We start from the raw sequence: 113,965 nt of genomic DNA on the forward strand, positions 1-113,965 counted from the left end.
GTCGGAGTGCGGGGACGCCGCAAGTACGTCCGTGTAGGCTTGGCAGCCGCATCCATGCGGCTGACACCCCGCACTCCGACACCGACCCACCTCTGACAGATCCCCACGGCTGTGGGTAGGTGTCGACCTGGGTCGACACATTTGTCAGATATCGAAACAATTCTGGGGTCAGATCCGTTTTCCTTCAGAAAACGGATCTGACCCCAAGAGCTGTTCCGACAGATCGCGGAAGACTGTCAAAGGCGGGGTGGGTCCGGTTGCGGGGGTGTCCGCGGCATGGATGCCGCGGCCAAGCCCCCATGGACGGGTTAACGGCGTCCCCCGCAACCGGACCCACCCCGGCATCCCTCAGTAGCCCGGCTTTTGACGTTGCTGTTGAGGTTGCCGGCCAGCGGCCGGCACTACCGCAGGTGCAGGGTGCAACCCTGCAAAAGAAACACCACCCTACGCCAGCGTCGGTTGTGCATTCGGCCCCCGCGCACTACGATCCTGCGGTTCGCGCGCGTGCGCGCCCGTACTCCTGCTGAGCGCCCCGTGCGCCGCATCTGCCAACCCGAGGTATCCATGGTCATCAAACCGCGCGTCCGCGGCTTCATCTGCGTCACCACCCACCCGACCGGCTGCGAGGCCGCGGTCAAGCAGCAGATCGACTACATCCGTGCGCGCCCGCCGATCCAGAACGGTCCCAAGCGTGTGCTGGTGATCGGCGCCTCCACCGGCTACGGCCTGGCTGCGCGCATCACCGCTGCCTTCGGCAGTGGTGCTGCCACCCTCGGCATCTTCTTCGAACGCCCGGGCAGCGAGACCAAGCCGGGTACCGCGGGCTGGTACAACTCGGCCGCGTTCCACAAGTACGCCGACGAAGCCGGCCTGTACGCCAAGAGCATCAATGGCGATGCCTTCTCCGATGAAGTGAAGGCGAAGACCATCGAAATGATCAAGGCCGATCTGGGCCAGGTCGACCAGGTTGTCTACAGCCTCGCCGCGCCGCGCCGCAGGCACCCGAAGACCGGCGAGATCATCAGCTCCACGCTGAAGCCGATCGGCGAGCCGATCACCCTGCGCGGGCTGGATACCGACAAGGAAGTGATCACCGAGACCACCCTGCAGCCGGCCACCCCGGAAGAAATCGCCGGCACCGTCGCGGTGATGGGCGGCGAGGACTGGCAGATGTGGATCGATGCGCTGGCCGATGCCGGCGTGCTGGCCAATGGTTGTACCACCACGGCCTTCACCTACGTGGGCGAAGAAATCACCCAGGCGATCTACTGGAATGGCTCGATCGGCGCGGCCAAGAAGGACCTGGACACCAAGGTGCTGGGCCTGCGCGAAAAGCTGGCGAAAATCGGCGGCGACGCGCGCGTGTCGGTGCTGAAGGCCGTGGTGACCCAGGCCAGCTCGGCCATTCCGACCATGCCGCTGTACCTGTCGCTGCTGTTCAAGGTGATGAAGGAAAAGGGCACTCACGAAGGCTGCATCGAGCAGCTCGACGTGCTGTACGACATCCTTTACGGCGGCAAGGCTGATGGCACGGCGGTTGATCGCCTGCGCCATGACCTGGTCGATGGCGGCGGCCACACCGTCGCGCTGGTCGATGAGGAAGGCCGCCTGCGTGCGGACTACAAGGAAATGGCCGCAGACGTGCAGGGCAAGGTGGTCGCGCTGTGGCCGCAGGTGACCAACGAGAACCTGTACGAAATCAGCGACCTGGCCGGTTACAAGGCCGACTTCCTGCGCCTGTTCGGTTTTGGCGTGGAGGGCGTCGACTACGAGGCCGACGTCAATCCGGACGTGAAGATCGAAAATCTCGTCGACATGACCTGATCAAGCAGAAGGCCGGCGAAAGCCGGCCTTCTCGTTTGTGTAGAGCCGAGCCATGCTCGGCTCCTCTTCGCTTGAGTCCCGCAGCCGAGCATGGCTCGGCTCTACAGAGAGGCGTTACCCGAACTCGAACCCCATCTCCGGCAACGCCGGGCCGACAAAGTCGCCCTGCACGTAATCCACGCCGGCACTGAACAGCAGCGTCATCGAGTTGGCATCGCTGACGAACTCGGCGATGGTGCGGATGCCCGCTTCCTGAGCACGCGCAGTGATCTGGCTGATGCGGTCGATGTTCTCGCGGGTGGCAGCCAGGTCGCTGGTGAAGCCCCGGTCCAGCTTGAGGAACTGCGGCTGGAAGTGGGCCAGCAGCTGGAACGAGTCCAGCCCGGAACCGAACTGCTCCAGGCCGATGCGGCAGCCCAGTGGCGCCACTTCGGCAAGGAATTGCTGTGCACTGCGCAGGTGGGTGAACACCTTCGCTTCCGGTGCATGCAGCCACAGCCGTTCGCCGGGCACGCCCTGTGCCTGCAGTTCGCGGTGCAGGGTGGCGATCATCTGTGGGTCATCGAACGATTCCGGCGTGACCTTCACCAGCACCTGGGTGGCATGACCCGCACGTGCGCGTTCACCCAGCACCGCGATCGCCTGCGAGACCACCCAGCGGTTGATGTCGGCCAGCAGGCCGTGTTCCTCGGCGATGCCCAGGAACGCGGTCGGGCTCAGCAGCTCGCCATTGTTTTCCAGGCGCAGATAGGCTTCGTACAGCTCCAGTGGTTCGCCCTGCAGGTTCAGCACCGGCTGGTAGTGAAGCTGGAAACCGTCGCCGGCCAGCGCCTCGCGGATGCGCGCCACCCAGCGCTGCACACGCTCTTCCTCGACACGGTCGGCGGCAGCCGGGTCGAAGATGCGGCAGGTGTTACCCAGCTCGGCTGCAGCCTGGGTGCATTCGCTGGCGCGCGCCAGCACCTGGCCGATGCTGGCGATCTTCTCACCGACCTGCACGCCACCGATGCTGACCGTCACCGTGGCCGAGCGTGCGCCGATGCTGAAGACGTGCGCGGCGTAGGCTTCTCGGATGCGCTCGGCCAGCGCCACGGTCTGTGCGTAGGGTCCGGCCTGCAGCACGGCGAAATTGTGTTCGCCGAAACGGGCCAGTTGCGCGTCCTCGCCAACCACTTCGGCCAGCAGGGCGGCGAGGGCGCCGATCAGGGTATCGGCCGAGGCCAGGCCGATATCCGGCAGCAGGCGCGCGTAGTGGTCCGGCTCGATCAGCAGCAGGCCGAACTGGCCCTCGCTGCGCCCGGCCTGGGCCACCGCACTTTCCAGCTGCAGCATGAAGGTCGGGCGATTGAGCAGGCCGGTGACCTGGTCGCGCTGGCGCAGGTCCTCGACCTCGCGTGCCAGCTCGGGGTCGAACTCCATGCGGCGGCGGAGCACCACCTGCAGGCAGGACTCGCCTTCGTAGGTGGCCGCCGCAAATTCCATCGTCGCCGGGAACGCACTGCCGTCCTGGTGGCGCGCGTCGAGCTGGTACTGCGGCGGCGGCGCCTCGCCACGGCTGAGGCCCTTCAGCAGCTGCTTGAAGCCCTCCACGTGTTGGGCAGCAACCATGTCCAGCAGCGAAATGCCTTCGATGTCGTCGAATTGCTCGTAGCCGAACATCTCCAGATAGGCGTCGTTGGCGCGGATGTGCATGCCTTCATGCACGTAGGCGATGGGGTCGCGCGAGGAGGCGATCAGCGCGTCGCAGCGGCGCTCGGTCTCGCGCATCTGCGCCTCGATGCGGCGCAGGCCGCGGCGTGCCTGCAGGTCGACCCACTGGTCGCGGACCACGGCGAGCAGGTGCTCGGGGCGCTGGCGCAGGGCGAGGGCACGGATGCCATGGCTGCTGGCCTGCACCAGTTCGTCCTCGTCGATGCGCTCGGCCAGCAGCACCAGCGGGATGTCCTTGCCGCTGGCGGCGATGTGCTGGGCTGCCAGCTGCAGCGGAATGCCCTGCGACGGCGAGGCCAGCACCAGGTCGATGGCCTGGCTGGTCAGCACCTGGGCCAGCTCGGCCGCATCCTGCGGGCGCCACGGGCGTACCGCGATGCCGCTGTTGCGCAGGGTGCTGACGATGGCTTCGGCATTCTCGCCGCTGTCATCGACGATCAGCAGGCGGATGGTGATGTCGTTCGCGTTCTGCATGCACTGCTCCCCAATCTGCGAATCTAGATACACGATGCGCGGCGAACCGTCCATGCGCGTACCCCTTGCGCGCATGGAACGGCGAAGTGGTTCACACCACGCCGCCCGCTGCGTGGCCGCTGGCCCAGGCCCATTGGAAGTTGTAGCCGCCCAGCCAGCCGGTCACGTCCAGCACCTCGCCAACGAAGTGCAGGCCGGGGACGCGCTTGGATTCCATCGTTGAGGATGACACTTCGGCGGTGTCCACGCCGCCCAGGGTGACCTCGGCGGTGCGGTAGCCTTCGGTGCCGCTGGCCACCAGCGGGAATGCGCCCAGCAGCTGCGCAGCCTGGCGCAGCACCGGCTCGTCCAGCTGGCGCACGGGGCGGTTGGGCAGCCAGTGCTCGCACAGCCGCTGTGCCAGCCGCTTCGGCAGTACCTCGCCCAGCACCGTGCGCAGCTCGGCGGCGGGGCGGTCGCGCTTCATCTGGCGCAGCCACTCGCCGGCATCCTGGCCCGGCAACAGGTCCAGCTCCAGCGCATCGCCGGGCCGCCAGAACGAAGAGATCTGCAGGATGGCCGGACCGCTCACGCCACGGTGGGTCAGCAGCATGAAGTTCTGGAAGCTCTTGCCGTTGCAGCGCGCTTCGATCGGTAGCGCCACGCCGCTGAGGTCGGCCAACCGTTCCTGGTGCTTGCCGCTGAGGGTCAGCGGCACCAGCCCGGCGCGGGTCGGCAGCACCTGGTGGCCGAACTGGCGGGCCACTTCATAGCCAAAGCCGCTGGCCCCCATGCTGGGAATCGACAGGCCGCCGGTGGCAACCACCAGCGAGGCGCAATGGAACAGCCCGTGCGTGGTGTGCACGCGGAAACCATCGCTGCCATGCTCGATGCGCTGCACGCTGCAGTCGGTACGGATCTGCACGCCGGCCGCGTGGCATTCGTCCACCAGCATCTTCACGATCTGCTTGGAGGAGACATCGCAGAACAGCTGCCCCAGTTCCTTTTCGTGATACGCGATGCCGTGCTTGTGCACCAGCTCGATGAAGTGCCAGGGCGTGTAGCGGGCCAGCGCCGACTTGCAGAAGTGCGGGTTGGCCGACAGGAAGTTGGCCGGGGTGGTGCCGGTGTTGGTGAAGTTGCAGCGGCCACCGCCGGACATCAGGATCTTCTTGCCGACCTTGTTGGCATGGTCGATCACCTGCACCTGGCGGCCGCGCTGGCCAGCCGTGATCGCGGTCATGAGCCCGGCTGCGCCGGCGCCGATGACCACCACGTCACAACGGATCGTGCTCATGCCTTGGCGCGCTTGCGCCAGGTCGGGATCACGTCGAGCTGCATCTGATCGTTGAGCAGCTGCACTTCACCGTCCTGGATCAGCACGCTCCAGCGCATCGCGCGCTGGATCTGCTGGCCCCACAGCTCTACGAAGGCACCGTCGAGATCGACCACCGAAAGAATGTCGAAGCGCGCCAGGCCCTTGCCCTGCTTGCCCCACCAGATCTCCGAGGCGTTGCCGCCATAGTTGACCACCTGCACCTGGCGGCTGCGGTTGCTGGCCTTGCGGATGCGCGATTCGTCCGGATGGCCCAGGTCGATCCACTGCAGGATGTCGCCGGTGTAGTCGTGTTCCCACAGGTCGGGTTCGTCATCGGTGCTCAGGCCGCGGCCGAACTCCAGGCGGTCGCCGGCGTTCAGCGCGAAGGCGAGCAGGCGCACCATCAGGCGCTCGTCGGTCTCGGACGGATGCTGGGCCAGGGTCAGGTTGTGGGTCGCGTAGTAGCCGCGATCCATGTCGCTGATCTGCAGTTCGGCCTTGCGGATGGTGGCGGTAAGAGCCATGGGGGGTCCGTGGACTAAAGACGACAATGATAGAGGTTTGCTCCGGGGGTGTCCGTGGCTGGGCTGTCTGCATGCCGTCAACGGTGGCACTCTTGAGGTCTTTCCTGTGGCCGGAGTGGACGCCATGAGCCTGCCCAGCCGGTTGCAGCTGCCGCCCGGCCCCTGGGCCACCCTGCTGGATGGCCTGTGTGCACGTTTCCCGCGCATCGCGCCCGCGCAATGGCAGGATCGCTTCGCGCGTGGCCGTGTGCTGGATGCGCAGGGCAGGGCGCTCACTGCGGACATGCCCTGGCAGGTCGGGCGGGAGATTCAGTACTTCCGCGAGGTGGCCGACGAACCGGTGATTCCCTTTGTCGAGACCATCGTCCATCTGGATGCGCACCTGCTGGTGGCCGACAAGCCGCATTTCCTGCCGGTGACACCTGCGGGTGGGCATGTGCGCGAGACGCTGCTGGCGCGGCTGGTCGCCCGCACCGGCAATGCCGATCTGGTACCGCTGCACCGGCTGGATCGGCTGACGGCCGGGCTGGTGATGTTCTCGACCCAGCGAGCGTCGCGCGATGCTTACCAGCGCCTGTTCCGTGATCGGCTCATCGAGAAGACCTATGAGGCCCTGGCACCGGCGCTGCCGGGGCTGGCGTTTCCGTTGCAGCGGGACAGCCGGTTGGTGCCGGGCGAGCCGTTCTTCCGCATGTCCGAAGTGCCCGGTGAGCCCAATGCGCGCAGCCGGATCGAGCTGATCGAGGCCGAAGGGCCGATCTGGCGCTACCGGCTGCTGCCGGAGACCGGCCGCAAGCATCAACTGCGCGTGCACATGGCCATGCTGGGGGCGCCGATCATGGGTGACGACCTGTACCCGCAGCTTCGGCAACGTCCGCCGAACGTCGCCGAGGCGCCGCTGCAGCTGCTGGCGCGGGCCCTGGCCTTCGACGACCCATTGAGCGGCGAACGACGGGCGTTCAGCAGCGGCCGCAGCCTGAGCCTTCCGGCTTAGCGCGGCCAGGCGCTCAGCGGGCCGGGCGTCGCGCCAGCCAGCGGTCCAGCTCGGCGGCGAACAGCTGCCGGTCGCGGGGCCCCAGGGGCGGCGGTCCGCCGGTCTGGACCCCGGCGCCGCGCAGTTCCTCCATGAAATTGCGCATCGACAGCCGCTCGGCCATGTTGTTCGGGGTGTACAGCTGGCCGCGCGGGTTCAGCGCCACGGCCTTTTTCTCCAGCACCAGCGCAGCCAGTGGGATGTCCTGGGTGACGACCAGGTCTCCGGCGGCGACCCGCTCGACGATGGCGCTGTCGGCCACGTCCAGGCCCTGCGGCACCTGGATCGAGCGCAGCCAGCGTGAGGGCGGGGTGCGGATCCACTGGTTGGCGACCAGGGTCAGTTCGATCCCCACCCGTTCAGCCGCACGAAACAGGATGTCGCGAATGACAGTCGGACAGGCGTCCGCGTCCACCCAGATGCGAGAGGGCGCGTATTCAGGGGGGGGGGGCAGCTTCAGTCATTTCCCCAGTGTAGGGTAGGAAAAACCTGAATGGGGGCTCGGGGTTAGCCGCGAACGGCTGCCAACCCTTGTCACGCCTAGCGGGTGACCTGTTCCCATGAACGTCGGGACTATCGCTTTTTGCGGAAAACACGCGTATCGTGCGACCCACTGTGTTTGCTAGGGTCACCGTGAATCGTGGCCTGGTGCAGTTGATCTCACGATCCGCTCATCGATCCGCTTTACCAACGCCTGCAACTCAGTCTCGGCCCCGATACCCGGTGGCTGCGATTTTTTTCAACATGTGTTTCAGGAGTTAGTAAAATGTCTGAACGTCAGACCGGCACCGTCAAGTGGTTCAACGACGCCAAGGGCTTCGGCTTCATCACCCCGGAAAGCGGCCCGGACCTGTTCGTGCACTTCCGCGCGATCCAGGGCACCGGCTTCAAGACCCTGCAGGAAGGCCAGAAGGTTACCTTCATCGCCGTCCAGGGTCAGAAGGGTATGCAGGCTGACCAGGTGCAGGCGGTCTAATCCGTCTGCTACCGTTGGGTAGCCAGAGAACGCCGGAAGCGAGAGCTTCCGGCGTTTTTTATTGCCCGCTGTTTTTTGTAGAGTCGAGCCACGCTCGACAGTTCTCAAAGACAGTGGAGCATGGCTCGGCTCTACAAAGGGCATGCAGCCGGCGCGGTAGGATGGAGACCTTCCCGAGGACCGTCCCCATGCGCATCGTTCATCACCTGGAAAACTCCCGTTCCCTGCGCGTGCTGTGGATGCTGGAGGAGCTGGGGCTGGACTACGAACTGCGCCGCTATCCGCGTGATCCGAAGACGCTGCTGGCGCCGCCGGAACTGCGCAACGTGCATCCGCTCGGCAAGTCACCGGTGCTGCAGGATGGCGAGCTGGTACTGGCCGAGTCCGGTGCGATCCTCGACTACCTCGCTGACCGTTACGACACGCAACGCCAGCTGTCGCCGTCACCGATGCCGGCTGACGGGGCCGAACGCATCGCTTACCGCTACTGGCTGCACTACGCCGAAGGCTCGGCGATGCCGCCGCTGCTGCTGACTCTGGTGATGGGCCGCATACGCAACGCGCCGATGCCGTTCTTTGCGCGCCCGATCGCACGCAGCATTGCCGACAAGGCCGAGCGCGGCTTCATCGGCCCGCAGCGGCGGCTGCATCTGGACTGGATGGAGCGCCGTCTGGCTGAAAGCCCGTGGTTTGCCGGTGAGCGCTTCAGTGCGGCCGACATCCAGATGAGCTTCCCGATCCAGGCCGCTGCCGCGCGTAGCGGCGGGCTCGACGACAAGCCGGCGCTGCGCGGCTTTCTCAAGCGTATTGGTGAACGCCCGGCCTACCAGCGTGCCGAGGCCCACGGCGGCCACCTGCAGGCGCTCAGCGGCAATTGAGGCGGGCGGCCGTCGCCCCCATCTTCAGCACCATGGATACCGACAGCCTCCGTTTCGACAACCGCCTGCTGCACACCCTGCCGGGCGACCCCGAATCCGGCCCGCGCAGGCGCGAAGTGCTGGGCGCGGCCTGGTCGCCGGTGATGCCGACCCCGGTGGTGGCGCCCACGCTGCTGGCGTGGTCGCCTGAGGTTGCCACGATGCTCGGCTTCGATGCTGCCGAGATCGAGAGCGAAGGCTTCGCCGATGTATTCGGCGGCAACGCGCTGTACGCCGGCATGCAGCCATGGGCCGCCAATTACGGTGGCCATCAGTTCGGCCATTGGGCCGGCCAGCTCGGCGACGGACGTGCGATCTCGCTGGGCGAGCTGGTGGCACCCGATGGCCGCCACTGGGAGCTGCAGCTGAAGGGGGCCGGGCCGACCCCGTACTCGCGCGGTGCCGATGGACGGGCAGTGCTGCGCTCGTCGATCCGCGAGTTCCTGTGCAGCGAAGCGATGCACCACCTGGGGGTGCCGACCACGCGCGCGTTGTCGCTGGTCGGTACCGGCGAGGAGGTGGTGCGCGACATGTTCTATGACGGCCACCCGCGTGCCGAGCCTGGCGCCATCGTGTGCCGGGTCTCGCCGTCGTTCCTGCGTTTCGGTTCCTTTGAGCTGCCGGCCTCGCGTGGCGAGACGGCCTTGCTGCAACAGCTGGTGGACACCTGCATCGCCCGTGATTTCCCCGGGCTGGAGGGGCAGGGCGAGGCACTGTATGGCGACTGGTTCGCGCAGATCGCGGTGCGCACCGCCGAGATGATCGCGCACTGGATGCGTGTCGGCTTCGTGCATGGTGTGATGAACACCGACAACCTGTCCGTGCTCGGTCTCACACTTGATTACGGCCCCTATGGCTGGGTCGAGGATTTCGATCCGGAGTGGACGCCGAACACCACCGACGCCCAGGGGCGCCGCTACCGCTTCGGCACCCAGCCGCAGGTGGCGTACTGGAACCTGAGCCGATTGGCGCAGGCGCTGTCGCCGCTGTTCGCCGATGTCGCACCGCTGCAGGCGGGCCTGGCGGCCTACCAGTCCACCTTCGTGGCCTGCACGCGTCGCGATGCTGCATCGAAGCTGGGGCTGGCTGCTGCCGACGATGACGACCTGCAGCTCTACCAGCGCTGGCAGCAGCTGATGCAGGAGGGCGCCATGGACATGACCCTGGCCTGGCGTGCACTGATGCGCATCGACCCGTCGGCAGCGGACGCTACGGTTCTGGACGCGGTGTACTACGACGGGGCGCGCAAGCATTCGGTGCAGGCGCCGTTGCAGCAATGGCTGCAGGACTACGCAGCGCGCCTGCGTAGCGATCCGCTGTCGGCCCGCGAACGCTTGGCGAAGATGGCAGCGGCCAACCCGCTGTACGTGCTGCGCAACTGGCTGGCCCAGGAGGCGATCGACCGCGCAGAGCAGGGTGACCTCGGCGGTGTGCATGCGCTGCAGGACGTGCTGCGCGACCCATACACCGAACGCCCGGGGCTTGAACACTTCGCCGGCAAGCGCCCGGCGTGGGCCGACAACCGCGCCGGCTGCTCGATGCTGTCCTGCAGTTCCTGAGGGTGGGTTTCGGCAGGGCTGCGCCCTGCACCTGCAGAGGCCAAGTCAACGGCCAGAGCTGGATCCCGTGGCTTGGCGGGGCGGTGTCGGAATGCGGGGGCGCTGCAAGTACGTCCCTGTAAGCTTGGCAGCCGCATCCATGCGGCTGACACCCCGCACTCCGACACCGCCCCACCTCCGACAGATTCCGGCGGCTGTTGGTAGGTGTCGACCTTGGTCGACACGGTAGATCCACGCCATGCGTGGATGCTTTTCGTTCAATTCTCGAAATATTCGATTTCGATTGAGATTCATCCACGCATGGCGTGGATCTACTACAGATCACAGGAAACTGTCGAAGGCGGGGTGGGTCCGGTGGCGGGAGTGTCCGCGGCATGGATGCCGCGGCCAAGCCCCCATGGACGGGTTTACGGCGTCTCCCGCCATCGGATCCACCCCGCCATCCCACAGGAAACCAGCTTCTGCCGTTGCCGTTGCTTGAAGCCTCCGCAGGTGCAGGGCGCAGCCCTGCCGACACCCCCAACAGGCAGCCGGCGCCCGGAACAGGTACCCTATGCCGCCATCAGATAGCCAATGTGACATGACCGACGCCCTCGTCGCTCCGCAGTGGGCCTCCCGCCTGCGCGACATCGCCGACTTCCCCAAGCCCGGTATCCTGTTCAAGGACATCATGCCGCTGCTCGCCCACGGCGAGGACTTCCGCGGCGCGATCACCGCGATGGCCGACCGTTGGCGCGACCAGAAGCTGGACGCGGTGGTCGGCATCGAATCGCGTGGTTTCATCCTCGGCGCCGCGATGGCACTGGAGCTGGGCGTGGGCTTCGTGCCGGTGCGCAAGCCGGGCAAGCTGCCGGGCCAGGTGCTGCGCGAGGAATACACGCTGGAGTACCGCAGCGACTGCATCGAAGTGCACGCCGACGCGTTGCCGTCCGGTGCCCGCGTCGCGATCATCGATGACGTGCTGGCCACCGGCGGCACGCTGGTCGCTGCGTTGTCGCTGGTTCGCCGCCTGGGTGTTGAAGTGGTCGGTGCAGGCGTGCTGGTCGAGCTCGACGGCCTGGGCGGCCGGGCCCGCTGGGAGGCGGGCTTGCCACTGCACACCGAACTGGTGTTCTGATCGAAGGGTGAATGCCAACCAGGGTTGGCATCTACCAGAGCGAAGGGCCGGGAGCCGGTCGTTGCCAACCGTGGTTGGCAACGCGGCTTCAATCACATCATCCGTACGCGGAAACGACGGCCCTTGATCTTGCCGGCTTCCAGCCTGGTGACGGCCTTGTTGGCCTGTTCACGCGCGATCGCCACATAGGAGCGGGTCGGGAAGATCGCGATCTTCCCGATGAACTTGCTCGACAGGCCGGCATCGCCGGTCAGTGCGCCGAGGATGTCGCCCGGGCGCAGCTTGTCGGTCTTGCCGCCGTCGATGCGCAGGGTGCGCATCGCCGCCTGCGGCAACTCGGCCGGGCGCGAGGTCGCCAGTGGCGTCTTCTGCCAATCCAGCGGTTGCCCCATCTGCGCTTCGATGGCTTCGGCGCGGGTCTTTTCGCGGCCAGCCACCAGGCTGATCGCCAGGCCGCTCGCACCGGCACGGCCGGTACGGCCCACGCGGTGCTGGTAGCTCTCCACGTCGGTCGGCAGCTCGTAATTGATCACCGCCGCCAGCTCTTCCACGTCCAGTCCGCGTGCAGCCACGTCGCTGGCAACCAGCACGTTGCAGCTGCGGTTGGCCAGCAAAAGCAGCACCTCCTCGCGGTCGCGCTGCTCCATGTCGCCGTGCAGGGCGAGTGCGGAGAAGCCGAACTGCTGCAGCGAGTTGGCCACTTCGTCCACATCCTTGCGGGTGTTGCAGAACACCACCGCCGATTCCGGCGCGTACTTCAGCAGCAGGCCGGCCAGCGCCTTCTGGCGATGCGCCGGTTCCACCTCGCAGAACAGGTGGCGGATGGCCGGTGCCTGGTCGGCGCCTTCCACGGTCACCTCCACCGCGTCGCGCAGCAGGTCACGCGCCATGGCGCGGATGCTGTCGGGGAAGGTGGCGGAGAACAGCAGGCTCTGGCGATCCCTGTGGGTGCGGCCGGCGATCTCGCGGATGGGCTCCTCAAAGCCCATGTCGAGCATGCGGTCGGCCTCGTCCAGCACCAGCGTGCGCACCGCGCCAAGATTCAGCGCGCGCTTGCGTGCCAGCTCCTGCACGCGGCCGGGCGTACCGACCACCACGTGCGGATCGTGGCCTTCCAGCGACGCCAGCTGCGGGCCCAGCGGCACGCCACCCACCAGCAGCAACAGCTTCAGGTTGGGAATGCCGGTGGCCAGCTTGCGGATCTGCTTGCCGACCTGGTCGGCCAGTTCGCGGGTCGGGCACAGGACCAGCGCCTGCACGCGGATCAGGCTGGGGTCGATGGCCTGCAGCAGGCCCAGGCCGAAGGCGGCGGTCTTGCCGCTGCCGGTCGGCGCCTGTGCGATCACATCGCGGCCATCCAGGATGGCCGGCAGGCTCTGCGCCTGCACGGGGGTGAGGGTGGTGTAGCCGAGGGCGTCCAGGCCGGGCTGCAGGGCCGGGCTCAGCGGCAGGGTCGAGAAATCAGTCATGGCGCATTGTACCTGCCTGCGCGGCGGGTCCCGCCTGGTGGGCCCGGGGGCGGATCCCTTTCCTCAGGAACGGGATCTGACCCCAACGGTGCCGTCATCCACGCATGGCGTGGATCTACGGGTGGGCGCCGACCCTGGTCGGTACGCTCCTGCTCAGCCCAGCACCGCCAACACACCCTGGTGGATCGCCAGGCCACCGAACAGCAGCCAGGCGAACAGGATCAGCGCCAGCAGCAGTGGCTTCAGGCCGGCCTGGCGCAGCGCCGAGACATGGGTGGTCAGGCCCAGCGCGGCCATCGCCATCGCCAGCAGCACAGTATCCAGCTGCACCAGCCCGGCCTGCAGGCCAGCCGGTAGCAGGTGCAGCGAGTTGAAACCGGCCACCGCCACGAAACCGAACGCGAACCACGGCACTACGATGCGCGCCTTGCTGCCGTCGGCGCTGGCCTTCCCGCCACGCGCCAGCCACAACGACAACATGACCAGGAACGGCGCCAGCAGCATCACCCGCACCATCTTGGTGATCACCGCGGTATCGGCGGCGGCCTCGCTGACCGTGCGGCCTGCGGCCACCACCTGCGCCACTTCGTGCACCGTCGCACCAGTGAACAGGCCGTACTGCCGTGCGTCCATCGCCAGCCAGCCGTGCGACTGCACCAGCGCATACAGGGCGGGGTACAGGAACATCGCCAGCGTGCCGAACACCACCACCGTCGACACCGCCACCGTGACCTGTGCCGCGCGGCCGCGCACCACCGGTTCGGCGGCCATCACCGCTGCCGCACCGCAGATCGCGCTGCCGGCGCCGATCAGCATTGCCGCCTCGCGTTCCATCTTGAACACACGTACGCCCAGCCAGCAGGCCAGGCCGAAGGTGCTGGCGACCACCAGCACGTCCATCAGCACGCCGCTGACGCCGACATGGCCGATGTCCTGGAAGGTCAGGCGCAGGCCGTACAGCACGATGCCGGCGCGCAGCAGCCAGTGCTTGGAGAAACCGACGCCGGCCGCGCTGCTCGGTGCCAGCCGCGGGTAGAGCGTGTTGCCCACCACGATGCCGCCCACGATGGCTACCGTCAGTGCACTCAGGCCACGCGCCTGCAACCAGGAAAGCTCGGCCAGGTACAGCGATACCGCCGCGATCAGGCCCACCAGCAGTAGACCAGGCAGGCGCGGCTGCCAGCGCTGGCGCAGGGCGGGCAGGGACCAGGGGGAGAGGGCGGGGGCGTTCATAGCAGGGCAGGGCTGTGGTGACGAGGCAAGCGTGCGCCTTCGTTCATGACCTGTAAAACGAATACTATTGGTAAAAGCTACCTATAAGATGGGTAATCTGCATGCGCCTGACCCTACGCCAGCTTCAGGTTTTCGTTGCCATCGCCGACCACGGCAGCACCACCGCCGCCGGCCAGGCCATCGCGCTCTCGCAGTCGGCCAGCAGCGCCGCCCTGCAGGAGCTGGAGGCGCACTTCGGCACCCCACTGTTCGACCGCATCGGCCGCCGCCTGGCCCTGAATGGTCATGGCCGCGCGCTGCTGGAGCCGGCGCGCACCCTACTGGTCAACGCCGCCGATCTGGAGCGGCAGCTGGCCGCCGGCGGCGACCCGTCGCAGGGCGCGCCGCTGCGATTGGTGCTGGCCGCCAGTACCACCATCGGCAACTACCTGCTGCCGCAGCGCATCGCTGAACTGCTGCGGCAGGCGCCGCAGGCCGAAGTCGACCTGCGCATCGACAATAGTGCTGGCGTAGTCGGCGCCGTGCAGCGCCTGGACGTCGACGCCGGCCTGATCGAAGGCCCGTGCCATGAGCGCGGTTTGCAGGTCACGGCCTGGCAGCAGGATCCGCTGGTGATCGTCGGCGCCGCCGACGTTCTCCCGCGCTGGTCGCTGGACGAACTGCGCCGCGCCCGCTGGCTGCTGCGCGAACCGGGCTCCGGCACCCGTGAAGCAGTGGAACAGGCCCTGCTGCCGCACCTGCGCGGCTTCGCCCAGACCCTGCAGCTGGGCAATACCGAAGCGATCAAGCAGGCTGCGATCGCCGGCCTCGGATTGGCCTGCCTTTCGCGTCACGCGCTGGAAGAGCCGCTGGCGCTGGGCCGCCTGCGCGTGCTCGAGACGCCGCTGCCCGCCCTTCAGCGCACCCTGTGGCTGGTGCGCCACCCGGGCAAGCAATGGCTGCCGGGGTTGCAGGCGTTGCTGGGGGAGGTGGAGTAGCAGGGATCGGTCTTGCACTGCACGAATTCCACGAAGGAGTCAGAGCCCGTTGCGCAGCAACGGGATCCGACCCCGACAGATCGACAGGCCTTGCAGCGCTCATCCACGCGTGGCCTGGATCTGCCGTGTCGACCAAGGTCGACACCCACCCGCGCAGAATGCCGTTCCGACAGATCGCGGGAAACTGTCAGAGGCGGGGCGGTGTGGGTCTGCAGGACCGTTGGCGCCATGGATGGCGCCATCGAGCCCCCAAGGAGGGGTTTACGGCGTGTCCTGCAGACCCGCACCGCCCCGGCATCCCACAGGAAACCAGCTTTTGACGTTGCCGTTGAGGTTGCCGGCCAGCGGCCGGCACTACCGCGGGTGCCGGGTGCAACCCGGCCGACGCCCCCAACCCGTACAATATCCGGATGCCTCTGATTACTCTGCAGAACGTCGACTTCAGCGTCGGCGGCCCGTTGTTGCTGGAAAAGGCCGAACTGTCGATCGAGCCGGGCGAACGCATCGCCCTGATCGGCCGCAACGGCGCCGGCAAATCCACCTTGCTCAAGCTGCTGTCCGGCGACCACAAGCCCGATGACGGCGAAGTCCGCGTGCAGCAGGGCGTGCGCGTCACCCGCCTGGAGCAGGAAGTGCCACATGGCGCCGCCGGCTCGGTGTTTGACGTCGTCGCCGATGGCCTCGGTGAACTGGGCCAGTGGCTGGCCGAATTCCACCATCTCAGCCATGCCGAGGTCTTCGATGGCGAAGCCCTGGGCAACGTGCAGGCCAAGATCGACGCCGCCAACGGCTGGGGCCTGGATCAGCGCGTCAGCGAAACCCTGACCAAGCTCGACCTGGACGGCGAGGCCGAGTTCGGCCGTCTGTCCGGCGGCATGAAGCGCCGCGTGCTGCTCGCCCGCGCGCTGGTGTCCAGCCCTGACGTGCTGTTGCTGGACGAACCGACCAACCACCTCGATATCGAAGCCATCGACTGGCTCGAAGCGTTCCTGAAGGGTTGGAGCGGCAGCGTGGTGTTCGTTACCCATGACCGCCGCTTCCTGCGTGCACTGGCCACCCGCATCGTCGAGATCGACCGCGGCCAGGTCACCAGCTGGCCGGGCGACTGGGCCAACTACGAGCGTCGCCGAGAGGAACGCCTCAACGCGCAAGCGCAGGAGAACGCGCGCTTCGACAAGCTGCTGGCGCAGGAAGAAATCTGGATCCGCCAAGGCATCAAGGCGCGCCGCACCCGCGATGAGGGCCGCGTGCGCCGCCTGAAGGCGATGCGCGTGGAGCGTTCGCAGCGCCGTGATCTCAGCGGCAACGTCAAGATGGAAGCCGCGCAGGGCATCAGCTCTGGCAAGAAGGTCATCGACGTCAAGGATGTTTCGTTCGCCTTCGGTGAGCGCACCATGGTCCGCGACTTCACCACCACCATCATGCGCGGCGACCGCATCGGCCTGATTGGCCCCAACGGCAGCGGCAAGACGACGCTGCTGAAGCTGCTGCTGGGCGAGCTGCAGCCGGCCAAGGGCGAAGTCAACGCCGGCACCAACCTGCAGATCGCCTATTTCGACCAGTACCGTGCGGTGCTGCGCGAAGACTGGAGCGCGATCGAGAACGTGGCCGAAGGCCGCGATTTCCTCGAGTTCAACGGCAAGCGCAAGCACGTGCATGCATACCTGCAGGACTTCATGTTCACCCCGGAACGCGCGCGTGCGCCGATCACCCGCCTGTCCGGTGGCGAGCGCAACCGCCTGCTGCTGGCCAAGCTGTTCGCGCAGCCGTCCAACCTGCTGGTGATGGACGAACCGACCAACGACCTGGACGTGGAAACTCTGGAGCTGCTGGAAGAGCTGCTGGGCGAGTACACCGGCACCCTGCTGCTGGTCAGCCATGACCGTGACTTCATCGACAACGTGGTGACCTCCACGCTGGTGATGGAAGGCGACGGCGTGATCGGCGAGTACGTCGGTGGCTACAGCGACTGGCAGCGTTATGCGGCCAGCGTGGCAGCGCCTGCCGCGACCCCCGCCGCCAAGCCGGCAGCCGCAGCACCTGCCGCGCCGGCTGCTGCCACCCCGGCTGCGCCCAAGCGCAAGCTGGCCTACAAGGAAGCGCGCGAGCTGGAGCAGCTGCCGAAGACCATCGAGAAGCTGGAAAGCGATGTCGAAGGGCTGACCTCGGCGATGAACGATCCGTCGTTCTACACCCGCAGCAGTGCTGAAGTGACCGCGCACACCCAGCAGCTGGCCAAGGTGCAGGCCGAGCTGGATGCCGCGTACGCGCGCTGGGAAGAGCTGGAAGGCTGAGCGTTGACCGGCGCCAGCGGTTGCGCCGGTTGATGTAGAGCCGAGCCCACGCTCGGCTCAGCAGATCCACGCCATGCGTGGATATCCGGAATCTGTGCGGACCAACGGTCCGCGCCTACCAACCGACGGTCCGCACCGACCGGGGGCCGGCCGTCATTTGACCCCGTGCAGATCCCGCAACTGGCTCGGCCGGCTACCGAAATACGCCGCCAGATCGGCGATGTCCTGATCACTCAGGTCCTTCGCCTGCGGCGTCATCAGCGCATGCTGGCGGTCGCCGGCGCGGTAGGCCTGCAGCGCATGCGCCAGATAGTCGCCGTACTGCCCACCCAGCTTCGGATAGGTCGGATCGATCGGCGCATTGCCGTCAGCCCCATGGCAGTCGATGCAGCTCTGGTTGGTGGCCTTGCCCTTCACCTTGGCGCGGGCTTCACCGGCGGCCTCGCGGCCTGCCGGCAGGCCGGCGGAGGACGAAGAACCGTGTTCGCCGCTGGCATGGCCCGGGTCGGCGGCGGATTTCTCGCTGTTTTCCACCTGCGACTGCGAACAGGCCGCCAGCAGCAGGGCAACGGACAGGGCGATGGCGTGACGCATCGGATGCGCGGCTTTCGACATGGGCGGGCCTTACTTGACGGTGGACAGGTAAACAGAGAGATCGGCGATCTCCTGTTCGCTGAAACTCATCGACTGTGCCTGCATCGTCGGATGCCGGCGCTTGCCCTGGCGGTACTCGGTCAGGGCCTGGGCCAGGTACTGCTGGGTCTGGCCGCCGATCTTCGGCACCCGGTAGCTGGGGTAGGCGTTCTTGTAGCCGGTGATGCCGTGGCACCCCTGGCAGGTGTAGGCCAGGACACGGCCATTGTCGAAGTTGCCGGTGGGCGTGGCAGGCGCCGGCGCGGCGGCAGGCGCCGGGGCGGGTGTGGCAGGAGCGGGAGCGGGCTGTGCGGCGGCCCCAAGGGGCAGGAGGACGGCCAGAGCGAGACAAGCGGCGAGCGGCTGCGGGCGCATGGTGTCGTTTCCGGGGATTCGGGTCTGGTCGTTCCGGCGTGGGGTACGGAACGACCCGAGTATAGCCTCAGGTTTCATCTAGCTGAAATGGGGGCGGGCCGACCAGCGGCGTGAAGACACCATGACCTTTGGGATATGGTGTTACCGTGAAGTGGTGCATTACTTTGCTACCACACCTGTCCACGCATCCTCCAGGGACCCGACGATGTCGCACCCAACATTCCTGTCCGGCCGTCGCAGCGGAATCTGCGCTGCCGCACTGCTGATCTCCACCTCCCTGCTGCTGGGCGGTTGCGCCGCAGGGCCCAATTCCGAAGCCAAGGCTGCCGAGACCAAGGAGGGGAAGAAGGTCGACGCCGTCCCGGTCGAAGTGGCGGTGGCCAGCCATCGTGCCGTCGCGGCCAGCTACACCGGTACCGCTGCACTGGAGCCACGCGCCGAGTCGCAGGTGGTCGCCAAGACCTCCGGCGTAGCCCTGGCGGTGCTGGTCGAGGAAGGGCAGCGGGTCACCGCCGGCCAGCCGCTGGTGCGGCTGGACCCGGATCGTGCACGCCTGGCCGTGGCGCAGAGCGAAGCGCAGATGCGCAAGCTGGAAAACAACTACCAGCGCGCACAGAAGCTGGTCGGCCAGCAGATGGTCAGCGCGGCCGATGTCGACCAGCTGCGCTTTGATCTGGAAAACGTGCGTGCGCAGTACCGCCTGGCCACGCTGGAGCTGTCCTACACCACGGTGGTGGCACCGATCTCGGGTGTGATCGCCTCACGCTCGATCAAGACCGGCAACTTCGTGCAGATCAATACACCGATCTTCCGCATCGTCGACAACTAGCGGCTGGAGGCCACCCTCAACGTACCCGAACGTGAGCTGGCCACCCTGCGTGCCGGCCAGCCGGTGACGCTGGCGGCCGACGCACTTCCGGGCCAGAGCTTCACCGGCACCGTTGACCGCATCGCGCCGGTGGTGGACTCGGGCAGCGGCACGTTTCGCGTGGTCAGTGCCTTCGATGGCGCCGCCCACGCGCTGCAGCCCGGCATGTTCGGCCGCATCCGCATCGATTACGACCAGCGTGCCGATGCGCTGGTGGTGCCGCGCCTGGCGTTGCTCGATGACGGTGAACCTGCGGTGTTCCGCGTGCGCGAAGGCAAGGTCGCACGCGTTCCGGTCAAGCTGGGTTACGCCGAGGGCCCGTGGGTGGAGATCCGTGATGGCCTGGCGGCCGGTGATCAGGTGGTCACTGCCGGCAAGGTCGCCCTGCGCGACGGCACCACGGTGCAGGTGATTGCCGATCCGAAGGCGAAGGCGGTCGCGGCGGCGGCCAAGCCCGCAGACAAGGCCGGGAGCAAGCAATGACCGCCCCGGGCCACGACCACGGTGCCTCGCCGGCGAGCGACGGCGCCGCCGCCGGCATGCGCGGCGGCCTGGTGGAATTCGCCACGCGCCGCCGCGTGACCATCGCCATGTGCACGGTCACCCTGCTGTTGTTCGGCCTGATCGCGCTCGGCAACCTCAAGGTCAACCTGCTGCCCGACCTGAGCTACCCGACGCTGACCGTGCGCACCGAATACACCGGTGCGGCGCCGACCGAAATCGAAACCCTGATCACCCAGCCGGTTGAAGAAGCGGTGGGCGTGGTCAAGAACCTGCGCAAGCTGAAGTCGGTCTCGCGCACCGGCCAGAGCGATGTGGTGCTGGAGTTCGCCTGGGGCACCAACATGGACCAGGCCAGCCTGGAGGTGCGTGACAAGATGGAAGCGCTGAACCTGCCGCTGGAGGCCAAGGCTCCGGTGCTGCTGCGCTTCAATCCGTCCACCGAGCCGATCATGCGCCTGGTGCTGTCCAACAAGGTCGCGCCGGCCAGCGATGCCGACGCGGTCCGCGAGCTGACCGGCCTGCGCCGCTATGCCGATGAAGACCTGAAGAAGAAGCTGGAGCCGGTCACCGGCGTGGCAGCAGTGAAGGTGGGCGGTGGCCTGGAAGACGAGATCCAGGTCGACATCGACCAGCAGAAGCTGGCGCAGCTGAACCTGCCGATCGACACCGTCATCAAGCGTCTCAAGGACGAGAACATCAACATCTCCGGCGGCCGCCTGGAGGAGGGCTCCCAGCGCTTCCTGGTGCGTACCGTCAACCAGTTCGCCGACCTCGAGGAAATCCGCAACCTGCTGGTGACCACCCAGGCCGCCAATGGCAGCGCAGCCGACTCGGCGTTGCAGCAGATGTTCAACATCGCCGCGTCGACTGGTTCGGCTGCAGCCATCGCCGCCGCGTCGGCGGCACAGAGCGCATCGTCCGGTGGTGGCTCCAGCGTGGTCGCCAATGGCGTGCCGGTACGCCTGAAGGACGTGGCCACGGTGCGGCAGGGCTACAAGGAGCGTGAAGCGATCATCCGCCTGGGCGGCAAGGAATCGGTCGAGCTGGCCATCTACAAGGAAGGCGACGCCAACACCGTGTCCACCGCCGAAGCGCTGCGCAAGCGGCTGGAGCAGATCAAGGGCACGTTCCCGTCCGATGTCGAGCTGACCACCATCGAGGACCAGTCGCGCTTCATCGAGCACGCCATCGCCGACGTCAAGAAGGACGCGGTGATCGGTGGCCTGCTGGCAATCCTGATCATCTTCCTGTTCCTGCGCGATGGCTGGAGCACGTTCGTGATCAGCCTGTCGCTGCCGGTCTCGATCATCGCCACGTTCTTCTTCATGGGCCAGCTCGGCCTGAGCTTGAACGTGATGTCGCTGGGAGGCCTGGCCTTGGCCACCGGCCTGGTGGTGGATGACTCGATCGTGGTGCTGGAGAGCATCGCCAAGGCCCGCGAGCGTGGCCTGGGCATCCTGCAGGCGGCCATTGCCGGCACCCGCGAAGTGAGCATGGCGGTGGTTGCCTCAACCCTGACCACCATCGCCGTGTTCCTGCCGCTGGTGTTCGTCGACGGGATTGCCGGACAGCTGTTCCGCGACCAGGCGCTGACCGTGGCGATCGCCATCGCGATCTCGCTGCTGGTGTCGATGACCCTGATCCCGATGCTGAGCTCGCTGAAGGGGCGGCCACCGCTGGCGTTCCCGGAAGAGGCGCCGAACGAAGCGTGGCAGCCGCAGAAGCGCTGGCAGAAGCCGGTCGCGCTGGGCCGCCGTGGCGTGGTTGCCAGCGTGCGCTGGAGCTTCTATGCGCTGGCCTGGCTTGTCGTGCGCGTGTGGCGTGGCGTGGTGGCAGTGGTCGGCCCGGTGATGCGCAAGGCCAGCGACCTGGCGATGAAGCCCTATGCAGGCGCCGAGCGAGGCTACCTGCGCCTGCTGCCGAGTGCGCTGGCGCATCCCGGCAAGGTGCTGGGCGTGGCAGCCATCATCTTCGTGGCGACCATGGCGCTGGTACCGATGCTTGGCGCGGACCTGATTCCGCAGCTGGCGCAGGACCGGTTCGAAATGACGGTGAAGCTGCCGGCCGGCACGCCGCTGAAGCAGACCGATGCGCTGGTGCGCGAGCTGCAGCTGGCGCACGGCAAGGGGGAGGGCGTGGCCTCGCTGTATGGCGTCAGTGGCAGCGGCACCCGGCTGGATGCCAGTCCGACCGAAAGCGGTGAGAACATCGGCAAGCTGACTGTGGTGATGGAAGGTGGTGGCAACGCGCGCACCGAAGCAGCAATCACCGAGCGCCTGCGCGGCACCATGAGCCAGCACCCGGGCGCCCAGGTCGACTTCGCGCGGCCGGCATTGTTCAGCTTCTCCACGCCGTTGGAAATCGAACTGCGCGGGCAGGACATGGCCACCCTGGAAGTGGCCGGGCAACGCCTGGCGGCGATGCTGCGCGGCAATGCGCACTACGCCGACGTGAAATCGACGGTGGAAGAGGGCTTCCCGGAAATCCGGATCCGCTTCGACCAGGAGCGCGCGGGTGCGCTGGGCCTGACCACCCGCCAGATCGCCGACGTGGTGGTGAAGAAGGTGCGCGGCGACGTCGCCACCCGCTACAGCTTCCGTGATCGCAAGATCGACGTGCTGGTGCGTGCCCAGGAAGGTGACCGCGCCAGCGTCGAGAGCATCCGCCGGCTGATCGTCAATCCGGGCAGCAGCCGCCCGGTCACCCTGGACGCGGTGGCCGACGTGGTCGCCACCACCGGCCCCAGCGAGATCCATCGTGCCGACCAGACCCGGGTGGCGGTGGTATCGGCCAACCTGCGCGACATCGACCTTGGCGCCGCCATGCGCGAAGTGCAGCAGATGGTGGCCGAGCAGCCGCTGGGCGCGGGCGTTGGCCTGCACATCGGTGGCCAGGGCGAGGAACTGGCGCAGGCGGCGAAGTCGCTGATCTTCGCCTTTGGACTGGCGATCTTCCTGGTCTACCTGGTGATGGCCTCGCAGTTCGAGTCGCTGCTGCACCCGTTCGTGATCCTGTTCACCATCCCGCTGGCGCTGGTCGGCGCGATCCTGGCGCTGATGCTGACCGGCAAGCCCATCTCGGTGGTGGTGTTCATCGGCCTGATCCTGCTGGTCGGCCTGGTCACCAAGAACGCGATCATCCTGATCGACAAGGTCAACCAGCTGCGCGAAGCCGGCGTGGCCAAGCATGAGGCGCTGGTGGAAGGTGCGCGTTCGCGCCTGCGCCCGATCATCATGACCACGCTGTGCACGCTGTTCGGCTTCCTGCCGCTGGCGGTGGCGATGGGCGAGGGCGCCGAAGTGCGTGCACCGATGGCGATCACCGTGATCGGTGGCCTGCTGGTGTCGACGCTGCTGACGCTGCTGGTGATCCCGGTGGTGTACGACCTGATGGATCGTCGCGGCGACGCCTACTACCGTGAGCGCGGCCGCAAGCATGCCGGTGAAGGCCTGCATGGCGACGAGGGCGGCACGGCAGGCGTGGAGGAGCCGGCATGAGCGTTGCCGAGTTCTCCATCCGCCGCCCGGTCACCACCATCATGTGCTTCGTGTCGCTGGTGGTGATCGGCCTGATCGCTTCGTTCCGGCTGCCGTTGGAGGCGCTGCCGGACATCTCCGCGCCGTTCCTGTTCGTGCAGATCCCGTACACCGGTTCGACGCCCGAGGAAGTGGAGCGGACCATCATCCGCCCGGTCGAGGAGTCGCTGGCGACGATGACCGGCATCAAACGCATGCGCTCATCGGCCACCTCCGAGGCGGCGCTGATCTACATCGAGTTCAGCGACTGGGACCGCGACATCGCCATTGCCGCGTCCGACGCGCGCGAGCGTATCGATGCGATCCGCAGCGACCTGCCCGACGACCTGCAGCGCTACAACGTGTTCAAGTGGTCCAGCAGTGACCAGCCGGTACTGAAGGTGCGCCTGGCCAGCACCACCGACCTGACCACTGCCTATGACATGCTCGACCGTGAGTTCAAGCGGCGCATCGAGCGCATCCCGGGTGTGGCCCGCGTCGATATCACCGGTGCACCGCCGAACGAGGTGGAGATCGCCATCGATCCGAACCGGCTCAACGCGCATGGGTTGAGCATCAACGAGCTGAGCGAGCGCCTGCGCACGCTGAACTTCTCGATCTCGGCCGGTCAGATCGACGACAACGGCCAGCGCGTGCGCGTGCAGCCGGTGGGCGAGATCACCGACCTGCAGGAAATGCGCGACCTGGTGATCAACGCCAAGGGCCTGCGCCTGGGCGATATCGCCGACGTGCGCCTGAAGCCGGCGCGGATGAACTACGGGCGCCGTCTGGACGGCAACCCGGCGGTGGGCCTGGATATCTTCAAGGAGCGCAGTGCCAACCTGGTGGACGTCTCGCGTGCGGCGCTGGCCGAAGTCGAGGCGATCCGCGCGCAGCCGTCGATGCGCGACGTGCAGATCAAGGTGATCGACAACCAGGGCAAGGCAGTGACCTCGTCACTGCTGGAGCTGGCCGAAGCCGGTGCGGTCGGCCTGATCCTGTCGGTGACGGTGCTGTTCTTCTTCCTGCGCCATTGGCCGTCGACGCTGATGGTGACCCTGGCCATTCCAATCTGCTTCACCATCACCCTGGGCTTCATGTACTTCGTCGGGGTGACGCTGAACATCCTGACCATGATGGGCCTGCTGCTGGCCGTGGGCATGCTGGTCGACAACGCCGTGGTGGTGGTGGAGAGCATCTACCAGGAGCGCGAGCGCATGCCGGGGCAGCCACGGCTGGCCTCGATCATCGGCACCCGCAACGTGGCCATCGCGCTCAGCGCCGGTACGCTGTGCCACTGCATCGTGTTCGTGCCGAACCTGTTCGGCGAGACCAACAACATCAGCATCTTCATGGCGCAGATCGCGATCACCATCTCGGTCTCGCTGCTGGCCTCGTGGCTGGTCGCGGTCAGCCTGATTCCGATGCTGTCCGCACGCATGGCCACGCCCAAGCTGGTGCACTCGCAGACCGGCCTGATCGCGCGCCTGCAGCGGCGCTATGCGCAGCTGCTGGACTGGTCACTGCATCACCGCGGTTGGAGCCTGCTCGGCATCCTGCTGGTGGTGCTGGTCAGCCTGGTGCCGATGAAGCTGACCAAGGTCGACATGTTCGGTGGCGAGGGCGGCAAGGACATCTTCATCGGCTACATGTGGAAGGGCGCCTACACCTACCGGCAGATGTCCGAGGAAGTGGCGCGCGTGGAGAGCTGGATCGACCAGAACCGCGAGCGCCTGCACGTCAAGCAGGTGTACTCCTGGTACAGCGAGCAGGAAGGCAGCTCCACGGTGGTCACCCTGGACGAGAAGTACGCCAAGGACATCAAGGCGCTGCAGGAAGAGTTGCGCAAGGGCCTGCCGAAGTCCGCCCGCACCGACTATTTCGTCGGCAACCAGGGTGGCGATGGCGGGGGTGGCGGCAACCAGGGCGTGCAGGTGCAGCTGGTCGGCGATTCCAGCTCGATGCTGCAGGAGATCGGCCAGGAAGTGGTGCCGTTGCTGGCGCAGCGTGCCGAACTGCGGGACGTGCGCATCGACAACGGCGAGAAGGGCGGCGAGCTGAAGGTACGCGTCGACCGTGAGCGTGCCGCAGCGTTCGGCTTCAACGCCGAACAGGTGGCCAGCTTCGTCGGCCTGGCGCTGCGCGGCGCACCGATGCGCGAGTTCCGCCGCGGTGACAATGAAGTGCCGGTGTGGGTACGCTTTGCCGGCGCCGAGCAGAGCAGCCCGGAAGACCTGGCCGGTTTCAGCGTGCGTACCGGCGATGGCCGCAGCGTGCCGCTGCTGAGCCTGGTCACCGTGGACGTCGGCTCGTCAGCCACCCAGATCGGCCGCACCAACCGTCAGACGACGCTGACCATCAAGGCCAACCTGGCCGAGAAGGTCACCGCGCCGGACGGGCGCAAGGCGATCGAAGCCGTGCTCAAGCCGATGAACTTCCCGGCCGGCTACGGCTTCACCTTCGATGGCGGCGACTACGGCAACGATGATGAAGCCATGCAGCAGATGGTGTTCAACCTGCTGATCGCGCTGGTGATGATCTACGTGGTGATGGCGGCGGTGTTCGAGTCGCTGCTGTTCCCGGCGGCAATCATGAGTGGCGTGCTGTTCTCGATCTTCGGCGTGTTCTGGCTGTTCTGGATCACCGGCACCTCGTTCGGGATCATGTCCTTCATCGGCATCCTGGTGCTGATGGGCGTGGTGGTGAACAACGGCATCGTGATGATCGAGCACATCAACAACCTGCGGCGCAGCGGCATGGGCCGTACCCAGGCGCTGGTGGAAGGCTCACGCGAACGCCTGCGCCCGATCATGATGACCATGGGCACGGCGATCCTGGCGATGGTGCCGATCTCGCTGACCGACACGCAGATGTTCGGCAATGGCCCGGAGTACTCGCCGATGGCGCGTGCGATTGCCGGCGGCCTGGCGTTCTCGACCGTGGTCAGCCTGCTGTTCCTGCCGACGATCTACGCGGTGCTCGATGACCTGCGTAATGCCGTGACGCGCCTGATCCGCCGTGCGCGTGGAGTGGAAATGGTAGAGCCGGGCGCTGCCCGGCTGTAACGCACGTCAACGTGTTGTGGTGTGGGGGAGGCCGGTCGTAGTGGGGCGGTCTCCCCCTTTTTTTGCTCGCCGCGTCTGCTTGCCTCTGTAGAGCCGAAGGCAGCGGCAGGAGCCGCTGCCAACGTCGCTTGCGACGGCCCGGAGGGTGTCGGCCAGGACGGCCGGCATAGCCATGCTCGGCTGCTGTTCGCCGCGTTGCGGCATCGCCCGGGCATGGGCTCGGGCGCTACAGATTCTGTGGCCGGTTGAGGCTTACCCCGCCACCTTGCCCCACACCTTGAACGTGGTCAGCCACAGGCCTAGCATGCTGCCGATGTTGGTCAGCATGAAGGTCAGCACCACGCGGGTAACGCGATTGCGGTACCAGCCCTTCAGGCTCTGCGCATCGTCGCGCAGCTTCAGGAAGTCCTCGTAGGCTGGCTTGCGCACACGCGCTTCCACCAGTGCCGAGAAGGCGCCGGTCGGGATGCTCAGGCGGAACGGCTTGAACGGGGCCACCGCGATCGCGGTGAGGATGCTCAGCGGGTGACCGCCGGCCAAGAGGCAGCCCAGGCCGGCCAGGCCGCCGGTATACATCGCCCAGGTTGCCAGCAGCTCGGTGCCTACGCCCAGGCCGCCGCGGTAGAAGCCTACGCCGATGCCGGTCGCCACGATCGCCAGGATGCCCAGCGTGAACCACGGGATGTTGCGCTTCTTCGGTACCGCCTCCAGCTCGGCGCGCAGCGGCGCCGGTGCCTCGGTGTCGGTTTCCAGGTGGCGTGCCAGACCCGCCAGGTGGCCGGCTCCGACCACTGCCAGCACTTCGCGCTGGTGCGGGTCGTGTTCTTCGCGCAGGCGGGTGGCCATGTAGCGGTCGCGCTCGCCGATGATGGTTTCGTACAGCGCCGGGCTCTCGCTGGCGAACTCACCGAAGCTCGATTCCAGCATGTCGCCCTGTTTGAGCTTCTCGATCTCGTTCTCGCCCACTTCCTCGGACGAGAACAGGCCGGCGCCGAGGCCGGCAACCAGCTTCAGCTTGCCGAAGAAGCCCAGCCGTTGCGACGCGCGGCGGAAGGTCAGGCCAACCTCGCGGTCGATCAGGTGCACCGGCAGGTTGCGTTCGCGGGCGAGTTCCACCGCACGTTTCAGCTCGGCACCGGGCTCGATGTCGAGTTGCTCGGCCAGGCGGCGCTGATAGGCGGACAGAGCCAGGTTGGCGGCGAACAGGGCGACGCGGCCCTTGCGGATCACCTCGACCAGGTCGAGCTTGGCGAGTGTGTCGGGGTCGCTCAGCGCCTGCAGGCGCTGCGGGTCCAGCTCGACGGCAACGGCATCGAAGCGGCCGCTGTCGATGGCTTTTTCAACGGCCTCGACGCTGGCGCGGGAGACGTGGGCGGTGCCCAGCAGGGTGTAGCGCACGCCGTCGCGTTCGACGACGCGCACCGGCTGGCCGGCGAACAGGTCGTCGCCGGTCTCGGGAAGGGTTTCGGTCATGGGTTCATTCATTGGAGGGTGCGGTGTCGGCGCCATCGCCGAGCGCGCGCTGCATCTGTACGGTGTCCAGCCAGCGGCCATGCTTGCGGCCGAGGCCACGGAACACGCCCACCAGCTCGAATCCGAAGCGTTCGTGCAGCTTGATCGAGGCGGTGTTGGTCGGTTCGCCGATCACCGCCACCATCTGCCGGTAGCCACGTGCCACGCAGGCGTCGATCAAGGCCTGCAGCAGGCCGGTGCCGACACCCTTGCCCTGGAACGCGGCATCGACGTAGACCGAGTTCTCCACGGTCCACTGGTAGGCAATGCGGGTGCGATAGGTGTTGGCATAGGCATAGCCAGCCACCTGACCGTCGATCTCGGCGACCAGGTAGGGGAAGCCACGATCAATGATGTCGCGCATGCGGCGCAGCATCTCGGTCGCGTCCGGGATGTCGTACTCGTAGGTGTTGACGAAATCGGTCACTTCCACCGCGTAGATGGCGGTGATCGCGTCGATGTCGGCCGGGCCGGCATCACGGATGAGGACGGCCATGCGCGGGCTCCGGCTCAGTCGATGTAGCGCTTGAGCAGGTCGCCGTATGCATCGATGCGGCGATCGCGCAGGAACGGCCAGATGCGCCGCACATGCTCGCTGCGCTGCAGGTCGACGTCGCACAGCAGCACGGTGGCCTCGGTGCCGGCCTCGGCCAGGAACTCGCCCTGCGGGCCGAGCACGTGGCTGTTGCCCCAGAACTGGATGCCCGACGCGCCCAGCGGCGACGCCTCGTGGCCGACGCGGTTGCAGCTCAGCACCGGCAGGCCGTTGGCCACGGCGTGGCCACGGTGGCTCAGCACCCAGGCGTCGCGCTGGCGGGTCTTCTCGTCCTGCACGTCGTCCGGGTCCCAGCCGATCGCGGTCGGGTACAGCAGCAGCTCGGCGCCGGCCAGCGCCATCAGGCGCGCCGCTTCCGGGTACCACTGGTCCCAGCACACCAGCACGCCCAGGCGGCCCACCGAAGTGTCGATCGGCTTGAAGCCGATGTCGCCCGGGGTGAAGTAGAACTTCTCGTAGAAGCCCGGGTCGTCCGGGATGTGCATCTTGCGGTACTTGCCGAGCAGGCTGCCGTCCTTTTCAAACACCACCGCGGTGTTGTGGTACAGGCCGGCAGCGCGGCGCTCGAACAGCGAGCCGACCAGCACCACGCCATGCTTCTTCGCCAGTGCGCCCAGGCGCTCGGTGCTTGGGCCCGGAATGGATTCGGCCAGGTCGAATTCGTCCACCGATTCGTGCTGGCAGAAATACGGGCCGTTGTGCAGTTCCTGCAGCAGCACCAGCTTGGCACCCTGCGCAGCCGCCTCGGCCACGCGTGCTTCGATCACCGCCAGGTTGGCGGCGGCATCACCGTGGTTGCGCTCCTGGATCAGGGCGACGGTAAGGGGGCTGCGCGAGTTCATGCGGGGCGTTCCTGCGGGGGAAAACCTGCATGTTAGCGCGGATGGGCGGCGACGGCGTGTTGCGCGCTGAATGGGTGATGGTCGTGCCGGCCGCTGGCCGGCATCCCCATCAATCCGTCAGGCATTGCCTGGTTGCCGGCCAGCGGCCGGCACTCCCTTTTCTCAGACCTTCAACAACCCGGCCGGCAGCTGCATGGTGATGCAGTGCAGGCTGCCGTTCTGCCAGATCAGCGAGCGGCAAGGCACCTGCACGATCTCGCGACCCGGATGCGCCTGGGCCAGCACATCACGGGCCAGGTCGTCGGCCGGGTCGCCATAGGCCGGCATCAGCACCGCGCCGTTGACGATCAGGTAGTTGGCGTACGACGCAGCAAGACGGCGGCCTTCGTCGATCACCGGCCGCGCCCACGGCAGCGGGAACAGGCGATACGGCTGGCCGTCCTTGGTGCGCAGCGCGGCCAGCTCATTGCCCATCGCCTGCAGCTCGGCGTAGTGCGAATCGCTCTCGTCGTCGCAGGCCTGGTAGACGATGCTGTCAGCGGAGGCGAAGCGGGCGAGGGTGTCGATGTGGGCGTCGGTGTCGTCGCCTTCCAGGTAGCCGTGGTCCAGCCACAGCACGCGGTCCTGCTGCAGCCAGTCGGCCAGGTCGGCGCTCAGGCTGGCGCGGTCGCGGTCCGGGTGGCGTTCGTGCAGGCACTTCCAGGTGGTCAGCAGGGTGCCTTCGCCGTCGGTTTCGATGCCACCGCCTTCCAACGCGAACGGAATGCTGCGCACCGGGGCGTCGTTGAACACGCCAGCCTGGTCGAGCACGCCCACCAGCTGGTCATCCAGGGTGGCGTCGAACTTGCCGCCCCAGCCAGTGAAGCGGAAGTCCAGAAGCTGGAAACCGCCGTCGGCGCGGCGCAGCGTGATCGGGCCGGAGTCGCGCAGCCAGGTATCGTCGTAGGCGGCCGTGGTGAAGTGGACCTTGTCCATGTCGATGCGGTTGGAGCGCAGCCGCATTTCGGCATAGGTCTCCACATCGTCGTCGGCCACGCAGATCAGCACCGGCTGGAAGCGGGTGATGGCCGCGACCAGGGCGATGTAGGTCTCTTCCACCTGGCCCAGGCGGTCGGCCCAGTCGGTGTCGGCGGTGGGCCAGGCAATCAGGACGCCGCTCTGGGCTTCCCACTCGGCAGGAAAACGAAGGGTCTGGTTCATGGTCTCGCTACACAGGCCCGCCCAGGGCGGGTAAAGGGATCAACGGATCGGTGGTTTCGGGCCGATTTCGTTCGGGTCCGCCTGGTTGGCCACCACGTCGATCACCTTCTGCTTCTCGAAGTAGACGGTGAACTGCGGGTACACCCAGCGGTTGATGGTCGGCCACTGCCGCTTCTGCCCGCCACGCGGCTGCAGTTGTTCGCTGGGCGCGCCGAACTGCGCCTGCACCTGCTGCATGCTCTGGCCGCGCACGGGCAGGGCACCGGCCGGCTTCTCGCGGGCACGGTCGACAAGCAGGGTATCGGCCAGTGCCGGTGTGGCGGCGGCCAGGGTGGCCATTACGGCCAGGGCGGACAGGTAACGCTTCATCTCGATCTACTCCCCAGTGGTCAAGAAAGGCGATTACAGCAAAAACGGCAGGAAAAAGCCGCATAAACAAAAAACCGCCCGAAGGCGGTTTCTTGCATCGGGTCGGCCCCGCGTAGGGCCAGCCGCAGCCGGAAGGCTGTGAGGCTTAGCGCTGACGCGCCTTGAAACGCGGGTTCGACTTGCAGATGACGAAGATCTTGCCACGACGACGCACGACCTTGCAGTCACGGTGACGGGCCTTCGCCGACTTCAGGGAGGACAGGACTTTCATGGCATACCTCGGCGTAAACAGTAGTTGTTCGGGTGGAGCGTGGCCGCGATATGCGAAAGACAATCGGCAGTTGACGCTCGTTCAAGCCCGCCATTCTACCGGGCTTTTCCTCATGGTTTCAAGTGGTTGCACAAAAGATCCCGCTGGGGGCGTCTGGCAGGGGCTAGAATGGCCTCTTCACACGCTCTGGGACCCCCATGAATCCACTCGCTCCCGTCCTGACCATCGACGGCCCATCCGGGGCCGGCAAGGGTACCATCAGCCGCATCATCGCGCGCAGGCTGGGCTGGCATTACCTGGATTCGGGCGCGCTGTACCGGGCGGTGGGCGTGGCCGCAAGCTGGGCCGACATCGACACCTCCGACGCCTCCGCGCTGGTCCGCTGCACCTTTGACACTCACGTTCAGTTTGTCGAGCAGGGCGATGCCATGCGAGTCATGGTCAACGGCACCGATGCCACCGACGAGCTGCGCCTGGAGACCACCGGGGCGCTGGCCTCGGCCATTGCCGCCATCCCGGAGGTCCGGGCCGCCTTGAAGGAGCGGCAGCGCGCATTCAGGGAACTGCCAGGCCTGGTCGCCGACGGCCGCGACATGGGCACGGTGATCTTTCCGGACGCCCCCTACAAGGTCTTCCTGACCGCCAGTGCCGAGGAGCGCGCCGAGCGCCGGCATAAGCAGTTGAAAGACAAGGGGGTTTCTGTTAACTTTGATGACCTCTTGCGCGAGATCATGGCCCGCGACGCCCGTGATGCTCAGCGTACCGTGGCGCCCCTGAAGCCGGCAGACGATGCTGTCCTCATCGACTCCACAGGCATCGGCATCGATGATGTCGTTGCCCGAGTGATGGATCTGCTTCCGGTTCCGGCTGCCTGATCCGTTCGCGCGGGAGCACTGCCAGCCGCATCGGCAGTGGTCGCGCATAGCAGTGCTGTACCAGCCCCGTCGCGCAATGATGCGTGGCGGTTTTCCTACTACACACGACCTGCGTTTCCGGGGTCGACCAACAGGCGGGCGGTCGCCATTCCCCTGAAGGGGACGCCACCGACCCATGTGTCCAACAGAGTAAATCTAATGACCGAATCATTTGCCGAACTGTTTGAAGCCAGCCAGGCCAACCTGGCCAAGCTGAAGCCGGGCGCCATCGTCAGCGGTACCGTTGTTGAAGTCCGCGGCGACGTCGTGGTGATCAACGCTGGCCTGAAGTCCGAAGGCATCGTGCCGATCGAACAGTTCCGTAACGACGCTGGCGAAATCGACGTCGCCGAAGGCGACATCGTCAAGGTCGCCCTCGACTCGATCGAGAACGGCTTCGGCGAAACCGTCCTGTCGCGCGAGAAGGCCAAGCGCGCGATGGTGTGGGACGAGCTGGAAGAAGCGTTGGAGAAGAACGAAACCATCACCGGCCGCATCAGCGGCAAGGTCAAGGGTGGTTTCACCGTGGACATCAAGGATGTCCGCGCCTTCCTGCCGGGTTCCCTGGTCGATGTGCGCCCGGTGCGCGATCCGGCCTACCTGGAAGGCAAGGAACTCGAGTTCAAGCTCATCAAGCTGGACCGCAAGCGTAACAACGTCGTGGTCTCGCGCCGCGCTGTCGTCGAAAGCGAGCACTCGGAAGAGCGCGAGCAGCTGATGGACAAGCTGCAGGAAGGCGCGATCCTGAAGGGTGTCGTCAAGAACCTGACCGATTACGGCGCGTTCGTGGATCTGGGCGGTATCGACGGCCTGCTGCACATTACCGACATGGCGTGGAAGCGCGTGCGTCACCCGTCGGAAGTCGTGAACGTCGGCGACGAGCTGGACGTCCGCGTGCTGAAGTTCGACCGCGAGCGCAACCGCGTTTCGCTGGGCCTGAAGCAGCTGGGCGAGGATCCGTGGGACAACATCGGCCGTCGTTACCCGGCCAACAGCCGCGTCTTCGGCAAGGTCTCCAACGTCACCGATTACGGTGCGTTCGTTGAGATCGAGCCGGGCGTCGAAGGCCTGGTGCACGTCTCCGAGATGGATTGGACCAACAAGAACGTCAACCCGTCCAAGGTTGTCCAGGTGGGTGATGAAGTCGAAGTGATGGTGCTGGACGTCGATGAAGAGCGTCGCCGCATCTCGCTGGGCATGAAGCAGGTTGCCGCCAATCCGTGGGAAACCTTCGCTGCCACCCACAAGAAGGGTGACAAGGTGTCGGGCCAGATCAAGTCGATCACCGACTTCGGCATCTTCATCGGCCTGGACGGCGGCATCGACGGCCTGGTCCACCTGTCCGACATCAGCTGGAACACCACCGGCGAAGACGTCGTTCGCAACTTCAAGAAGGGCGATACCCTGGACGCCGTCGTCCTGGCCGTCGATCCGGAGCGCGAGCGCATATCCCTGGGCGTGAAGCAGCTGGAGCAGGATCCGTTCGGCCAGTACATGGCTGCCAATCCGAAGGGCTCCAAGGTCGAAGGCGTGGTGAAGGAAGTCGACGCCAAGGGCGCGATCATCGAGCTGGCTGACGGCATCGAAGGTTACGTCTCGGCCCGCGACATCGCCAACGAGCGCGTTGACGACGCCACCCAGCACCTGAAGGTCGGCGACAAGGTCGAAGCCAAGTTCGTGGGCATGGACCGCAAGGGCCGTACCCTGCAGCTGTCGATCAAGGCCAAGGACGACGCTGAAATGCGCGAAGTGCTGGAGGAATACCAGTCCTCTTCGGCTTCCAGCGGCACCACCCAGCTGGGCGCGCTGCTGCGTGCACAGCTGAACGGCAACAAGTCCGAGTAATCGGCCTTAGGCTGTTTGATGTTTCCTGGACGGCCCGGGCATTGCCCGGGCCGTTTCAGGCTGAGATGCCCCTGATGTGAGCCGGTAATGACCAAATCCGAACTGATCGAAATCCTTGCGCGCCGCCAGGCGCACCTGAAGGCCGATGATGTCGATCTGGCGGTGAAGTCGTTGCTGGAAATGATGGGCGGATCGCTGTCCGCCGGGGATCGCATCGAAATCCGTGGATTTGGCAGCTTCTCGCTGCACTATCGTCCGCCGCGCCTGGGTCGCAACCCGAAGACCGGCGAATCGGTTGCCCTGCCGGGCAAGCATGTCCCCCATTTCAAGCCGGGCAAGGAACTGCGCGAGCGGGTCAGCAGTGTGCTGCCGCTGGACGCCGATCCGGCCTGAGCCTGCCGTCGCGCCACCGCGTGCGAATCCAGCCGCGAGTCGGATAAGCTACGGACTCCTGCCACTGGAGCTGTCGCATGAAGGTTTTTCGTCTGCTGGTCCTGCTGGCGGTACTCATTCTTGGGTTGATCATCGGTGCCATGAACATGGACGAGATGACTATCAACCTTGTTTTCACCCAACTGAAGACCTCGGTCGGCGTGGCAATCATTGCCGCATTGCTGATCGGCGTCATCGTCGGTGCTGGCCTGGTGCTGGTGAGCGTGGTCATTCCGCTCTACGGCCAGCTGCGTCGCGCCAACAAGTCCGCTGCCGCTTCGCCGGCACCGGTTGCTTCCCCCCAATCTTTTGATGGACGTTGATCGAAGATGGATTTCGTCACCGAGTGGTTCTGGTTCTTCCTGTTCGTACCGCTGGCCGCACTGGCCGGCTGGGTGATCGGGCGGCGTGGTGGCCAACGCCACGGTGACAGCCAGGTCAGCCGCCTGTCGAGCACCTATTTCCGTGGCCTGAACTACCTGCTCAACGAGCAGCCGGACAAGGCCATCGAGCTGTTCCTGCACATCGCCGAGCTGGACAAGGAAACCTTCGAGACCCAGGTCGCGCTGGGCCATCTGTTCCGCCGTCGTGGCGAGGTCGACCGCGCCATCCGCCTGCACCAGGGCCTGGTCAATCGCCATGACCTGAGTGACGCACAACGCGTGCAGGCCCTGCTGGCCCTGGGCGAAGACTACATGAAGTCCGGCCTGCTGGACCGTGCCGAGACCGTGTTCACCGAGCTGGCCCAGCTGGATCAGCGCGCACCGCAGGCGCTCAAGCACCTGATCGGCATCTACCAGGCCGAGCGTGACTGGGAAAAGGCGATCGACAACGCCACCCGTTTCGAGGATGTCACCGGCGAGCCGATGGGCAAGCTGATCGGGCAGTTCGAGTGCGAACTGGCCGAGCGATTCCGTGGCGCCGGCAAGCTGGAAGAGGCGAGGGCAGCGATCGCCCGCGCCTATCAGGCCGACGCGATGTCGGTGCGCGCCGGCATCATCGAGGGCCGGTTGGAAACCGACGCAGGCAATCCTGAGGCCGCCGTGCGCGCCTTCGAGCGCGCCGCGCGCAACGATCCCGAATACCTGCCGGAACTGCTGCCGGCGTTGATGCAGAACTATCGCAAGGTGGGCGATCTGGCAGGTGCGCGCGCGTTCCTGTCGGAGATGACCGAGCATTACCGTGGCATTGCCCCGGTGCTGGCGCTGACCCGGCTGATGGAGGAGCAGGAAGGCGTGGCCCCGGCGCGTGCCTACCTCGGCCGCCAGCTGAAGGATCGCCCGTCGGTGCGTGGCGAGTCCGCGCTGATCGACCTCACCCTCGCCGAGGGCGCCGATTCCACCGCCACCCTGCATGACCTCAAGCACATCACTGACCAGCTGCTGGTGCGTAACCCGGCCTATCGCTGCACCCGCTGCGGCTTCGGTGCGCGTACCCACCACTGGCAGTGCCCGAGCTGCAAGGAGTGGGGAACGGTCAAGCCACTGCTGAACTACGCGGTGCTCTGATCCATGCCCTGGCTTGTGATGGGCGCGCTGCTGGGGCTCGCCCTGCTGAGTGCGGTGCTGACCTGGGCTGCACGTGGCTAGGCGCTGCGCCAGCAGTTGATGGACCAGCCCGGCGAACGCCGCAGCCATAGCGTCGCTACACCGCGCGGTGGCGGCATCGCCATCGTCATCAGCCTGCTGGTGACTGCAGCCGTGGCCATCTGGGCCTGGCCCGAGAGCACGCCGACAGTGCTGGTGGCCAGCCTTGGGCTAGTGCTGGTGGCCGGTATTGGCTGGTGGGACGACCACAGGCCCCTGCCGGCGATGCGTCGCCTGCTGGTGCATTTCATCGCCGCGGCGCTGCTGGCCGGCCTGGTGAAGGTGAATGGCGGCAGCTGGCTGTTGGCGGCGCTGGTGCTGCTGTTCACCGCCTCACTGATCAACATCTGGAATTTCATGGACGGCATCAACGGCATTGCCGCCAGCCAGGCCGTCGTGGCGATGCTGGGGCTGGCGCCGGTGCTGCCGTGGCCGTACTCGCTGGCTGCCGTGGCCCTGGGCCTGGCCTGCCTTGGATTCCTGCCGTTCAACTTCCCTCGGGCCCGGATCTTCATGGGCGATGTCGGAAGCGGCGCGTTGGGGTACGCGGTCGCAGCGGTGCTGGCGCTCGCCAGCGTGCGTACCGATATCAACTGGATCCTGCTGCTGGTCCCGGTTTCGCCGTTCCTCGTGGACGCGGGCTTCACACTGCTGGCGCGCATCATTTCGGGACAACGCTGGATGGAACCCCATACCCAGCACGTCTACCAGCGCGCGGTGCAGGCAGGAGCCAGTCACCCCCAGGTGACAGGGATGTACTTTGCTTTGGGCCTGTTCAGTATTACAGTGTTCAATGTCTGCTCCAACTTGCAGCCGAGGTGGGAGGCTGCCGTGGCGATCGCGTGGTTCACCGCGCTGAGCGTCCTCTGGCTCCTCCTGCGCAATGGAATGCGCTACCGACAAGGAAATACCTGACTTATGGCTTCACCCTGGCGGGACAGAATCCTCGGCCTGATGCCGCGTTCGGCCATCGTCTGCCACGACCTCTTCATGGTCTGGGCATGCTGGCGGTTGCTCCATGCAGGGCGTTACTCGATCCTGCCCAACGCTCCGGCGCTGCCCCTGTGGAACGTCGATACCACCCTGGTGCTGCTGCTGCAGGGCCTGGTGTTCTGGCGCGTGGGCCTGTATCGCGGGCTATGGCGGTTCGCCAGCGTCAGCGACCTGCTGAACATCTTCAAGGCCAGCTTCATCGGCATGGTCGCCATCGTCCTGGTGCTGATGTGGAAGCGCTTCGACGGCGTGCCGATGTCGGTGCTGGTGATCTACCCGTTCGCGCTGTCGGCCCTGCTGGGCGCACCGCGCCTGCTGTACCGGGCCTGGAAGGATTACCAGGCACTGCAGTCCGATTCCAGCGCCCGCCGCGTGCTGATCCTCGGCGCTGGCCAGGCGGCGGAAACACTGGTGCGCGACCTGCGTCGTTCCGGCAACTTCGAGCCGGTCGGCCTGCTCGACGATGCACCGCACCTGCGGGGTGCCAAGCTGCAGGGCCTGCCGATCCTCGGCACCCTGGATGACGCCCCGACGGTGGTCCGCGAGACCGCTGCCAAGCTGCTGGTCATTGCCATGCCGTCACTGGACGCCGCAGGCATGCAGCGCGTTGTCGCGATCTGCGAAAGCACCGGTGTGCCGTTCCGTACCGTGCCCAAGCTCAGCGACATCCTGCAGGGCCAGTCGCTACCGGGCCAGCTGAAGGAAGTGGCGATCGAGGACCTGCTGGGCCGCAAGCCGATCATGCCGGACTGGAACCTGATCCGCGGCTGGTTGGGTGGGCGCACTGTGATGGTCACCGGCGCCGGTGGTTCGATCGGCTCGGAGCTGTGCCGCCAGTGCGCGCGGCATGGTGCCGGTCGCATCATCCTGCTGGAGATCAGCGAGCTGCTGTTGCTGACCATCGAAGGCGAGCTGCGGCGCAGCTTCCCCGATGTCGAGATCGAGGCGGTGCTGGGCGACTGTGGCGACCCTGCCGTGATCCGCCACGCGCTGTCGCTGCACCCGGTCGATACCGCCTTCCATGCCGCCGCCTACAAGCACGTGCCCGTGCTGGAGCGGCAGCTGCGCGAAGCGGTGCGCAACAACATCCTGGCGACCGAGAACGTCGCCCGCGCGTGCCTGGAAGCCCGCGTGGAGCATTTCGTGTTCATTTCCACGGACAAGGCGGTCGACCCGGTCAATGCGCTGGGTGCGAGCAAGCGCTACGCCGAGATGATCTGCCAGAGCCTGGACCAGAAGTCCACGCACACCCGTTTCGTCACGGTGCGCTTCGGCAACGTGCTGGCGTCGGCCGGCAGCGTGGTGCCGCTGTTCCGCGAGCAGATCCTGCGCGGTGGTCCGGTCACGGTCACCGACCCGGAAGTCAGCCGTTACTTCATGACCATCCCCGAGGCCTGCCAGCTGATCCTGCAGGCGGCCGCGTCGGCGTCGCATGGTGCGATCTACACCCTGGACATGGGCGAGCCGGTGCCGATCCGTGTGCTGGCCGAGCAGATGATCCGCCTGACCGGCAAGCAGCCGTACAAGGACATCCAGATCATCTACACCGGCCTGCGCCCGGGCGAGAAACTGCACGAGACCCTGTTCTATTCGGACGAAGACTACCGTTCGACCGCGCACCCGAAGATTCTCGAGGCCGGCGTGCGTACGTTCTCGCGCGACCTGGTGCTGGGCAATGTTCCGCGCCTGCGTGAGGCGATTGCCAGCTACGACACTGCCAGCATCCAGGAAATCCTGTTTGCGACGATGCCGGAATTCTCGCCAATCGAACAGGATGCTTACATTTCATCCGCTAAAGTCGTGCCCTTTCCGGCACGTGAGGCAAACAGGCACCAATGAGCAAGCGAATTCGCAAGGCAGTTTTCCCGGTGGCAGGACTGGGAACGCGTTTTTTGCCAGCAACCAAGACTGTGCCGAAGGAGATGCTGCCGATCATTGATCGGCCGCTGATCCAGTACGCCGTTGATGAAGCCATCGAAGCCGGCTGCGACACGCTGGTGTTCATCACCAACCGCTACAAGCACGCGGTCGCCGATTATTTCGACAAGGCCTACGAGCTGGAGCAGAAGCTCGAGCGCGCCGGCAAGCAGGAGCAGCTGGAGCTGATCCGGCATGTGCTGCCCAATGGCGTGCGCGCGATCTTCGTGACCCAGGCCGAGGCGCTGGGCCTCGGGCACGCAGTACTGTGTGCCAAGGCTGTGATCGGTGACGAGCCGTTCGCGGTGCTGCTGCCCGACGATCTGATCTGGAATCGCGGTGCCGGTGCGCTGAAGCAGATGGCCGACCTCAATGAGGCCAGCGGTGCCAGCGTTATCGCGGTCGAAGACGTGCCGCACGAAAAGACCGCCAGCTACGGCATCGTCGCCACTGAGGCGTTCGATGGCCGCAAGGGCCGCATTTCGCAGATCGTCGAGAAGCCGAAGCCGGAGGACGCGCCGAGTGACCTGGCAGTGGTCGGCCGCTACGTGCTGAGCCCGAAGATCTTCGAGCTGCTGGAACAGACCCGGACTGGTGCCGGCGGTGAGATCCAGCTGACCGATGCGATTGCCGAGCTGCTGAAGACCGAAGAAGTCGATGCCTATCGTTTCGAGGGCACCCGCTTCGACTGCGGTACGCACCTGGGTCTGGTGGAGGCGACGATCCGCTTCGCGCTGGACAACCCGAAGCTGGCCGGCCCGGCGCGGGAGAAGCTGGCGGCGATGCTGGCGGAATAAGGGTTCTATCAAGCGCTCCGTCAGCGCCTTCCTGCCAAAGTGGGGGAGGCGCGGGCAGTCCGCTGCAGGACACGCCGTAAACCCATCCCTGGGGGCTCGATGGCGCCATCCATGGCGCCAACGGTCCTGCAGCGGACTGCCCGCGCCTCTCGACAGTTTCCTGCGGGCGCGGACGGGAAGGGCGGAATCAAAGGCAGAAGCAAAGCAAAAAGGCAGCCACTGGCTGCCTTTTTTGCTTGTTGGGGTCAGATCCCTTTGCGCAGCAAAGGGATCTGACCCCGGCCTTTGACCCTGCCTTTGCTCATCCCTCCGCCGCGGGGAGGCTGGAAGGGCCGGGTTGGCAGGGCTGCCCGGGACCGTTGGCGCCATGGATGGCGCCATCGAGCCCCCATGGAAGGGTTCACGGCGTGTCCCGGGCAGCCCTGCCAACCCGACCCACGCCATGAAGCCCAACGAGGCAACGCCTTGAACCTTACAGCGCCTCGAAAATACCCGCCGCGCCCATGCCGGTGCCGATGCACATCGTCACCATGCCGTACTTCTGCTGGCGACGACGCAGGCCGTGCAGCAGGGTCGCGGTACGGATCGCGCCGGTCGCGCCCAGCGGATGGCCCAGGGCGATCGCGCCGCCCAGCGGGTTGACCTTGCTCGGGTCCAGGCCGCAATCGCGGATCACTGCCAGCGACTGCGCGGCGAAGGCTTCGTTCAGTTCAATCCAGTCCAGCTGGTCCTGGGTCAGGCCGGCCTGCTTCAGGGCCTTCGGGATCGCGGCGATCGGGCCGATGCCCATCACTTCCGGGCGCACGCCGGCCACCGAGAAGCTGACGAAACGGGCCAGCGGGGTCAGGCCGTAGTCCTTGATCGCCTGCTCCGAGGCCAGCAACACGGCACCGGCGCCATCGCTCATCTGCGACGAGTTGCCGGCGGTGACGGTGCCGCCGAACTGGCCGTTGCGGAACACCGGGCGCAGCTTGGCCAGGCCTTCAGCGGAGGAATCCGGGCGCGGGCCCTCGTCGGTGTCGGCGATCTTGTTGCGGGTGATGATGCGCTGGCCATCGGCCAGGTCCGGCAGGTGCGAGACGATCTCGTACGGGCTGATTTCGTCCTTGAACTCGCCGTTCTGGATCGCCGCCATGGCCTTCTGGTGCGAGGCCAGGGCGAACGCGTCCTGGTCTTCGCGCGAGACCTTCCACTCTTCGGCCACCTTCTCGGCGGTGATGCCCATGCCGTAGGCGATGGCGACGTGGTCGTTGTCGAACACGCTCGGTGCCATGGCGATCTTGTTGCCCATCATCGGCACCATCGACATCGACTCGGTACCGCCGGCCAGCATCAGGTCGGCGTTGCCCAGGCGGATCGCGTCGGCGGCCTGCGCCACGGCCTGCAGGCCAGAGGAGCAGAAGCGGTTCACGGTCTGTGCGGCGATGGTGTTCGGCAGGCCGGCCAGCAGCACGCCGATGCGCGCCACGTTCATGCCCTGCTCGGCTTCCGGCATGGCGCAGCCGATGATGGCGTCATCGATGCGGTTGACGTCCACGCCCGGGGCCTGGGCGACGACGCTGCGCAGCACGTGCGCAAGCATGTCGTCGGGGCGGGTGTTGCGGAACATGCCCTTGGGCGCCTTGCCAACCGGGGTACGGGTGGCGGCGACGATGTAGGCGTCCTGGATTTGCTTGGTCATTGCAATGATCTCTTGAATAGGGGTTGGAAGAGGTTGCCGGCCAGCGGCCGGCACTACCGATGTCTTCCGTCAGTTCCGCAGCGGCTTGCCGGTCTTGAGCATGTGCGCGATGCGGGCCTGGGTCTTTTCCTGCTGGGCCAGTTCGACGAAGTGCTTGCGCTCCAGGGTCAGCAGCCACTCTTCGTCCACCAGGGTGCCGCGATCGACCTTGCCGCCGCACAGCACGGTGGCGATGCGCTCGGCGATTTCGTAGTCGTACGGGCTGATGAAGCGGCCTTCCAGCATGTTGACCAGCATCATCTTGAAGGTGGCGATACCCACGTCCCCGGCGACCTGGATGCGGCGTGCAGGCAGCGGCGGACGGTAGCCGGCTTCGGCCAGGGCGCGTGCTTCGGCCTTGGCGATGTGCAGGGCCTCGTAGCTGTTGAACACCACCTTGTCGGTGCTGCGCAGCAGGCCCAGCTCCTTGGCGTTGACCGCCGAGTTGGACACCTTGGCCATCGCCACGGTCTCGAAGGTCTTCTTCAGTTCGGCGAACACGTCGCCACCCGGGCCCGCAGCCTGCGAGGCGCGCACCGCCAGTTCCTTCAGGCCGCCACCGGCCGGCAGCAGGCCGACACCGGCTTCGACCAGGCCGATGTAGCTTTCCAGGAAGGCCACGGTCTTGGCGCTGTGCATCTGGAACTCGCAGCCACCACCCAAGGCCAGGCCGCGCACGGCGGCCACCACCGGCACCAGCGAGTACTTGATGCGCTGGCTGGTGCGCTGGAAGTTGGCGACCATCTCTTCGAACTGGTCGACCTTGCCGGCCTGCAGCAGGCCCAGTGCACCGGCCAGGTCGGCACCGGCGGAGAAGGGTTCCTTCTGCTGCCAGATCACCAGGCCCTGGAAGTCCTTCTCGGCGCGGCTGACGCATTCCTGCAGGCCATCCAGCACCTGGTCGGACACGGTGTTCATCTTGGTCTTGAAGCTGACCACGGCGATGCCGTCACCGTCGTGCCACATGCGCAGGCCGTCGTTCTCGAACACGGTCTCGCCCGGCGCGAACTTCTCGCCCAGCAGCGGATCCGGGAAGCGCTGGCGCTGGTACACCGGCAGCGACGAACGCGGCAGCTTGGCGTTGCGCGACGGGCTGTAGCTGCCCTCGGCGGCGTGCACGCCATCGCGGCCATCGAACACCCAGTCCGGCAGCGGTGCGTTGCTCATGCTCTTGCCGGCCACGATGTCATCGGCGATCCACTGCGCGACCTGCTTCCAGCCGGCGGCCTGCCAGGTTTCGAACGGGCCCAGCGACCAGCCGTAGCCCCAGCGGATGGCCAGGTCGACGTCGCGCGCGGTCTCGGCGATGTCGGCCAGGTGGTAGGCGCTGTAGTGGAACAGGTCGCGGAAGGTCGCCCACAGGAACTGCGCCTGCGGGTGCTGGCTTTCCCGCAGCTTGGCGAACTTCTCGGCCGGGTTCTTGATCTTCAGGATCTCGACCACTTCCGGGGCGGCGGTGCGGTCGGCCGGGCGGTAGTCCTGCTTCTCCAGGTCCAGCACGACGATGTCCTTGCCGACCTTGCGGAAGATGCCGGCGCCGGTCTTCTGGCCCAGCGCGCCCTTGGCAATCAGCGCGTCCAGCCACTTCGGCGACTTGAAGAATTCATGCCACGGGTCATTCGGAAGGGTGTCGCCCATGGTCTTGATGACGTGCGCCATGGTGTCCAGGCCGACCACGTCCGAGGTGCGGTAGGTGGCCGACTTCGGGCGGCCGACCAGGGGGCCGGTCAGGCCGTCCACTTCGTCGAAGCCCAGGCCGAACTGCTGGGTATGGTGGATGGTCGACAGGATCGAGAACACGCCGATGCGGTTGCCGATGAAGTTCGGGGTGTCCTTGGCGTACACCACGCCCTTGCCCAGGGTGGTGACCAGGAAAGCTTCCAGGCCTTCCAGCACGGCGGCATCGGTGGTGGTGGCCGGGATCAGCTCGGCCAGGTGCATGTAGCGCGGCGGATTGAAGAAGTGCACGCCGCAGAAGCGGTGGCGCAGCTGCTCGGGCAGCACGTCGGCGAGCTTGTTGATGCCCAGGCCCGAGGTATTGGAGGCCAGCACCGCGTGGTCGGCCACGAACGGGGCGATCTTCTTGTACAGGTCCTGCTTCCAGTCCATGCGCTCGGCGATGGCCTCGATGATCAGGTCGCAGTCCTTCAGCTGCTCCAGGCCGGACTCGTAGTTTGCCGGGGTGATGGCTTCGGCAAGCGACTTGCTGGCCAGCGGCGCGGGACTCAGCTTGCCCAGGTTGGCGATCGCCTTCAGCACGATGCCGTCGGCCGGACCTTCCTTTGCAGGCAGGTCGAACAGCACGGTGTCGACGCCGGCGTTGGTGAGGTGGGCGGCGATCTGGGCACCCATGACGCCGGCACCCAGCACGGCGGCGCGGCGGACTAGCAGGGAATTGGACATGGTGTAGGGCCTTTGTTGGTCAGCAGTTACTGGGTGGAATCAAACGGAAGCGGGCAGGGCGCTGGCGCGTGCGGCGGCGCGGAACCCGGCTTCGGCGAAATGGATCAGTTCGTGGGCGGCATGGGCACGATGCGCCGCTTCGGTGACACCGGCGGGACGCTTGATCAGCCCGAAGTCGGCCATGGCATAGGTGAGCGAGCCGGCCAGGAAGTCCAGGCGCCAGTACAACTCTTCCTTGCTCAGGCCGGGCACGCACTCGCCGATGGCCTTGCCGAACGCACGCAGCACGTGGCCGTAGTGGTCAGACAGGAACTTGCGCAGGTTGTCGTTCTTCTCAGCGTAGGCGCGGGCGATCACGCGCACGAAGGCGCCGCCGTTCTGGCGGTCCTGGGCCAGCGCCAGGGCCGGCTCGACGAAGGCGGCCAGCACCGGGCGCAGTTCGCCAGGGTGCTCGGCGCGGGCGCGTTCGAGCTGAGACAGGCGGGCGCCGGTCATCTCGTCCATGCGGCGGCGGAACACCTCGTTGACCAGGTTTTCCTTGGAGCCGAAGTGGTAGTTGACCGCCGCGATGTTGACGTCGGCCTGGCTGGTGACCTGGCGCAGCGACGTGCCGGCGAAGCCGTGCTGCGCGAACAGCTCCTCCGCCGCGCCGAGGATCCGGTCCTTGGTCGAGAAGTGTGCGGGCTTGGCCATCGGTGGGCGGACCTTAATCAAACGATTGTTTGATACTAGAACCAGACGGTAGCGTATGGCATTTTGCAGTGCAGCAAAATTGCCCGGGCCGGTCAGATTTCACTCAGGTGGGTGAATGGGTGGATCTGAACCTGTAGAGCCGAGCCCATGCTCGGCTGCTCTTCGGCCCAAAGGCCAGCCGAGCATGGGCTCGGCTCTACAGGAGGGCCGCAGGCCCTCTACCACCCAGCCGCGTTATCTTTTACAATTCGCCTACGTTTATCAGGCTAAGCCCGCGTCCCGACGCGGGTTTTTTTCATGTTACCCTTCGGGCCATCAGCGGCCCGATTCCATTGGAGACATCCCATGGCGCTGGAGCGCACCCTTTCGATCATCAAGCCGGACGCCGTTGCCAAGAACGTCATCGGCGAAATCTACGCCCGCTTCGAGAAGGCCGGCCTGAAGGTCGTGGCCGCCAAGTACAAGCAGCTGTCCCGCCGTGAAGCCGAAGGCTTCTACGCCGTGCACCGCGAGCGTCCTTTCTTCAACGCGCTGGTCGAGTTCATGATCTCCGGCCCGGTGATGATCCAGGCCCTGGAAGGCGAGAACGCCGTCCTGGCCCACCGCGACCTGCTGGGCGCCACCAACCCGAAGGAAGCCGCGCCGGGCACCATCCGCGCCGACTTCGCCGAATCCATCGATGCCAATGCCGCCCACGGCTCGGACTCGGTCGAGAATGCCGCGATTGAGATCGCCTACTTCTTCGCCGCCACCGAAGTCGTCTCGCGCTGAGAGTAATGCCGTGAACGAGGTCGTACAGTCCCCCGCCATCCAGCCGCTGCCGAAGTCGGCACCCACGGCTGGCAAGCAGAACCTGCTCGACCTCGATCGCGCGGGCCTGGAGAAGTTTTTCGTCGAGGTCCTCGGCGAAAAGAAGTTCCGTGCCCATCAGGTGATGAAGTGGATCCACCATCGCTACGTCACCGACTTTGATGAAATGACCGACCTCGGCAAGGTCCTGCGCGCCAAGCTGCAGGCCCATGCCGAGGTGCTGGTTCCGAACATCGTGTTCGACAAGCCCTCCGCCGACGGCACCCACAAGTGGCTGCTGGCGATGGGCGTGGATGGCAAGAACGCCATCGAGACCGTGTACATCCCGGACAAGACCCGCGGCACGCTGTGCGTGTCCTCGCAGGTCGGTTGCGGCCTGAACTGCACGTTCTGCTCCACCGCCACCCAGGGCTTCAACCGTAACCTGACCACCGCCGAGATCATCGGCCAGGTGTGGGTTGCCGCACGCCACCTGGGCAACGTGCCGCACCAGATGCGCCGCCTCACCAACGTGGTGATGATGGGCATGGGCGAGCCGCTGATGAATTTCGACAACGTCGTGCGCGCCATGAGTGTGATGCGCGACGACCTGGGCTACGGCCTGGCCAACAAGCGCGTGACCCTGTCGACCTCTGGCCTGGTGCCGCAGATCGACCGCCTGTCTGCCGAAAGCGACGTGTCGCTGGCGGTGTCGCTGCATGCGCCGAACGACGCGCTGCGCGAGACGCTGGTGCCGCTCAACAAGAAGTACCCGATCGCCGAGCTGATGGCCTCGTGTGCACGCTACCTGCGCGCCAACAAGCGCCGCGAGTCGGTCACCTTTGAATACACCCTGATGAAGGGCATCAACGACAAGCCTGAGCATGCCCGGGAGCTGGCCCGCCTGATGCGCCAGTTCGACAACGCGGTGCAGGCCAAGGATTCGGGCAAGGTCAACCTGATCCCGTTCAACCCGTTCCCGGGCACCCGCTACGAGCGTTCGGAAGAAGCGCACATCCGCGCCTTCCAGAAGATCCTGCTCGACAGCAACGTGCTGACCATGGTCCGCCGCACCCGTGGCGACGACATCGATGCCGCCTGTGGCCAGCTCAAGGGCCAGGTAATGGACCGCACCCGCCGCCAGGCGGAGTTCAACAAGACGCTGCAGGCGGGGAAGGGGAGCGATGCCGCGGCCTGACCGCCTCTGGCTGGTTCTGTTCGCGGGCGTGCTGGCCGTTGCGGTCGGCGGCTGCAAATCCCATCCCAAGGCCAAGCTTGGGCCGAGCCAGGCGCCGGTCTATTCGGTGGCTGACCCGGAAAGCGTGCGGCGCGAAGTGCGCTGGCGCGACCTGTTGACCCTGGCGACCCGTGACATGCAGGTCGGCAATCTCGACGCCGCCGAGCGCAAGGTGCGCGAAGCGCTGAAGCTGGCGCCCGAGGCGCCCGATGCGCTGGTGCTGCAGGCCGGCATCGATGACCGTCGTGGCCGCACCCGCCAGGCGGGCGAGAATTTCCGCAAGGCCGCCGAGCTGGCGCCGCAGCGCGGAGATGTGCTCAACAACTACGGTGCCTGGTTGTGCCAGCAGGGCCAGCCGGCCGAATCGCTGGTCTGGTTCGACCGGGCGCTGCAGGCGCCGGGCTATGCCACCCCGGGCGAAGCGCAGGCCAATGCCGGCAGTTGCGCACTGGACGCTGGGCAGCTCGAACGTGCCGAGCGCGACCTGCGCGCGGCACTCGTCGCGGCGCCGGCCAACCCGGTGGCGCTGGAGTCGATGGCCCAGCTGAGCTTCCGCCAGGGCCGCTACATGGAGGCCCGGGCCTTCGCCGAACGTAGGATTGCGGCTGCACCCGCAACGCGTTCCGTGTTACAACTTGCGTCTCAAATCGAAGCGAGGCTGGGCGATCGGGCGGCATCTGATCGCTATCTGCAGCGGATTCGACAGGAATTTCCGCAGGATGCGGGCTCCTAACTCCAGGGTTGATGCACTGTGATTGATGACCAGACTGTGAGCGCTCTCGAGACTGCGGCCGGCTGCGGCACCCGCCTGCGCCAGGCCCGTGAAGCGGCCGGACTGACCCTCGAAGATGTCGGCTCGCGCCTGCGCATGCCGGTCCAGGTGGTCAAGTCCCTGGAAGAGGAACAATGGCAGAAGCTGGGGGCGCCGGTGTTCGTGCGCGGCCAGCTGCGCAGCTATGCGCGCCTGCTCGACGTGGACGTGGGCGAGCTGCTGGAGCAGGCCCAGGTCGGCCCGGTGGTTCCGCCCACCCTGGTCAGCCATACCCATACCCCGCGTGCGCGCCGCATCGCCGAGAACCTCGGCCGGCGCGTGCTGTATGTCGGCATCACCGCCGTGCTGGCGGTGCCGGTGTGGTTCGCCACCCGTGGCCACTTCGACGGCAGCGCGACCCCGTCGCCGAGCACCGCCTCGCTGGACGTGATCCCGGCCGCCGTGCCGGTCACGCCGTCCTCAGCCGGCAGCGAGATGGCCGCCCCGGCCGAAGCGACCACGGCTCCGGCCAGCAAGCCGGCGGCCACCCCTTACGTCGCCTCGCTGGCCCCGGTGCCGCGCCCGGCGCCGGCCCCGGCTGCCGGCAATGCGCTGGAAATGCAGTTCAGCGGCGACAGCTGGGTCGACATCGGCGGCCCGGACGGCAGCACCGTCGAGAAGGCACTGATCAAGTCCGGCGAGACCCGCAGCTTCACGCCGGGCCAGGTGACCCGGGTGACCCTGGGCAACGCTTCGGCGGTCCAGGTTCAGCAGAACGGCGCTATCGTCGATCTGACCCCCTACCAGCGAGCCAACGTGGCACGCTTTCAGGTATCCTCTGAAGGCTCCGTAGTCCCGGTTTCGCACTGAGGCGCGGTTTCACCACCTTCGATTAAACCCAATGGTCCCTCCCGACGGGTGGGGCGAGAGTACGCATGGCGATCGACGATCTGCTCGACGAGCACGAACAAAGTGAACGCGTCCGCAGCTGGCTGCGGAAGAATGGCGCCAGCATCCTCGGTGGCGTAGTCATCGCCATCGGTGCCATTGCCGGCTGGCAGTGGTACCAGAAGGATCAGGGCAGCAAGCTGGCCTCGGCCAATGTCGAGTACCAGAAGGCCCTGCAGGGCCTGCAGCAGAACAAGCTTGACGACGCCGCCAAGGCGGTCAAGGCGCTCGAAGCCGGCCCGTCCAGCATCTACGGCGACCTCGCGGCGCTGCAGCTGGCCAAGGCCCAGGTCGACGCCGGCAAGAACGAAGAGGCACTGGCCACCTTGCGCAACGTGAAGGTCGAAGGCGACCTGCAGCGCGTGGTCGACCAGCGTGTGGCCCGCCTGCTGGTGGCCACTGGCAAGAGCGACGAGGCCATCAAGCTGCTGGGCAGCGCCACCGACAGCAGCAGCCTGGAAATCCATGGCGATGCGCTGATGGCGCAGGGCAAGCGCGATGAGGCCCGTGCACAGTACGAGAAGGCGCTGAAGACGCTGGACGTGGCAGCGCCGCAGCGGCGCCTGCTGGAAACCAAGGTTATGGACGCCGGCGGCACCGTTGCCGCCCCTGCGGAGTCGGTTTGATGAGTCAGAAGGTCATGATCACCCGCGTCGCCACCGTGCTCCTGATGGGCATGGCCCTGACCGGCTGCGGCACCATGAAGGGCTGGTTCGCCGGCAAGGACGCGGCGGCGAAGAAGGCACAGGAACCGGCTGAGCTGGTCAAGTTCGAGCCGACCGTGAAGGTCAGCAAGATCTGGTCGGTCAACCTCGGCAAGGGCGAGCGTCGCATCGGTGTGCGCCAGGGCCCGGCGGTGGCCAACGGCCACGTGTTCGCTGCGGCGATCACCGGTGGCGTGCACGCCATCGACCTGCAGACCGGCAAGAAGGTCTGGACCTGGGAGCCGAAGAAGGAAAAGAAGAAGGCCAAGCTGCGCTTGTCCGGCGGCCCGGGTGTCGGTGAGAACCTGGTCGTGATCGGCACGCTGGATGGCCAGGTCATCGCGCTGGACATCAACGACGGCAGCGAGAAGTGGCGCGCCCGTGTTCCGGGTGAAGTGATCGCCGCGCCGGCCGTTGCCCAGGGCATGGTCTACGTGCGCAGCAACGACGGTCGTGTGACCGCCTTCGATGTCGGCAACGGCACCCAGAAGTGGTTCAACCCGAGCGAGCTGCCGGCGCTGACCGTGCGCGGCAACGCGCCGGTGGTGACCGGCCCGGGCGTGCTGTTCATCGGCAAGGACGAGGGCGCGGTTGCGGCCCTGGCCCAGCAGGATGGCCGCACGCTGTGGGAACAGAACCTCGGCAACGGCGAAGGCCGCACCGAGCTGGAGCGCATGGCGGACGTCGACGGCGCACCGGTGCTCGACGGCAACACCCTGTACGTGAGCAGCTTCAAGAACCAGACCATGGCCATCGAAGGCCCGACCGGTCGCCCGCTGTGGGCGCGCGACCATGGCGGTGCCGGTGGCGTGGCGGTATCGTCCGGCAATGTGTTCGTGACCGACAACAAGGGCGGCGTGTTCGGCCTGGACAAGGCCAGCGGCGCAGCCATGTGGTCGCAGACGGCACTGGCCCGTCGCTCCCTGACCGGCCCGGCACTGCACGGCGACTACGTCGTGGTCGGTGACTACAAGGGATACGTGCACTGGTTGCAGACCTCCGATGGTGCGATGGCGGCACGGGCAAAAAGTGGCGGCGACGCCCTGCTGGCCCAGCCGGTCGTCGTCGACGGGGTGCTGCTGGTGCAGAACGTGGATGGCAAGCTGACCGCCTTCCGGTTGGCAAACTAAAAAATTGGAGTAATCGCGATGCTGCCTCTGGTCGCCCTGGTTGGACGGCCGAATGTCGGCAAGTCGACTATTTTCAATGCGCTTACGCGCACCCGTGACGCGCTGGTCCATGACCAGCCCGGCGTCACCCGCGACCGCAACTACGGTGTCTGCCGCCTCGACGAGGACAACCATTTCCTCGTCGTGGATACCGGCGGTATCGCCGGGGAAGACGAAGGCCTGGCCGGCGCCACCACGCGCCAGGCCCGGGCGGCGGCTGCCGAAGCGGACCTGATCCTGTTCGTTGTCGATGCCCGCGAGGGTACGTCGGCGCTGGACGACGAGATCCTGGCCTGGCTGCGCAAGCTGTCGCGCCCGACGCTGCTGCTGATCAACAAGATCGACGGCACCGACGAGGACAGCGTGCGTTCCGAGTTCGCCCGCTATGGCTTCGGCGAGATGCTGACCGTCTCGGCCGCGCATCGCCAGGGCCTGGACGACCTGCTGGACGAAGTGATCCAGCGCCTGCCGGAAGAAGGCAGCGGCGAAGAGCTGGACAACGACCCGAACCGCATCCGCATCGCCTTCGTCGGCCGCCCGAACGTGGGCAAGTCGACCCTGGTCAACCGCATCCTGGGCGAGGAGCGCATGATCGCCTCCGACGTGCCGGGTACCACCCGCGACTCGATCGCGGTGGACCTGGAGCGCGACGGCCGTGAGTACCGCCTGATCGACACCGCCGGCCTGCGCCGTCGTTCGCGCGTGGACGAGGTCGTCGAGAAGTTCTCGGTGGTCAAGACCATGCAATCGATCGAGCAGTGCCAGGTGGCCGTGCTGATGCTCGACGCCACCGAAGGCGTGACCGACCAGGACGCGACCGTGCTCGGTGCCGTGCTCGATGCCGGCCGCGCGCTGGTGATCGCCATCAACAAGTGGGATGGCCTGACCGAGTACCAGCGCGAGCAGGCCGAGACCATGCTGTCGCTGAAGCTGGGCTTCGTGCCGTGGGCCGAGTCGGTGCGCATCTCGGCCAAGCACGGCTCGGGCCTGCGCGAGCTGTTCCGCGCGGTGCATCGTGCGCACGAATCGGCGAACAAGACCTTCACCACCAGCGAAGTGAACAAGGCGCTGGAAGTGGCCTACGAGACCAACCCGCCGCCGACCATCCGCGGCCATGTCTCCAAGCTGCGCTATGTGCACCCGGCCGGTTCCAACCCGCCGACCTTCATCGTGCACGGCACGCGCCTGAAGGAGCTGCAGGAGTCGTACAAGCGCTACCTGGAGAACTTCTTCCGCAAGCGCTTCAAGCTGATCGGCACGCCGGTGAGCTTCATCTTCCGCGAGGGTACCAACCCGTACGAGGGCAAGAAGAACGTCCTCACCGAGCGGCAGGTCAAGGCAAAGCGGCGCTTGATGAAGCACGTCAAGGGCAAGTGATTCACGGGAAGGCGGCCGCAGGGCCGCCTTTTTCGTTTGAACGCACCATGATGGAGCACTTGCCCAAGGAAATCTGATGGGCGTTGGCAGTGGGCTTGGTGCTTTGGGTCGCGTTGCCTGTCTGGGACGGGCGGCTGGAGACTGGTGATCGACGCCTGAAATCCTGCTGTTCGCCGGTTTCAATGGCGCAGGGATGCACGGCAATGTGCAGTACGCGGAGCTCGGGTCGCGGGCATGCAATTGCCCAGTCATGTTGCTTCGTCGAACGTGTCATCCTTCATTGAGCTCACAAGCAAACAGCTCACAAGTAAACAGAGGGAGTATGGACGCGCATGTCGCAGCCAAGCATGGATATGGAGCTTTCGAATGTGTCTATCGTGACCAAGGTCTACAGTTGGCGCGGTGTGCATGTCGCTTATCAGGCCAATAGTTCCTGGATTCCTTGCGCCGAAGGAAATCGGCATTTTCAGACTCTCCGTGAAAGAATTGCAAACAAGATCTGCGAAGAAGTAGAGCCTCATATCACGTGTGCTACTAAGGTCTATTCTTCTGATGGGCGCGTCACAGGATATGACTGGGACGGGGGCTTTATTCCTCATGAATCCCAGAATCATCTGTTCCAACTCCTTCGCGCAGCGATCGAATCTGGAGTTTGCCGGGTAAATGAACCCCTAGTGGTCGATGCGCGTATCTCAAAGATCGATAGCCTTATTTTTTGCGTCGTTCTGGAACGGGGGTGGCAGCATCTGGCAGGTCGGCTGGAGACGTTGATTGAACATCGAGCCAGCCCCGAAAGTGATCCAGTCGCATTGCAGGTGCGGCTCCACAATCTGCCGGCCGAAGCGGGTGATGTATTTCCCTTGGTCTGCGAAGCAGTGGGAGCCGAGCTGCCGGAGCATCCGATTCCTCTGAGAGTCCTCAAGGCAGCGATGATCGAGATAGAGATCTCTGCTAAACAGTTACTCAAGATTTTCAGGGGGGAGCTTGCGCGCATCGAGGAGCGGGTCGCGCCTTTTGTGAGTGATCAGTTAGAGCAGCATTTGGCGCGCTCGGGAAGAAGCAAGGCAAGGGGGCCATCAATCGATTGGCTGATTCATATGGCTCCCTATTACCTCACCTACGTCATTGCTGATGCAGCCAATGTTGCGCTTCAAGCGTTCGCACTTGAGTATGGGGGGAACGTGCCTGGGCACGTAACAGAAGATGCGCTGTTACGTTCTAATCTCACATTTGCGAGACGCGACGACGGCCAGATAAGGATTCAGGGGTTTGCGAGCCAGAACGATGCTTCGTTTCAGGTTCAAGGGCGTTGGGAGGGGAGAGCGGCTTTATCAACCGTATCCGGCGAACATGGCCGCAGGGTTGTCGATCTTGGATTCGTTTCTTCTCGGGCTCGGCAGCTCTTCCAGTCAGGGTTTGCGGCGGAGGCTTTGGTCGTCGTGAACGCAGCCTTTGAAGTAGTGGTCGAGCGTTATCTTGTCCTTGCCGTGGCGAGCGACATCGGTGCAGTAGAAGAGGTGAAGATCCAAGGGCACCGGCAACACCTCAGATTGCTACATAAGGTCGTTTCAGCCGAAACAGAGCCGAACTTGCGAGGCGCGGAATTTAAGGAGTTCGTTTCGGTGATGATTGAGGTGAATGCGATGCGCAATGACTACCTCCATCAGCTGGTGCCTCCCAGCCGAGATCCCTGGAAGCTTGCAAAGCTTGATCGAATTGTGGGGCGCGTGCTGCCGTTTCTAACGGATCCGTTTCGCACAATGAGTACTCTCGGTTGTCTTCTTCAACATGGTGTACCGCAACAGGAGACAACAAGCCTTCTTCTGGCCGAGCTCAAATAGTTGAGGCGGTCAGGTGCATGGGCAGCTGTTGCCGCCAGTCTACGAGGGTATCTCCTCAGCCGGCTTCGGCCCTCGTTGGTGCCGGATACAGAACGCTACTGAATTCGCCCAGCGCCTAATGGACATCGACAGGGTAGCAATTCCCAAAGTGGATAATGGGCGGAAGTCCAGCGGCTGCATGCAGGACCGCCAGTGCGACCCGCGTGGTTTCCGCAGCCGGGGAAGGCAGGTGGCGCATCATGGCGTATCTTGGGGTCCGAACCCTCTTATGTGAACAGGGTTCGGACCCTGTGCCTGGCCGTACTTTTGCGATAATTCGTGCATGAGCATCCAAGAGCTTTCCCCCGCGCAGGCACGCGAGCGCCTGGCCCACGGCGCGGTGCTGATCGATGTGCGCGAGGCGCATGAACGGGCCGGCGGGATGGCCGAGGGCGCGCGCGGCGTGGCCAAGGGCGAGCTGCAGGCCGACCCGGCCGCGCATCTGCCGCGGCACGATCAGGAAATCCTGCTGATCTGCCAGAGCGGCAAGCGCTCGGCCGATGCCGCGCAGTTCCTGCTGGAGGCCGGCTACACAAACGTCGCTTCCGTGACGGGCGGTACCGTGGCCTGGCGCGAGCAGTCGCTGCCCTTGGTGCAGCCGCTGGCCAGCGCCGCCGACCGCGATTTCTTTGATCGCTATTCGCGGCATCTGCTGCTGCCACAGGTGGGCGAGGCCGGCCAGCGTCGGCTGCAGCAATCACGCGTGCTGGTGCTGGGCGCGGGCGGCCTGGGTGCGCCAGCCGGCTTCTATCTGGCCGCCGCCGGGGTAGGGCACCTGCGCTTTGCCGACCACGACCGCGTGGAGCGCAGCAACCTGCACCGGCAGATCGTGCATACCGAAGCCAGCGTCGGCCAGCTCAAGGTCGATTCCGCTCGCGAGCGCCTGCTGGCGCTGAATCCCTCCATCGAGGTCGAGGCGGTCCCGGAGCGGGTGACCTCTGAGAACGTGGATGCGCTGCTCGAGGGCGTGGACGTTGTGCTGGATGGCTCGGACAACTTCCCGCTGCGCTACCTGCTCAACGACGCCTGCATCAAGCACGCCAAACCGCTGGTGTATGCCGCCATCGAGCGCTTTGACGGCCAGGTAAGCGTGTTTGACGCCGGCCGCCAGCGCGGCGTGGCACCTTGCTATCGCTGCCTGTTCCCCGAGCCGCCGCCTCCAGAGTTTGCGCCGAATTGTTCCGAGGCTGGTGTACTGGGCGTGCTGCCTGGCCTGGCCGGCGTGCTGCAGGCCACCGAGGTGCTGAAGCTGCTGCTGGGCATTGGCGAGCCGCTGGTGGGTCGGCTGCTGCGCTTCGATGCGCTGGGCATGCGCTTCCGCGAGACCGGCATCCGGCCGGACCCGCACTGCCCGGTGTGCGCGCCTGGTGTGCCGTTCCCGGGATATATCGATTACGCCGCGTTCTGCCGGGGTGGGTGAACCCGGCCGGGGATTCATCCACGCATGGCGTGGATCTACCGGGGCGCGGCGGTTGTGCGTCATCCACGCATGGCGTGGATCTACTGTAGAGCCGAGCCCATGCTCGGCTGCTTCTGGCCTCGGCACGAAGAGCAGCCGAGCGTGGGCTCGGCTCTACAGGTCATGGCGCCCACCCAAGCATGTGCATGGTTTCGGGATGATGCTGGGAGTCACTCCCTGCATCGTTCCACTTCCAAGACAATCCGGCGCAACATGCGTGCTATTGCCGTCATCGGCATTGCTCTATTGTTGAACCCGATTCTGGATCTTGGGGAACACACCGCATGGCGGTAGAAGCAGCGACCAGCGAGCTGGTCAAGGTCGTGGCCCTGTTGGGCGCGGCGGTGGTGATGGTGCCTTTGTTCCGCCGGGCCGGCCTGGGCTCGGTGCTGGGCTACTTCGCCGCTGGCCTGGCGATCGGACCGTTCGGGCTGGGCTGGTTCTCCGACCCGCAGGCGATCCTGCATACCGCCGAGCTCGGCGTGGTGATGTTCCTGTTCGTGATCGGCCTGGAAATGCGGCCCTCGCACCTGTGGAGCCTGCGCAAGGAAATCTTCGGGCTGGGCACGCTGCAGATCGTCACCTGCGCGCTGGTGCTGACCAGCATCGCCAAGCTGTTCGGCCTGCCGTGGCAGGTGGCCTTCATCGGTGCCACCGGTTTCGTACTCACGTCCACCGCAGTAGTGATGCAGCTGTTGGCCGAGCGCGGCGACATTGCGCTGCCGTCGGGGCAGAAGATCGTCTCCATCCTGCTGTTCGAAGATCTACTGATCGTGCCGTTGCTGGCGCTGGTGGCCTGGATGGGCCCCAGTGCGGGCAGTGCCGATGGCGAGGGTTCGCGCTGGCTGTCGGTGGCGATCGGTGTGGGTGCCATCGTCGGCCTGGTGCTGGTCGGCCGCTTCCTGCTCAACCCGCTGTTCCGCGTGCTGGCCGAATCGAAGGCGCGCGAGGTGATGACCGCCGCCGCGCTGCTGGTGGTGCTGGGCGCGGCGCTGCTGATGCAGCTGTCGGGCCTGTCGATGGCGATGGGCGCGTTCCTGGCCGGCGTGCTGCTGAGCGAGTCGACCTTCCGCCACCAGATCGAAGCGGACATCGAGCCGTTCCGCGGCATCCTGCTGGGCCTGTTCTTCCTCAGCGTCGGCATGGCGCTGGACCTGGGCGTGGTGGCCGGCAACTGGCAGCTGATCCTCGGCCTGGTGCTGGCGTTGATGGCGGCCAAGGCGCTGTGCATCTACGTGGTCGCGCGCATCATGGGCAGCGACCACGCGCAGGCGCTGGACCGCGGCGTGCTGATGGCGCAGGGCGGCGAGTTCGCCTTCGTGCTGTTTTCCGCCGCCGCCTCGGCCGGCGTGATCAACCTGGAGATCAATGCCAACTTCACCGCCGTGGTGGTGCTGTCGATGGCGCTGACGCCGCTGGTGGTGCTGGTCTACAAGCGCATCGCGCCGAAGCCGACGGTGAACATGGATGGCGTGGACGAGGCCGACGGCCTGTCCGGCAGCGTGCTGCTGATCGGCTTCGGTCGCTTCGGCCAGGTCGCCAGCCAGTCGCTGCTGGCGCGCGACGTGGACGTGACCATCATCGACAACGATGTGGAGATGATCCAGAGCGCGGCGCGCTTCGGTTTCAAGATCTACTACGGCGACGGTACGCGACTGGACGTGCTGCATGCCTCGGGCGCGGCGACCGCGCGTGCGATTGCGGTGTGCGTGGACAAGGCCGAGGCGGCTGATCGCATTGTTGAGCTGGTGTCGCACGAGTTCCCGCAGGCCAAGCTGATGGTGCGCTCGTTCGACCGCGAGCATTCGCTGCGGTTGATCCATGCCGGCGTCGATTTCCAGATCCGCGAGACGTTTGAATCGGCGGTGCTGTTCGGCCAGGCCGCGCTGGTGGAACTGGGTGCGGACGAAGACGATGCGGTGGAGATTGCCGAGCAGATCCGTCGCCGCGATGCCGAGCGCTTCGAGCTGGAAATTGCCGGTGGTGGTCTGAATGCCGGGGCCAAGATGGTGTTCGGCAATTCCGGCCAGGGCGTGCCGACGCCGACGCCGTTCACCGCGCCGAAGCGGGCAAGCAAGACGTTGAACCCGCAGGACGTGCCGGAAGAGGAAGAGTAGAGCCGAGCGTAGGCGCGGCTCTACAAGGGCGGGGCGGTCGGTTGTAGAGCCGAGCCCATGCTCGGCTGCTCTTCGGTCAGGTTGCGAAAAAGCCGCGCTGCGCGCGTGAGCCGAGCGTAGGCTCGGCTCTACACGGGCGGGGCGGTCGGTTGTAGAGCCGAGCCCATGCTCGGCTGCTCTTCGGTCAGGTTGCGAAAAAGCCGCGCTGCGCGCGTGAGCCGAGCGTAGGCTCGGCTCTACACGGGCGGGGCGGTCGGTTGTAGAGCCGAGCCCATGCTCGGCTGCTCTTCGGTCAGGTTGCGAAAAAGCCTCGCTGCGCGCGTGAGCCGAGCGTAGGCTCGGCTCTACAAGGGCGGGCGGATCGGTTGTAGAGCCGAACCCACGCTCGGCTGCTCTTCGGCCGGGTTGCGATAAAGCCGCGCTGCGCGCGTGAGCCGAGCGTAGGCTCGGCTCTACAAGGGCGGGCGGATCGGTTGTAGAGCCGAACCCATGCTCGGCTGCTCTTCGGCCGGGTTGCGATAAAGCCGCGCTGCGCGCGTGAGCCGAGCGTAGGCTCGGCTCTACAAGGGCGGGTCGGACGGTTGTAGAGCCGAGCCGATGCTCGGCTGCTCTTCGGCCGGGTTGCGAAAAAGGCGCGCTGCGCGCGTGAGCCGAGCGTAGGCTCGGCTCTACAGGGGCGGGTCGGTCGATGCCGTGGCGGTGGGCGAGGGGGCCTGAATCAGGGACAATAGCGTCCCCGCCGCCCCACGCCTGCCCCCGATGACCGATTCCGCCCCCCAGCATCCTGCCCGCATCCTTGATGGCCGCCGCATCGCCGAGGACCTGCTCGACAGCCTGAAGGTGCGCGTCGACGCCCGCGTGGCCGCCGGTGGCAGCCGCCCGGGCCTGGCCGTGGTGCTGGTGGGTGGCGACCCGGCCTCGACCGTATACGTGCGCAACAAGCGCCGTGCCGCCGAGAAGGTCGGCATCGAAGCACATGACTACGACCTGCCGGCCGGTACCACCGAAGCCGAGCTGCTCGACCTGATCGACCAGCTCAACGCCGATCCGAAGATCAACGGCATCCTGATCCAGCTGCCGCTGCCTGGCATCCCCGACGCGCGCCGGCTGATCCAGCGCATCGACCCGCGCAAGGACGTGGACGGCTTCCACCCGGAAAACGTCGGCCACCTGGCCCTGCGCGAGTTCGGCCTGCGCCCGTGCACCCCGCGCGGCATCACCACGCTGCTGGGCCACACCGACCAGCCGGTGCGCGGCCGCAACGCCACCATCGTGGGCGTCAGCAACCACGTCGGCCGCCCGATGGGCCTGGAGCTGCTGATCGCCGGCTGCACCGTGACCAGCTGCCACAAGTTCACCCCCAAGGACGTGCTGGAACAGGCCGTGCGCAACGCCGACATCCTGGTGGTGGCGGTCGGTCGCCCGGGCATCGTGCCGGGCGAGTGGGTGAAGCCGGGCGCGGTGGTGATCGATGTGGGTATCAATCGCTTGGATGACGGCCGCCTGGTGGGCGACGTCGGGTTTGAGGCCGCCGCCCAGCGGGCCAGCTGGATCACCCCGGTGCCGGGTGGCGTGGGCCCGATGACCGTGGCCACGTTGATGCAGAACACCCTGGAAGCGGCGGAAGCGCTGAGCTGACCTGCGGTTGGGGAGATCTGCTGTTGGTGGGTGCCGACCGTTGGTCGGCGCAATGCTGGGGCACAGGTGTCTGAAGGGCAGTGCGGACCAACGGTCCGCACCCACCAAAGGCAGGCCGATGACTCGCTCCTGGTAGGTGCCAACCAAAGTTGGCACCTACCACAGGCGCTCCAGGGCTGGCCCGAGTGATCCTCTTAAGGTGGGTGCCGACCGTTGGTCGGCGCAATGCTGGGGCACAGGTGTCTGAAGGGCAGTGCGGACCAACGGTCCGCACCCACCAAAGTGGTAGGCGGGCCCCTGAACCAATCGCCGCCGGCGCGACACTGCGTCGCATCTACCCCCTGCCACGCGGCGCGAAAACAGGGTAAAATGTCGCGCTTCCCCACATCTCGGGTATGCCGATGCTGCGCATCCAGGCTGAAGCACTCACTTACGACGACGTCTCGCTCGTCCCCGCCCACTCGACCATCCTGCCCAAGGACGTCAACCTCGAAACGCGGTTGACCCGAGACCTGAAGCTGAAGCTTCCGATCCTGTCCGCCGCCATGGACACCGTCACCGAAGCCCGCCTGGCCATCGCCATGGCCCAGCTCGGCGGCATGGGCATCATCCACAAGAATCTCAGCCTGGAACAGCAGGCCGCGGAAGTGGCCAAGGTCAAGAAGTTCGAGGCCGGTGTCATCCGCGACCCGATCACCGTCGGCCCGGAAACCACCATCCGCGACGTGCTGGCCCTGACCCAGGCGCACAACATCTCCGGCGTGCCGGTGGTGGGCAGCGACGGCCAGCTGGCCGGCATCGTGACCCACCGCGACATGCGCTTCGAGACCGAGCTGGACGATCCGGTCCGCCACATCATGACCAAGAAGGATCGCCTGATCACGGTCAAGGAAGGCGCCGCGTCTGACGAAGTGCTGCAGCTGCTGCACCGCAACCGCATCGAAAAGGTGCTGGTGGTCAATGATTCGTTCGAACTGCGTGGCCTGATCACCGTCAAGGACATCCAGAAGAACACCGACTTCCCCAACGCTGCCAAGGATCTGTCGACCCGCCTGCTGGTCGGCGCTGCCGTCGGCGTGGGTGGCGATACCGACCGCCGCGTGGAAGCGCTGGTCGCCGCCGGCGTGGACGTGATCGTGGTTGATACCGCGCACGGCCACTCGCAGGGCGTGCTGGACCGCGTCAGCTGGGTCAAGAAGAACTTCCCGAACGTGCAGGTCATCGGTGGCAACATCTGCACCGGCGAAGCCGCACTGGCGCTGCTGGACAGCGGCGCGGACGCAGTGAAGGTCGGCATCGGCCCGGGCTCGATCTGCACCACCCGCGTTGTTGCCGGCGTCGGCGTGCCGCAGGTCACTGCAATCGACCTGGTGGCCGAAGCGCTGCAGGACCGCATCCCGCTGATCGCCGACGGTGGCATCCGCTACTCGGGCGACATCGGCAAGGCGCTGGCCGCCGGTGCCTCGACCATCATGGTCGGCGGCCTGCTGGCCGGTACCGAGGAATCGCCGGGCGAGACCGAGCTGTACCAGGGCCGTTCGTACAAGAGCTACCGCGGCATGGGTTCGCTGGCTGCCATGGAAAAGGGGTCGAAGGACCGCTACTTCCAGGACGCTGCCACCGCCGACAAGCTGGTGCCGGAAGGCATCGAAGGCCGCGTGCCGTACCGCGGCCCGGTGGGCGGCATCATCCACCAGCTGATGGGCGGCCTGCGCGCCACCATGGGCTACGTGGGCTGCGCCACCATCGAAGACATGCGCAGCAAGCCCAAGTTCGTGAAGATCAGCGGCGCCGGCCAGCGTGAGAGCCACGTCCACGACGTGACCATCACCAAAGAGCCGCCGAACTACCGCGCCTGATGCGCTTGCGAACTGCTCTTGCGATCACGGGCAGCCTGCTGATGGCAGGCTGTTCGGTGTCCGAACCGCCGCCGCGCTCCGGGTCTCCGGGCGCGGCGGTTTCGCAAGTGCAGCACGTGCAGGCGTGCCAGAACGCGTTCTCGCTACCGAAGGGCTGGCAGGTGCAGGCCGCAGGCGAACAGCGCTGGCTGCTGAAAGGCACCGGCGAGCGCCCGCTGCAGGTCACGCTGCAATGCATTACCGAGCTGCTGCACGGGCCGGATGATCCGGTGCTGACGCCAGTACTGGGCGCGCTGGAGCCCGCACGGATGAGCGTGCAATGGGCGTCCTGGGGCGCTGCAGATTCGGGCTTCTCGATGGCCGCACTGCAACGTCGCCTCGTACCTGGCACCGAAGTGCAGGAAATCGCCGAGCTGCCGCGCGCTGACCGCGCCAACCCCAACGCACCGCACGGCCTGCTGATGCTGCGCTGGGACGAGGAAGACCCCTCACATATTCAACAACGCGAGGCGTTCATCGCCACGCTGACGCAGAGCCTCGAAGCGCCGGGCGCTGCGAAAAACACCACTGGAACGGCACCATGACCAATATCCATAACGACAAGATCCTCATCCTCGATTTCGGCGCGCAGTACACGCAGCTGATCGCCCGCCGCATCCGCGAGCTGGGCGTCTACTGCGAAATCTGGGCGTGGGACCACAACCCGGCCGAGATCGCCGGCTTCGGCGCCAAGGGCATCATCCTGTCCGGTGGCCCGGAATCGACCACGCTGCCGGGCGCCCCGGCCGCGCCGCAGGAAGTGTTCGACAGCGGCCTGCCGATCTTTGGCATCTGCTACGGCATGCAGACCCTGGCCGCGCAGCTGGGCGGTGCCACCGAAGCGGCGGACCAGCGCGAATTCGGCCACGCCGAAGTGAACGTCATCAACCCCGATGCGCTGTTCAAGGGCCTGAGCGACCACGGCGGCGAGCCGAAGCTGAATGTCTGGATGAGCCACGGCGACCACGTCTCCGTTGCACCGCCGGGCTTCACCATCACCGCCACCACCGACCGCATTCCGGTGGCCGCCATGGCCAACGAAGAGAAGCGCTGGTACGGCGTGCAGTTCCACCCGGAAGTGACCCACACCCTGCAGGGCCAGGCGCTGCTGCGCCGCTTCGTGGTGGACGTGTGCGGCTGCCAGACCCTGTGGACCGCCGCCAACATCATCGACGACCAGATCGCCCGCGTGCGCGAACAGGTGGGCGATGACGAAGTGATCCTGGGCCTGTCCGGTGGCGTCGATTCGTCCGTGGTGGCGGCGCTGCTGCACAAGGCCATCGGCGAGAAGCTGACCTGCGTGTTCGTGGATACCGGCCTGCTGCGCTGGCAGGAAGGCGACCAGGTGATGGCGATGTTCGCCGAGCACATGGGCGTGAAGGTGGTGCGCGTGAATGCCGCCGACCGCTACTTTGCCGCGCTGGAAGGCGTGAGCGACCCGGAAGCCAAGCGCAAGATCATCGGCAACCTGTTCGTCGAGATCTTCGATGAAGAGTCGAACAAGCTGAAGAACGCCAAGTGGCTGGCGCAGGGCACCATCTACCCGGACGTGATCGAGTCGGCCGGCAGCAAGACCGGCAAGGCGCACGTGATCAAGAGCCACCACAACGTGGGTGGCCTGCCGGAGCACATGAAGCTGGGCCTGGTGGAGCCGCTGCGCGAGCTGTTCAAGGACGAGGTGCGCCGCCTGGGCGTTGAGCTGGGCCTGCCGCGCACCATGGTCTACCGCCATCCGTTCCCGGGCCCGGGCCTGGGCGTGCGCATTCTGGGCGAAGTGAAGCGCGAGTACGCTGAGCTGCTGGCCAAGGCCGATGCCATCTTCATTGATGAGCTGCGCAAGGCCGACCTGTACGACAAGACCAGCCAGGCGTTTGCCGTGTTCCTGCCGGTGAAGTCGGTGGGCGTGGTGGGTGATGCGCGCGCTTATGAGTGGGTGATTGCGCTGCGTGCGGTGGAGACGATTGACTTCATGACCGCGCATTGGGCGCATCTGCCGTATGAGTTCCTGGGTACGGTGAGCAACCGGATCATCAATGAGCTGCGGGGGGTGTCGCGGGTGGTTTATGACATCTCGGGGAAGCCGCCGGCGACCATTGAGTGGGAATGATCCCACGTAAGGCATAGACCGGCACCAAACAGCACGAAAGCACCTCTAAGCCCGCGTAACTGCGGGCTTTTTCTATTCTCGGTCCGGTGGCGGAGCCGTAAGCGCGGGTGCTATCGCAGGGCGGGCACTGGCGGGCGCTGCTATGACCGGGGGTGTCCTCCGGCTGCGGCCGCCGCAGAGGTGCGCAGGCGGCGGCCGATAACGTCTCGGCTGGAACCGACATTGCAAGGGATCGGCTTGGGCGCTAAGGTGTAATGTGTAACATTACACTTTACGGTGAGGCGCAGGCCATGACTGATAATTCCCTCCCCCTTCATCCCGGGTCCTATGTTCGGAAAAATGTCCTTGATCCTCGCGGGCTCACGGTTACTGAGGTGGCGAGGTTGATCGGCGTTAGCCGTCCGGGCTTATCGAATTTCCTCAATGGGAAGGTATCTGCAACGCCCGATATGGCGGCACGTCTCCAACGTGCTTTCGGGATTTCCGCCAAGGCCATTCTCGATTTTCAGACAGAATATGATGCGCAAGCTGATAAAACGGCAGGCGCAGCTCAAAAGGCGCGCACTTACGTGCCTCCTTTTTTGAATGTCCAGGCCAACGATCTCGTAAATTGGTTTGCAACGACAATTCTTGCACGCACTAAGCTGTCGGTGCTGCTGCGAACGCTCATTCACTCCACGGGTCGCGATCTTCAGAAAGTGGATTTCCCCGGTAACGACGATGCGGAGCGTGCCGGCTGGGACGGCTTCATTGAGGCTAGTTCCGGCACGCCCTGGATACCTTCTGGCACCTCTGGGTGGGAATTCGGTGTCACCGCGGACGTTAAGGCCAAGGCAGACGGGGATTTTGCAAAAAGCGTCCGGGCGATCAAGAGCGCTGAAAGAGCAAATATTACGTTTGTTTTTGTCACTCCACGACGGTGGCCGGGTAAGGCTGCCTGGATCGCGGAAATGAAGGGCAAGAAGCTCTGGAAAGACATTCGTGCATACGACGCCAGTGATCTTGAGCAGTGGATGGAGCAATCACTCGCGGCCCAGACCTGGTTTGCGAACCAGACGGATCGGCCTTCTAATGGTGTCAGAACCCTGGAGCGTTGCTGGAGCGATTGGGCAAACGTAGCGGCCCCCGTGCTTCATCCTTATCTTTTTGCTACGGCGAACGAGGCGTGGAACGGAAGGATCCAATCATTCCTAGCGAAAGACGATGCGAACCCCTTAGTAATAGCGGCTGACTCCGTTGAAGAGGCGCTGGCGTTTTTAAATCAAGTCCTGGCAATCCCCGAGCTTGAACAGTATAGGGATCGGGTGTTGGTGTTTGACAAGGCAGGAGTACTGCCGAAACTCGCCCAAGGCACTACCGATTTCATTGCAGTAGCCCATACGCGGGAAGTGGAGCGTGAGCTTGGGCCCTACAGCACATTGCTGCGAACCATTGTTGTTTATCCCCGCAATGCTACTAGCGTGGAGCCTCATGTCGTGTTGGAGCCGCTCGGGTTCGAGCCGTTCACTAAAGCTCTGGAAGCGATGGGAAAATCGCGCGATGACATAGCGAAACTAACTAACGCCTCGGGGCGTTCGTTGACGGTTCTTCGACGTCAACTCTCGAATATTCCGGCAATCCACACACCTGCTTGGGCTGAAGATCCAAGAATCGCATCGGGGCTTGTTCCGCTTGTTCTTGTTGGCGCATGGGACGCCCAGAACAAGGCGGATCGAACTATTCTGTCCCACCTGGCTGAGGCACCTTTTGAGGTGTTGGAAAAGCGCATTCTTGATTTGTTGCGGCTCAACGACTCTCCAGTCTGGTCAATTGGTGGGTACCGGGGGGTGATTTCGAAAATCGACTCCCTCTTCGCAATTGCGGGCGCGGTCTCAAAGGTCGATCTTGACCGCTTTCTTGACGTTGCGCGGACTGTACTGGGTGAAGATGATCCTGCCCTCGACTTGCCCGAGGAAGATCGTTGGGCGGCGGCCATGCATGGCAAAAGACGAGAGTTCTCTGGGGCAGTGCGAGAAGGCATTTCCGAGACTTTGGTTTTGCTGTCTGTGTACGGCAAGAATCTCTTCGGGAAGCATCTTGGCTTTGATGGGGAATTTGAATCCGCGAAAATCGTGCGTGATCTTCTTGTCCCTGTAACAACTAGAAAGCTAGAGGCTAACGGGCGCGACCTTCCGCTTTATGCAGAAGCTGCTCCCGCTGAGTTCCTTGATATCATCGAGCGTGATCTGCGAGCAGAAAAGTCTGAAGTCACGGGTTTGCTAAGACCTGCCGATACCGGGCTTTTTGGTTCATGTCCGCGCACTGGACTGCTTTGGGCTCTCGAAGGACTTGCTTGGAATCCGACCACCTTTCCGCGGGTAGTGAAGATTCTGGGTCAGCTTTCTGAGGTGGAGATTAACGATAACTGGGCAAATAAGCCTATCGAATCGCTTGGCTCCATTCTTCGTGCATGGATGCCACAGACGGCGGCAAACCACGAGATGCGCCTGAAGGCGGTTAACATGCTTTTGGATAAGCACCCAACGGTCGGGTGGAGGGTTTGTCTCCAGCAGTTCGGTGATTATGGCAGTCGCGTGGGCGGCTATAGCCATAAGCCGAAGTGGCGTCCTGACGGCTACGGATTCGGGGAGCCTTTCAAGACATGGGGACCGATCCATGCATTCGTCAGAGAGATCGTGAAAGTCGCGCTAAGCAGGCCGTCCTACACTGTCGAGATGTTATGTGACCTTGTGTCAAGGCTGCATGCACTCGCGTCGGAGGATCAGGCGCGCGTATGGGACATCATCGACGAGTGGCGCAACGCGGGCGCTCTTGACGTGGAAGTTGCGAAGATACGCGAGAAAATTCGTGTGACTGTTCTCTCTCGCCGGGGGCGTAAAAAGGTCAATGAGGAAGGCAAAGCGGGCCTGACGGAAAAAGCCAAGGCAGTCTATGCCGAGTTGCAGCCCAAGGACATTGTGAACAAGTATGAGTGGCTATTTCGCCAGGGATGGGTTGAGGAGTCGGCGGACGAACTCGCAGGAGACGAGATGGACTTCCGAGCGCGTGAGCAGCGCATAGAAAAGCTCCGCGTTGAAGCCCTGACAGACATTGTGCAAGAACGAGGTATTCCGGGCATTCTCGCGCTCTCTGAAAAAGGAAATTCCCAACGCCAAATCGGCGCTCATCTAGTGTCCGGCATACTTACCGACGAGCAGATTGAAGATTTGATCTTGCAATGCCTGCGTCAGGCTGAAAATTATTCGGGTCGTGATGGTATCGTCGCCGGGGCGCTCTGGTCGTTGGACGAGGATGGGAGAATGGCCATATATGCGAGCCTTCGGGGTAAAGTTGCCGAAGAGGAAGCGCTCCGTCTCTTGCTCCTTTCGCCTTACCGGGCTTCTACGTGGGAGCTTGTAGATCAACTTTCGGCTGAAGCTCGGAGTCGGTACTGGGTTGAAGTGGTTCCGCAATATTCATTTGACTCGCCTGAGGAAAACAACGAGAGCGTTCGCCGCCTGCTTGAAGTCGAACGTCCTAGGGCAGCCTTCGCGTCGATGCATTTCAAGCTCGAAGAAATACACCCGGCCCTCCTTGTGCAGATGCTATCTGCTATGGCGAAAAGTAGCCAGGACAAAGTTGGAGATTACCAGCTGCACGACTACGATGTGCAGCGCGCCTTCCAGCTTCTCAATCGCAACTCAGACCTCACTCTAGAGGAAAAAGCTGGACTGGAGTTCGTATATTTAGAGGTTCTGGCTCGCTCTTTCCGAGGAGGAGGCCAGCAGCAGATTCCAAACCTTGAGCGCTACATTGAGGAACATCCTGAACTGTTCGTGCATGCTGTAGTGTGGGCCTATAAGCGCAAGGACCGTGGCGAAGATCCCGCCGAGTTTCGCGTTACAGAAGGTCGCGAGCATTTGGCACAGCGCGGGTACCGCCTCCTTGAAGCCATTGAACGTATCCCTGGTCAAGACAAAGTAAATAAAGAGGAACAGCAGGAAAAGCTCGCAGAATGGGTTGCAACGGTAAGGCGGTCTTGTGCTGAAGTCGACCGCGCGGAGATCGCGGACGTGTGCCTTGGAAAGTTATTCTCTAACGCACCGGCTGGCGAGGATGGCGTGTGGCCGAACGAAGCCGTTCGCGATGTGATGGAGGACCTGCGGTCCGAGGACATCAGCAGCGGCGCACATACGGGTTTATACAACGCGCGCGGCGTCCATTGGCGCGGGGAAGGCGGTGGACAGGAGCGGGAACTTGCAGACAAATATCGCGCCTGGGTCGACGCCTTGCAATTTACGCATCCCTTCGTGTCGTCATCGTTGCTGATGTCAATGGTCAGTACGTATGAGCGTGAAGCTGAACAACAAGATACTGAAGCCGGTATCCGACGTCGGTTAAGGCATTAAAGGGGAGAGTATGGCCGTAGCTTGCACTTCATGGCATTTCTCATGGCATCATGGTTTCGGTGATATGCAGGAAATAGATGTGTAAGAGAAATATCACTCTGCTGACAATAGAGTGGGAGTGAGTTGAAAGAACGAGGGCGCCGAGAGGCGCCCTCGTTGTAGCAGGCTTCTAAAGTCAGCCGAGCAGCGCCCCTCGCATCGTTAGATATCGTATCTGCCCACTTGAGGGAAGGTCTAAGGACGGATTCACCGATGAATCAAGCAATGGGCGCGGTCAGTCCAGATGAGGCTCTTGCCGGTGTCGCTGCAATTGAGCGGGATAGACTTCAGCGAAGTTGCTTTGCAGCGGCTGCAACAAGCGCGCTGGATCGGGTCTCATCTACCGCGGGATTTGTAATTTCTATTGAGCGGTCTTGGGGAAGTGGAAAGACATCAGCTCTTGCAATGATGGAACATCTGATCCGGGTAGCCCAAATGTCTTTCAGCTTCAGTGGGGCCTTCTGGCCGACTAGCTTTCCTTTTTTCCAGGGTTCGAAGGGTTCAGGTGTATGAAAAATTACCATGGTCAACTCCTGGTAGAGGGATTGGCCAGCGTTCGCCTAGCTCGAGAAGCTGGGTGTGATGCGACTGATAGCAGACATTGCGCCTATCGGCGCGGCAACTGAGGCTGCCGCTGGGTCCGATTACTCACTGGCTTGTTAGCCGGACCCTGCGGCGCTAAGATCTAGCTGAGTCAAGGAAAACCCACCTTGCGGCGTTCTGTGGGTAAGTCTCATAACCGGGCCGACAGGTCTGTCTATTGGGTGGTTGGGCGAGTTAAGGAGAAGCAAGCATGTCGTTCAAGTCAGGCGACCCCGTCGTGCACAAGTCGGATAGGAAGCCGAGGAAAATGGTTGTTGTGGCTCGGGCTATCACAGAGCTTCCCCCATCCAATAGACACAATGAGCTTGTCAACATTGGACATGTCGCAGATGGCAGCTATTACTGCACTTGGATTTCAGGCGCAAAGAAAGGCGAGGGCTACTTCCATGAAGTCGAACTTGAGGCCCAAGCCTAACCGGACCGCATGCCTATTTGGGTCCGGTCGCACGCCGGCTTGTTAGCCGGACCCAATCGCCCTAAAAACAAATTGATTGAAAGAAGATGTTCGTCAGTCGTTGCTTTTTGAGCAAGTCGTATCGCCGGAGCCAAGGGTCCGTCTATTGGGTAATTGGAGTGCTTTATGGATCTAAAGGAATTCGTAAGGGAAACCCTTGTGCAGATTGCCACAGGCGTCAAGGATGCACAGATTGACGTGCGCGCCTTGGGTGGCATTGTCAACCCAGCAACTCAGAATCCTTTGAAGGGCGGCAATTCTTATTTCTCCTCGGTCGACGATCTACACCACGTCTTCCTAGTCGACTTTGATGTTGCGGTTTCTGTCGCAGAGAACACCGGGACAAGCGCTCAAGCCAAGCTCAATGTCGCCACTATCCTTTCGCTTGGAGCGGGAGGTCAGTCTGCCAATTCCAGTGCTGCTACCAACCGCCTCACTTTCAAGGTTCCTCTTGCGCTACCGCTTGATGAGCCGTCACATACAAAGCTCTCAGGAGAGATTGCCGCGGACCGAGCAAGAGTGCGTGATGCCTTGGGCTACTAGGGCGACCTTTAACAATTCATTCAAGTCGAAGCCGCTTCGCTGCTCGGCTTAAGGAGTTAAGCCCCTATGCCCGCTGTGCTGATCGTCGGCACAAGTCATGAATTTCAGCGTGCCACTCCCAACGTTCCCCCGGATGCCATCGATGCTTTTCGCGACTACCTGCGGCAGGTGATTGTCACAAAGAATGTAGTTCTAATTGCTGAAGAGATGAGCAGTGCTGGTCTGGCTGAGAATGGCTTGGCGCAGTCCGTGGCCCAACACATTGCAGGGGAGCTCGGCATCGCTCATGACTTGGCTGACCCATCGCCTGAAGACAGGGAGCGGCTAGGCATTCAACAGCGCAATGAAATTGAGCTTGCCGGATTTTTCGCTGGCAGAGACCCTGATGAGGTCGAGGCCCAAGTTCGTCGTTCGTATGACATCCGCGAAAATTTTTGGGTTTCAAGATTAGTAGCTTCGGATCACTTCCCGGTTGTCTTCATTTGCGGCGCGTCTCACGTGCACACGTTTCGGGACAAATTGCTGGCACTAGGTCATGATGTTCTCATATTGGCTGACAACTGGGTGCCTGGTGACGGGGTCTAGCGATTCATTCAAACGGAACTCGCTTCGCTGGTCGTGGTGATTCAAGGGTCGATCGACCGCTCCTGGCTGAAAGAAGACGTGCCCGCGCTAGACAGCACAGTATAGCCGACTCTAGTTGTTCGGTGGATTTCGATGCTGAAAGGATAAGTGACTCGCAAACGTAGCGCAGCACGTTCCCACGAACGTTTCAAGCAGTTCTTTGGGGTGGGCTGGGACCTCAAATGGACGAGGGTGGGTCACCTTCTGCATGTAATCAACGAGTGGCAATAGTGCCTCGGTGTCGAGCTTTATTTCCAGCCGGTGACTGATCTTATTCCGAAGTGTATTCATGTGCTTGATTGCAGGGATCGGGTCATACTTCTGTTCACGTACCAGGACCTCCCATCTCAGCAAGCTAATCCGCTGCCCGAAGGTAAGCCTGGACTTCTCCCAATCTAGCTGAGGAAGAGTCACCTTCAGATACTCATCCATATAGTGCTCGATCAATAGATGGCACGTCAGGAAGTAGCCGAGTAGCTCGTGGTCGATGTCTGAAATGCGCCTCCAAACTACTGAACCATCTTTGACGCCGTCGAACATTGGCGGGAGTTTCATGCGATTATTTTCTCTCATCTTAAGATCATAAGTCCGAATGGTCGCATGCGACCGGGGTGAGCCTCGGTGCTACGCCCAATCGTCGCAGGTAGCCGCACGAAACCAGATCGTGTCACGGTCTCGATTTTCTGACTACGCCCCCCCCCATTGTGCGCTGTGTTTTGTAACTCAAGCGACCGCTTCTGGCCGGAAGCGGGCGCTGGGCTTGTTAGCAGTGATCTGCGCTGCCAAGGGAAACTACTCTGGTCTGATCCCATGACAAGCCCACTCAGCTAGTCCCCGGCAAGCCAAAAACAACCCATCAACAACCCCCTCATCCAAATGCCGCTCCGGCTCCGCTGCAACCCGGCAGCGGTCCGCCGCGTGCAGCAGTTCCAGGACCGTGAGTGCCCCGACCATCGCACGCTCGCTCCTGGCGAGGCTCACGCGGCGGCCGGGTGACACATCGTTCTCCGGCCAAGGATGCCCATCAGCTCCTTCGCAGCCACGCATACGCTTGAGGATGCCGAGCAGGGAGTTCAGGTGGGGCAGGGGAGTGTCGTCGTTGACGGGTTCAACAACGGTGTACGAGGAGAAGGTGTCGGATTCGTTCATGGCGTCGGCTTCCGTGGCTGTGCTTAACAGCGCCACCGTGAAGAGGTGGCGGACGATGCATGGCTGCAAACCGGGATGATGTAGCGTCATAGAACCGGTGGATCCGAAGACCCCCACGCACCGCCCGCCAGAAAGGCCGACGGATTGCCCGCCGGCACCGGTTAAGGGCGGTGCCGGCGGGCAAGCGCAAACTACAGACGCGTACATCAATGCGGGTTTGCAGACCCGGCCACCCGTTGTCGGTGGCGCGTCATGGTGTTTACGCCGTCGCTCTGAATGCCAATAGAAATTCGCGAAGGAATCGCGGAATCCGAGAGCGGAGAACTATTGTTGCACGCGCCATTCGTGCGGCACGCGACAGTGTCAGACGCGTTCGCGCAGCTGATCTGTTGATTGCGAATCAACGTGGCGCAATCGCCCACGCCACAAGCGAATAGCGCGACAGCCTTCTTTGCAACATTTCTTAATCCGCACCGAGTGGCAACGGCGCCCGATCAGCCGCACACCCCGAAAATCGGTTCAAACCCGACACTGTTAACAAGCTCGCAGCTTCAACCAACGCCAGCCTCAGCCGCATTCCCCACCAGCAACTCAATCATCGCCCGCGCCGCCGCCGACTGCCGCCGATGGGGCGCATAGATCACCGAGAACGGTCTCGACCGCCCACGCAGCTGCGGCAGCACTTCCACCAGCTGCCCGCGCCGCAATCGCTCGCGCACGATGAATTCATAGCTCTGGCAGATGCCGATGCCCTGTTCGGCCAGCGACACCACGCCCAGCACATCGTCGGAGGTCTCGATGGACGAACGTGGCAACCAGTCCACGTCGCGCCCGTCGTCGCGGAAGATCCACGGCGCCAGCCGCCCGGTGCGTGGCATCACGAAGGGCAGGCACAGGTGCTGCTGCAGGTCGTCCAGCGTCTGCGGCGTGCCATGGCGCTGCAGATAGTCCGGCGCGGCCACCAGCAGCAGCGGCGCGTCTTCCAGCTTTCGCGCCACCAGCCCGCTGTCCGGCAGCTGGCCCAGGCGGATGGCCAGGTCGAAGCCTTCGGCCACCAGGTCCACGTTGCGGTTGGTGATGTTCAGTTCCACCTGCACCTGCGGGTACTGCTGCGCAAAGCGCGCCAACACGGGCGGCAGCCGGTAGTGGCCATAGGTGGTGGGCACGCTCAGGCGCACGCGGCCGGCCAGCGCACCGTCCTGGGCCAGTACGTCGCGCTCGGCGTCGTCCAGCAGCCCGAAGGCGGTGCGCACCTGTTCCAGATAGAGCCGCCCGGCGTCGGCCAGGCCCACGCGGCGGGTGGTCCGCTGCAGCAGCTGCCGGCCCAACCGCGCTTCCAGCCGGGTGACGGCGCGGCTCAGCACCGAGGGCGTGGTGGACAGTGCCACCGCGCCGGCCGTGAACGAGCCGTGCTCGACCACCGCCAGGAACACCTCCACATCGCCCAGGTAGTCGAACTTGCGGCTCATTTGGTTCTCCGGGGAACAGATGTTTTGCGATGGGGCCAATTTATCGCCGCTGGGGCAATGAATAAAGTGGCCGCCATTCCCCGATAGGAGCTCCCCATGAACCTGATGACCCGGCTGGCCGCTGCGCTGGCCCTCACCCTGGCCGCCAGCGGCGCGCATGCCGCCAACGTGTTGGTGGTGCTGTCCGACGAAAACCACTTGGACCTGAAGGACGGCAAGGTGCTGTCCACCGGCTTCTATCTCAACGAGCTGATGCAGCCGGTCAAGCTGCTGCTGGACGCGGGCCACGAGGTGACCTTCGCCACGCCGCAGGGAAGGGCACCGACGGTGGATGCGTCCTCGGTGACGCCGGCGTACTTCGGCAACGATGCGGCGCAGCTGAAACTGCACAAGGACCTGCTGGAGAAACTGGCGCTGACCTCGCCGACGGCCTCGCCGGTGGTCAGCCTGGCGCGCATTGAGCAGCAGGGCTACTCGCGGTTCGATGCGGTCTACATTCCCGGCGGCCACGCACCGATGCAGGATCTGCTGAAGAGCCCGGCGCTGGGCCGGTTGCTGGCCGACTTCCACCAGCGCAACAAGACCACCGCGCTGGTCTGCCACGGGCCGATCGCGCTGCTGTCCACGCTGCCGGATGCCGGTGGTTTCGTGGCAAAGCTGGAGGCGGGCGCGATGCCGGCCACGCCGAAGTGGATCTACCGCGGCTACCAGATGACGGTGATCAGCAACCAGGAAGAAGAGCAGGCCAAGCCGCTGCTGGGTGGCGGTGAGATGAAGTTCTACCCGCAGACCGCGCTGCAGAAGGCGGGGGCGACGTTCAGCAGCAACACCACGCCGTGGACCGGGCATGTGGTGGTGGACCGCGAGCTGATTACCGGCCAGAACCCGGCCTCGGCGCTGGAGGTGGGGCAGCGGTTGGTGGAGCGGTTGAAGTAAGCCCGACAGCACATCTGTTTTTTCGGTGAGTCCTGCGCTCGGCGCGCGGGACGCCCAATTCCTGCTCAAAGGATAAACCTCGTGGATCTTCAACTGGCGGGCAAGACCGCACTCGTCACCGGCGCGACCGCTGGTATTGGCCTGGCTATCGCGCGCACGTTGGCACGCGAAGGCGTAAGCGTGACCCTCACCGGGCGTGACCCGGGAAAGCTGCAGGCAGCCATGGCCGAGATCAGCGCTGTGGCGCCGGGCGCGCAACTGACTACGGTGGTGGCTGATCTGGCCAGCGCCGAGGGCGCGGCCGCCGTGATCGCGGCACAGCCCGATACCGATATCCTGATCAACAACCTGGGCTACTACGAAGCGAAGGCTTTTGCCGACATCAGCGACGATGACTGGATGCGCATGCTGGAGGTCAACGTACTGTCCGGCGTGCGCCTGTCGCGGCACTACTTCCCGCGCATGCTGGAGCGCAGCTGGGGCAGGGTGATCTTCATGTCCAGCGAGGTAGGTGCGTTCACGCCGCCGGACATGGTGCATTACGGGGTGAGCAAGTCGGCGCAGCTGGCGGTGTCGCGTGGCCTGGCTGAGCTGACTCGGGGCACCGGGGTGACGGTCAACAGCGTGCTGCCATCGGCCACACGCTCGGACGGCATTGTGGAATACCTGCGCCAGACCGCGCCGCGACCGGGCATGACCGATGCAGAGATTGAAGCGCGCTTCTTCCAGACCTACCGGCCCAGTTCGCTGATCGCGCGGATGATCGAGGCCGACGAGATCGCGGCAATGGTGGCACTGCTGGCCAGCCCGCTGGGCGCGGCCTCCAATGGCGCGGCGGTGCGCGTAGAGGGCGGCACCTACCGGTCCATTCTGTGATGCGGCGGTTGGGCCGGTTTGGCGCGTGATGTGGCGCGTGGCACCATGGCGGACCGGCGCCGCTCTTCGGGCGGGGCCGTTTTCCCAGGGAAGCCTTCAACACGACATGCGAACGTCCTTCTTCATTCTCTCCGCCCTGTGCCTTGGCCTGCTGGGTGGTTGCGCCAGCGGGCCGGAGGAACACGTCTGGAACCGTGAGGTCACCAGCGCCTTTGTGGCCGAAGACGGACAGCTGTACCTGCTGCCGCGCTATGACGCGCCGATGCGCTTCAATGCCGCGCCGTTCCGCGAATATCGGGCGCTGATGGACAGCCCGCTGCGCGAGGCGGTGGCCTGCGCGCAGATGTACTTCCATGAAGACTGGCGCGACCCGGCCAACAAGGCCAAGGTGCACGGCAGCTATGCGCTGCTGCTGCGGCCGGAGCAGGTGACGCCGGAGCAGGCCGCGCAGTTCAAGCTGGAGCGGATTGAGGTCCCCCCGCGCGAGGCCAAGGCCGTGGAGGAGCGGGCGCGCTACTACCTGCCGATGGACCGGACCCGCTACGCGCTGGCGTTTGATCGCGCCTGCAATCTTTCACGGAAGGGCGGCAGCTATTACAGCGCGCTGTTCGAGGGCGACGGCGAGCAGGTGCAGTTGCCGGAGGCTGCGGCACTGGCGGAGAAGGGAAAGCTGGCACAGCCGATCAATGCACGGGCGCAGCGGATCCTGCCGGAGAGGGAGGACAAGCCGGGTGTCGGTTCGGCGGCGGGCAAGGTGCTGGGCGCGGCGTTGATCCCTGTGGCGGTTCCGGTGTTTGTGTTGAGCCTGCCGTTCCTGGGGCCGGATCATTGGAAGTGATGGGGCGCTGAGGGAGAGCATCCACGCGTGACGTGGATCTACTTGGGCATCGCTTGAAAGTTCATCCTGGAGATCTGTGTGCCCAGCACGCTGGAAACTGTTTTGAAGACCGTAGGTTTTATTGTCCTCGCGGCACTTCCGTTGGTGATCCTCTGGTTCACCCTTCGGCGAATGGCAGCAAGTGCTCGCTCGTCCGTGAAATCGGGGCTGCGTTTGCATGCTCCGCGCCGGATTTCCGGCACGTCCATGACCCTGGTGATGGTGGATGGCAAAGAGGATCGCGAGCACTATTTCTTTGATACAGAGTCCTTCTACCTGCGGCGTGGGCCGGTGCCCACGGCGGTTCCGCTCTCGCAGATCACCTCAGTCACACGAACGTCCGACAGGATCTACGGGCGCTATGTCTGGCAGGTGTGCTTCAGCAAAGCATCGGGCAGAAAGTGCGTGACGTTCACCAACAACCTGTCGCTGTTCAACCGCGACTTCCTGCTCTTTCTGGAGGCGGTGCGAAAGGCCAATCCGCTGGCGACCGTTGATCGAGCGAGCGTTATCTTCTAACCATGGGCCGACATCGGTCGTTCCATTCAAAAGGGTTGGCCCGTGGAGCTACACTGCTGGCCTACCCCCGATGGATGCTCGCCCATGTTCTCTGGAAAGGTTGCGGTAGTCACCGGCTCCACCAGTGGTATCGGTCTTGGCATTGCCACGGCACTGGCGCGGCATGGCGCGGACATCGTGTTGAATGGCTTTGGCGATGCGGCAGAGATCGAACGCATCCGTACCGGCCTGGAAGCTGAGTTCGGCGTACGGGTAGCGCACGATGGCGCCGATCTGTCGCGGGGCGGGGCAGTGCGGGAGATGATCGACCGCGCCGTCGCGACGATGGGGCGCATCGATATCCTGGTGAACAACGCGGGTATCCAGCACACCGCATCGATCGAGGAATTTCCGGTTGAGAAGTGGGATGCGATCCTGGCGCTGAACCTGTCAGCGGTGTTCCATGCAACGGCGGCGGCGTTGCCGTATATGAAGCAGCAGGGGGCTGGCCGCATCATCAACATCGCGTCGGTGCACGGGCTGGTCGGCTCGGTGAACAAATCGGCCTATGTGGCGGCCAAGCACGGTGTGGTCGGTTTCACCAAGGTGACCGCGCTGGAGAATGCGGGCGCCGGCATCACCGCCAACGCGATCTGTCCGGGCTGGGTGCGGACGGCGCTGGTCGAGCAGCAGATCACCACGTTGGCCGAGAAGGAAGGCACGGATCAGGAGTCCGCCGCTCGCGCGCTGTTGGCCGAGAAGCAGCCGTCGCTGCAGTTCGTGACGCCCGAGCAACTGGGCGAGATGGTGGTGTTCCTGGCTTCGGACGCGGCGGCGCAGATCACCGGCACGGCGCTGCCGGTGGATGGGGGCTGGACGGCGCGCTAGCTGGCCGACACGGGAAGACGTGCCAGCAGGGCGTCCCAATCGGCGACAAAGCAGCCGTCGCGGCCGCGGTTGCACTCGGTGATCCATGCATCCAGCGACGGGCTTTATGCGCGGTAGGCGCTGACGTCGCCCAGTACGGCGAAGCGCAGTCGGTAGTTCACCAGCATCTGCAGCCATTGCCCGGCCATGCCGGAGCGCAGCTCGAAGAAGTCCGTCGAAAGGCGTTGCACGGGCACGGCGATCCACTCGGCCTGGTGCCCAAGGGCATCGCCGACCAGGTTGCGCAGGGCGCCGGCATTGAGCATCGGACCCTGCGGGTCGACGCGCAGGATGCGGGTGGTGCCGATGTGTTCCAAGTGTGGGTGCATGGCGCTCTGAAGTCCGTATCGTCCTTCCAGTATGGCCATGGCAGAAGGCGACGGCGAGCGGGTGCAGCATGAATCTGGCGAACGAACGCGCTAGGCTGCGCCCGGCGCCTGCGCGACGCGGGTTCACTGCAACGGGGAAGGGCATGGCAGGGTGGAAGAGTCGTTCGTTGTTGAGCGCGGTGCTGGTGTGTTCGGGCCTGCCGGTTGCAGCCGCCGAGCTGTGCACGGCCAGTGCCTACGGTGATGGGCAGGGCAACATCGTGGTGCTGGGCGCACCCGCTGCGGCACCGGCCACGGGGCAGCGTTATCTGATGCTGGACGGGCGACGTGGCGCCACCGGCGATGCCAACGCACCGGTGAGCTGCAGCGGCGATGTGGTCAGCATTAGCTCGCCTGCGGGGGCCACGCAGCGCTGGCAGCGACTGCCCACCCGCGATACCGATGCAACTTTCACCAGTGCCGGAACCAAGCTGGTCGGGCAGTTGATCGAACCCGCCGGTCCGGCCGATCCCAAGCGGCCGCTGGTGGTGCTGGTCCATGGCTCGGAACGCACGATGGCGGTGGCGGCGATCTACCAACGCATGCTGGTGGCGCAGGGAATCTCGGTGTTCGCCTACCAGAAGCGTGGCACCGGCGATTCGGAAGGCGAGTACACGCAGAACTTCGAGCTGCTCGCTGACGACGCAGCGGCGGCGCTTGCTAAGGCGCGGGAACTGGCAAAAGGTCGCTTCGGCCGTGCCGGCTACTTCGGTGGCAGCCAGGGCGGTTGGATCGCGCCGCTGGCGGCCACGCGTTCGCAGGCGGATTTCGTGGCGATCGGTTTCGGGCTGGTGGTCTCGCCCATCGAGGAGGACCACGAGCAGCTGTTCGATGAGGCACGGCGCATGCAGCTGGATGCGGCGGCGTTGGCGCAGGTCGGGCAGCTGTCAGAGGCCACCGCGCAGCTGATGCGCACGCATTTCAGTGAAGGTTTCGAGGCGCTGGCGAAGGTGCGTGCGCAGGTGGGTGCCGCGCCGTGGGCAAAGACCATCAGTGGCGAATACAGCGGTGACATGCTGCGCATGAGTGACGCTGACCTGCGCCGGATCGGTCGCGCGCGCTTCGATAACCTGGAGCTGATCTGGGACTACGACGCCGAGGCTGCGCTGCGCCGCCTGAAGGTGCCGCTGCTATGGGTGCTGGCCGAGCAGGACCGGGCCGCACCGATTGCGGCCACGCGCACCATCCTGGGGCGCCTGCGCGCGTCAGGACAGCCGATCGAGACCTACCTGTTCCCCGACACCGACCATGGCATGGTCGAGTTCCGCACCGATGCCGAGGGCAACCGCGTGTCGACGCGGATCACCGACGGCTATCTGCGCCTGCTGGCGGATTGGATCAAGCAGGATGTGCACGGACAATACGGGCGCGCGCGCACAGTGAGCGATTGAGCGGATGGTGGCGCAGGCGGCGGATGGCGCTCCGCCGCCGATAGCGGCACGACTCAGCTCGGCTTCGCAAACACATCCAATCCCTTGCCGGTCTCCAGCAGCGACTTCAGGCTTGACAGCACGATCGGCCAGCCCTGGCGGATGCCGGTATCCATGCCGCTGCCCGGTTCCAGCTCCTCATGGGTAACCGTCAGCCGCACCATGTCCTGGTAGGGCACGATCTCGAAGGTCACCCGGCTGTAGGCGTCCGGGTTGTCGGCCTGCGAGGCGGCGGCCCAGGTGATGACCAGCCGCGAGGGCGGGTTGCTTTCCACCACTTCGCCGACCAGTTCGACCGAGCGCGTTTCGTTGGCGCGCACGTGCTGCCAGCGCGAGCCGGGTTTCCAGTCCGAGACGTTTTCATGGCCCCAGTAGCGGCGGGCGATCTCGGGGCGGGTGATGGCCTCGAACACCTTTTGTGGCGTCGAGGCGATGTAGATCACGTGGATGAAGCGGGTAGTCTCTGCGGACATCGTCATTCTCCTTCCAGTTCGCGTTTCAGGTCATGCAGCAGGCTCAGGCGCTGCTGCTCGAACTTGCGTACCCAGCGCTCGTAGACTTCATGCAGCGGCACCGGGTTGATGAAGTGCAGCTTCTCGCGGCCACGGCGCACCGTGCTGATCAGGTTGGCGTCTTCCAGCAGGCCCAGGTGCTGGGTGACCGATTGCCGGGCCATGTCCAGGTGTTCGCAGAGCTGGCCCAGGGTCTGGCCGTTGTCTTCGCAAAGCAGGTCCAGCAGCGTTCTACGCGTGGGGTCGGCCAGTGCCTTGAAAACCTTGTCTGCATTCATGCGGGGCGTCTTCAGTTCCAGTTGTCGATCCTGATGTCGTGTGGATTGGGCTGACCCTTGCCGGTTTCCAGCAGGGCCTTGAGGCTCAGCAGGAAGACCGCCCACTTGGTGCTGCAGTGGGAGGTGAACTCGACGCGTTCCTTCCAGCCTTCGTGGGTGAACAGGACGATGCAGTAGTCGCCTTCCTGCTTCAGCGCAAAGCGCACGTGGGTGCCGATCCATTCGGCAGGGCCGACCAGGAACTTCCAGAGCACGAGTTCGCCGGGAATGAGCTGTTCGAGCTGCATTTCCATGGCGCCGATTTCCGAGTCGTTGTTCGTGAAGCGCACCCTGACCGTGCCGCCGGTATCGCGGTCGCCATGGGTGTCTTCGGCCCACCAGGCGGCGACGCCTTCAGGGGTGGCCAGTGCTTGATACACCTGGCTTGCGGGGGCCTTGATGCCGACCCGGTGTGCGATATCCACCATTGCAGGTTCCTCGCCATGGGCCGGCAGGCGCCGCCCTTGAGTGGACTATATGCAGGTAAATACCTGCATGTCAAAACCGGCCACGAACGCCCGGATGGGGTAGTGCCGGCCGCTGGCCGGCATCCCGGTGGAGTTGGGTGCGTGCAGTTGCCGGCCAGCGGCCGGCACTAGCAGATGCTGCCCACCCGGCTGCGGGGAGTTGACAGCGATTCAACCTACTAGTAGGTTGGCGGCATGAAAGAGTCGCTCTCGCCCAAAGCCCAGGAGATCCTGGCGCACGCCCGTTCGCTGCTGGAGGCCGGTGGCTACAACGGTTTCAGCTACGCCGACGTGTCGGCGCGGGTGAACATCAGCAAGGCCAGCATCCATCACCATTTCCCCAGCAAGGCGGACCTGGTGCGCACGGTGGTTGAGCTGTACCGGGCCGAGGCGCGCGAAGGCCTGGCGCTGCTGGACCGGCAGCTGGACGACCCGCTGCAGGAGCTCAACGCCTATGTGGACTACTGGTCGAGCTGTATTGCCGGTGGCACGTCTTCGTTCTGCATCTGCGCGATGCTGGCGGCAGAGGCGCCGATGATCCCTGCGGAGATTGCCGAAGAAGTACGCGGGCATTTCGAGGATCTGAGCGGGTGGCTGACGGTGACGCTGGAGAAGGGCGCGGCGCTGGGTCAACTGCGCCTGCAGGGTCCGGTGGCCGATGAGGCCAGAGCGTTCATGTCCTCGGTGCATGGCGCGATGCTGGCCGCGCGCGGTTTCGGCGATGCGGCGACGTTTGCTGCGCTGGCACGGCTGGCCATCGCGCGGGTGAGCGCGGCTGCCTGATGGATGTGTGCTGGGCCTGCGGCAACGTAGGCCTTTTCTTTGATCTAGAAGTCTACCTACTAGTAGATTCAATCAACCCTTGGAGATGTTCCATGTCGCACTCTCTGTCCACGCTGGGCGTGATCCACACGGCCGTCAGCCTTGTACCGGTGTTCGCCGGCCTGTATGCCTTCATTCGCCATCGCGCGATCGACCCCGCGACCCGCTCCGGCAAGCTGTACCTGCTTGGGCTGGTGCTGTCGGTGGCAACGTCGTTCACCGTCTCCAGTACGGGCGGGATCAACCCGGGCCACGCATTCGGAGTGATCGTGCTGCTGGTGGCGTTCGGCGGCGTGCTGGCGGCCCGGCTGCGCTGGCTGGGTGGCGCCGCACCTTACCTGTCGACATTTGCGCTGTCCTTCAGCTTCCTGCTGTCGCTGGTGCCAGGCGTGAATGAAACGCTGACACGGTTGCCGGCAGCGCATCCGATTGCTGCGGCGCCGATGGCGCCGGTGGTGCTGCACACGTTGCTGGGATTGGCGGTGGTGTTTGTGATCGGCTTTGCCGCGCAGTGCTGGCGCATGCGGTTTGAACCGGTTCGCAGGCGCCCTTGAGCAGAGGCGCCTTAGTCCCGCACCGCGAGCGCGGCCAGCAGCGACTGCGGTTCGATCAGCGCAGCCGAACGTGTGGCATCCACCCGAACGTGCCCGCTGCAGAAATTGAACACCCGACCCTCGGCAGGCGCGGATACGTCTGGCGTTGCGTCCGGTGTTTCGATTTCCAGCACTTCATCTACCGCCAGCGCCAGGGTTGCGGTGCCGGCGCTGATCAACAGCATGGCTGGGCTGCCGCCATCGAATGCCGGTTGCCCGCTGAGCCTGCGCAGGTCGGCCACCGGCAATGGCTGCCCTCGTACCTCCAAGTTCCGCCTGCCATGCTGATCTGCAGGGCCGAAGGTCTCGGGGCCGCGTATTTCCACGGCCACCTGTACGTCGATCGCGAACAGGGCCGTGCCTGCGCGCAGGACGACAACCTCGAACAACTCGGCGGGCGAGGCACGTGTTTCCGTTGAAGGTTGAGCAGGTACAGGCATGCTGTGGATCTGGCAGGAACGATGGGTAACGCGGCTTGAATGATGACGTGTGCAGGGGAGCACGCGGCCGCGTGGGACTACGCGCGCAAGGCGGCGGTTCAGCTGGATCCGGCGGGCGCATGGTGGATACCGAGCGGGCCGATGCGCGGAAAGTGCGGACGCAGCAGGCCGACGAGCTGATCCATGCCCGGAACGGCATGGCCAAATTCGTCCCATCGCGCATTGACCAGGCCGGACACCACGACCTGCCCGGTGTCGATGCGGGTCATGGCCCAATAGGGAACAGCACGCGCGCTGATGGCCATGTCCAGTACCGGCACGACGGCAGCATGCGAGCGACTGTCATGGATGCGGTGCTTGACCGCCTCCAGGCCGTCGGGCGGACCTTCGACGTACTGGAAAAACCGCTGCCCGTCGACGAGCAGCGCTCCGGTAACGTCCACGCGACGGTTGAACGTGGCAGAGCGGGACACGATCTGCCGGAGCATTTCATCGGAAAGCCCAGCCGACATGTGGCTGGAGTAGGCAAATGCGTGGAGCATGGAAGGGGCTTCTTGTGACGCCCGTCACTATACGTGGGTCGCCATAGCCTGCCGTGAGCCTTTCCTCACGCATCACCGGGGAGTGATGCGTTGGATCAGCAGCCCACCAACCGATCCGCGCCAATTCCGCCGCGATGCTGGCTGCGGTATTGGGTAGGACTGGCGTCCACCTGGCCGCGGAAGTGCCGGCGGAACGACTCCTGCGAACCAAAGCCGGCCTGCTCGGCAATCCACTGCAGCGGCCGGTCGGTGGTTTCCAGCAGCTCGCGGGCGAATGCCACGCGCTCGCGGATCAGCCAGTCGATGGGTGACAGGCCGGTGGCTTCCAGGAACTGCCGCTGCAGCGTGCGCTGGCTGAGCGCGGCCTGCTCGGCAAGACTGCCCAGCGAGTGCGGCTCGCGCAGGTTGCGGCGCATCCATTCCATCAGTTTTGCCAGACGCGAGGGCTCGCCATTCGGAATGGCGCGGCTGACACGCTGGCTGCGTTCGGCATCACGCCATGGCGCCAGTACCAGCCGCTCGGCCACCAGGTTGGCCACGCGCGCGCCGTAGTCCTTGCGCACCATGTGCAGCATCATGTCCATGCCGGTGGCCGAGCCGGCCGAGGTGATGACGTTGCCGGTGTCGACGTACAGCACGTCTTCGCGCACATCGATGCGCGGAAAGTCGCGTGCCAGCGCTTCGGTGAGGCGCCAGTGGGTGGTGGCCGGGCGGCCATCGAGCAGCCCGGCCCAGGCCAGCACGAAGGCGCCAGAGCAGATCGAGGCGATGCGTGCGCCACGTGCGTGGGCGCGGACGAGTGCATCGAGCAGTGCCTGCGGCGGGCGTTCGCTGGGTTCGCGCCATCCGGGAATGACGATGATGTCGGCGTCATCAACAGTGCTGAGATCGTAGGGCAGCTGCACCTGTGCATTGCCGAGCATGCGCAGTGCACCGGGTTCACCCGCGCACAGCTGGGTGCGGTACCAGGCCACGCCGAGTTCCGGCCGCACAGGCGCGAACAGGCCTACCGCGCAGCCGAATTCGAACAGCCCCTGGCCGTGGCAGGCAACGATGGCGACGAGCGGTGCGGTGGGATCGGCGGGTGGGCTGGGCATGGCTTGATGCTACGGGTGCAGATGCGTGGCGCTGCGTGGTGCGAGGGCATGAGGTGATGCCGGGCAGGCATATGGAGCGGTCGCTCCCTTCCTGTAGGCCCGCGCCCACACTCGGTTCAGTGCCGGCGGGGTGGATGCATCTGACGCCGTCGCGAAGAGCAGCCGAACGTGGGCTCGGCTCTACAGGCAGCAGCGCACCGTTGCGGCCACCTAACGTCATTACCAGCGGTCATGTGGGTGGCCGGATGTTACGGCTGGGTGACGCGATCGCGCCTGTCGCGGTGGGTGAACAGGCCCTTGAATGGAAGCGTGTTTCCGGCCCACCCCCACGAGCCCCCATGCCTGCTGCCCACGCCCCTGTGCTGAACACTCTCGCCGTCCTGATCGCCAGCGTTCTGGCCGCATCGCCTGGCCATGCGGCTGACGCCGATGCGGATCCTGCTGCCACCGCTGCAACGGCCAACGTGGCAGCGTCCACGCTGGATGCGGTGGTCGTTACCGGGTCGCGCACCAGCACGCGCACGGTGAAGAACAGTTCCACACCGATCGATGTGATTTCCGCAGAGGACCTTGCTGCGACTGGCCAGGGCAACCTGCTGGAAGCGCTGCAACGTTCGCTGCCGTCGCTGAGCCAGATCGGCGGCTACCAGAGCGACCAGGAGAGCCTGATCCGTGGCTACCAGCTGCGCAATCTCTCGCCGGGTTACACGCTGGTGCTGGTGAACGGCAAGCGCCGCAATGCCAGTGCCTATGTGAGCGGTGCCAACGGCGGCGGTTTCCCCGGCCATGCCTGGGCTGACCTGGCGTTGATTCCAGTCTCGGCGATCGACCACGTGGAAGTACTGCGCGATGGCGCGTCGGCCATCTATGGCTCGGACGCGATCACCGGCGTGGTCAACGTGATCCTGAAATCGCAGGCGCACGGTGGCGAGCTTTCCGTGGAAAGCGGGCAGAGCATTGATGGCGATGGCTCGCGCACCAGCGTGCGTGCCAACGTGGGCCTGCCGTGGGGCGCCGATGGCTTCGTCAACCTGTCCGGTGAGACCACGCGGCAGCACCACGCGATCCGTACCCGCCGTTACATCGATGGCTACCTGAGCTATCCGGCGGTAGATGCCAACGGCAATCTGGTCGCGCTGCGACCGAACAACCGGTTGCCGGCCGGCGCATCGCCGAACCCGGCCGAGGCCAACCGCGATGCCGAGGCCAACACCATCCTCAGTTCGCCATCGTATGCGCTGAAGGCGTTTGCGGTGAACGTGGGCCATGGCCTGGGCGAGAGCGCCCAGTTCTACGCCAATGCCACCGCCAGTGATCGAACCGCGCAGGCGATCCAGAATTTCCGCCTGCCGGCGACCATCTTCACCACCTACAAGGCGCCGGGTGTGCTGAGCGTGTTTCCCGATGGCTTCCTGCCGGTGCTGGAAACCAAGGAGAAGCAGTACACAGGCACCGCAGGTGTCAAAGGCCAGATCGCGGGCTGGGATTACGACGCCAGCCTGACCGGCAATCGCAACACGGTACGCACCTATACCCGCAATTCGGTGAACTACTCGCTGCCGTACCCCGGTTCGCCCACCGACTTCTATGACGGCAAGCTGGACTACCAGCAGGGCATCGCCAACCTGGATCTGCGCCGTGGCTTCGAGGTGGCCGCCTTTGCGTCACCGCTGGAAGTGAGCGCCGGCGCCGAGTACCAGCATGAACAGTATGAGCGCGGGGCAGGGCAGTGGGAGTCCTACACCGGCTTCGGTGCCGCCGCGTTCGTGGGCTACTCCACCGCCGATGCGGTGAAGGCGACGCGCAACAGCAAGGCGGTCTATGTGGGCGCGGCCAGCAACATCACCGCGCGCTGGTATCTGGATGCGGCCGCGCGCTGGGAAGATCACTCCGACTTCGGCAGTGTCTCCACCGGCCGCCTGACCACGCGCTTCGACTTCACCGACGCGCTGGGCGTGCGCGCCACGGTCAGCAACGGTTTCCATGCACCCAGCCTGGGCGCGCAGTACTACCAGGCCACGGGCAGCTGCCCCTGCGGCACCACGCTGGTGGCGCAGGTGTCTTCGCCGGCGGCGGTTGCGCTGGGTGCGACGCCGCTGAAGCCCGAGAAAGCCACCAACTACAGCCTGGGCGTGACCTGGGACCCGAGCCCGGCGTTCCACCTGGCCGTGGATGCCTACCAGATCGACATCCGTGGCCAGCTCGGCCAGTCTAGCCAGATCGGCTACAACGCGCAGGACCCCGCGCGCATCACCGACAACAGCGGCACGGTGCTGAGTACGGCGCAGAAGAACACCATCGATGCGCTGCTGGGCTCGGCCGGCATCAGCATCCTGCCGGGTGATGCGTTCTATGCCAGCTACTTCACCAACGTGGGCAATACCCGCACACGCGGTGTCGAGCTGACCCTGGAGGCCAACCAGGAAACCGTGTGGGGCAAGCTGCGCTGGAGCTATGCGGCCAACGTCGGCCGCACCACGATCCGGAAGGTCAGTGATATTCCGGCGGCGCTGCAGGGGCTGCCCAATATCAACCTGCTGACCAAATCCAGCGAGTACGCACTGCGCTTCCGCACGCCCAGCTACACCCAGGTGGCGGGCTTGGGCTGGCAGAACGGACGCTGGCGCTCGAATGTCGACTTCACCTACTACGGCCCGATCAAGCGCCTGAACAACGGCGTGGAATACAGGCAGCCGCCGGTGCTGGTGACCAACCTTTCAGGTGCGGTGGAGCTGGGTGCGGGCTGGAGCGCGGCGCTGGGCGTCAACAACGTGTTCGACAAGCGCACGCGCAGGGTGCCGGAGTACGCGCGCAGTGCTACCGATGTGGCCAGCATCGAGACGACGTGGGATTCGGGCGATGTGCTGAGCCGGATCGGGACGTTCTGGTACGGGCGGATCAATTACCGGTTCTGAGGTGGAGCAGCCGAGCATGGCTCGGCTCTACAGAACGCGAAAGGCGGCCGGACGGGGTTCGGCATCATCGAGGAGCAGTTCATGTCTTCTGCATTGAAGGTGGTTGCAGTGGTAGGGTCACCGACCAGCTCGGCGACGTCGCGCACGTTGCTGCTGGTGCGGCACCTGTTGGCGTCGTTGCAGCAGCGGGTACACGCCAGCGTGGAGGTGGTGGAGCTGGCGCCGATCGCGCGCTCGCTGGGGCAGTCGTTGTCTCGCGATGAGGCGGAGCCTGCGGTGGAGCAGGCGTTGCAGACGATCGAGGCGGCCGAGCTGCTGGTGGTGGCCGCGCCGGTGTATCGGGGGTCGTATCCGGGGCTGTTCAAGCACCTGGTCGACTTCATCGAGCTGGAGGCGCTGGTGGATACACCGGTGCTGCTGGCGGCGACCGGGGGCAGCGAGCGCCATGCACTGGTGATCGACCATCAGTTGCGGCCGTTGTTCAGTTTCCTGCAGGCGCACACGCTTCCGATCGGGGTGTATGCCACGCCTGCCGACTTTGATGGCGAGCACATCAACAGTGCAGCGTTGCAGGCCCGCATCGCGCTGGCGACCGAGCGTGCGGCCGGGCATCTGGTCGTGCAGGCGCCGGCGGTACCGGCGCCGCTGCGGCGCATTGCCTGACGGCATAACCGACGGCGCTTTGCTTATGGCCAAGGCGCATCTGCATGGCCGGATCTGACCGCCGATTGTCGCCTGGTATCGCCACCGCAAGCACCGGCATCCCTAGCATCGAAATCGAAGCGGCATCGCATTGCCGGCCCTGATGAGGACACTCCCGTGGCGTTGGACGCAGCAAGCAAACCCATCCTGTTCCTGCTCGACCGCGAGTTCGAGGATGGCCAGATTCCTGGCCAGCGTTTCTTCTGCCGGCACAGCCTGCTGCTGGAAGGGGCGCTGTCGAGCATCGACGGCCTCGACGCGCAGCTGGATGTGCGCCGCATCGGCTTCGCGCGGCCACGCCGCGAGGTGATCGCCGAGATCGGCGAGCAGGACCAGTCGCTGCCGAAGCTTGTACTGCCGCGTGGCGTGCGCAGCGAACTGGCCAGTGGCGCCCACCAGGACCGCCAGTACATCTCCGGCGCCGAGCCGATCCTGGCCGCGCTGAACGGATTGCTTGGCATTCCTGTAGCCCACCCCTGAGCGAGGACGCGACCGTGAGCTATCTCATCAGTGTGCTGGACAAGAGCCCGGTGGCCGAAGGTGCTTCGCCCGAACAGGCGCTGCGCAACAGCTTGCAGCTGGCGCAGCGTGCCGAGCAGCTGGGTTACCACCGGTACTGGTTCGCCGAGCACCATGCTGCCCCGGCGCTTGCCAGCCCGGCGCCGGAAGTGCTGGCCGCCTGGGTGCTGGCGCAGACCCGGCGCATCCGCATCGGCAGTGGCGGGGTGATGCTGCGCCACTATGCGCCGTACAAGGTTGCAGAGAGCTTCAACCTGCTGGCGGCGTTGGCGCCGGGGCGCGTGGATCTGGGGGTGGGCAAGGCGCCCGGTGGCCTGCCGGCTGCTACGGCGGCATTGGCAGCGGGGCGACCGGGGTTTGCCGATTTCGACCAGCAGCTGCGCGATCTGGAGGACTATCTTTCCAGCACCGACACCGAGGCGGCGGCACGCCCGATCCCGCAGCAGGCACCGGAGCGCTTCCTGCTCGGTGCCAGCCTGCAGAGCGCGTGGCAGGCAGCCGAACTGGGCTGGCGCTTCGTCTACGCCGCGCACTTTGATGGCGACCCGAAACACATCGAGGCCGCGTTCGACGCCTACCGCAGTGTCTCCACGCAGCCGCCGTTGCTGGCCACGGTGGCCTTCGCTGCGCCGACTGCCGAAGCAGCCGCACGCCATATCGGCGCGCTGCGCGTCTACAAGCTGCATCTTGGCCCGGGGCAGACGGTGAACCTGCCCAGCCCCGAGGCGGCTGCCGAGTATGCACGCCAGGTAGGGGTGGCGCACTTCCGCATCGAGGAGACGCGCCCCAGCGTGCTGTCCGGCGATGCGCAGCATGTGCGTGACGAACTGGACGCGCTGCACCGGCGCTTCGGCGTGGGCGAGTTCGTCCTCGACACGCCGGTGGCCGACCTCGACGCACGCCTGACATCCCTCGAACTGCTGTCGCCTGCGCCGCGCGCGGCGGTGGCCTGACCTGCAGGAGCGATTCCCAATGAGCACGACCCCGCGCCACATTCCGTTCGGCATCATGCTGCAGGGCCCCGGCAGCCACATGCATGCCTGGAAGCATCCGTCCAATCCGGCTGATGCCAGCGTCAACCTGCAGTTCTACATCGACATCGCACGCACGGCCGAGGACAACGGTATCGCCTTCGGCTTCGTGGCCGACGGGTTGTATATCAACGAGAAGTCGATCCCGCATTTCCTCAACCGCTTCGAGCCGATCTCGCTGCTGTCGGCGCTGGCCACGGCAACGAAGAAGATCGGCCTGGCCGGCACGCTGTCGACGTCCTACAGCGATCCGTTCACCGTGGCCCGCCAGTTCGCCTCGCTGGATCTGCTCAGCGGCGGTCGTGCCGGCTGGAACGTGGTGACCTCGCCACTGGAGGGTTCGGGCCGCAACTATGGCCGGCCACACCCGGAACATGCGCTGCGCTACCAGATCGCCGACGAGTATCTGGAGGTGGTGCAGGGGCTGTGGGATTCCTGGGACGACGACGCCTTCGTGCGCGAGCGTGACAGCGGTACGTTCTTCGCGCCGGAAAAGTTCCGCCGCCTCGACCACAAGGGCCGCTTCTTCCAGGTGGAAGGGCCGCTCAACATCCAGCGTTCGCCGCAGGGCCAGCCGGTGATCTTCCAGGCCGGTTCGTCCGACGACGGCATCGCGCTGGCCGGCAAGTACGCCGACGCGGTGTTCACCCACTCGCCGTCGCTGGAGGAAACCCGCGCGTTCACCCAGAAGGTGAAGAATTCGGCGATCGCGCATGGCCGCAGCGGCAATGACGTGAAGATCTTTCCGGGCATCGGCCCCATCGTCGGCCGTACTGCCGAGGAGGCTGAAGCCAAGTACCAGGCGATTGCCGCACTGGCAACGCTGGAGGATGCGCTGGCCTATCTCGGCCGGTTCTTCGATCACCACGATTTCAGCCAGTACGACCCGGATGCACCGTTCCCGGAGCTGGGTGACATCGGCAGCAACTCGTTCCGCTCCACCACCGACCGCATCAAGCAGGATGCGCGTGAGAAGGGCCTGAGCCTGCGCCAGGTGGCATTGGAGGCAGTGAGCCCGCGACCAAACTTCATCGGTACACCCGAGCAGGTGGCCGATGAGCTGATCCGCTGGTTCGATGCCGGTGCCAGCGATGGCTTCATTCTCGGCTTTGCCGCGCAGCGCGAGGGCCTGGACGATTTCGTGACCCAGGTATTGCCGATCCTGCAGGCGCGGGGCTACCACCAGCGCGCGCTGGAAGGGCAGACGCTGCGCGAGCATCTGGGCCTGCCGTACAAGGCCAGCCGGTATGCGACCGACGCCGAACCGGCGCGGAAGGTGGGGTAGGGCAATGAGCGGAGAAACCGCAGTAGCACCGGGCCAGGCCCGGCGGAATTCCCCAACAACAGGCGTACTGCCCGAAATCGCAGCACGCGCCGAGGCCGCCATTGCGATCCGCCATGACCTGCACCGGCACCCGGAGCTGGCCTTCGAGGAGCATCGCACCAGCGCACGTGTGGCCGAACTTCTGCAGCAATGGGGTTATGAAGTGACCACTGGCCTCGGCGGTACCGGCGTGGTCGGTACGTTGCAGCGCGGGCAGGGCAGTCGTCGGCTGGGGCTGCGTGCCGACATCGATGCGCTGCCGATCCGCGAGGACTCCGGCCTGGCCTACGCCAGCCAGACCGAGGGCCTGATGCATGCCTGTGGTCACGATGGCCATACCGCCATCCTGCTGTCCGCCGCGCATTACCTGGCCCATCATGGCAATATCGACGGCACCCTGCAGCTGGTATTCCAGCCTGCAGAGGAGACGGGTTCGGGCGCGTCGAAGATGATTGCCGATGGCCTGTTCGAACGCTTCCCGGTGGATGCGATCTATGGGCTGCACAACTGGCCGGGCGCGCCGGTGGGGCACTTCGGCTTTGTCGATGGCCCGGCGATGGCGTCGGTGGACTGGGCGCGGCTGAAGGTGATCGGCAAGGGCGGCCACGGTGCCGAGCCGCAGGGCAGCATCGACCCGATCCTGGCGGCAGCGCACATCGTTACCGCGCTGCAGAGCGTGGTGTCGCGCAATGTCGATCCGCGGCAGATGGGCGTGGTCACCGTCGGCTCGATCCACGGCGGCCAGGCCGCCAATGTGATTCCGGACGTGGTCGAGCTGAAGCTGACCGTGCGCGCCTACCTGCCCGAGGTGCGCGACACGCTGCGACGCCGGGTCACGGAACTTGCCGAGCAGACCGCCGCCGCGTTCGGCGCGCGCGCCGAGATTGAATTCCCGCGCGGCTTCCCCAGCGTGATCAACCACCCGCAGCAGACCGCCTACGTCCGCAAGGTGGCGGTGCAGGGCTTCGGCGCCGAACAGGTGGTGCCCGACTTCGCACCGCGCACCGCCAGTGAGGACTTTGCCTTCCTGCTGCAGGCGCGGCCCGGCAGCTTCGTGTTCGTCGGCAACGGCGACAGCGCACCGTTGCACAGCCCACGCTATGTGTTCAACGACGCCGCCATTGCACCCGCTGCCAGCCTGTGGGCACGGCTGGCCGAAGACTATCTGGTGAAGGACGTGGCATGAGCAGCAACGAACGCTTCCTCTACACCTCGGTGGATGACCCACTGGCGCGGCCGCTGTTCGACGGCCTGGAGCAGGAGTACGACAGCCGCTACGCCGACGTGCGTCGACGCATCGGTGGCAGCGCCCGCGAGGAGCTGCAGCGCTATCCGGCGCAGGCCTTTGCGGCCCCGGTGGGCGCCTTCGTGCTGCTGCTGCGCGACGGGGTGGCGATTTCCGGCGGTGCGTTCATGCCGCACCGTGATCCGGATACCGCCGAATTCAAGCGCATCTGGACGCTGCCCGGGCTGCGTCGCCAGGGCATTGCGCGGCGCGTGCTGCAGGAGCTGGAAGAGCAGGCGGCGCGGCAAGGGTATCGGCGGGTGTTCCTGACGACGGGCTTCCGCCAGCCTGAAGCTGTTGGCCTGTACCTCAGCCATGGTTACACCGCGCTGTTCGATCTGGATGCGGATCCCGAAACCATTGCGCACCTGCCGTTCGAAAAGCACCTGCGGGCACCGGCGCCCCCCATCGTGCCTGCACAGACCCAGCTGCAAGGAGCCCACGCGTGAGCACGCCTTCGACCGCGTTGGATGGCATTGCAACCCGGCCGGCGCCAGCGCCGGCGCTGAAGATCGTGCCGGCCCGGCATCCGCTGCAGGTCTTCGGCACGGTGCTGGCACTGGCGCTGATCCTGATCGGGCTGCAGTCCGTGCTGGGCAATCCGCGCTGGGGCTGGGGCACCTTCGCCGAATGGTTCTTCGCGCGCCCGGTGCTTGAGGGACTGGGCCGCACGCTGCTGCTGACCGCGCTCGGTACTGGCCTCGGCTTCGCCTTGGGCACGTTGCTTGCGCTGGCCCGCGTCTCCGGCTCGCCGCTGCTGTCGGCGGTGTCGTGGGGCTACGTTTGGCTGTTCCGCTCGATCCCGCTGCTGGTGCTGTTGCTGCTGCTGAACAATCTGGGCTACCTGTACAGCACCATCGAACTGAGCGTGCCGTTCACCGGCATCAACCTGTTCTCGTACCCGACCACGCAGCTGATCGGTGTGTTCACTGCCGCGGTGCTGGGCCTGACCCTGAACCAGGCCGCGTTCTCGGCCGAAGTGATCCGCGGCGGCATTCTGTCGGTTGACCACGGCCAGTACGAGGCCGCGGCCGCGCTGGGCCTGCCACGTGGCCGCCAGGTGCGCCGCATCATCCTGCCGCAGGCGATGCGCTCGATCCTGCCGGCCGCGTTCAACGATGTGATCGGCCTGGCCAAGAGCACGTCGGTGGTCTACGTGCTGGCGCTGCCTGAGCTGTTCTACACGGTGCAGGTGATCTACCGCCGCAACCTGGAGGTGGTGCCGCTGCTGATGGTGGCCACGGTCTGGTACCTGGTGATCCTGACCGCACTTTCACTGCTGCAGCGACGGGTGGAGCAGCGCTTCGCGCGCGGCCAGCTGCAGCGCGAGCGCACGGCGTCGCGCGTGTCATCGCCGCTGCGCGTGCAGAGCGATGCTGCGCAGCGCTCGATCCACCGCCCGCGCATCGCCCCCCAGGTCGAAGCGGGCGAGGGCGCGGCGGTATCGCTGCACGGCGTAGGCAAGGTGTTTGGCGACCAGCCGGTGCTGGAGGATGTGAACCTGGACCTGCGCGCCGGCAGCGTGACGGTGCTGATCGGCCCATCGGGCGCCGGCAAGTCCACGCTGCTGCGGCTGATCAACCACCTGGAGCGTGCCGACAGCGGCTATGTGACCGTCGGCGGCCAGCTGATCGGCTACCGCCGTGACGGTGACACCCTGTACGAACTGCCTGAGCGTGAGATCCGCCGTCGGCGTGCCGAGGTGGGCATGGTGTTCCAGGGCTTCAATCTGTTCCCGCACCTGACCGCGCTGGAGAACATCATCGAGGCACCGATCGCGGTGCGTGGCGTGCCCCGTGTGCAGGCCGAACAACAGGCGCGCACGCTGCTGGAGCGGGTCGGCCTGGCCGACAGGGCCGATGCTTTCCCGCGCCAGCTGTCCGGTGGCCAGCAACAGCGCATCGCGATTGCCCGCGCGCTGGCGCTGCAACCGAAGGTGCTGCTGTTCGACGAACCCACCTCTGCGCTGGACCCGGAACTGGTGGCCGAAGTGCTCAGTGTGATCGAAGAGCTGGCCCGCTCCGGCACCACGCTGGTAATTGTCACCCATGAATTGAGCTTCGCCCGCCGCGTGGCCGACCACGTGGTGATGATGGACCAGGGCCGGGTGATCGAGCAGGGCACGCCCGAGGCTCTGTTCGAGCGCCCGCGCCAGCAACGCACCGCCGATTTCCTGGCCAAGACCCTGTAACCCCGGAAGGAACACCATGAGCCCTGCAGCGCCGCGTCGCCCCTCGCGCAGCACCCTGTTGATCGTGGCGGTGCTGGTCATCGGCATCGCCGGCATCGTCTACTCGCGCGTGCGCCAGGCCCCGGAGGCTGCCACTGTGGCCGCGACCAGCCTGGCCGGTACCAACACCGCCGTGCTGAAGGGCACGCTCGACCCGAAGGCGCAGGCCCTGATTCCTGCGGGCTACCGCTTCGTCACGCCGGGCGCATTCACCGTGGCGACCCATCCGGGGCAGCTACCGCTGGCCGACTACGGCGCGGACAGCAAGGACGTGGTCGGCATCGAGCCCGACATCGCGCGGCTGATTGCCGATGCGTTGGGCCTGAAGCTGGTGATCGTGCCGGTCGCGTGGGCGGACTGGCCGCTGGGGCTGGAATCGGGCAAGTACGATGCGGTGCTGTCGAACGTGACGGTGACCGAAGAGCGCAAGAAGAAGTTCGACTTCTCCAGCTACCGCTACGATCTTCTGGGCATCTACACGCGCAGCGATGGGCCCATCCAGAAGATCGAGAAACCCGCTGATGTGGCCGGGCTGAAGGTCGTGGTGGGCGCCAGCACCAACCAGGACCAGATCCTGCGGCAGTGGGACCGGCAGAACATTGCGGCCGGCCTGAAACCGGTGGAGTACCAGTACTTCGATGACGCCGTGGTCGGCCGCTTGGCGGTGATCACTGGCCGCGCCGATGTCTCGTTCGAGCCCAATGCCACCGGCGCCTACTCGGCACGCGATGGCAAGGTGCGGCGCGTGGGCCTGTTCCCCGGTGGCTGGCCGAACGCTGCGGCGATCTCGGTGACCACGCGCAAGGGCAGCGGCCTGGCCGATGCGGTGACGCAGGCGTTGAACACCCAGATCGGCAGCGGCACCTATGCGCAGGCATTGAAGCGCTGGAACGTGGCCGAGGAGGCGGTGCCGCAATCGCAGACCAATCCGCCGGGGTTGCCGACGCTGCAATGACACCGGGCGTGGCCCGGCGCTACCGCTGCTTCTGTAGAGCCGAGCCATGCTCGGCTACTCTACCAACGCGCCTCCAGCGTTCTGAATGGTCTTGCCAGGCGCACGCCTTCTGCATCGAACGCGGTAACGTCGCGCCCATCCACACGCACGGTCTTCGGCATCGTCCGCGCCGGCCACCAGACCTTCACCGCCGTCCCACTGCGCAGGCCCTTGCCCAGCGTGATCGATAGCGTGCCGTCGCGTTGCCGTGCCTGCATCTGCAACGTGCCATACGCGGTGGGCAGGCCTTCCACCGCCAATCCATCGCCCGCCACCCACGAGGGGGGCGTGCCCGGCAGCAGCGAGAGCACATCATCGTCTTCGCGCATCAGCATGCCGAACAGCGTGCGGCCGTATTCGGCGCCGATCCAGGTGTGCGGCATGTCGCCCAGGTAGCGCGGGAAGCGCAGGCGCGAATGCACGACCTCGGCCAGCACCTGCCACTGAAGCGGGCGCCGGTCATGCAGCAGCCCCTGCAGCAGCTCATCGGCGACCTGCGGCTGGCCCAGGTGCACATAGCTCAGCACATTGCGGATCTCGTACGGGGTGTACGCATACAGCGCACCGGGCTGGCTGCGCTTGCGCACATCGTCCAGATAGCGCGCGAAGGTGGTCCGCAGCGCCTCGGCGGGCAACACGCTCTGTGCGCCGGTCGGGTCCAGTGCGATCGAAACGCCGGTGGGATCGCCATCGCCCAGGTCGGCCGAGGAGGGAATGAAGTCGATGCCCTTCCACGCCATCGTCGCCCGGATCGAGGCACGCAGTGCGTCGTAGAGCAGCTTGTATTGTTCGCGCGCCCAGGCTGCGGTCTGGTGGTCGCCGAGCGATTCGGCCAGCCAAGCGCCGTCGTGCCACCCCTTCAGGCCCCAGTAGTCGTCCCAGTAGCTGTGGGTGGGCGACGGATAGCCCTCATGGCTGATCGACGGCGCAAGAATGCCCGCGAACCGTTCCGGCGAAGGCTGGTCAGCCTTGTAACCGGGCACCAGCGTGCGCTCGCGCAGCTCCTGCAGGAAGCGCAGCGCGGCCTTCACCTTCGGCAGGTAGTCACGCACCGACTCGGGTCCGCCGTCCAGGCGCGCGACATCGGCCACCAGCGCGACGTACTGGCCCTGACTGTCGTACTCGATGTCCGATCCAAAGCCGGTGTTGACGCTGCCATCGTCGTTGAGGATCGGTGAGACCAGGCCGTTGGCATGCACGCCGTGTTCGCTGTACCAGGCCAGGTAGTCGCGCGCCACGCGGGCTTCGCCCATCCGCAGCAGCACCGCCGAGGTGGCCATGCCGTCGCGGATGAAGGAACGGTTGTAGTTGCGCGGGCCGGGCTGCATGGCTGGACCGGTCTGGTTGATCAGCATGTAGGCGGCCTGCGCGCGCAGCATGTCCACCAGCGACGGATCGGGCAGGCGCAGGCCGACCTGGCCCAGCCGTGCCTGCCAGTCCGCAGACGCCTGCGTGGCCAGTGAATCAAACGCCGCATTGGCATCGCGGGGCAGCGTGGCCAGATCCAGCGCAGGCGCTTCGGGCAGCACGCCATTGGCATCGGCGGCGGCGGTGCCCAACGGGAACGCGACCACGATGGCATCGCTGCTTCCCGGCGCCAACGAGACGCGGTAGTTCAACGCAGCCGAGGCAAGCCCCTGGTCATCACGCGCCTGTTGCGTGGAAGGCAGCTGGCCGGCAGCGAGACTTGCGGTGATCTCCGTTGCGCCATCCTTGCCGAATGGCGCCGCGCCGGATGCGGTCACTGGAGTAAGCGACTGCAGCAGCGTGCGGCCATTGATACGCAGGGCCTGCCCATCGATGGTCACCTCGCGGATCGGGGACAGCCCGCCGTTCTGCCATGGCGGATTCATCTGCATCGGGCGCACGACCAGGCTGAGCGTGCCTTCGATCTTCGTGCTTCCCGTGTTCTGCAGGCGATGCCGCAGGAAGGTCACCGGCTGGCCATCGCGCTCAATGGCGAACACTTCACTGCGCAGCTGCAGGCCGGGTTGCGGTGACCAGGTGGCGGAGGGCATCGGCTTCCAGCCGTCGCGCAGGGCATGCTGCATGGCCTGCCCGGCGGCGCCGGCGGTTTGGCCATCGGCATTGCGCCAGATGGGCTGCACCAGCGGTGCGCCCTTGAAGGCTTCCAGGTTGCCGTACTCGTCGAAGATCGACTTCTGTCGTCCTGCATGCACACCCACGGCCGTCCAGTAGGTCTGCTGCATCTGCAGCGAGGCCGGGAACAATGCGCGCTGGGCGGCGCTGGCGACGATCTGATACTGCTTCATCGGCGTCATCACGGCTTTCGGACCGAGCAGGCGCAGGCGTGCGATCTGCGGCGCAGCGCCGTCCACGCTCAGGCGGAAAGCACGCAATGGTTGTGCTGCAGTGGCGGCCAGCCAGCTTTGACGGTGACTGGCCGCCTGTGCATCGTGTGCGAGGTCCTGCCAACGGCCCTGTGCATCCTGCGCCTGTAGTCGGGCAGCGCCTCGTGCGCCATCGGCCCAGTCGACCACCAGGCCAGCCGTTGATTGGGCCTGCGGCAGCGTGATCTCGAGCGTATGGGATCCATTTGCCCCGGCCGGCATCGCGACGGTGCCGCCGCCTTGCCAGAGCGCCGCCGCCTGCGCTGCATCGATACCGCTGACGCGTGCGCTGAGCGTGCTGTCCAGCGGCTCCATCTCGAAGATCGACACGCCCCAATCGGAAGTGCGCTGCGGGCTGGCCAGCCGCAGGTAGCGCGCCTGCCGTGGCGCGAAGTACAGCGTTTCCACGTCGCCAAGCGAATCGGCCATCGTGTACGCGGTTTGCCACTGCCTGCCGTCCAGTGAGGTCTGCAGCGAATAGCCTTCCGGATTGGAGACATCCCAGGTGAGGCGCGCGCCGGCCAGCATTGCAGGCGCGCCGAGATCGATCTGGAACCAGTGGCCCGGACTGAATGCACCGCCGGTAACGGTCTTCGGGTTGCCGTCGATCAGGTGGCTGATCGCCATCGCCGGCACCTGCTGCGAGGAACTGCTGGCCTGCCATTGGCTGCGCGGGGGGAGGGTCTGTGCCTGTGCGCTGGAGGCCAGGGCGGCCAACAGCAGGGCCGCAGCAGGGCGCAATTGAAAAAGCGGTGTGGAGACCTTGGAGCTTTCGGCGCGCAACGTCATTACGGACAGCCTCGCAGGTTCGGCCGGAATCGGGCGAGCGCTACGCTAGCAAGGGATGTAACCGGTTACATGACGCACTGCAGCGCCGCTGGACGCTGCCGCTGCCATCACGGGAGGCCTGACGGATGTGGCTCTGGACGTGTAGCGCGAATTGGCTAGGGTCACGTCGAAAGTCTTTTTAAGTGGGTTGTCATTTGACAACCAATGTGAGCCGTGTGCAGACTATGGAGAAAAAGGAATGTCTCGAGCGCGTCATCCAGACAAGGACATCGAAGCGGCGTTGCAGTTCGCGGAGGATCGTGGGTGGAGGCTCCGTATGGCGGGCGGCCATGCGTGGGGCCGGATGTATTGCCCTTGCAACGACACCGATTGCCGATGCGGGGAGTTCTGCATCGTGAGCATCTGGAGCACACCGCGTAGCGGCAGCCATCATGCAAGAGCCTCGCGGCGTGTGGTCGAGAACTGCAGTCGTGAGCAATGAGATCACGCTTCGTCAGAAGCGAGGGGGGTCAATCATGGAGTTCAACTTCACCCTGAAGTACCGCTTGCCGGACACAGGTATTGAAATCGGCGTCCTCGAGCAGCGCCTGGCCGAAGGCGGCTGTGACGACGCGCTTGTGGGCCTTGGGCTGCCGGGACGGCTGGCCTTGACGTTCTGCCGCGAAGCAGATAGCGCAGGGGCTGCCCTGCGTTCGGCGCTGGACGATGTGCAGCGGGCCGTGCCCGGTGCCGAACTGGTTGAAGTGAGCCCCGATCTGGTTGGGCTCACTGACGTCGCAGACCTGCTCGGAATGTCGCGCCAGAACATGCGGAAGCTCATGCTGGCCAACCCGCAGTCGTTTCCGTCCCCCGTGCATGACGGCTCGACCTCGATCTGGCATCTCGTCGACATTCTCGGTTGGCTGCGAGCGCGCGGCAGCGGGAAAGTTACGACGGAAATGACCGAGCTCGCCGCCGCTGCACTACAGATCAATCTGGCCAGGGAAGGGCGCAGGCTTCACCCGAAGACGTAGCGGCGGCCAGAATCGGAGCCGACCGCATTACAGCTCCACCGTCTCCCACCAGCGCGTACCCGCCTGCGGCGCCTGCATGTCCAGTGCTTCGCCCATCATCGGCGTAGCCACTGGAACATTGTTTGCAGCGGCCAGCGCCGTGATGCGCTCGAACGGCTGCTGCCATGCATGCAGGGCCAGATCGAAGGTGCCGTTGTGGATCGGCAGCAGCCACTTGCCGCGCAGGTCCAGGTGCGCCTGCAGCGTCTGTTCCGGTTGCATGTGCACGAATGCCCAGCGCGGATCATAGGCGCCGGTCTCGATCATGGTCAGGTCGAACGGACCGTATTTCTCGCCGATGGCCTTGAAGCCGTCGAAGTAGCCGGTGTCGCCGCTGAAGAAAATGCGGAAGTCACCGTCCTGGATCACCCATGAAGCCCACAGGCTGCGGTCGCTGTCACCCAGCCCGCGGCCGGAGAAGTGCTGGCCCGGGGTCGCGGTCAGGCGCAGGCCGTTGGCTTCGGTGGATTGCCACCAGTCCAGCTGCTCGACCTTGCGCGCATCCACCCCCCACGCGACCAGCTGGTCGCCGACGCCGAGCGGTGCAATGAAGCGCGCGGTCTTGCCGGCCAGCTGCATGACCGCGGCATGGTCCAGGTGGTCATAGTGGTTGTGCGAGAGGATCACACCGGCGATCGGCGGCAGCGCGTCGATGCTGATCGGCGGTGCATGGAAGCGTGCCGGCCCCATCCACTGCACCGGCGAGGCGCGCTCGGAGAACACCGGATCGGTCAGCCAGTACTGGCCACGCAGCTTCAGCAGGATCGTGGAGTGCCCCAGCCGGAACAGGCTGCGATCCGGTGCGGCGTCCAGCGTGGCGCGGTCCAGCGGCTTCACCGGAATCGGGTGCGCGGGCACGGTGCCCTTGGGCTTGTTGAACAGGAACGTCCACCAGATCTCCGCGCCGTCGCGCAGGCCCATCGCCGGACGGGGCAGGGCATTGCGGAACTTGCCATCACGGTACTGCGGCGAATCGGGGAAGTCGGGAAGGGACCAGGACTTGCAGAAGGTGTAGGCGGTCACGGCGAGGATTCCGAGCAGGAGGACAAGGAGCAGGCGCTTCATGGGTGACGTCCGCTGAGTACACTGCACAGTGTAGTTTCGCGTTATTCAAAAGTACACTGCCGAGTGTAAAATGGAGGCATCCGTTCAGTTATCCGGTTTCCGCCATGTCCCGTGCCCCGCAACGCCTGACCGACCGCAAACGTGACGCCATCGTGCGCGCGGCGGTGGAGGAGTTCCGTGCATCGGGCTACGAGGCGACCAGCATGGACCGCATCGCCGAGGCGGCGGGGGTCTCCAAGCGCACCGTCTACAACCATTTCCCGAGCAAGGAAGCACTGTTCTCGATGATCCTGGAGGAGCTGTGGGAGCGCAGCGTGGCCAGCGACGCACTGCCATACCGCGCCGACCAGCCGCTGCAGACGCAGCTGCTGCAGTTGCTGGGCCAGAAGCTGGACCTGCTCAGCGATGGGAATTTCATCGATCTGGCGCGGGTCGCGATGGCCGAGATCATCCATTCACCGGAGCGCGCGCAGGCCATCGTCTGCCGCATGGGCGAGAAGGAAAGTGGCGAGAGTGCCTGGATCCGCGCAGCAATTGCCGATGGCCGCCTGCGCGAGGTGGATCCGGACTTTGCCGGCCACCAGTTGCATGGGCTGGTGAAGAGCTTCGCGTTCTGGCCGCAGGTCACGATGGGGCAGCCGCCGCTGACCGCGCAGGAACGTGCGCGCGTGGCCGAATCGGCGGTGGCGATGTTCCTGGGGTTCTACGCGGTCTAGCCGGCTGCGAAGCGACGGAATTCGTCGGCCGGCAGCGCCGCCGAGTACAGGTAGCCCTGGCCGACATCCACCCCGAGTGCGCGCAGCTTCTGTTCCTGGGCCAGGGTCTCGGTACCCTCGGCCACCACGATCGCGCCGCAGCGGTGCGCGACCTCGACGATGAAGCGCACGATCGACTGCGACTTGGCGTCGGACAGCGTGGCGACCAGCGCCTGCTCGATCTTGACCTCGGCGATGGCCAGCTGCGAGAGCAGGATCAGGGTTGAATAGCCGGCGCCGAAATCATCCAGCGACAGGGTGACCCCGGCTGCCAGCAGCTGTGCGATGTTGGCATCGACCACGTCGCGCTCGACGATTTCGGTCCATTCGACGATCTCCAGGCGCAGCATCGCACCGGGGAGGTCATGCAGCTGAAGCAGCTCCTGCAGGCGCAGGCCGAAGTCGGGCAGGCGCAGCGATTCGGCTGAAACATTGACTGCAATGGTCAGCGCCGCGCCGTCCCGCCGGCAGTGCTGCAGGAAGTGCACCGCCGACCGCAGCGTGGCCCATTCCAGGTCTGCCAGCCGCCCCTGGCGGCGCAGCAGCGAGATCACCCGCATCGGGGCAATCGGCCGGCCTTCGCCGTCGCGCATGCGCAGCAGTGCTTCGGCGCCGACCAGTTGGCGATCCTGCAGGCGATGCTTGGGCTGGTAGCACAGCGGCGCATTGCCCTGCTGCAGCCAGTGCTCAAGGGCAACCTCGATCAGGGCGTCGATCTCGCTGTCGCGCTGGATCGGGTCATCGAAGAACACCACGCCCGACTCGATCGCGCTCAGTGCCACGGTGATGGCGCGGAACGGAAGATGTCCTTCGTCGGCATCAGCAGGGGGCTTCAATTCAACCACTGCACAGCGGAACAGCGGCCGGAAGCCCGGCCAATCGCGGCCGACCCGATCGGCCAGGTTGCTGGCCAGCTCGGTGATCTGCGGTTGCGTGCGCAGTGTGGACAAGGTCAGGTCGCGCACCAGGATCGCCAGCGCGGCATCGCCGAACTGGTAGATCTCCAGCTGCGCAGCCGGCAGCGACGGCAGCAACCGATGCACTTCCTCGGTGCTGTCGCGCTGCCACAGGCCGTTGTCCTGCAACGGCCCGTAGCGCAGGCGCAGATCGCGCAGGTTGCCCATCTCGGCCACGATCAGGCAGGCCTTGCCGGTGCCGTCGTTATCCCGCCAGTACTGTTGCAGGCGTTCACCGAGCGCACGCATGTTGGGCAGCCCGCTGATCGGATCGATGCGGAGCCAGGCCTGTTCGCGCTGGCGTTGCGCATCGATCTGGGCATCGTTGTAGACCAGCGCGAACACGGCGCCGAGCACGAGCAGCGAGACCGGCAGTGCCAGCGCGCGCTGGATCGCCAGCTCGGCCACCGGCAGTTGATCGGCGCCAATGATCGCCACACCCAGCGCCAAACCCAGAGCGGTTACCCCGATGCGCACGGACCATGCCTGCAGGATCATGCGCGGCGAGAGCTCGTTGAGCATGCGCGGGTACAGGTGCCTGCGCAGCCAGACGCCCGCCACCATCTGCAACACGGCCTCAAGGCTGGCAGGCAGGAAGAACGGGATACCGACGAACTGGTAGCGGGCCAGGAGGGCGGCAGCCAGGCAGGCCAAGCCGCCGCGCCAGCCGCCCAGCAGGCCACTGACCAGCAGGATGTCGAAGCCCAGGTGCAGTTTGACGACACCCTGGGAATAACGGGCCACGAACCAGGAATTGAACAGGTAGATCAGGCCCAGCGCTACGCCGACATACAGGCGACGGCCTTCTATGGCGTGCCCGGCGCGACGGGTGGCGATCAGCAGCACGCCGATCATGCCGATCACTGCCGTGGCCTGCAGCAGATACAGCGGCAGGCTGGGCAGGGCGCTGTCCAGGACCTGGGCCGAGACCCGTGAAAGCGCATCCATAGCAGGTTCCCGCCTGTGACCGACGGCCAGTGACGAGCAGGGTAAACCACGACCGCGCGCGCGGCCACTGAGGGTGCTCTGCCGCGGCCGGCAAGGTCAGTAGCGCGGGTCGGCGATGGCGGGCAGCACCAGTTCGCGCACGAAGCCGGAGGATGACAGCTGCAACAGGGCGCTTACCATGGCCACGACATCGTGGACCGGCACCTGCTCACCGTCGCCGCGCGCTGCGGCCTCGGCCACCGGCACCGACAAGGCGTCGTCGGTGTTGAGGTAGCCCAACTGCAGGCTGGTCACCGCCAGCCGGCGATCGCGGAAGCCTTCGCGCAGCGCATCGGCGATGCCGTTGAGGGCGAACTTCGAGGCGCCGAACGCCACTTCCGGGCGGCCACTGCGAGGCAGGGCCGAGGTCGAACCGGTCAGCACCAGCTGCGGGCGCGCTGCGCCCAGTACGCGGGGCAGCAGGCGTTGCAGCAGTAAAAGGGTCGCGGTGATGTTGACGTCGACCAGCTTCGTGAGTGCAGCATCGCTTTCATCGAGGAAGGCGTACTCGTCGCTGAAGGCCTTGTCTTCCCAGATACCCAGGTTGTGGATCAGCACATCGATATCGGCCGGTGCCTGCGCTGCGATGTGGTCGGCAGCCACGGTGGGCCGGGACAGGTCTGCTTCGATCCACTGCAGGGTGACGCCGTCAGGGCAGGCGATGCCGCACGGGCGGTGGCGCGAGACGCCAATCACAGTGTCACCCTTGGCACAGAGGCCTTCCACGAACGCGCGTCCCAGGCCCTTGCTGGCGCCGATGACCATCAATTTCATGTTGCTTCCTCGTTGTACTGCGGCAGCCACGATCGGCTGCCAGAACGGTGCCCACTTGGCGAACGCGCGCAGGCCGCCGCGTTCGGCGGTAGGGGCCAGGCCGTGTCGTCGAACTGGCACCGATACCGTGGCAGCAGCCGTCGCTGCTGCAGGCGCTGGGACGCAGTGGCCGCCGACGGCCCGGTCAGCTCGCTCAGGCTGCCTCCCGCACGGGGGCGATGTGCGCCAGGATGAGCGAGAATGCGTAGGGTCACCGGCAACAGGAATCTCCTGGCATGGACGAGCACAACGCCACCACTGATGGCATGCCGCTGCCGTTGGCGTGGCAGAAAGCGTTGGCCGACGCGCGCATCGAGCGGCAGTCGATGGGTGTTTCGCGGGCCGACGTTGCCCGCGTGCTGCGGCCAGGTAGACCCGACGCCTTCCTCAAGTCGGAACTGATCGATGCCTTCAGTGAGCTGGGCGATGAGATCGCGCGCCTGCGCTGGCTCCAGGCACAGGGACAACCGGCGCCAACGGTGATTGCCACGGCCGAAGAAGCGGGCCGGCACTGGTTGCTGATGAGCGCGCTGCCTGGCCGCGATCTGGCTTCGTCGCCGGAACTCGCGCCGCAGCAACGGGTGGAGATACTGGCCGACGCGCTGCGCGGGCTGCATGCGTTGCCGGTAGCAGCCTGTCCGTTCGATCAGCGGCTGGCCTCGCGCCTGCCGGCCGCGCAGGCACGGGTCGAGGCGGGGCGCGTGGACGCCGATGACTTCGATGACGAACGCCTGGGACAGAGTCCACAGCAGGTCTTCGCCCAACTGTGCAGCACCCGTCCCGATCATGAAGATCTGGTGGTCAGTCATGGCGATGCCTGCCTTCCGAATCTGATGGTGGCCGAGGGGCGTTTCAGCGGTTTCATCGACTGTGGGCGGCTGGGCGTGGCCGACCGTTACCAGGACCTGGCGCTGGCCGCGCGCAGCCTGGTCCACAACTTCGGTGATACGCGCTGGGTCACACCGTTGTTCCAACGCTACGGCGCTGTGGCCGACGAGCGCCGGTTGGCGTTCTACCGGCTGCTCGACGAGTTCTTCTGAGCCCGCGCGCGGCTGGCGATGGCCGCGCAGATCAGGCCACCGACCACGCTCAGGTGTTCCAGTGCAAAGAACAGGGCCAGCTGCTGTTCCGCGCCGTGCTTGGTCCAGAAGGCATGCACGATGGCGATGGTCAGCAGCATGAATACCGCCAGCACGCCGCTGCCCAGCCAGAGCAGGCGATCAAGCAGCAGGCACAGTGAGCCACCCAGCAGCACCACGGCGCTGGCGAGGTTGAACAGCACAGGCGGTTGCAGCCCGGCCGCCTGCATTTCGGCCACGCTGTTGTCCCACGCCAGCAGCTTGGCCAGACCCGATGACAGGAACACCACGGCCAGCAGCAGTCGGGCCAGGAACCACACCACGCGGCTGTCGAGCAGGGCGGTGATCATCCGTGGCATGAAGTCTCTCCGGGTTGGGCTTGGAACGGGCCACGCAGCATCGGGCCTCAACCGCAGTTGAGGTCAAGGGCCGGCTGAACGGAACTCGCTGGTTGGCCGGGTTGCCATCTTCCAGTTGGACGAACGTTCGTTCATTATTGGCGCCATGAACCGAGCCGACCGCAACGCGCAACGCAACGCGCAGATCCTGCAGGCCGCCCTGCAGTGCTTCCTCGCCAAGGGATTCCACCAGACCAGCATGCGTGACATCGCGCAGGCGGCCGACGTCAGCCTGGGCAATCTCTACAACCACTTCCCTGGCAAGGAAGCGATCATCCTTGCAGTGGCCGTGGCCGAGAGCGAGGAATTGGCGCCGTTGCTGCAGCGGCTGGCCGTGGCCGACGGTGATCGCACGCAGGTGCTGGCGTTCCTGCAGGACTTCCACGCGCTGTGCAGCCATCCGGAATGGGCGACGCTCGCCGTCGAAGTGCTGGCCGAAAGCGCACGCAATCGGGCCGTGGCCGAGGCATTTGCGGCCAATCGCAGGCAGTTGCAGGCTGTGCTGGCCGAAGCCCTGCAGCAGGTGGCACAGCGTGAACGTCGGCGTCCCGTGCTGGCCCCGGCACTGCAGGCGCAGGTGCTGCTGGATGCCATCGAAAGCGATGCGCTGCGTCGCGGGCTGGGCGAAGCCGGTGGCACCGATGAGGCTCCGCTGGACCCTGGCCTGCTCGCGCTGCTGCTCGGTGCACGCGCATGAGCGCGGTTGGGCGGCGATTGCACGGCCTCGATCTGGCACGGTATCTGGCGCTGGCCGGCATGGTGCTGGTCAATTTCCGCCTGGCGATGGCCGTGCCGGCAGAGGGTCAGGGTTGGCTGGCCGGCTTCTTCCGTCTGCTGGAAGGCAAGGCCTCTGCGACCTTCGTCACCCTGGCCGGACTTGGCCTGGTACTGGCCACACAGCGCCTTGGCTGGATGCCGGCCGGCGCGCAGACCTGGCGGCGCGCGCTGTTCCTGCTGGTACTGGGCCTGCTCAACCTGACCCTGTTCCCGGCCGACATCCTGCACTACTACGCGGTGTATTTCGCGCTGGCGGTGCTGTGGCTGCGTGCGTCGTCACGGGTGCTGCTGGCCAGCATCGCCGGCCTGGCGGCCGGGTCGTTCTGGGCACTGCTGCACTGGAATTACAGCCAGGGCTGGAACTGGCAGACGCTGGAGTATGCCGGTCTCTGGCAGTGGCCGGGTGCCGCGCGCAACCTGCTGTTCAACGGCTTCCATCCCTTGCTGCCCTGGATGTGCTTCTTCCTGCTGGGCATGCTGCTGGCGCGCCTGCCGTTGTCACAACCGCGGGCGCAGCGTGCGTTGCTGCTGGTGGGCCTGCTGCTGATCGGCGCAGGCCAGGCCGTGCAGCACCTTGCACAGGGAACGCCCTGGCAGCCGTGGCTGGGAACGCAGCCGATGCCGCCGGGACCGGCCTACGTGTTGACCGGTGCGGGCGCAGCCTGCAGCGCGATTGCCGCGTGCCTCTGGATCAGCCGCCGGTATCCGGGGGATTGGCTGGAACCGCTGACTGCAGCAGGGCGAATGACCCTGACCCTCTACGTCGGCCACATCCTGCTGGGCATGGGTACGCTGGAATGGTTGGGGCTGCTCGATGGCAGCGCGTCGCTACCGACCGTGCTGCTGTGGGCGCTGTTGTTCCTGATGCTGGCCACGGGCGCAGCGTGGCTGTGGTCGTGGCGGTTCACGCGGGGGCCATTGGAAGCGGTGATGCGTCGCGTCGCCGGCTAGCACGTTGGTCGCGCAGGCACGATGTTGTGACGGACATGTCTGTGTCGTGGCGGGCACATCTGCGATAGTTGTCGCAGATAACACTTTCCGCTTGCATCCATGTCATCCGCTTCGGCGCAGCATCTCGGCGAAGTCCTCCAGCAATCCTATGGCATCACCGCGACCGCCGTGGTGCCACGCCCGGTTGGCGCCGATGCCAACGCCAGCGTGTATCGCATCGATGCACGGCGCGGGCAGTGGTGGTTGAAATGCCGCAGTTACCAGGTGGCCCCTGCCGTCTGGGACACCCTGCATTGGCTGCGCGGCACGCTGGGTATCGAGGAGATCGTTGCGCCCTGGCCGGCGCTGACCGGCGGGGCATCGGTGCAGCGCTGGGGCCTGCAGTTCACCCTGTTCCCGTATGTGGAAGGCCAGTCCGGTTTCGAGGCGGCATTGAGCCGCACGCAATGGCAACGGTTGGGCGAGGTCCTGCGGCGCCTGCACGACGCGTGCCCGCCACCGGCGCTGCAGGAAGCGCTGCCGAGCATCCGGATGGAAACCGCGGCGCTGGAGACCGTCGGGCAGTGGCTGGCCGGCGAAGGCCTGGCGGCTGCCAAGGATGGGCTGGGCCGTGCCTTCGTCTCCGTCTGGGACCAGCAGCACGCGCGCATCGCGGCGCTGCACGCGCAGGCACTGCAGCTGCACGCGGCGTTGCAGGATGTGCCGGTGCGGCTGCACCTGTGCCACACCGACCTTCATGCCGGCAATCTGCTGATGGGCAATGACGGCGGCCTGCACCTGATCGACTGGGATGGCCTGTCGCTGGCACCGCGCGAGCGCGACCTGATGTTCATCGGTGGCGCTGTCGGCGGGCGCTGGGGCCGCGAGAACCCGGTGGGATTCGAGGAGGGCTATGGCAGTGACCGCGGCGACCCTCGCTGGATCGCCTGGTGCCGTCACTGGCGCATCCTGCAGGACCTGATCGAGTTCCAGCAGGTCCTGCTGGGCAGCGATGGAGAGGACCGGTCGCCGCAGCTGCGCCGGCAGTCGCTGCATTTCCTCAGCGAACAGTTCGCACCGGGCAATGTGTTCGACGCGGCCGAGCGGGTGTATCGCGCGCTGGATTAGGTTCTGGGGCGTTGCCAGGATCACCCGGGTAGTGCCGACTGCTGGTCGGCTATCGCGCGCAGCGCGGGATTTTCCAGCTCCGAACGGAAAGCAGCCGACTCACAGTCGACTCTACCCAGGGCTTGTCCATCGAGGCGGTTTTCATTCGGCGGGCTTCGCCGCTGATGAGGCGGCTGCGCTGGCGGCGCGGCGCGAAAGTACGGCCTCGCGGTGGGCAATGTAGGCGTTGGCGGCGAGGATGATGCCGGCGCCGATGATCGTCCAGCGGTCCACGCTTTCGTTGAAAAGCAGCCAGCCGAACAGCGTTACCAGCGGCAGCTGCAGGAAGCTGATCGGGGTCAGCGCCGAGACTTCACCCAGGCGCAGCGCCCGCGTCCACAACAGCTGGCCGATGGTGCCGAGCACGCCGGTGGCCAGCAGCCACAGCCAGGCCATGCCGCTCGGCCAGACCCAGACGAACAGCGCCGGAACCAGCGACAGCGGCACCCAGAACACGTAGGTGTAGAGCACCACGGTATCGGCGCTGTCGACGCGGGTGAGCTGCTTGATCTGGATCGCCACCAGCGAACTGAGCACCGCTGCGGCCACGGCGACCAGGCTGCCCGCGGTGAAGCCGGCGGTACCGGGTCGCACGATCACCAGCACACCGATGAAGCCGACCACGACCGCGGCCCAGCGGCGCACGCGCACGGTTTCACCCAGCCACAGCACGGCGGCAATCGTGACGAACAGCGGCGTGGAGTACGACAGCGACACCGCCTGCGCCAACGGCAGGTGGCCCAGTGCCCAGAACGCGCACAGCATCGAGCCCAGGCCAATCGCACTGCGCACGAAATAGCGCGGCAGCTGTTGCGTCTTCAGCGGAGCACGGCCCGGCCGCAGCAGCATCGGCAGCAACGCCAGCAAGCCGAAGGCATTGCGGAAGAACGCCACTTCCTGGGTTGGCACGTACCGGGTGGCGTAGCGGATCGCGACCGCCATCAGGCCGAATGCCATCGTGCTGCCAAGCATCAGCAGCGCCGCCCGCATCGGGGCGCTTGGGGAAAGGGCGGGGGTATTCACCACTGTGCGCCGAGCAGGCGGGGCTCCGGTTCGATCGGCACACCGAACTTCTCCAGCACCGAGGCCGAAATGCGGCGCGCCAGCGCCAGCAGTTCAGCGCCGCTGGCATTGCCGTGGTTGACCAGCACCAGCGCGTGGCTTGGCGCCACGCCGGCATCACCTTCGCGGAAGCCCTTCCAGCCGCAGGACTCGATCATCCATGCCGCCGAGACCTTGCGCTTGTCATCCTGCTCGGCCGGGAACACCGGCAGGTCGGGGAAATGCTGCAGCAGCACGTCGACCTGTTCCAGCGGCAGCACCGGGTTCTTGAAGAAGCTGCCGGCGTTGCCCAGTACATCCGGGTCGGGCAGCTTGCGGCGGCGGATCGCGATCACGGCATTGGCCACGTCCACTGCGCTCGGCAGCTCCACGCCCTGTGCCTGCAGTTCCTCGCGGATGCCGGCGTAGTCCATGCGCAGATCATGCAGCAGTGGCAGCTTCAGTTCGATGGCGGAGATCAGATAGCGATCGGGTTGCTGCTTGAACACGCTGTCGCGGTAGGCGAAGCCACACTGTTCGTTGTCCAGCCGCACCCAGGCCTGCTCCTGGCAGTCCCACGCTTCGACCGCCTGGATGAACTCGCCGACCTGCGCGCCATAGGCACCGATGTTCTGGATCGGCGCGGCACCGGCCGTGCCGGGAATCAGGGCCAGGTTTTCGAGGCCAGACAGGCCTTCCTGCAGCGACCACATCACCAGGCCATGCCACGGCACGCCGGCACCGGCACGGATCACCGCATGGTCGGCGCGGTGTTCAAGGAAACTGATGTCACGGTTGCCGAACACCAGCACGGTGCCGGGCAGGTCCTCGGCGATCAGAACGTTGCTGCCGCTGCCCAGCACCAGCAGCGGGCCGCTGGCCACCTCAGGCAATGCCAGCACGTCCGGTAGCAGCGCGGCATCGTGCAGTTCCAGCAGCTGCGCGGCGCTGGCCTGCACATGAAAGGTATTCAGCGCCTGCAGCGGCGCATTGCGGGTGAGCGTCCAGCGCAGCGGGGCGTTGCCGGCGATGGTATCCATGGGCGCGCTCACAGTGGGGCCACCGCGCCGCGGCTCGGCGCTTCACGGCGGCGACGGATCGCCTCCACGCATTCGGAAACCAGCGCCGGTCCACGGAAGATCAGGCCGCTGTAGCACTGCACCAGTGCGGCACCGGCCGCCATCTTGGCTACCGCATCGGCGCCGGACAGGATGCCGCCGACGCCGACCAGCGGCACCGATTCGGGCAGGCGCGCGCGCAGGCGGCGCAGCACCAGCGTGGACTGCTCCAGCACCGGTGCACCGGACAGGCCGCCAGCCTCATTGGCCAGCGGATCGCCGGCCACCTTGCTGTGGTCGATGGTGGTGTTGGTGGCGATCACGCCGTCCACCTGCAGTTCGCCCAGCACGCGGGCGGCGGCGTCGATATCGCGTTCGCTGAGGTCCGGCGCCACCTTCACCAGCATCGGCACGCGTCGGCCGTGGCGGGCAGCAAGGTCTTCCTGGCGGTCGCGCAGCTGGCTGACCAGCTGGCGCAGCGCGGTCTCTTCCTGCAGCTCACGCAGGCCGGCGGTGTTGGGCGAGGAGATGTTGACGGTGATGTAGTCGGCCAGCGGATAGACCTTGTCCAGGCAGGCGATGTAATCGTCCACGGCCTGTTCGTTGGGCGTGTCCTTGTTCTTGCCGATGTTGATGCCGAGCAGGCCGCGGCGGTTGCGCGCGCGCTCGACATTGCGCACCAGCGCGTCCACGCCCGCATTGTTGAAGCCCATGCGGTTGATGATTGCGTTGTGCGCCGGCAGGCGGAACAGGCGCGGCTGCGGATTGCCGGCCTGCGGACGCGGGGTGATGGTGCCGATCTCGACGAAGCCGAAGCCGAGCGCGAACAGTGCATCGATGTGCTCGCCGTTCTTGTCCAGGCCGGCGGCCAGGCCGACCGGATTGGGGAAGGTCAGCCCGAACACCGTGCTGGGCATCGGCGCGATGCGTGCGGCCAGCAGCGGCGTGGTGCCGGTGCGATAGGCCAGGTCCAGTGCGGACAGGCCGAGGCCGTGGGCGCGTTCGGCGTCGAGCGAGAACAGGAAGGGGCGGGCAAGCGAATACATGCGTCGGTTCAGTCCAGCGTGCCGAGGAAGGCTCGGGTTCGATATTCAAAAGCGACCTGGCCGTCCACCGCATGGGCGGCGAACAGGTCCTGCAAAGCGTCGATCATCGGCGCGTGGCGGGGATGACCGGATTGGGGTGCGTAGGAGGAGGACAGCAGGCGCCCGCGCAGGGCGTCGAAGTCCAGATGCTGCACGTTCGGCAGCTCTACCCTGCCGCGCAGGCCGGGGCCGAACCAGGCCTGCATGGTGGCATCGTCCTGGTAGCGCTCGGCCACAGCGGTGTAGTCGGTGCCGTAGTCCAGCAGCAACTGTTCGTAGCCGATCAGGAACGGGCTGGCATCGAGCAGGCGCGAATTCCAGTAGATCAGTGCCTGGCCACCGGGGCGCAGGATGCGCTGCCACTCGGCGCGCACCGCCACGGTGTCGAACCAGTGGAAGGCCTGCGCGACGCTGACCAGATCGATGCTGGCATCGTCCAGTGTGGTGGCCTCGGCGCGGCCGTCCACCGCACGGAACTGCGGGTACTGCGGTGCCAGCCATTCCTCGGCCGCGCCCCGCATGGCGGCGTTGGGCTCAACCGCGACTACTGGATGGCCGCTGGCCAGGAACAGGCGACTGGAAATACCGGTGCCGGCGCCGATATCGGCGACCACGGCCTCGCGGCTGACGCCCATCGGGCCATGCAGCCACTCCAACAGGGCGGGCGGATAATCGGGCCGGTAGCGGACGTAGTCGGCGACGCGGCTGCTGAAGCGTTCAGTGCTGTCGGAGGCGGTCATGGCGTCAGTTCGACACTGCCGCCAGCCATGCCAGGCCGCCGAAGAACAGGATGAAGACCAGGATGGCGGCAAGCACGGCGCCGACCATGACCCAGCCCAGCACCAGGCCGGTAACGGCCAGGCCGTCGCCTTCCAGTTCATGCGGGCGGCGGCGGATCTCGGCGCGGGCCATGTGGCCGGTGATGATGGCGACGATGCTGGCCACGAAGGGCAGGATGGTCCAGCTGGCGATGCCCATGACCAGGCTGACCACGGCCAGGGCGCTTGTCTGTCGGGGTGCCACGCTCATCGGGTCCTCCTTGGCAGTGTGCACATGATAGTGCCTCTGCCCGGGCAATCCCATGGGCAGTGCCCTGTAGAGCCGAGCCCATGCTCGGCTGCCCCCTTGGGCTGATGCGGGATCGACCGCGTCTTGCGTGCAAGCCGAGCATGGGCTCGGCTTTACAAATTCAGCCCATCAACACCTGGCCGCCATCCACGTTGAGCACGCTGCCGGTAACCCAGCGCGCCAGTGGCGAGCACAGGAACAGGGCGGCGTCGGCAATCTCGCGCGGATGGCCGAAGCGGCCGAACGGGATCTTCGCCAGGGTGCCGTGGTACAGCGCTGGATCCTCGATCCGGCGACGGTCCCAGAGCCCGTCATCGAACTCGATCGAGCCCGGTGCGATGGCGTTGACCCGGATCCGGTCCTTGGCCAGCGCCAGCGCCTGCGAGGTGGTGTAGTGCGAAAGCGCGGCCTTGGCAGCGGCGTAGGGCGCGCCGCCGGGACGCGGCTGCTGCGCGGCAATCGACGACAGATTAAGGATGCAGGCATCGCCGGACGCGCGCAGCCAGGGCAGGGCCAGGCGCGAGGCACGCACGGCCGCCATCAGGTCGATCTGCAGGCTGGCGGCCCAGCCCTCCTCATTGTCGGCCATGCCGTAGCCGGTGGCATTGTTGACGAGCACATCGATGCCGCCGAGGGCATCGGCGGCGGCCTGCAGCCAGGCCTGGATCTGGCCAGGATCGGCCAGATCGGTGGAAAACGCATGCAATGGCGTGCCCTGCGCCTGTGCATCGGCGCACAGGGCCTCCAGGCCGGCCTGGCCGCGCGCGCAGACCGAGACCTGCGCACCGGCACCAGCAAAGGCCAGTGCCATTTCACGACCAATGCCCTTGCTGCCGCCGGCAATGAGCACGCGGCGGCCGCTGAAATCGAGGATCGGAGCCCCTGCGGGGATCCGACCCTGGGCATGGGTCAGATCCCCGGAGGGACTCTGACCCACAGACGTGTCCGCGTCGTTTGCCATCACAGGTCGAACTTGATGCCCTGCGCCAGCGGCAGCGAATCCGAATAGTTGATGGTGTTGGTCTGGCGGCGCATGTAGACCTTCCACGCATCCGAACCGGACTCGCGGCCACCGCCGGTGTCCTTCTCGCCACCGAAGGCGCCGCCGATCTCCGCACCGGACGTGCCGATGTTGATGTTGGCGATGCCGCAGTCGCTGCCGGCGGCCGACAGGAACTTCTCGGCGGTCTTCAGGTTCTGGGTGAAGATCGAGGACGACAGGCCCTGCGGCACGCCGTTCTGCATGTCGATGGCTTCGTCGAGGGTGTCGTACGGCATCACGTACAGGATCGGTGCGAAGGTCTCGTGCTGGACCACGGCGTCGCTGTTCTTCAGGCCCGTGACGATTGCAGGCAGCACGAAGTTGCCGGCGCGGTCGATGCGGGTGCCGCCGGTCTCGATGGTGCCGCCAGCCGCCTTGGCCTGGGCGATGGCATCGAGGAACTGCTGCACGGCGCCTTCGCTGTTCAGCGGGCCCATCAGGTTGGCGGCATCGGTCGGGTCGCCGATCTTGCCTTCCACCTGCTTGTAGGCCTTGACCAGGGTGGCCAGCACGTCGGCGTAGATCGAGCGGTGCACGATCAGGCGGCGGGTGGTGGTGCAACGCTGGCCGGCAGTGCCGACCGCACCGAACACGATGCCCGGCACGGCCAGCTTCAGGTCGGCGGTTTCGTCCAGGATGATCGCGTTGTTGCCGCCCAGTTCCAGCAGGCAGCGGCCGAGGCGGCGTGCGACCTTCTCGTTGACGGTGCGGCCGACCTGGGTCGAGCCGGTGAAGCTGATCAGCGGCACGCGGCGGTCATCGACCATCTTTTCCGACAGCGCGGTGCCGGCATCGTTGATCAGGAAGAAGATGTCCGGGAAGCCCGCTTCGCGCAGGGCATCGTTGCAGATCTTCAGCGAGGCGATGGCGGTCAGCGGCGTCTTGTTGGACGGCTTCCAGATGCACACGTCGCCACAGATCGCCGCCAGGAACGAGTTCCAGCTCCACACCGCGACCGGGAAGTTGAAGGCCGAGATGATGCCGACCAGGCCCAGCGGGTGGTACTGCTCGTACATGCGGTGGCCGGGGCGCTCGGAATGCATGGTGTAGCCGTACAGCATGCGGCTCTGGCCCACGGCGAAATCGGCGATGTCGATCATCTCCTGCACCTCGCCATCGCCTTCCGGCTTGCTCTTGCCCATTTCCAGGGCAACCAGCGAACCCAGAGCGTCCTTGTGCCTGCGCAGCGCTTCGCCGCACAGGCGCACGGCTTCACCGCGGCGCGGCGCCGGCGTGGTACGCCAGACCTTGAAGGCTTCCTGGGCGCGGGCGACGACGGTCTCGTACTCGGCCTCAGTGGTGGCGCGGACCTGCGCGATCGGCTCGCCGGTGGTCGGGTTGACCGGGGTGATCAGCTCACCGCTGGTCGCGCTCGACCACTCCCCGTTGCCCAGGTACGTGCCAGCGTTGATCGCGTCCAGGCCAAGGGACTTGAGCAGCTCGGAAGACATGCAGACTCCTGTGTTTCGTTACGTTGTTTGGCGCCATCGCGGGCAGTGGGGGACGCGATGAACTGAATCGCCGATGGTAGCAGAGCGCCCCGTCCGGCCATGGTGCAACGCGCCAGGGGAACCGGGTGGAACATGAATGCTTGGAGGGCAGGGCACGTTGCCTGTAAACTTCCCGGCTGCATGGCCCCGTAGCTCAGCTGGATAGAGCGTCCCCCTCCTAAGGGGAAGGTCGCCCGTTCGAATCGGGCCGGGGTCACCATGTTCGCGGCGCCACGTCCGCGCGCTGCACGCGAGGTCACTCGGATATGCTGGCGCCTCACCCCGCGATCCGGCCGCCATGGACCACCGCCTGCAGCCCGTGCAACCCCACGACTACGCGCGCATCGCCGGGTGGCTGGATTCGGCCGCAGCCACGCTGCGGTGGGCCGGACCGGGCGTGCCCTATCCACTGCCACCCGATCAGTTCGAGAACGTATTGCAGCTGCGCGAACGCCCGGGATGGCTGCTGCTGGCAGAAAACGGCATGCGCGTGGGTTTCGGCCAAGCCTGGCGCACCCAGCCGGGTACGATGCATCTGGGCCGTCTGCTGGTTGCCCCGCAGGCGCGGGGCCGCGGTCTCGGGCGTGGGTTGGTGCAGGCGCT

The 113,965-nt window shown here is 65.6% G+C and carries 99 protein-coding genes, 1 tRNA gene and 1 pseudogene (1 of these 101 cut by a window edge); 62 read left to right on the plus strand and 39 right to left on the minus strand.

The window, feature by feature from the left end; translation table 11 throughout:
* Window positions 1–564 precede the first annotated feature (564 nt).
* Entirely contained in the window at window positions 565–1,824 is a 1,260-nt protein-coding gene (fabV, locus tag ACM0PK_RS11425) for an enoyl-ACP reductase FabV (protein WP_414607728.1), read from the plus strand.
* A 114-nt stretch (window positions 1,825–1,938) separates the two neighbouring features.
* Here fabV and ACM0PK_RS11430 read toward each other — a convergent pair whose 3' ends face one another.
* The 3 genes from ACM0PK_RS11430 to ACM0PK_RS11440 form a co-directional block, all read right to left on the minus strand.
* On the minus strand, window positions 1,939–4,008 hold the full coding sequence (locus ACM0PK_RS11430; RefSeq protein WP_005416205.1) for an EAL domain-containing response regulator: 2,070 nt from the start codon (window positions 4,006–4,008) through the stop codon (window positions 1,939–1,941).
* 91 nt (window positions 4,009–4,099) lie between these two features.
* Complete coding sequence (locus ACM0PK_RS11435) at window positions 4,100–5,284, minus strand: BaiN/RdsA family NAD(P)/FAD-dependent oxidoreductase (RefSeq protein WP_414607727.1); 1,185 nt, start codon at window positions 5,282–5,284, stop codon at window positions 4,100–4,102.
* A complete protein-coding gene (locus tag ACM0PK_RS11440) occupies window positions 5,281–5,829 on the minus strand; it encodes a YaeQ family protein (protein ID WP_414607726.1) in 549 nt (182 codons plus the stop codon). Before ACM0PK_RS11440 ends, ACM0PK_RS11435 begins: the two co-directional genes overlap by 4 nt.
* 124 nt (window positions 5,830–5,953) lie before the next feature.
* Here ACM0PK_RS11440 and ACM0PK_RS11445 point away from each other — a divergent pair, with 124 nt between their 5' ends.
* Window positions 5,954–6,823 (plus strand): pseudouridine synthase, encoded by an 870-nt coding sequence (locus tag ACM0PK_RS11445; RefSeq protein WP_188239058.1) that lies wholly within the window; start codon window positions 5,954–5,956, stop codon window positions 6,821–6,823.
* Between the two features lie 13 nt (window positions 6,824–6,836).
* Here ACM0PK_RS11445 and ACM0PK_RS11450 read toward each other — a convergent pair whose 3' ends face one another.
* Window positions 6,837–7,277: a YaiI/YqxD family protein gene (locus tag ACM0PK_RS11450; RefSeq protein WP_414607725.1), complete on the minus strand. Its 441-nt coding sequence runs from the start codon at window positions 7,275–7,277 to the stop codon at window positions 6,837–6,839.
* Window positions 7,278–7,628: 351 nt separating this feature from the next.
* Here ACM0PK_RS11450 and ACM0PK_RS11455 point away from each other — a divergent pair, with 351 nt between their 5' ends.
* From ACM0PK_RS11455 to ACM0PK_RS11470, 4 genes are all read left to right on the plus strand, one after another.
* Window positions 7,629–7,838 (plus strand): cold-shock protein, encoded by a 210-nt coding sequence (locus tag ACM0PK_RS11455; protein ID WP_005416210.1) that lies wholly within the window; start codon window positions 7,629–7,631, stop codon window positions 7,836–7,838.
* A gap of 188 nt (window positions 7,839–8,026) precedes the next feature.
* A complete protein-coding gene (locus tag ACM0PK_RS11460) occupies window positions 8,027–8,716 on the plus strand; it encodes a glutathione S-transferase family protein (protein WP_111200672.1) in 690 nt (229 codons plus the stop codon).
* Between the two features lie 32 nt (window positions 8,717–8,748).
* Complete coding sequence (locus tag ACM0PK_RS11465; protein WP_414607724.1) at window positions 8,749–10,314, plus strand: protein adenylyltransferase SelO; 1,566 nt, start codon at window positions 8,749–8,751, stop codon at window positions 10,312–10,314.
* Between the two features lie 580 nt (window positions 10,315–10,894).
* The gene (locus tag ACM0PK_RS11470) at window positions 10,895–11,431 is read left to right on the plus strand and encodes an adenine phosphoribosyltransferase (protein ID WP_111008405.1); all 537 of its coding nucleotides are present in this window, start codon (window positions 10,895–10,897) and stop codon (window positions 11,429–11,431) included.
* A 92-nt stretch (window positions 11,432–11,523) separates the two neighbouring features.
* Here ACM0PK_RS11470 and dbpA read toward each other — a convergent pair whose 3' ends face one another.
* Both dbpA and ACM0PK_RS11480 read right to left on the minus strand, forming a co-directional pair.
* Window positions 11,524–12,900, minus strand: a complete 1,377-nt coding sequence (dbpA, locus tag ACM0PK_RS11475) for an ATP-dependent RNA helicase DbpA (RefSeq protein ID WP_072168284.1) — start codon at window positions 12,898–12,900, stop codon at window positions 11,524–11,526.
* Between the two features lie 153 nt (window positions 12,901–13,053).
* On the minus strand, window positions 13,054–14,133 hold the full coding sequence (locus ACM0PK_RS11480) for a YeiH family protein (protein ID WP_111202064.1): 1,080 nt from the start codon (window positions 14,131–14,133) through the stop codon (window positions 13,054–13,056).
* Between the two features lie 101 nt (window positions 14,134–14,234).
* Between ACM0PK_RS11480 and ACM0PK_RS11485 the strand changes: the two genes are divergently transcribed.
* Together ACM0PK_RS11485 and ACM0PK_RS11490 are read left to right on the plus strand one after the other, a co-directional pair.
* Window positions 14,235–15,110, plus strand: coding sequence for a LysR substrate-binding domain-containing protein (locus ACM0PK_RS11485; protein ID WP_111202063.1), 876 nt, complete (start codon window positions 14,235–14,237; stop codon window positions 15,108–15,110).
* Window positions 15,111–15,520: 410 nt separating this feature from the next.
* The gene (locus ACM0PK_RS11490) at window positions 15,521–17,404 is read left to right on the plus strand and encodes an ATP-binding cassette domain-containing protein (protein ID WP_111200549.1); all 1,884 of its coding nucleotides are present in this window, start codon (window positions 15,521–15,523) and stop codon (window positions 17,402–17,404) included.
* Window positions 17,405–17,557: 153 nt separating this feature from the next.
* Here ACM0PK_RS11490 and ACM0PK_RS11495 read toward each other — a convergent pair whose 3' ends face one another.
* Both ACM0PK_RS11495 and ACM0PK_RS11500 read right to left on the minus strand, forming a co-directional pair.
* Complete coding sequence (locus ACM0PK_RS11495) at window positions 17,558–18,019, minus strand: c-type cytochrome (RefSeq protein WP_005416218.1); 462 nt, start codon at window positions 18,017–18,019, stop codon at window positions 17,558–17,560.
* 9 nt (window positions 18,020–18,028) lie between these two features.
* Entirely contained in the window at window positions 18,029–18,412 is a 384-nt protein-coding gene (locus ACM0PK_RS11500) for a c-type cytochrome (RefSeq protein WP_061477913.1), read from the minus strand.
* Window positions 18,413–18,617: 205 nt separating this feature from the next.
* Between ACM0PK_RS11500 and ACM0PK_RS11505 the strand changes: the two are divergent.
* The 3 genes and pseudogenes from ACM0PK_RS11505 to ACM0PK_RS11515 all read left to right on the plus strand — a co-directional run bounded on the left by ACM0PK_RS11505 (window position 18,618) and on the right by ACM0PK_RS11515 (window position 26,364).
* Window positions 18,618–19,763: pseudogene (locus tag ACM0PK_RS11505) on the plus strand (efflux RND transporter periplasmic adaptor subunit).
* Window positions 19,760–23,281 (plus strand): efflux RND transporter permease subunit, encoded by a 3,522-nt coding sequence (locus ACM0PK_RS11510; protein ID WP_414607723.1) that lies wholly within the window; start codon window positions 19,760–19,762, stop codon window positions 23,279–23,281. The pseudogene ACM0PK_RS11505 and the gene ACM0PK_RS11510 overlap by 4 nt, the downstream one beginning before the upstream one ends.
* Complete coding sequence (locus tag ACM0PK_RS11515; RefSeq protein WP_069137840.1) at window positions 23,278–26,364, plus strand: efflux RND transporter permease subunit; 3,087 nt, start codon at window positions 23,278–23,280, stop codon at window positions 26,362–26,364. The genes ACM0PK_RS11510 and ACM0PK_RS11515 overlap by 4 nt, the downstream gene beginning before the upstream one ends.
* A 252-nt stretch (window positions 26,365–26,616) precedes the next feature.
* On the opposite strand, the gene ACM0PK_RS11520 is transcribed toward ACM0PK_RS11515, so the two are convergent.
* The 6 genes from ACM0PK_RS11520 to ykgO form a co-directional block, all read right to left on the minus strand.
* Entirely contained in the window at window positions 26,617–27,837 is a 1,221-nt protein-coding gene (locus ACM0PK_RS11520) for a TraB/GumN family protein (protein ID WP_088496762.1), read from the minus strand.
* 4 nt (window positions 27,838–27,841) lie between these two features.
* Window positions 27,842–28,372 (minus strand): GNAT family N-acetyltransferase, encoded by a 531-nt coding sequence (locus ACM0PK_RS11525; protein WP_005416225.1) that lies wholly within the window; start codon window positions 28,370–28,372, stop codon window positions 27,842–27,844.
* A 14-nt stretch (window positions 28,373–28,386) separates the two neighbouring features.
* Window positions 28,387–29,274, minus strand: coding sequence for a carbon-nitrogen hydrolase (locus ACM0PK_RS11530; RefSeq protein ID WP_005416226.1), 888 nt, complete (start codon window positions 29,272–29,274; stop codon window positions 28,387–28,389).
* A gap of 162 nt (window positions 29,275–29,436) precedes the next feature.
* A complete protein-coding gene (locus ACM0PK_RS11535; RefSeq protein ID WP_005416227.1) occupies window positions 29,437–30,474 on the minus strand; it encodes an agmatine deiminase family protein in 1,038 nt (345 codons plus the stop codon).
* A gap of 39 nt (window positions 30,475–30,513) precedes the next feature.
* Entirely contained in the window at window positions 30,514–30,813 is a 300-nt protein-coding gene (locus tag ACM0PK_RS11540; protein WP_227837998.1) for a hypothetical protein, read from the minus strand.
* Between the two features lie 175 nt (window positions 30,814–30,988).
* Window positions 30,989–31,114, minus strand: a complete 126-nt coding sequence (gene ykgO / locus ACM0PK_RS11545; protein WP_005409283.1) for a type B 50S ribosomal protein L36 — start codon at window positions 31,112–31,114, stop codon at window positions 30,989–30,991.
* 197 nt (window positions 31,115–31,311) lie between these two features.
* Between ykgO and cmk the strand changes: the two genes are divergently transcribed.
* The 8 genes from cmk to galU all read left to right on the plus strand — a co-directional run bounded on the left by cmk (window position 31,312) and on the right by galU (window position 39,598).
* Window positions 31,312–31,989, plus strand: a complete 678-nt coding sequence (cmk, locus tag ACM0PK_RS11550; protein ID WP_414607722.1) for a (d)CMP kinase — start codon at window positions 31,312–31,314, stop codon at window positions 31,987–31,989.
* 198 nt (window positions 31,990–32,187) lie between these two features.
* Entirely contained in the window at window positions 32,188–33,873 is a 1,686-nt protein-coding gene (rpsA, locus tag ACM0PK_RS11555) for a 30S ribosomal protein S1 (RefSeq protein WP_005416230.1), read from the plus strand.
* Between the two features lie 87 nt (window positions 33,874–33,960).
* Complete coding sequence (locus ACM0PK_RS11560) at window positions 33,961–34,266, plus strand: integration host factor subunit beta (protein ID WP_005409286.1); 306 nt, start codon at window positions 33,961–33,963, stop codon at window positions 34,264–34,266.
* Window positions 34,267–34,343: 77 nt separating this feature from the next.
* Window positions 34,344–34,628 carry a LapA family protein gene (locus ACM0PK_RS11565; RefSeq protein WP_061477908.1) on the plus strand — a complete coding sequence of 95 codons (285 nt, stop codon included), beginning with the start codon at window positions 34,344–34,346 and terminating at the stop codon, window positions 34,626–34,628.
* Between the two features lie 6 nt (window positions 34,629–34,634).
* Window positions 34,635–35,813: a lipopolysaccharide assembly protein LapB gene (gene lapB / locus ACM0PK_RS11570; RefSeq protein ID WP_005416232.1), complete on the plus strand. Its 1,179-nt coding sequence runs from the start codon at window positions 34,635–34,637 to the stop codon at window positions 35,811–35,813.
* 84 nt (window positions 35,814–35,897) lie between these two features.
* Complete coding sequence (locus tag ACM0PK_RS11575) at window positions 35,898–36,806, plus strand: MraY family glycosyltransferase (RefSeq protein WP_414607729.1); 909 nt, start codon at window positions 35,898–35,900, stop codon at window positions 36,804–36,806.
* A 3-nt stretch (window positions 36,807–36,809) separates the two neighbouring features.
* Window positions 36,810–38,723, plus strand: a complete 1,914-nt coding sequence (locus tag ACM0PK_RS11580; protein ID WP_414607721.1) for a polysaccharide biosynthesis protein — start codon at window positions 36,810–36,812, stop codon at window positions 38,721–38,723.
* The gene (gene galU, locus ACM0PK_RS11585; protein WP_072168277.1) at window positions 38,720–39,598 is read left to right on the plus strand and encodes a UTP--glucose-1-phosphate uridylyltransferase GalU; all 879 of its coding nucleotides are present in this window, start codon (window positions 38,720–38,722) and stop codon (window positions 39,596–39,598) included. The genes ACM0PK_RS11580 and galU overlap by 4 nt, the downstream gene beginning before the upstream one ends.
* Before the next feature lie 472 nt (window positions 39,599–40,070).
* Here the strand turns inward: galU and ACM0PK_RS11590 are convergent, their stop codons facing one another.
* The 3 genes from ACM0PK_RS11590 to ACM0PK_RS11600 all read right to left on the minus strand — a co-directional run bounded on the left by ACM0PK_RS11590 (window position 40,071) and on the right by ACM0PK_RS11600 (window position 44,414).
* Window positions 40,071–41,279 (minus strand): acetyl-CoA C-acyltransferase, encoded by a 1,209-nt coding sequence (locus tag ACM0PK_RS11590; protein ID WP_005409292.1) that lies wholly within the window; start codon window positions 41,277–41,279, stop codon window positions 40,071–40,073.
* A 69-nt stretch (window positions 41,280–41,348) separates the two neighbouring features.
* Window positions 41,349–43,721 (minus strand): 3-hydroxyacyl-CoA dehydrogenase/enoyl-CoA hydratase family protein, encoded by a 2,373-nt coding sequence (locus ACM0PK_RS11595; RefSeq protein WP_088496169.1) that lies wholly within the window; start codon window positions 43,719–43,721, stop codon window positions 41,349–41,351.
* Window positions 43,722–43,760: 39 nt separating this feature from the next.
* Complete coding sequence (locus ACM0PK_RS11600; RefSeq protein WP_061477903.1) at window positions 43,761–44,414, minus strand: TetR/AcrR family transcriptional regulator; 654 nt, start codon at window positions 44,412–44,414, stop codon at window positions 43,761–43,763.
* 345 nt (window positions 44,415–44,759) lie between these two features.
* Between ACM0PK_RS11600 and ndk the strand changes: the two genes are divergently transcribed.
* The 18 genes from ndk to ACM0PK_RS11690 all read left to right on the plus strand — a co-directional run bounded on the left by ndk (window position 44,760) and on the right by ACM0PK_RS11690 (window position 69,100).
* Window positions 44,760–45,185, plus strand: a complete 426-nt coding sequence (ndk, locus tag ACM0PK_RS11605; protein ID WP_005409295.1) for a nucleoside-diphosphate kinase — start codon at window positions 44,760–44,762, stop codon at window positions 45,183–45,185.
* Window positions 45,186–45,195: 10 nt separating this feature from the next.
* Window positions 45,196–46,401: a dual-specificity RNA methyltransferase RlmN gene (rlmN, locus tag ACM0PK_RS11610; RefSeq protein ID WP_005409296.1), complete on the plus strand. Its 1,206-nt coding sequence runs from the start codon at window positions 45,196–45,198 to the stop codon at window positions 46,399–46,401.
* Window positions 46,388–47,173 (plus strand): type IV pilus biogenesis/stability protein PilW, encoded by a 786-nt coding sequence (gene pilW, locus ACM0PK_RS11615; protein WP_061477902.1) that lies wholly within the window; start codon window positions 46,388–46,390, stop codon window positions 47,171–47,173. The genes rlmN and pilW overlap by 14 nt, the downstream gene beginning before the upstream one ends.
* Before the next feature lie 18 nt (window positions 47,174–47,191).
* Window positions 47,192–48,061: a RodZ domain-containing protein gene (locus ACM0PK_RS11620; RefSeq protein WP_138953662.1), complete on the plus strand. Its 870-nt coding sequence runs from the start codon at window positions 47,192–47,194 to the stop codon at window positions 48,059–48,061.
* A gap of 65 nt (window positions 48,062–48,126) precedes the next feature.
* Window positions 48,127–48,765 carry a YfgM family protein gene (locus ACM0PK_RS11625; protein WP_111007939.1) on the plus strand — a complete coding sequence of 213 codons (639 nt, stop codon included), beginning with the start codon at window positions 48,127–48,129 and terminating at the stop codon, window positions 48,763–48,765.
* Entirely contained in the window at window positions 48,765–49,973 is a 1,209-nt protein-coding gene (gene bamB / locus ACM0PK_RS11630; RefSeq protein WP_111007940.1) for an outer membrane protein assembly factor BamB, read from the plus strand. The genes ACM0PK_RS11625 and bamB overlap by 1 nt, the downstream gene beginning before the upstream one ends.
* A gap of 18 nt (window positions 49,974–49,991) precedes the next feature.
* Window positions 49,992–51,389 (plus strand): ribosome biogenesis GTPase Der, encoded by a 1,398-nt coding sequence (gene der, locus ACM0PK_RS11635; RefSeq protein ID WP_005413118.1) that lies wholly within the window; start codon window positions 49,992–49,994, stop codon window positions 51,387–51,389.
* 347 nt (window positions 51,390–51,736) lie between these two features.
* On the plus strand, window positions 51,737–53,230 hold the full coding sequence (locus tag ACM0PK_RS11640; RefSeq protein ID WP_414607720.1) for a hypothetical protein: 1,494 nt from the start codon (window positions 51,737–51,739) through the stop codon (window positions 53,228–53,230).
* Window positions 53,231–53,552: 322 nt separating this feature from the next.
* Window positions 53,553–54,689, plus strand: a complete 1,137-nt coding sequence (gene moeB / locus ACM0PK_RS11645) for a molybdopterin-synthase adenylyltransferase MoeB (protein WP_414607719.1) — start codon at window positions 53,553–53,555, stop codon at window positions 54,687–54,689.
* A gap of 323 nt (window positions 54,690–55,012) precedes the next feature.
* Window positions 55,013–56,845, plus strand: a complete 1,833-nt coding sequence (locus ACM0PK_RS11650; protein WP_414607718.1) for a monovalent cation:proton antiporter-2 (CPA2) family protein — start codon at window positions 55,013–55,015, stop codon at window positions 56,843–56,845.
* Window positions 56,846–57,604: 759 nt separating this feature from the next.
* Entirely contained in the window at window positions 57,605–58,483 is an 879-nt protein-coding gene (gene folD, locus ACM0PK_RS11655; protein ID WP_049402332.1) for a bifunctional methylenetetrahydrofolate dehydrogenase/methenyltetrahydrofolate cyclohydrolase FolD, read from the plus strand.
* Window positions 58,484–58,884: 401 nt separating this feature from the next.
* Window positions 58,885–60,342 (plus strand): IMP dehydrogenase, encoded by a 1,458-nt coding sequence (guaB, locus tag ACM0PK_RS11660; RefSeq protein WP_005416248.1) that lies wholly within the window; start codon window positions 58,885–58,887, stop codon window positions 60,340–60,342.
* Window positions 60,343–60,449: 107 nt separating this feature from the next.
* Window positions 60,450–60,926 (plus strand): hypothetical protein, encoded by a 477-nt coding sequence (locus ACM0PK_RS11665; RefSeq protein ID WP_005416249.1) that lies wholly within the window; start codon window positions 60,450–60,452, stop codon window positions 60,924–60,926.
* On the plus strand, window positions 60,923–62,488 hold the full coding sequence (gene guaA, locus ACM0PK_RS11670) for a glutamine-hydrolyzing GMP synthase (RefSeq protein WP_012479957.1): 1,566 nt from the start codon (window positions 60,923–60,925) through the stop codon (window positions 62,486–62,488). The genes ACM0PK_RS11665 and guaA overlap by 4 nt, the downstream gene beginning before the upstream one ends.
* Window positions 62,489–62,778: 290 nt before the next feature.
* Window positions 62,779–66,876: a HigA family addiction module antitoxin gene (locus ACM0PK_RS11675; protein ID WP_414607382.1), complete on the plus strand. Its 4,098-nt coding sequence runs from the start codon at window positions 62,779–62,781 to the stop codon at window positions 66,874–66,876.
* Between the two features lie 252 nt (window positions 66,877–67,128).
* A complete protein-coding gene (locus ACM0PK_RS11680) occupies window positions 67,129–67,428 on the plus strand; it encodes a P-loop NTPase fold protein (protein ID WP_414607381.1) in 300 nt (99 codons plus the stop codon).
* Window positions 67,429–68,098: 670 nt separating this feature from the next.
* Window positions 68,099–68,515 carry a hypothetical protein gene (locus ACM0PK_RS11685; protein ID WP_414607380.1) on the plus strand — a complete coding sequence of 139 codons (417 nt, stop codon included), beginning with the start codon at window positions 68,099–68,101 and terminating at the stop codon, window positions 68,513–68,515.
* A gap of 66 nt (window positions 68,516–68,581) precedes the next feature.
* Window positions 68,582–69,100, plus strand: coding sequence for a hypothetical protein (locus ACM0PK_RS11690; RefSeq protein ID WP_414607379.1), 519 nt, complete (start codon window positions 68,582–68,584; stop codon window positions 69,098–69,100).
* A gap of 111 nt (window positions 69,101–69,211) precedes the next feature.
* On the opposite strand, the gene ACM0PK_RS11695 is transcribed toward ACM0PK_RS11690, so the two are convergent.
* From ACM0PK_RS11695 to ACM0PK_RS11705, 3 genes are all read right to left on the minus strand, one after another.
* The gene (locus ACM0PK_RS11695; RefSeq protein ID WP_414607378.1) at window positions 69,212–69,694 is read right to left on the minus strand and encodes a hypothetical protein; all 483 of its coding nucleotides are present in this window, start codon (window positions 69,692–69,694) and stop codon (window positions 69,212–69,214) included.
* Window positions 69,695–69,931: 237 nt separating this feature from the next.
* Window positions 69,932–70,288, minus strand: coding sequence for a hypothetical protein (locus ACM0PK_RS11700; RefSeq protein WP_414607377.1), 357 nt, complete (start codon window positions 70,286–70,288; stop codon window positions 69,932–69,934).
* Window positions 70,289–70,839: 551 nt separating this feature from the next.
* Window positions 70,840–71,757, minus strand: a complete 918-nt coding sequence (locus ACM0PK_RS11705; RefSeq protein WP_414607376.1) for a LysR family transcriptional regulator — start codon at window positions 71,755–71,757, stop codon at window positions 70,840–70,842.
* A 96-nt stretch (window positions 71,758–71,853) separates the two neighbouring features.
* Between ACM0PK_RS11705 and ACM0PK_RS11710 the strand changes: the two genes are divergently transcribed.
* From ACM0PK_RS11710 to ACM0PK_RS11730, 5 genes are all read left to right on the plus strand, one after another.
* A complete protein-coding gene (locus ACM0PK_RS11710; protein ID WP_414607375.1) occupies window positions 71,854–72,693 on the plus strand; it encodes a type 1 glutamine amidotransferase domain-containing protein in 840 nt (279 codons plus the stop codon).
* 81 nt (window positions 72,694–72,774) lie between these two features.
* Complete coding sequence (locus ACM0PK_RS11715; RefSeq protein WP_414607374.1) at window positions 72,775–73,569, plus strand: SDR family NAD(P)-dependent oxidoreductase; 795 nt, start codon at window positions 72,775–72,777, stop codon at window positions 73,567–73,569.
* Between the two features lie 106 nt (window positions 73,570–73,675).
* Entirely contained in the window at window positions 73,676–74,407 is a 732-nt protein-coding gene (locus tag ACM0PK_RS11720; RefSeq protein WP_414607373.1) for a hypothetical protein, read from the plus strand.
* Window positions 74,408–74,485: 78 nt separating this feature from the next.
* A complete protein-coding gene (locus ACM0PK_RS11725) occupies window positions 74,486–74,965 on the plus strand; it encodes a hypothetical protein (RefSeq protein ID WP_414607372.1) in 480 nt (159 codons plus the stop codon).
* An 84-nt stretch (window positions 74,966–75,049) separates the two neighbouring features.
* Window positions 75,050–75,832, plus strand: a complete 783-nt coding sequence (locus ACM0PK_RS11730) for a 3-hydroxybutyrate dehydrogenase (protein ID WP_414607371.1) — start codon at window positions 75,050–75,052, stop codon at window positions 75,830–75,832.
* A gap of 104 nt (window positions 75,833–75,936) precedes the next feature.
* On the opposite strand, the gene ACM0PK_RS11735 is transcribed toward ACM0PK_RS11730, so the two are convergent.
* Window positions 75,937–76,200: a DUF4180 domain-containing protein gene (locus ACM0PK_RS11735; RefSeq protein WP_414607370.1), complete on the minus strand. Its 264-nt coding sequence runs from the start codon at window positions 76,198–76,200 to the stop codon at window positions 75,937–75,939.
* Between the two features lie 143 nt (window positions 76,201–76,343).
* Here ACM0PK_RS11735 and ACM0PK_RS11740 point away from each other — a divergent pair, with 143 nt between their 5' ends.
* Window positions 76,344–77,630, plus strand: a complete 1,287-nt coding sequence (locus ACM0PK_RS11740) for an alpha/beta hydrolase family protein (protein ID WP_414607369.1) — start codon at window positions 76,344–76,346, stop codon at window positions 77,628–77,630.
* A 53-nt stretch (window positions 77,631–77,683) separates the two neighbouring features.
* Here ACM0PK_RS11740 and ACM0PK_RS11745 read toward each other — a convergent pair whose 3' ends face one another.
* The 3 genes from ACM0PK_RS11745 to ACM0PK_RS11755 are packed head-to-tail and all read right to left on the minus strand — an operon-like array spanning window position 77,684 to window position 78,926.
* Window positions 77,684–78,142, minus strand: a complete 459-nt coding sequence (locus ACM0PK_RS11745; protein WP_134955371.1) for an SRPBCC family protein — start codon at window positions 78,140–78,142, stop codon at window positions 77,684–77,686.
* A gap of 2 nt (window positions 78,143–78,144) precedes the next feature.
* Window positions 78,145–78,459, minus strand: coding sequence for an ArsR/SmtB family transcription factor (locus tag ACM0PK_RS11750; protein WP_005416268.1), 315 nt, complete (start codon window positions 78,457–78,459; stop codon window positions 78,145–78,147).
* Between the two features lie 11 nt (window positions 78,460–78,470).
* Window positions 78,471–78,926, minus strand: a complete 456-nt coding sequence (locus ACM0PK_RS11755) for an SRPBCC family protein (protein WP_111201336.1) — start codon at window positions 78,924–78,926, stop codon at window positions 78,471–78,473.
* A gap of 234 nt (window positions 78,927–79,160) precedes the next feature.
* Here ACM0PK_RS11755 and ACM0PK_RS11760 point away from each other — a divergent pair, with 234 nt between their 5' ends.
* Window positions 79,161–79,748, plus strand: a complete 588-nt coding sequence (locus ACM0PK_RS11760; protein WP_164093033.1) for a TetR/AcrR family transcriptional regulator — start codon at window positions 79,161–79,163, stop codon at window positions 79,746–79,748.
* Window positions 79,749–79,840: 92 nt separating this feature from the next.
* Window positions 79,841–80,341: a hypothetical protein gene (locus ACM0PK_RS11765; protein ID WP_111201334.1), complete on the plus strand. Its 501-nt coding sequence runs from the start codon at window positions 79,841–79,843 to the stop codon at window positions 80,339–80,341.
* Between the two features lie 11 nt (window positions 80,342–80,352).
* On the opposite strand, the gene ACM0PK_RS11770 is transcribed toward ACM0PK_RS11765, so the two are convergent.
* The 3 genes from ACM0PK_RS11770 to ftrA all read right to left on the minus strand — a co-directional run bounded on the left by ACM0PK_RS11770 (window position 80,353) and on the right by ftrA (window position 82,459).
* Window positions 80,353–80,769 (minus strand): chemotaxis protein CheW, encoded by a 417-nt coding sequence (locus ACM0PK_RS11770; RefSeq protein WP_495498529.1) that lies wholly within the window; start codon window positions 80,767–80,769, stop codon window positions 80,353–80,355.
* A gap of 149 nt (window positions 80,770–80,918) precedes the next feature.
* Window positions 80,919–81,362 (minus strand): BLUF domain-containing protein, encoded by a 444-nt coding sequence (locus ACM0PK_RS11775; RefSeq protein ID WP_065177486.1) that lies wholly within the window; start codon window positions 81,360–81,362, stop codon window positions 80,919–80,921.
* A 95-nt stretch (window positions 81,363–81,457) separates the two neighbouring features.
* Window positions 81,458–82,459, minus strand: a complete 1,002-nt coding sequence (gene ftrA, locus ACM0PK_RS11780; protein WP_005416274.1) for a transcriptional regulator FtrA — start codon at window positions 82,457–82,459, stop codon at window positions 81,458–81,460.
* A gap of 338 nt (window positions 82,460–82,797) precedes the next feature.
* Here ftrA and ACM0PK_RS11785 point away from each other — a divergent pair, with 338 nt between their 5' ends.
* From ACM0PK_RS11785 to ACM0PK_RS11825, 9 genes are all read left to right on the plus strand, one after another.
* A complete protein-coding gene (locus ACM0PK_RS11785) occupies window positions 82,798–85,374 on the plus strand; it encodes a TonB-dependent receptor plug domain-containing protein (RefSeq protein ID WP_414607368.1) in 2,577 nt (858 codons plus the stop codon).
* Window positions 85,375–85,455: 81 nt separating this feature from the next.
* Complete coding sequence (msuE, locus tag ACM0PK_RS11790) at window positions 85,456–86,037, plus strand: FMN reductase (RefSeq protein ID WP_111201757.1); 582 nt, start codon at window positions 85,456–85,458, stop codon at window positions 86,035–86,037.
* Window positions 86,038–86,193: 156 nt separating this feature from the next.
* On the plus strand, window positions 86,194–86,556 hold the full coding sequence (locus tag ACM0PK_RS11795) for a DUF3088 family protein (RefSeq protein WP_111201756.1): 363 nt from the start codon (window positions 86,194–86,196) through the stop codon (window positions 86,554–86,556).
* Between the two features lie 14 nt (window positions 86,557–86,570).
* Window positions 86,571–87,548 (plus strand): MsnO8 family LLM class oxidoreductase, encoded by a 978-nt coding sequence (locus ACM0PK_RS11800; protein ID WP_111201755.1) that lies wholly within the window; start codon window positions 86,571–86,573, stop codon window positions 87,546–87,548.
* 19 nt (window positions 87,549–87,567) lie between these two features.
* Entirely contained in the window at window positions 87,568–88,911 is a 1,344-nt protein-coding gene (locus tag ACM0PK_RS11805) for an LLM class flavin-dependent oxidoreductase (protein WP_111201754.1), read from the plus strand.
* A gap of 4 nt (window positions 88,912–88,915) precedes the next feature.
* Window positions 88,916–90,136, plus strand: coding sequence for a M20 aminoacylase family protein (locus ACM0PK_RS11810; RefSeq protein WP_111201753.1), 1,221 nt, complete (start codon window positions 88,916–88,918; stop codon window positions 90,134–90,136).
* The gene (locus tag ACM0PK_RS11815) at window positions 90,133–90,684 is read left to right on the plus strand and encodes a GNAT family N-acetyltransferase (RefSeq protein ID WP_065185134.1); all 552 of its coding nucleotides are present in this window, start codon (window positions 90,133–90,135) and stop codon (window positions 90,682–90,684) included. Before ACM0PK_RS11810 ends, ACM0PK_RS11815 begins: the two co-directional genes overlap by 4 nt.
* Window positions 90,681–92,426 (plus strand): amino acid ABC transporter permease/ATP-binding protein, encoded by a 1,746-nt coding sequence (locus ACM0PK_RS11820; protein WP_111201752.1) that lies wholly within the window; start codon window positions 90,681–90,683, stop codon window positions 92,424–92,426. Before ACM0PK_RS11815 ends, ACM0PK_RS11820 begins: the two co-directional genes overlap by 4 nt.
* A 16-nt stretch (window positions 92,427–92,442) precedes the next feature.
* Entirely contained in the window at window positions 92,443–93,420 is a 978-nt protein-coding gene (locus ACM0PK_RS11825) for an ABC transporter substrate-binding protein (RefSeq protein ID WP_111201751.1), read from the plus strand.
* 59 nt (window positions 93,421–93,479) lie between these two features.
* Here ACM0PK_RS11825 and ACM0PK_RS11830 read toward each other — a convergent pair whose 3' ends face one another.
* Complete coding sequence (locus tag ACM0PK_RS11830) at window positions 93,480–96,599, minus strand: galactose-binding domain-containing protein (RefSeq protein ID WP_414607367.1); 3,120 nt, start codon at window positions 96,597–96,599, stop codon at window positions 93,480–93,482.
* 515 nt (window positions 96,600–97,114) lie between these two features.
* Here ACM0PK_RS11830 and ACM0PK_RS11835 point away from each other — a divergent pair.
* Window positions 97,115–97,612 carry a helix-turn-helix transcriptional regulator gene (locus tag ACM0PK_RS11835; RefSeq protein ID WP_111201748.1) on the plus strand — a complete coding sequence of 166 codons (498 nt, stop codon included), beginning with the start codon at window positions 97,115–97,117 and terminating at the stop codon, window positions 97,610–97,612.
* Window positions 97,613–97,639: 27 nt separating this feature from the next.
* Here the strand turns inward: ACM0PK_RS11835 and ACM0PK_RS11840 are convergent, their stop codons facing one another.
* Window positions 97,640–98,716 (minus strand): MBL fold metallo-hydrolase, encoded by a 1,077-nt coding sequence (locus ACM0PK_RS11840; protein WP_414607366.1) that lies wholly within the window; start codon window positions 98,714–98,716, stop codon window positions 97,640–97,642.
* A gap of 104 nt (window positions 98,717–98,820) precedes the next feature.
* On the opposite strand from ACM0PK_RS11840, the gene ACM0PK_RS11845 reads away from it, so the two are divergent.
* Window positions 98,821–99,432 carry a TetR/AcrR family transcriptional regulator gene (locus tag ACM0PK_RS11845; RefSeq protein ID WP_072168938.1) on the plus strand — a complete coding sequence of 204 codons (612 nt, stop codon included), beginning with the start codon at window positions 98,821–98,823 and terminating at the stop codon, window positions 99,430–99,432.
* Here the strand turns inward: ACM0PK_RS11845 and ACM0PK_RS11850 are convergent.
* Window positions 99,429–101,375, minus strand: a complete 1,947-nt coding sequence (locus ACM0PK_RS11850; RefSeq protein WP_329846083.1) for an EAL domain-containing protein — start codon at window positions 101,373–101,375, stop codon at window positions 99,429–99,431. The two genes, ACM0PK_RS11845 and ACM0PK_RS11850, sit on opposite strands and share 4 nt — an antisense overlap.
* 96 nt (window positions 101,376–101,471) lie before the next feature.
* Entirely contained in the window at window positions 101,472–102,188 is a 717-nt protein-coding gene (locus ACM0PK_RS11855) for an SDR family NAD(P)-dependent oxidoreductase (protein WP_111201745.1), read from the minus strand.
* A gap of 275 nt (window positions 102,189–102,463) precedes the next feature.
* On the opposite strand from ACM0PK_RS11855, the gene ACM0PK_RS11860 reads away from it, so the two are divergent.
* A complete protein-coding gene (locus ACM0PK_RS11860; RefSeq protein ID WP_065177500.1) occupies window positions 102,464–103,267 on the plus strand; it encodes an APH(3')-II family aminoglycoside O-phosphotransferase in 804 nt (267 codons plus the stop codon).
* Here the strand turns inward: ACM0PK_RS11860 and ACM0PK_RS11865 are convergent.
* Window positions 103,240–103,665 carry a DoxX family protein gene (locus ACM0PK_RS11865; protein ID WP_414607365.1) on the minus strand — a complete coding sequence of 142 codons (426 nt, stop codon included), beginning with the start codon at window positions 103,663–103,665 and terminating at the stop codon, window positions 103,240–103,242. The two genes, ACM0PK_RS11860 and ACM0PK_RS11865, sit on opposite strands and share 28 nt — an antisense overlap.
* Window positions 103,666–103,810: 145 nt before the next feature.
* Here ACM0PK_RS11865 and ACM0PK_RS11870 point away from each other — a divergent pair, with 145 nt between their 5' ends.
* From ACM0PK_RS11870 to ACM0PK_RS11880, 3 genes are all read left to right on the plus strand, one after another.
* Entirely contained in the window at window positions 103,811–104,401 is a 591-nt protein-coding gene (locus tag ACM0PK_RS11870; protein ID WP_065185242.1) for a TetR/AcrR family transcriptional regulator, read from the plus strand.
* On the plus strand, window positions 104,398–105,432 hold the full coding sequence (locus ACM0PK_RS11875; protein ID WP_111201743.1) for a heparan-alpha-glucosaminide N-acetyltransferase domain-containing protein: 1,035 nt from the start codon (window positions 104,398–104,400) through the stop codon (window positions 105,430–105,432). Before ACM0PK_RS11870 ends, ACM0PK_RS11875 begins: the two co-directional genes overlap by 4 nt.
* Before the next feature lie 99 nt (window positions 105,433–105,531).
* Window positions 105,532–106,539, plus strand: a complete 1,008-nt coding sequence (locus ACM0PK_RS11880; protein ID WP_414607364.1) for an aminoglycoside phosphotransferase family protein — start codon at window positions 105,532–105,534, stop codon at window positions 106,537–106,539.
* A 141-nt stretch (window positions 106,540–106,680) separates the two neighbouring features.
* On the opposite strand, the gene ACM0PK_RS11885 is transcribed toward ACM0PK_RS11880, so the two are convergent.
* The 7 genes from ACM0PK_RS11885 to amaB form a co-directional block, all read right to left on the minus strand.
* A complete protein-coding gene (locus ACM0PK_RS11885) occupies window positions 106,681–107,568 on the minus strand; it encodes a DMT family transporter (RefSeq protein ID WP_005416295.1) in 888 nt (295 codons plus the stop codon).
* Window positions 107,569–107,597: 29 nt separating this feature from the next.
* Window positions 107,598–108,659 carry a UDP-N-acetylmuramate dehydrogenase gene (gene murB / locus ACM0PK_RS11890; RefSeq protein ID WP_111201741.1) on the minus strand — a complete coding sequence of 354 codons (1,062 nt, stop codon included), beginning with the start codon at window positions 108,657–108,659 and terminating at the stop codon, window positions 107,598–107,600.
* 8 nt (window positions 108,660–108,667) lie between these two features.
* Complete coding sequence (locus tag ACM0PK_RS11895) at window positions 108,668–109,723, minus strand: quinone-dependent dihydroorotate dehydrogenase (RefSeq protein WP_180884415.1); 1,056 nt, start codon at window positions 109,721–109,723, stop codon at window positions 108,668–108,670.
* 8 nt (window positions 109,724–109,731) lie between these two features.
* On the minus strand, window positions 109,732–110,502 hold the full coding sequence (locus tag ACM0PK_RS11900; RefSeq protein ID WP_134970406.1) for a class I SAM-dependent methyltransferase: 771 nt from the start codon (window positions 110,500–110,502) through the stop codon (window positions 109,732–109,734).
* A 4-nt stretch (window positions 110,503–110,506) separates the two neighbouring features.
* Entirely contained in the window at window positions 110,507–110,791 is a 285-nt protein-coding gene (locus ACM0PK_RS11905; RefSeq protein WP_111201738.1) for a DUF4190 domain-containing protein, read from the minus strand.
* A gap of 160 nt (window positions 110,792–110,951) precedes the next feature.
* Window positions 110,952–111,791, minus strand: coding sequence for an SDR family NAD(P)-dependent oxidoreductase (locus ACM0PK_RS11910; RefSeq protein WP_134970404.1), 840 nt, complete (start codon window positions 111,789–111,791; stop codon window positions 110,952–110,954).
* Window positions 111,791–113,323: an L-piperidine-6-carboxylate dehydrogenase gene (gene amaB / locus ACM0PK_RS11915; RefSeq protein WP_005416301.1), complete on the minus strand. Its 1,533-nt coding sequence runs from the start codon at window positions 113,321–113,323 to the stop codon at window positions 111,791–111,793. The genes ACM0PK_RS11910 and amaB overlap by 1 nt, the downstream gene beginning before the upstream one ends.
* Before the next feature lie 182 nt (window positions 113,324–113,505).
* Between amaB and ACM0PK_RS11920 the strand changes: the two genes are divergently transcribed.
* Window positions 113,506–113,582 (plus strand) — tRNA-Arg (locus tag ACM0PK_RS11920).
* A 78-nt stretch (window positions 113,583–113,660) separates the two neighbouring features.
* A protein-coding gene (locus ACM0PK_RS11925) for a GNAT family N-acetyltransferase (protein WP_414607363.1) crosses the window boundary here: on the plus strand, window positions 113,661–113,965 show its 5' portion. It continues 160 nt past the right edge of the window; the window shows 305 of its 465 coding nt (coding positions 1–305); its start codon is at window positions 113,661–113,663; its stop codon lies beyond the right edge, outside the window.

The organism is Stenotrophomonas sp. FR010 (assembly GCF_047520755.2).
GTDB classification, from domain to species: domain Bacteria; phylum Pseudomonadota; class Gammaproteobacteria; order Xanthomonadales; family Xanthomonadaceae; genus Stenotrophomonas; species Stenotrophomonas sepilia.

Coding starts and splice junctions, on each gene's coding strand:
- fabV (WP_414607728.1), top strand. CDS start 565: ATGGTCATCAAACCGCGCGTCCGCGGCTTCATCTGCGTCACCACCCAC.
- ACM0PK_RS11430 (WP_005416205.1), bottom strand. CDS start 4,008: ATGCAGAACGCGAACGACATCACCATCCGCCTGCTGATCGTCGATGAC.
- ACM0PK_RS11435 (WP_414607727.1), bottom strand. CDS start 5,284: ATGAGCACGATCCGTTGTGACGTGGTGGTCATCGGCGCCGGCGCAGCC.
- ACM0PK_RS11440 (WP_414607726.1), bottom strand. CDS start 5,829: ATGGCTCTTACCGCCACCATCCGCAAGGCCGAACTGCAGATCAGCGAC.
- ACM0PK_RS11445 (WP_188239058.1), top strand. CDS start 5,954: ATGAGCCTGCCCAGCCGGTTGCAGCTGCCGCCCGGCCCCTGGGCCACC.
- ACM0PK_RS11455 (WP_005416210.1), top strand. CDS start 7,629: ATGTCTGAACGTCAGACCGGCACCGTCAAGTGGTTCAACGACGCCAAG.
- ACM0PK_RS11460 (WP_111200672.1), top strand. CDS start 8,027: ATGCGCATCGTTCATCACCTGGAAAACTCCCGTTCCCTGCGCGTGCTG.
- ACM0PK_RS11465 (WP_414607724.1), top strand. CDS start 8,749: ATGGATACCGACAGCCTCCGTTTCGACAACCGCCTGCTGCACACCCTG.
- ACM0PK_RS11470 (WP_111008405.1), top strand. CDS start 10,895: ATGACCGACGCCCTCGTCGCTCCGCAGTGGGCCTCCCGCCTGCGCGAC.
- dbpA (WP_072168284.1), bottom strand. CDS start 12,900: ATGACTGATTTCTCGACCCTGCCGCTGAGCCCGGCCCTGCAGCCCGGC.
- ACM0PK_RS11480 (WP_111202064.1), bottom strand. CDS start 14,133: ATGAACGCCCCCGCCCTCTCCCCCTGGTCCCTGCCCGCCCTGCGCCAG.
- ACM0PK_RS11485 (WP_111202063.1), top strand. CDS start 14,235: ATGCGCCTGACCCTACGCCAGCTTCAGGTTTTCGTTGCCATCGCCGAC.
- ACM0PK_RS11490 (WP_111200549.1), top strand. CDS start 15,521: ATGCCTCTGATTACTCTGCAGAACGTCGACTTCAGCGTCGGCGGCCCG.
- ACM0PK_RS11495 (WP_005416218.1), bottom strand. CDS start 18,019: ATGTCGAAAGCCGCGCATCCGATGCGTCACGCCATCGCCCTGTCCGTT.
- ACM0PK_RS11500 (WP_061477913.1), bottom strand. CDS start 18,412: ATGCGCCCGCAGCCGCTCGCCGCTTGTCTCGCTCTGGCCGTCCTCCTG.
- ACM0PK_RS11510 (WP_414607723.1), top strand. CDS start 19,760: ATGACCGCCCCGGGCCACGACCACGGTGCCTCGCCGGCGAGCGACGGC.
- ACM0PK_RS11515 (WP_069137840.1), top strand. CDS start 23,278: ATGAGCGTTGCCGAGTTCTCCATCCGCCGCCCGGTCACCACCATCATG.
- ACM0PK_RS11520 (WP_088496762.1), bottom strand. CDS start 27,837: ATGACCGAAACCCTTCCCGAGACCGGCGACGACCTGTTCGCCGGCCAG.
- ACM0PK_RS11525 (WP_005416225.1), bottom strand. CDS start 28,372: ATGGCCGTCCTCATCCGTGATGCCGGCCCGGCCGACATCGACGCGATC.
- ACM0PK_RS11530 (WP_005416226.1), bottom strand. CDS start 29,274: ATGAACTCGCGCAGCCCCCTTACCGTCGCCCTGATCCAGGAGCGCAAC.
- ACM0PK_RS11535 (WP_005416227.1), bottom strand. CDS start 30,474: ATGAACCAGACCCTTCGTTTTCCTGCCGAGTGGGAAGCCCAGAGCGGC.
- ACM0PK_RS11540 (WP_227837998.1), bottom strand. CDS start 30,813: ATGGCCACCCTGGCCGCCGCCACACCGGCACTGGCCGATACCCTGCTT.
- ykgO (WP_005409283.1), bottom strand. CDS start 31,114: ATGAAAGTCCTGTCCTCCCTGAAGTCGGCGAAGGCCCGTCACCGTGAC.
- cmk (WP_414607722.1), top strand. CDS start 31,312: ATGAATCCACTCGCTCCCGTCCTGACCATCGACGGCCCATCCGGGGCC.
- rpsA (WP_005416230.1), top strand. CDS start 32,188: ATGACCGAATCATTTGCCGAACTGTTTGAAGCCAGCCAGGCCAACCTG.
- ACM0PK_RS11560 (WP_005409286.1), top strand. CDS start 33,961: ATGACCAAATCCGAACTGATCGAAATCCTTGCGCGCCGCCAGGCGCAC.
- ACM0PK_RS11565 (WP_061477908.1), top strand. CDS start 34,344: ATGAAGGTTTTTCGTCTGCTGGTCCTGCTGGCGGTACTCATTCTTGGG.
- lapB (WP_005416232.1), top strand. CDS start 34,635: ATGGATTTCGTCACCGAGTGGTTCTGGTTCTTCCTGTTCGTACCGCTG.
- ACM0PK_RS11580 (WP_414607721.1), top strand. CDS start 36,810: ATGGCTTCACCCTGGCGGGACAGAATCCTCGGCCTGATGCCGCGTTCG.
- galU (WP_072168277.1), top strand. CDS start 38,720: ATGAGCAAGCGAATTCGCAAGGCAGTTTTCCCGGTGGCAGGACTGGGA.
- ACM0PK_RS11590 (WP_005409292.1), bottom strand. CDS start 41,279: ATGACCAAGCAAATCCAGGACGCCTACATCGTCGCCGCCACCCGTACC.
- ACM0PK_RS11595 (WP_088496169.1), bottom strand. CDS start 43,721: ATGTCCAATTCCCTGCTAGTCCGCCGCGCCGCCGTGCTGGGTGCCGGC.
- ACM0PK_RS11600 (WP_061477903.1), bottom strand. CDS start 44,414: ATGGCCAAGCCCGCACACTTCTCGACCAAGGACCGGATCCTCGGCGCG.
- ndk (WP_005409295.1), top strand. CDS start 44,760: ATGGCGCTGGAGCGCACCCTTTCGATCATCAAGCCGGACGCCGTTGCC.
- pilW (WP_061477902.1), top strand. CDS start 46,388: ATGCCGCGGCCTGACCGCCTCTGGCTGGTTCTGTTCGCGGGCGTGCTG.
- ACM0PK_RS11625 (WP_111007939.1), top strand. CDS start 48,127: ATGGCGATCGACGATCTGCTCGACGAGCACGAACAAAGTGAACGCGTC.
- bamB (WP_111007940.1), top strand. CDS start 48,765: ATGAGTCAGAAGGTCATGATCACCCGCGTCGCCACCGTGCTCCTGATG.
- der (WP_005413118.1), top strand. CDS start 49,992: ATGCTGCCTCTGGTCGCCCTGGTTGGACGGCCGAATGTCGGCAAGTCG.
- ACM0PK_RS11640 (WP_414607720.1), top strand. CDS start 51,737: ATGGATATGGAGCTTTCGAATGTGTCTATCGTGACCAAGGTCTACAGT.
- moeB (WP_414607719.1), top strand. CDS start 53,553: ATGAGCATCCAAGAGCTTTCCCCCGCGCAGGCACGCGAGCGCCTGGCC.
- ACM0PK_RS11650 (WP_414607718.1), top strand. CDS start 55,013: ATGGCGGTAGAAGCAGCGACCAGCGAGCTGGTCAAGGTCGTGGCCCTG.
- folD (WP_049402332.1), top strand. CDS start 57,605: ATGACCGATTCCGCCCCCCAGCATCCTGCCCGCATCCTTGATGGCCGC.
- guaB (WP_005416248.1), top strand. CDS start 58,885: ATGCTGCGCATCCAGGCTGAAGCACTCACTTACGACGACGTCTCGCTC.
- guaA (WP_012479957.1), top strand. CDS start 60,923: ATGACCAATATCCATAACGACAAGATCCTCATCCTCGATTTCGGCGCG.
- ACM0PK_RS11675 (WP_414607382.1), top strand. CDS start 62,779: ATGACTGATAATTCCCTCCCCCTTCATCCCGGGTCCTATGTTCGGAAA.
- ACM0PK_RS11680 (WP_414607381.1), top strand. CDS start 67,129: ATGAATCAAGCAATGGGCGCGGTCAGTCCAGATGAGGCTCTTGCCGGT.
- ACM0PK_RS11685 (WP_414607380.1), top strand. CDS start 68,099: ATGGATCTAAAGGAATTCGTAAGGGAAACCCTTGTGCAGATTGCCACA.
- ACM0PK_RS11690 (WP_414607379.1), top strand. CDS start 68,582: ATGCCCGCTGTGCTGATCGTCGGCACAAGTCATGAATTTCAGCGTGCC.
- ACM0PK_RS11695 (WP_414607378.1), bottom strand. CDS start 69,694: ATGAAACTCCCGCCAATGTTCGACGGCGTCAAAGATGGTTCAGTAGTT.
- ACM0PK_RS11700 (WP_414607377.1), bottom strand. CDS start 70,288: ATGAACGAATCCGACACCTTCTCCTCGTACACCGTTGTTGAACCCGTC.
- ACM0PK_RS11705 (WP_414607376.1), bottom strand. CDS start 71,757: ATGAGCCGCAAGTTCGACTACCTGGGCGATGTGGAGGTGTTCCTGGCG.
- ACM0PK_RS11710 (WP_414607375.1), top strand. CDS start 71,854: ATGAACCTGATGACCCGGCTGGCCGCTGCGCTGGCCCTCACCCTGGCC.
- ACM0PK_RS11720 (WP_414607373.1), top strand. CDS start 73,676: ATGCGAACGTCCTTCTTCATTCTCTCCGCCCTGTGCCTTGGCCTGCTG.
- ACM0PK_RS11730 (WP_414607371.1), top strand. CDS start 75,050: ATGTTCTCTGGAAAGGTTGCGGTAGTCACCGGCTCCACCAGTGGTATC.
- ACM0PK_RS11735 (WP_414607370.1), bottom strand. CDS start 76,200: ATGCACCCACACTTGGAACACATCGGCACCACCCGCATCCTGCGCGTC.
- ACM0PK_RS11740 (WP_414607369.1), top strand. CDS start 76,344: ATGGCAGGGTGGAAGAGTCGTTCGTTGTTGAGCGCGGTGCTGGTGTGT.
- ACM0PK_RS11745 (WP_134955371.1), bottom strand. CDS start 78,142: ATGTCCGCAGAGACTACCCGCTTCATCCACGTGATCTACATCGCCTCG.
- ACM0PK_RS11750 (WP_005416268.1), bottom strand. CDS start 78,459: ATGAATGCAGACAAGGTTTTCAAGGCACTGGCCGACCCCACGCGTAGA.
- ACM0PK_RS11755 (WP_111201336.1), bottom strand. CDS start 78,926: ATGGTGGATATCGCACACCGGGTCGGCATCAAGGCCCCCGCAAGCCAG.
- ACM0PK_RS11760 (WP_164093033.1), top strand. CDS start 79,161: ATGAAAGAGTCGCTCTCGCCCAAAGCCCAGGAGATCCTGGCGCACGCC.
- ACM0PK_RS11765 (WP_111201334.1), top strand. CDS start 79,841: ATGTCGCACTCTCTGTCCACGCTGGGCGTGATCCACACGGCCGTCAGC.
- ACM0PK_RS11775 (WP_065177486.1), bottom strand. CDS start 81,362: ATGCTCCACGCATTTGCCTACTCCAGCCACATGTCGGCTGGGCTTTCC.
- ftrA (WP_005416274.1), bottom strand. CDS start 82,459: ATGCCCAGCCCACCCGCCGATCCCACCGCACCGCTCGTCGCCATCGTT.
- ACM0PK_RS11785 (WP_414607368.1), top strand. CDS start 82,798: ATGCCTGCTGCCCACGCCCCTGTGCTGAACACTCTCGCCGTCCTGATC.
- msuE (WP_111201757.1), top strand. CDS start 85,456: ATGTCTTCTGCATTGAAGGTGGTTGCAGTGGTAGGGTCACCGACCAGC.
- ACM0PK_RS11805 (WP_111201754.1), top strand. CDS start 87,568: ATGAGCACGACCCCGCGCCACATTCCGTTCGGCATCATGCTGCAGGGC.
- ACM0PK_RS11810 (WP_111201753.1), top strand. CDS start 88,916: ATGAGCGGAGAAACCGCAGTAGCACCGGGCCAGGCCCGGCGGAATTCC.
- ACM0PK_RS11815 (WP_065185134.1), top strand. CDS start 90,133: ATGAGCAGCAACGAACGCTTCCTCTACACCTCGGTGGATGACCCACTG.
- ACM0PK_RS11825 (WP_111201751.1), top strand. CDS start 92,443: ATGAGCCCTGCAGCGCCGCGTCGCCCCTCGCGCAGCACCCTGTTGATC.
- ACM0PK_RS11830 (WP_414607367.1), bottom strand. CDS start 96,599: ATGACGTTGCGCGCCGAAAGCTCCAAGGTCTCCACACCGCTTTTTCAA.
- ACM0PK_RS11835 (WP_111201748.1), top strand. CDS start 97,115: ATGGAGTTCAACTTCACCCTGAAGTACCGCTTGCCGGACACAGGTATT.
- ACM0PK_RS11840 (WP_414607366.1), bottom strand. CDS start 98,716: ATGAAGCGCCTGCTCCTTGTCCTCCTGCTCGGAATCCTCGCCGTGACC.
- ACM0PK_RS11845 (WP_072168938.1), top strand. CDS start 98,821: ATGTCCCGTGCCCCGCAACGCCTGACCGACCGCAAACGTGACGCCATC.
- ACM0PK_RS11850 (WP_329846083.1), bottom strand. CDS start 101,375: ATGGATGCGCTTTCACGGGTCTCGGCCCAGGTCCTGGACAGCGCCCTG.
- ACM0PK_RS11855 (WP_111201745.1), bottom strand. CDS start 102,188: ATGAAATTGATGGTCATCGGCGCCAGCAAGGGCCTGGGACGCGCGTTC.
- ACM0PK_RS11860 (WP_065177500.1), top strand. CDS start 102,464: ATGGACGAGCACAACGCCACCACTGATGGCATGCCGCTGCCGTTGGCG.
- ACM0PK_RS11865 (WP_414607365.1), bottom strand. CDS start 103,665: ATGCCACGGATGATCACCGCCCTGCTCGACAGCCGCGTGGTGTGGTTC.
- ACM0PK_RS11870 (WP_065185242.1), top strand. CDS start 103,811: ATGAACCGAGCCGACCGCAACGCGCAACGCAACGCGCAGATCCTGCAG.
- ACM0PK_RS11875 (WP_111201743.1), top strand. CDS start 104,398: ATGAGCGCGGTTGGGCGGCGATTGCACGGCCTCGATCTGGCACGGTAT.
- ACM0PK_RS11880 (WP_414607364.1), top strand. CDS start 105,532: ATGTCATCCGCTTCGGCGCAGCATCTCGGCGAAGTCCTCCAGCAATCC.
- ACM0PK_RS11885 (WP_005416295.1), bottom strand. CDS start 107,568: ATGCGGGCGGCGCTGCTGATGCTTGGCAGCACGATGGCATTCGGCCTG.
- murB (WP_111201741.1), bottom strand. CDS start 108,659: ATGGATACCATCGCCGGCAACGCCCCGCTGCGCTGGACGCTCACCCGC.
- ACM0PK_RS11895 (WP_180884415.1), bottom strand. CDS start 109,723: ATGTATTCGCTTGCCCGCCCCTTCCTGTTCTCGCTCGACGCCGAACGC.
- ACM0PK_RS11900 (WP_134970406.1), bottom strand. CDS start 110,502: ATGACCGCCTCCGACAGCACTGAACGCTTCAGCAGCCGCGTCGCCGAC.
- ACM0PK_RS11905 (WP_111201738.1), bottom strand. CDS start 110,791: ATGAGCGTGGCACCCCGACAGACAAGCGCCCTGGCCGTGGTCAGCCTG.
- ACM0PK_RS11910 (WP_134970404.1), bottom strand. CDS start 111,791: ATGGCAAACGACGCGGACACGTCTGTGGGTCAGAGTCCCTCCGGGGAT.
- amaB (WP_005416301.1), bottom strand. CDS start 113,323: ATGTCTTCCGAGCTGCTCAAGTCCCTTGGCCTGGACGCGATCAACGCT.